The 113857-nt window shown below is 71.9% G+C and carries 102 protein-coding genes, 7 tRNA genes, 1 pseudogene and 1 riboswitch (2 of these 111 only partly in view); of the genes and pseudogenes, 87 read left to right on the top strand and 23 right to left on the bottom strand.

Annotated elements, in window-relative coordinates:
- The 3 genes from ACIBJC_RS21160 to ACIBJC_RS21150 all read left to right on the top strand — a co-directional run.
- Positions 1-391: the final stretch of a glycerophosphodiester phosphodiesterase gene (locus ACIBJC_RS21160; RefSeq protein WP_399294634.1), read on the top strand. 761 nt of this gene lie to the left of the window's left edge; 391 of the gene's 1152 nt are visible here — the last part of the coding sequence; the start codon falls outside the window, past its left edge; its stop codon occupies positions 389-391.
- 74 nt (positions 392-465) lie between these two features.
- Complete coding sequence (locus ACIBJC_RS21155) at positions 466-1044, top strand: sigma-70 family RNA polymerase sigma factor (protein ID WP_329821460.1); 579 nt, start codon at positions 466-468, stop codon at positions 1042-1044.
- Between the two features lie 36 nt (positions 1045-1080).
- On the top strand, positions 1081-1584 hold the full coding sequence (locus ACIBJC_RS21150; protein WP_399294630.1) for a GNAT family N-acetyltransferase: 504 nt from the start codon (positions 1081-1083) through the stop codon (positions 1582-1584).
- 111 nt (positions 1585-1695) lie between these two features.
- Here the strand turns inward: ACIBJC_RS21150 and ACIBJC_RS21145 are convergent, their stop codons facing one another.
- Together ACIBJC_RS21145 and ACIBJC_RS21140 are read right to left on the bottom strand one after the other, a co-directional pair.
- On the bottom strand, positions 1696-2127 hold the full coding sequence (locus ACIBJC_RS21145) for a hypothetical protein (RefSeq protein WP_399294628.1): 432 nt from the start codon (positions 2125-2127) through the stop codon (positions 1696-1698).
- Positions 2128-2131: 4 nt separating this feature from the next.
- Positions 2132-2491 (bottom strand): hypothetical protein, encoded by a 360-nt coding sequence (locus tag ACIBJC_RS21140; RefSeq protein ID WP_399294626.1) that lies wholly within the window; start codon positions 2489-2491, stop codon positions 2132-2134.
- A 604-nt stretch (positions 2492-3095) separates the two neighbouring features.
- Between ACIBJC_RS21140 and ACIBJC_RS21135 the strand changes: the two genes are divergently transcribed.
- From ACIBJC_RS21135 to ACIBJC_RS21100, 8 genes are all read left to right on the top strand, one after another.
- Positions 3096-4196 carry a methionine ABC transporter ATP-binding protein gene (locus ACIBJC_RS21135; RefSeq protein WP_399294623.1) on the top strand — a complete coding sequence of 367 codons (1101 nt, stop codon included), beginning with the start codon at positions 3096-3098 and terminating at the stop codon, positions 4194-4196.
- Positions 4193-4864 (top strand): methionine ABC transporter permease, encoded by a 672-nt coding sequence (locus ACIBJC_RS21130; RefSeq protein ID WP_399294620.1) that lies wholly within the window; start codon positions 4193-4195, stop codon positions 4862-4864. Before ACIBJC_RS21135 ends, ACIBJC_RS21130 begins: the two co-directional genes overlap by 4 nt.
- 77 nt (positions 4865-4941) lie before the next feature.
- Positions 4942-5805: a MetQ/NlpA family ABC transporter substrate-binding protein gene (locus ACIBJC_RS21125; protein ID WP_399294616.1), complete on the top strand. Its 864-nt coding sequence runs from the start codon at positions 4942-4944 to the stop codon at positions 5803-5805.
- A 106-nt stretch (positions 5806-5911) separates the two neighbouring features.
- Positions 5912-6589, top strand: a complete 678-nt coding sequence (locus ACIBJC_RS21120; RefSeq protein WP_399295159.1) for a GNAT family N-acetyltransferase — start codon at positions 5912-5914, stop codon at positions 6587-6589.
- A gap of 129 nt (positions 6590-6718) precedes the next feature.
- Positions 6719-7939, top strand: coding sequence for a precorrin-6y C5,15-methyltransferase (decarboxylating) subunit CbiE (gene cbiE / locus ACIBJC_RS21115; RefSeq protein WP_399294613.1), 1221 nt, complete (start codon positions 6719-6721; stop codon positions 7937-7939).
- Positions 7940-8287: 348 nt separating this feature from the next.
- Complete coding sequence (gene cobT, locus ACIBJC_RS21110; protein ID WP_399294610.1) at positions 8288-11656, top strand: nicotinate-nucleotide--dimethylbenzimidazole phosphoribosyltransferase; 3369 nt, start codon at positions 8288-8290, stop codon at positions 11654-11656.
- Positions 11657-12058: 402 nt separating this feature from the next.
- Positions 12059-13282, top strand: a complete 1224-nt coding sequence (cobA, locus tag ACIBJC_RS21105; RefSeq protein WP_399294607.1) for a uroporphyrinogen-III C-methyltransferase — start codon at positions 12059-12061, stop codon at positions 13280-13282.
- Positions 13283-13345: 63 nt separating this feature from the next.
- Positions 13346-14164, top strand: a complete 819-nt coding sequence (locus ACIBJC_RS21100) for a TrmH family RNA methyltransferase (RefSeq protein ID WP_399294604.1) — start codon at positions 13346-13348, stop codon at positions 14162-14164.
- A 31-nt stretch (positions 14165-14195) separates the two neighbouring features.
- On the opposite strand, the gene ACIBJC_RS21095 is transcribed toward ACIBJC_RS21100, so the two are convergent.
- Positions 14196-15464: a serine/threonine-protein kinase gene (locus tag ACIBJC_RS21095; RefSeq protein ID WP_399295157.1), complete on the bottom strand. Its 1269-nt coding sequence runs from the start codon at positions 15462-15464 to the stop codon at positions 14196-14198.
- Positions 15465-16045: 581 nt separating this feature from the next.
- Between ACIBJC_RS21095 and ACIBJC_RS21090 the strand changes: the two genes are divergently transcribed.
- The 3 genes from ACIBJC_RS21090 to ACIBJC_RS21080 all read left to right on the top strand — a co-directional run bounded on the left by ACIBJC_RS21090 (position 16046) and on the right by ACIBJC_RS21080 (position 17897).
- Positions 16046-16252 carry a hypothetical protein gene (locus ACIBJC_RS21090; protein WP_399294601.1) on the top strand — a complete coding sequence of 69 codons (207 nt, stop codon included), beginning with the start codon at positions 16046-16048 and terminating at the stop codon, positions 16250-16252.
- Between the two features lie 218 nt (positions 16253-16470).
- Positions 16471-17520 carry a phosphotransferase family protein gene (locus ACIBJC_RS21085; protein WP_399294598.1) on the top strand — a complete coding sequence of 350 codons (1050 nt, stop codon included), beginning with the start codon at positions 16471-16473 and terminating at the stop codon, positions 17518-17520.
- A 77-nt stretch (positions 17521-17597) separates the two neighbouring features.
- The gene (locus ACIBJC_RS21080; protein WP_399294596.1) at positions 17598-17897 is read left to right on the top strand and encodes a zf-TFIIB domain-containing protein; all 300 of its coding nucleotides are present in this window, start codon (positions 17598-17600) and stop codon (positions 17895-17897) included.
- Positions 17898-17974: 77 nt separating this feature from the next.
- On the opposite strand, the gene ACIBJC_RS21075 is transcribed toward ACIBJC_RS21080, so the two are convergent.
- The 5 genes from ACIBJC_RS21075 to ACIBJC_RS21055 form a co-directional block, all read right to left on the bottom strand.
- A tRNA-Val gene (locus ACIBJC_RS21075) sits at positions 17975-18046 on the bottom strand.
- Positions 18047-18108: 62 nt separating this feature from the next.
- Positions 18109-18180 (bottom strand) — tRNA-Val (locus ACIBJC_RS21070).
- Positions 18181-18201: 21 nt separating this feature from the next.
- Positions 18202-18273 (bottom strand) — tRNA-Val (locus ACIBJC_RS21065).
- 1 nt (position 18274) lies between these two features.
- Positions 18275-18348: transfer RNA gene (locus ACIBJC_RS21060), tRNA-Cys, on the bottom strand.
- Positions 18349-18384: 36 nt separating this feature from the next.
- Positions 18385-18457 (bottom strand) — tRNA-Gly (locus ACIBJC_RS21055).
- Between the two features lie 158 nt (positions 18458-18615).
- Between ACIBJC_RS21055 and ACIBJC_RS21050 the strand changes: the two genes are divergently transcribed.
- From ACIBJC_RS21050 to ACIBJC_RS21040, 3 genes are read left to right on the top strand one after another with little or no spacing between them, the layout of a single operon-like run.
- Positions 18616-19749: a chorismate-binding protein gene (locus ACIBJC_RS21050; protein WP_399294594.1), complete on the top strand. Its 1134-nt coding sequence runs from the start codon at positions 18616-18618 to the stop codon at positions 19747-19749.
- Positions 19749-20570, top strand: coding sequence for an aminotransferase class IV (locus tag ACIBJC_RS21045; RefSeq protein WP_399294592.1), 822 nt, complete (start codon positions 19749-19751; stop codon positions 20568-20570). Before ACIBJC_RS21050 ends, ACIBJC_RS21045 begins: the two co-directional genes overlap by 1 nt.
- 50 nt (positions 20571-20620) lie before the next feature.
- Positions 20621-21460 (top strand): GNAT family N-acetyltransferase, encoded by an 840-nt coding sequence (locus ACIBJC_RS21040; RefSeq protein ID WP_399294589.1) that lies wholly within the window; start codon positions 20621-20623, stop codon positions 21458-21460.
- Positions 21461-21505: 45 nt separating this feature from the next.
- Here the strand turns inward: ACIBJC_RS21040 and ACIBJC_RS21035 are convergent, their stop codons facing one another.
- Complete coding sequence (locus tag ACIBJC_RS21035; RefSeq protein ID WP_399294587.1) at positions 21506-22024, bottom strand: DsbA family protein; 519 nt, start codon at positions 22022-22024, stop codon at positions 21506-21508.
- Positions 22025-22237: 213 nt separating this feature from the next.
- Here ACIBJC_RS21035 and ACIBJC_RS21030 point away from each other — a divergent pair, with 213 nt between their 5' ends.
- Both ACIBJC_RS21030 and ACIBJC_RS21025 read left to right on the top strand, forming a co-directional pair.
- Positions 22238-22687, top strand: a complete 450-nt coding sequence (locus ACIBJC_RS21030; protein WP_399294585.1) for a hypothetical protein — start codon at positions 22238-22240, stop codon at positions 22685-22687.
- Between the two features lie 167 nt (positions 22688-22854).
- Positions 22855-23007, top strand: a complete 153-nt coding sequence (locus ACIBJC_RS21025) for a hypothetical protein (protein WP_329821645.1) — start codon at positions 22855-22857, stop codon at positions 23005-23007.
- A 3-nt stretch (positions 23008-23010) separates the two neighbouring features.
- Here the strand turns inward: ACIBJC_RS21025 and ACIBJC_RS21020 are convergent, their stop codons facing one another.
- Together ACIBJC_RS21020 and ACIBJC_RS21015 are read right to left on the bottom strand one after the other, a co-directional pair.
- Positions 23011-23580: a CGNR zinc finger domain-containing protein gene (locus ACIBJC_RS21020; protein WP_399294582.1), complete on the bottom strand. Its 570-nt coding sequence runs from the start codon at positions 23578-23580 to the stop codon at positions 23011-23013.
- Positions 23581-23786: 206 nt separating this feature from the next.
- Entirely contained in the window at positions 23787-24200 is a 414-nt protein-coding gene (locus ACIBJC_RS21015; protein ID WP_003959770.1) for an SsgA family sporulation/cell division regulator, read from the bottom strand.
- A gap of 190 nt (positions 24201-24390) precedes the next feature.
- Here ACIBJC_RS21015 and ACIBJC_RS21010 point away from each other — a divergent pair, with 190 nt between their 5' ends.
- Together ACIBJC_RS21010 and ACIBJC_RS21005 are read left to right on the top strand one after the other, a co-directional pair.
- Complete coding sequence (locus ACIBJC_RS21010) at positions 24391-24861, top strand: TIGR02611 family protein (RefSeq protein WP_399294579.1); 471 nt, start codon at positions 24391-24393, stop codon at positions 24859-24861.
- 54 nt (positions 24862-24915) lie between these two features.
- Positions 24916-24987, top strand: a tRNA-Val gene (locus tag ACIBJC_RS21005).
- 84 nt (positions 24988-25071) lie between these two features.
- Here the strand turns inward: ACIBJC_RS21005 and ACIBJC_RS21000 are convergent.
- Positions 25072-27564 (bottom strand): SCO7613 C-terminal domain-containing membrane protein, encoded by a 2493-nt coding sequence (locus ACIBJC_RS21000; RefSeq protein WP_399294576.1) that lies wholly within the window; start codon positions 27562-27564, stop codon positions 25072-25074.
- 123 nt (positions 27565-27687) lie between these two features.
- Here ACIBJC_RS21000 and ACIBJC_RS20995 point away from each other — a divergent pair.
- Positions 27688-27759: transfer RNA gene (locus ACIBJC_RS20995), tRNA-Val, on the top strand.
- A 58-nt stretch (positions 27760-27817) separates the two neighbouring features.
- Here ACIBJC_RS20995 and ACIBJC_RS20990 read toward each other — a convergent pair.
- Entirely contained in the window at positions 27818-28654 is an 837-nt protein-coding gene (locus ACIBJC_RS20990; protein WP_399294573.1) for a 3'-5' exonuclease, read from the bottom strand.
- Positions 28655-28910: 256 nt separating this feature from the next.
- Here ACIBJC_RS20990 and thrS point away from each other — a divergent pair, with 256 nt between their 5' ends.
- Positions 28911-30887 (top strand): threonine--tRNA ligase, encoded by a 1977-nt coding sequence (gene thrS, locus ACIBJC_RS20985; protein WP_399294570.1) that lies wholly within the window; start codon positions 28911-28913, stop codon positions 30885-30887.
- A gap of 31 nt (positions 30888-30918) precedes the next feature.
- Here thrS and ACIBJC_RS20980 read toward each other — a convergent pair whose 3' ends face one another.
- Positions 30919-31584: a potassium channel family protein gene (locus ACIBJC_RS20980; protein WP_399294567.1), complete on the bottom strand. Its 666-nt coding sequence runs from the start codon at positions 31582-31584 to the stop codon at positions 30919-30921.
- Between the two features lie 66 nt (positions 31585-31650).
- On the opposite strand from ACIBJC_RS20980, the gene ACIBJC_RS20975 reads away from it, so the two are divergent.
- Positions 31651-32214 carry an HIT family protein gene (locus ACIBJC_RS20975; protein WP_399294564.1) on the top strand — a complete coding sequence of 188 codons (564 nt, stop codon included), beginning with the start codon at positions 31651-31653 and terminating at the stop codon, positions 32212-32214.
- 67 nt (positions 32215-32281) lie between these two features.
- Here ACIBJC_RS20975 and ACIBJC_RS20970 read toward each other — a convergent pair whose 3' ends face one another.
- Together ACIBJC_RS20970 and ACIBJC_RS20965 are read right to left on the bottom strand one after the other, a co-directional pair.
- Positions 32282-33937 (bottom strand): hypothetical protein, encoded by a 1656-nt coding sequence (locus ACIBJC_RS20970; RefSeq protein ID WP_399294561.1) that lies wholly within the window; start codon positions 33935-33937, stop codon positions 32282-32284.
- A 229-nt stretch (positions 33938-34166) separates the two neighbouring features.
- Positions 34167-36383, bottom strand: a complete 2217-nt coding sequence (locus tag ACIBJC_RS20965; RefSeq protein ID WP_399294558.1) for an elongation factor G-like protein EF-G2 — start codon at positions 36381-36383, stop codon at positions 34167-34169.
- Between the two features lie 267 nt (positions 36384-36650).
- On the opposite strand from ACIBJC_RS20965, the gene pgsA reads away from it, so the two are divergent.
- The 18 genes from pgsA (at position 36651) to ACIBJC_RS20875 (ending at position 55825) form a co-directional block, all read left to right on the top strand.
- Positions 36651-37337, top strand: coding sequence for a phosphatidylinositol phosphate synthase (gene pgsA / locus ACIBJC_RS20960; protein ID WP_399295155.1), 687 nt, complete (start codon positions 36651-36653; stop codon positions 37335-37337).
- Entirely contained in the window at positions 37334-38239 is a 906-nt protein-coding gene (locus tag ACIBJC_RS20955; RefSeq protein ID WP_399294555.1) for a phosphatidylinositol mannoside acyltransferase, read from the top strand. The genes pgsA and ACIBJC_RS20955 overlap by 4 nt, the downstream gene beginning before the upstream one ends.
- On the top strand, positions 38236-39396 hold the full coding sequence (locus ACIBJC_RS20950; protein WP_399294552.1) for a glycosyltransferase family 4 protein: 1161 nt from the start codon (positions 38236-38238) through the stop codon (positions 39394-39396). The genes ACIBJC_RS20955 and ACIBJC_RS20950 overlap by 4 nt, the downstream gene beginning before the upstream one ends.
- Positions 39397-39740: 344 nt before the next feature.
- Positions 39741-40292 carry a hypothetical protein gene (locus ACIBJC_RS20945; RefSeq protein WP_399295153.1) on the top strand — a complete coding sequence of 184 codons (552 nt, stop codon included), beginning with the start codon at positions 39741-39743 and terminating at the stop codon, positions 40290-40292.
- Between the two features lie 92 nt (positions 40293-40384).
- Positions 40385-41287: a pyridoxal 5'-phosphate synthase lyase subunit PdxS gene (pdxS, locus tag ACIBJC_RS20940; RefSeq protein ID WP_329821660.1), complete on the top strand. Its 903-nt coding sequence runs from the start codon at positions 40385-40387 to the stop codon at positions 41285-41287.
- Positions 41287-41877 carry a pyridoxal 5'-phosphate synthase glutaminase subunit PdxT gene (pdxT, locus tag ACIBJC_RS20935; protein ID WP_399294549.1) on the top strand — a complete coding sequence of 197 codons (591 nt, stop codon included), beginning with the start codon at positions 41287-41289 and terminating at the stop codon, positions 41875-41877. Before pdxS ends, pdxT begins: the two co-directional genes overlap by 1 nt.
- 63 nt (positions 41878-41940) lie before the next feature.
- A complete protein-coding gene (locus tag ACIBJC_RS20930; protein WP_249951051.1) occupies positions 41941-42693 on the top strand; it encodes a YebC/PmpR family DNA-binding transcriptional regulator in 753 nt (250 codons plus the stop codon).
- Positions 42694-42813: 120 nt separating this feature from the next.
- Complete coding sequence (gene ruvC, locus ACIBJC_RS20925) at positions 42814-43359, top strand: crossover junction endodeoxyribonuclease RuvC (protein ID WP_399294545.1); 546 nt, start codon at positions 42814-42816, stop codon at positions 43357-43359.
- The gene (ruvA, locus tag ACIBJC_RS20920) at positions 43356-43979 is read left to right on the top strand and encodes a Holliday junction branch migration protein RuvA (protein ID WP_329821664.1); all 624 of its coding nucleotides are present in this window, start codon (positions 43356-43358) and stop codon (positions 43977-43979) included. Before ruvC ends, ruvA begins: the two co-directional genes overlap by 4 nt.
- 65 nt (positions 43980-44044) lie before the next feature.
- Positions 44045-45112 (top strand): Holliday junction branch migration DNA helicase RuvB, encoded by a 1068-nt coding sequence (gene ruvB / locus ACIBJC_RS20915; protein ID WP_329821665.1) that lies wholly within the window; start codon positions 44045-44047, stop codon positions 45110-45112.
- Between the two features lie 164 nt (positions 45113-45276).
- On the top strand, positions 45277-45780 hold the full coding sequence (gene yajC, locus ACIBJC_RS20910; protein WP_399294540.1) for a preprotein translocase subunit YajC: 504 nt from the start codon (positions 45277-45279) through the stop codon (positions 45778-45780).
- Between the two features lie 145 nt (positions 45781-45925).
- Entirely contained in the window at positions 45926-47710 is a 1785-nt protein-coding gene (secD, locus tag ACIBJC_RS20905; protein WP_399294537.1) for a protein translocase subunit SecD, read from the top strand.
- A gap of 1 nt (position 47711) precedes the next feature.
- On the top strand, positions 47712-48839 hold the full coding sequence (gene secF / locus ACIBJC_RS20900) for a protein translocase subunit SecF (RefSeq protein ID WP_399294534.1): 1128 nt from the start codon (positions 47712-47714) through the stop codon (positions 48837-48839).
- Positions 48836-49381: an adenine phosphoribosyltransferase gene (locus ACIBJC_RS20895; protein ID WP_399294531.1), complete on the top strand. Its 546-nt coding sequence runs from the start codon at positions 48836-48838 to the stop codon at positions 49379-49381. The genes secF and ACIBJC_RS20895 overlap by 4 nt, the downstream gene beginning before the upstream one ends.
- 1049 nt (positions 49382-50430) lie before the next feature.
- A complete protein-coding gene (locus ACIBJC_RS20890) occupies positions 50431-52926 on the top strand; it encodes a RelA/SpoT family protein (RefSeq protein ID WP_399294528.1) in 2496 nt (831 codons plus the stop codon).
- A 34-nt stretch (positions 52927-52960) separates the two neighbouring features.
- Positions 52961-54286 carry a protein kinase gene (locus ACIBJC_RS20885; RefSeq protein ID WP_399294525.1) on the top strand — a complete coding sequence of 442 codons (1326 nt, stop codon included), beginning with the start codon at positions 52961-52963 and terminating at the stop codon, positions 54284-54286.
- 11 nt (positions 54287-54297) lie between these two features.
- Complete coding sequence (locus ACIBJC_RS20880) at positions 54298-54699, top strand: hypothetical protein (protein ID WP_399294522.1); 402 nt, start codon at positions 54298-54300, stop codon at positions 54697-54699.
- On the top strand, positions 54683-55825 hold the full coding sequence (locus ACIBJC_RS20875) for a caspase family protein (RefSeq protein WP_399294519.1): 1143 nt from the start codon (positions 54683-54685) through the stop codon (positions 55823-55825). The genes ACIBJC_RS20880 and ACIBJC_RS20875 overlap by 17 nt, the downstream gene beginning before the upstream one ends.
- 118 nt (positions 55826-55943) lie before the next feature.
- Here the strand turns inward: ACIBJC_RS20875 and ACIBJC_RS20870 are convergent, their stop codons facing one another.
- Both ACIBJC_RS20870 and ACIBJC_RS20865 read right to left on the bottom strand, forming a co-directional pair.
- Positions 55944-57173: a DUF349 domain-containing protein gene (locus tag ACIBJC_RS20870; RefSeq protein ID WP_399294516.1), complete on the bottom strand. Its 1230-nt coding sequence runs from the start codon at positions 57171-57173 to the stop codon at positions 55944-55946.
- 149 nt (positions 57174-57322) lie between these two features.
- Positions 57323-58114: a peptidylprolyl isomerase gene (locus ACIBJC_RS20865; RefSeq protein WP_399294513.1), complete on the bottom strand. Its 792-nt coding sequence runs from the start codon at positions 58112-58114 to the stop codon at positions 57323-57325.
- Between the two features lie 203 nt (positions 58115-58317).
- Here ACIBJC_RS20865 and ACIBJC_RS20860 point away from each other — a divergent pair, with 203 nt between their 5' ends.
- The 4 genes from ACIBJC_RS20860 (at position 58318) to ACIBJC_RS20845 (ending at position 62504) form a co-directional block, all read left to right on the top strand.
- Positions 58318-59031, top strand: a complete 714-nt coding sequence (locus tag ACIBJC_RS20860; RefSeq protein WP_399295151.1) for an MBL fold metallo-hydrolase — start codon at positions 58318-58320, stop codon at positions 59029-59031.
- A gap of 13 nt (positions 59032-59044) precedes the next feature.
- On the top strand, positions 59045-60307 hold the full coding sequence (hisS, locus tag ACIBJC_RS20855; protein ID WP_399294509.1) for a histidine--tRNA ligase: 1263 nt from the start codon (positions 59045-59047) through the stop codon (positions 60305-60307).
- A gap of 109 nt (positions 60308-60416) precedes the next feature.
- Entirely contained in the window at positions 60417-61052 is a 636-nt protein-coding gene (locus tag ACIBJC_RS20850; protein WP_399294506.1) for a vitamin K epoxide reductase family protein, read from the top strand.
- A 96-nt stretch (positions 61053-61148) separates the two neighbouring features.
- Positions 61149-62504, top strand: coding sequence for a replication-associated recombination protein A (locus ACIBJC_RS20845; RefSeq protein WP_399294503.1), 1356 nt, complete (start codon positions 61149-61151; stop codon positions 62502-62504).
- A gap of 77 nt (positions 62505-62581) precedes the next feature.
- Here the strand turns inward: ACIBJC_RS20845 and ACIBJC_RS20840 are convergent, their stop codons facing one another.
- The gene (locus ACIBJC_RS20840; protein ID WP_399294500.1) at positions 62582-63268 is read right to left on the bottom strand and encodes a DUF2470 domain-containing protein; all 687 of its coding nucleotides are present in this window, start codon (positions 63266-63268) and stop codon (positions 62582-62584) included.
- A 185-nt stretch (positions 63269-63453) separates the two neighbouring features.
- Between ACIBJC_RS20840 and rpsD the strand changes: the two genes are divergently transcribed.
- The 15 genes from rpsD (at position 63454) to nusB (ending at position 77898) form a co-directional block, all read left to right on the top strand.
- Complete coding sequence (rpsD, locus tag ACIBJC_RS20835) at positions 63454-64068, top strand: 30S ribosomal protein S4 (RefSeq protein ID WP_329828447.1); 615 nt, start codon at positions 63454-63456, stop codon at positions 64066-64068.
- Between the two features lie 252 nt (positions 64069-64320).
- Positions 64321-64767, top strand: a complete 447-nt coding sequence (locus ACIBJC_RS20830; RefSeq protein WP_329828446.1) for a DUF948 domain-containing protein — start codon at positions 64321-64323, stop codon at positions 64765-64767.
- 8 nt (positions 64768-64775) lie between these two features.
- Positions 64776-65102 (top strand): DUF6167 family protein, encoded by a 327-nt coding sequence (locus tag ACIBJC_RS20825; RefSeq protein WP_399294495.1) that lies wholly within the window; start codon positions 64776-64778, stop codon positions 65100-65102.
- Positions 65102-67771 carry an alanine--tRNA ligase gene (gene alaS / locus ACIBJC_RS20820; RefSeq protein ID WP_399294492.1) on the top strand — a complete coding sequence of 890 codons (2670 nt, stop codon included), beginning with the start codon at positions 65102-65104 and terminating at the stop codon, positions 67769-67771. Before ACIBJC_RS20825 ends, alaS begins: the two co-directional genes overlap by 1 nt.
- Before the next feature lie 12 nt (positions 67772-67783).
- Positions 67784-68257, top strand: a complete 474-nt coding sequence (gene ruvX / locus ACIBJC_RS20815; RefSeq protein ID WP_329828443.1) for a Holliday junction resolvase RuvX — start codon at positions 67784-67786, stop codon at positions 68255-68257.
- Positions 68258-68379: 122 nt separating this feature from the next.
- On the top strand, positions 68380-70179 hold the full coding sequence (gene mltG / locus ACIBJC_RS20810) for an endolytic transglycosylase MltG (RefSeq protein WP_399294489.1): 1800 nt from the start codon (positions 68380-68382) through the stop codon (positions 70177-70179).
- Positions 70179-71003: a shikimate dehydrogenase gene (locus ACIBJC_RS20805; RefSeq protein ID WP_399294486.1), complete on the top strand. Its 825-nt coding sequence runs from the start codon at positions 70179-70181 to the stop codon at positions 71001-71003. The genes mltG and ACIBJC_RS20805 overlap by 1 nt, the downstream gene beginning before the upstream one ends.
- Before the next feature lie 155 nt (positions 71004-71158).
- Positions 71159-72343 carry a chorismate synthase gene (gene aroC, locus ACIBJC_RS20800; protein ID WP_399294483.1) on the top strand — a complete coding sequence of 395 codons (1185 nt, stop codon included), beginning with the start codon at positions 71159-71161 and terminating at the stop codon, positions 72341-72343.
- Positions 72340-72942 (top strand): shikimate kinase, encoded by a 603-nt coding sequence (locus tag ACIBJC_RS20795; protein ID WP_399294480.1) that lies wholly within the window; start codon positions 72340-72342, stop codon positions 72940-72942. Before aroC ends, ACIBJC_RS20795 begins: the two co-directional genes overlap by 4 nt.
- Positions 72939-74033: a 3-dehydroquinate synthase gene (gene aroB / locus ACIBJC_RS20790; protein ID WP_399294477.1), complete on the top strand. Its 1095-nt coding sequence runs from the start codon at positions 72939-72941 to the stop codon at positions 74031-74033. The genes ACIBJC_RS20795 and aroB overlap by 4 nt, the downstream gene beginning before the upstream one ends.
- A complete protein-coding gene (gene aroQ, locus ACIBJC_RS20785) occupies positions 74030-74470 on the top strand; it encodes a type II 3-dehydroquinate dehydratase (RefSeq protein WP_399294474.1) in 441 nt (146 codons plus the stop codon). Before aroB ends, aroQ begins: the two co-directional genes overlap by 4 nt.
- Positions 74471-74597: 127 nt before the next feature.
- Positions 74598-75569: an AAA family ATPase gene (locus tag ACIBJC_RS20780; protein WP_399294472.1), complete on the top strand. Its 972-nt coding sequence runs from the start codon at positions 74598-74600 to the stop codon at positions 75567-75569.
- A 108-nt stretch (positions 75570-75677) separates the two neighbouring features.
- Positions 75678-76781, top strand: coding sequence for an aminopeptidase P family protein (locus ACIBJC_RS20775; RefSeq protein WP_399294469.1), 1104 nt, complete (start codon positions 75678-75680; stop codon positions 76779-76781).
- A 119-nt stretch (positions 76782-76900) separates the two neighbouring features.
- Positions 76901-77467: an elongation factor P gene (efp, locus tag ACIBJC_RS20770; RefSeq protein ID WP_384921713.1), complete on the top strand. Its 567-nt coding sequence runs from the start codon at positions 76901-76903 to the stop codon at positions 77465-77467.
- 2 nt (positions 77468-77469) lie between these two features.
- Positions 77470-77898 (top strand): transcription antitermination factor NusB, encoded by a 429-nt coding sequence (gene nusB, locus ACIBJC_RS20765; protein ID WP_329828430.1) that lies wholly within the window; start codon positions 77470-77472, stop codon positions 77896-77898.
- Between the two features lie 240 nt (positions 77899-78138).
- Here the strand turns inward: nusB and bldD are convergent, their stop codons facing one another.
- Positions 78139-78639, bottom strand: coding sequence for a transcriptional regulator BldD (gene bldD / locus ACIBJC_RS20760; protein ID WP_329828429.1), 501 nt, complete (start codon positions 78637-78639; stop codon positions 78139-78141).
- Between the two features lie 278 nt (positions 78640-78917).
- Between bldD and pyrR the strand changes: the two genes are divergently transcribed.
- The 14 genes from pyrR to ACIBJC_RS20690 all read left to right on the top strand — a co-directional run bounded on the left by pyrR (position 78918) and on the right by ACIBJC_RS20690 (position 95858).
- Positions 78918-79535: a bifunctional pyr operon transcriptional regulator/uracil phosphoribosyltransferase PyrR gene (pyrR, locus tag ACIBJC_RS20755; RefSeq protein ID WP_399294464.1), complete on the top strand. Its 618-nt coding sequence runs from the start codon at positions 78918-78920 to the stop codon at positions 79533-79535.
- 100 nt (positions 79536-79635) lie between these two features.
- Complete coding sequence (locus tag ACIBJC_RS20750) at positions 79636-80673, top strand: aspartate carbamoyltransferase catalytic subunit (protein ID WP_329828427.1); 1038 nt, start codon at positions 79636-79638, stop codon at positions 80671-80673.
- Positions 80674-80675: 2 nt separating this feature from the next.
- On the top strand, positions 80676-81962 hold the full coding sequence (locus ACIBJC_RS20745; RefSeq protein WP_399294460.1) for a dihydroorotase: 1287 nt from the start codon (positions 80676-80678) through the stop codon (positions 81960-81962).
- Positions 81959-82609, top strand: coding sequence for a hypothetical protein (locus ACIBJC_RS20740; protein ID WP_399294457.1), 651 nt, complete (start codon positions 81959-81961; stop codon positions 82607-82609). Before ACIBJC_RS20745 ends, ACIBJC_RS20740 begins: the two co-directional genes overlap by 4 nt.
- On the top strand, positions 82606-83790 hold the full coding sequence (carA, locus tag ACIBJC_RS20735; RefSeq protein WP_399294454.1) for a glutamine-hydrolyzing carbamoyl-phosphate synthase small subunit: 1185 nt from the start codon (positions 82606-82608) through the stop codon (positions 83788-83790). Before ACIBJC_RS20740 ends, carA begins: the two co-directional genes overlap by 4 nt.
- Positions 83783-87094, top strand: a complete 3312-nt coding sequence (carB, locus tag ACIBJC_RS20730) for a carbamoyl-phosphate synthase large subunit (RefSeq protein ID WP_399294451.1) — start codon at positions 83783-83785, stop codon at positions 87092-87094. The genes carA and carB overlap by 8 nt, the downstream gene beginning before the upstream one ends.
- A 32-nt stretch (positions 87095-87126) precedes the next feature.
- Positions 87127-88263 (top strand): quinone-dependent dihydroorotate dehydrogenase, encoded by a 1137-nt coding sequence (locus ACIBJC_RS20725; RefSeq protein WP_399295149.1) that lies wholly within the window; start codon positions 87127-87129, stop codon positions 88261-88263.
- Positions 88260-89150, top strand: coding sequence for an orotidine-5'-phosphate decarboxylase (gene pyrF / locus ACIBJC_RS20720; RefSeq protein WP_399294448.1), 891 nt, complete (start codon positions 88260-88262; stop codon positions 89148-89150). Before ACIBJC_RS20725 ends, pyrF begins: the two co-directional genes overlap by 4 nt.
- A gap of 232 nt (positions 89151-89382) precedes the next feature.
- Positions 89383-89706, top strand: a complete 324-nt coding sequence (locus ACIBJC_RS20715) for an integration host factor (protein WP_329828420.1) — start codon at positions 89383-89385, stop codon at positions 89704-89706.
- A 38-nt stretch (positions 89707-89744) separates the two neighbouring features.
- Entirely contained in the window at positions 89745-90308 is a 564-nt protein-coding gene (gene gmk, locus ACIBJC_RS20710) for a guanylate kinase (RefSeq protein WP_329828419.1), read from the top strand.
- 123 nt (positions 90309-90431) lie between these two features.
- Entirely contained in the window at positions 90432-90704 is a 273-nt protein-coding gene (gene rpoZ / locus ACIBJC_RS20705) for a DNA-directed RNA polymerase subunit omega (RefSeq protein WP_003970369.1), read from the top strand.
- A gap of 146 nt (positions 90705-90850) precedes the next feature.
- Complete coding sequence (coaBC, locus tag ACIBJC_RS20700) at positions 90851-92059, top strand: bifunctional phosphopantothenoylcysteine decarboxylase/phosphopantothenate--cysteine ligase CoaBC (RefSeq protein WP_399294443.1); 1209 nt, start codon at positions 90851-90853, stop codon at positions 92057-92059.
- 299 nt (positions 92060-92358) lie between these two features.
- Positions 92359-93582 carry a methionine adenosyltransferase gene (gene metK / locus ACIBJC_RS20695; RefSeq protein ID WP_399294440.1) on the top strand — a complete coding sequence of 408 codons (1224 nt, stop codon included), beginning with the start codon at positions 92359-92361 and terminating at the stop codon, positions 93580-93582.
- A 131-nt stretch (positions 93583-93713) separates the two neighbouring features.
- A complete protein-coding gene (locus ACIBJC_RS20690) occupies positions 93714-95858 on the top strand; it encodes a primosomal protein N' (RefSeq protein WP_399294437.1) in 2145 nt (714 codons plus the stop codon).
- Between the two features lie 175 nt (positions 95859-96033).
- On the opposite strand, the gene ACIBJC_RS20685 is transcribed toward ACIBJC_RS20690, so the two are convergent.
- Positions 96034-96576 (bottom strand): hypothetical protein, encoded by a 543-nt coding sequence (locus ACIBJC_RS20685; RefSeq protein ID WP_399294434.1) that lies wholly within the window; start codon positions 96574-96576, stop codon positions 96034-96036.
- A gap of 367 nt (positions 96577-96943) precedes the next feature.
- Here ACIBJC_RS20685 and fmt point away from each other — a divergent pair, with 367 nt between their 5' ends.
- From fmt to ACIBJC_RS20640, 9 genes are all read left to right on the top strand, one after another.
- The gene (gene fmt, locus ACIBJC_RS20680) at positions 96944-97888 is read left to right on the top strand and encodes a methionyl-tRNA formyltransferase (RefSeq protein ID WP_399294431.1); all 945 of its coding nucleotides are present in this window, start codon (positions 96944-96946) and stop codon (positions 97886-97888) included.
- Positions 97889-97920: 32 nt separating this feature from the next.
- Positions 97921-99354 (top strand): RsmB/NOP family class I SAM-dependent RNA methyltransferase, encoded by a 1434-nt coding sequence (locus tag ACIBJC_RS20675; RefSeq protein WP_399294428.1) that lies wholly within the window; start codon positions 97921-97923, stop codon positions 99352-99354.
- Between the two features lie 147 nt (positions 99355-99501).
- A complete protein-coding gene (gene rpe, locus ACIBJC_RS20670; RefSeq protein ID WP_329828408.1) occupies positions 99502-100185 on the top strand; it encodes a ribulose-phosphate 3-epimerase in 684 nt (227 codons plus the stop codon).
- Between the two features lie 89 nt (positions 100186-100274).
- Complete coding sequence (locus tag ACIBJC_RS20665; protein ID WP_329828407.1) at positions 100275-101324, top strand: sugar-binding domain-containing protein; 1050 nt, start codon at positions 100275-100277, stop codon at positions 101322-101324.
- A gap of 214 nt (positions 101325-101538) precedes the next feature.
- Positions 101539-102981, top strand: coding sequence for a GuaB1 family IMP dehydrogenase-related protein (locus ACIBJC_RS20660; RefSeq protein ID WP_399294424.1), 1443 nt, complete (start codon positions 101539-101541; stop codon positions 102979-102981).
- Between the two features lie 95 nt (positions 102982-103076).
- Entirely contained in the window at positions 103077-103514 is a 438-nt protein-coding gene (locus ACIBJC_RS20655) for an Lrp/AsnC family transcriptional regulator (protein ID WP_399294421.1), read from the top strand.
- 184 nt (positions 103515-103698) lie between these two features.
- Positions 103699-104532 (top strand): carbon-nitrogen hydrolase family protein, encoded by an 834-nt coding sequence (locus ACIBJC_RS20650; RefSeq protein ID WP_399294418.1) that lies wholly within the window; start codon positions 103699-103701, stop codon positions 104530-104532.
- A gap of 68 nt (positions 104533-104600) precedes the next feature.
- The gene (locus ACIBJC_RS20645; protein ID WP_399294415.1) at positions 104601-106307 is read left to right on the top strand and encodes a flavin monoamine oxidase family protein; all 1707 of its coding nucleotides are present in this window, start codon (positions 104601-104603) and stop codon (positions 106305-106307) included.
- Between the two features lie 252 nt (positions 106308-106559).
- Positions 106560-107783 (top strand): glycoside hydrolase family 6 protein, encoded by a 1224-nt coding sequence (locus ACIBJC_RS20640; protein WP_399294413.1) that lies wholly within the window; start codon positions 106560-106562, stop codon positions 107781-107783.
- On the opposite strand, the gene ACIBJC_RS20635 is transcribed toward ACIBJC_RS20640, so the two are convergent.
- Together ACIBJC_RS20635 and ACIBJC_RS20630 are read right to left on the bottom strand one after the other, a co-directional pair.
- Positions 107762-109213, bottom strand: a complete 1452-nt coding sequence (locus ACIBJC_RS20635) for a solute carrier family 23 protein (RefSeq protein ID WP_399294410.1) — start codon at positions 109211-109213, stop codon at positions 107762-107764. The genes ACIBJC_RS20640 and ACIBJC_RS20635 overlap by 22 nt on opposite strands.
- Before the next feature lie 161 nt (positions 109214-109374).
- On the bottom strand, positions 109375-110646 hold the full coding sequence (locus tag ACIBJC_RS20630; RefSeq protein ID WP_399294407.1) for an MFS transporter: 1272 nt from the start codon (positions 110644-110646) through the stop codon (positions 109375-109377).
- Positions 110647-110787: 141 nt separating this feature from the next.
- Between ACIBJC_RS20630 and ACIBJC_RS20625 the strand changes: the two genes are divergently transcribed.
- The 3 genes and pseudogenes from ACIBJC_RS20625 to ACIBJC_RS20615 form a co-directional block, all read left to right on the top strand.
- Positions 110788-111969, top strand: coding sequence for an ROK family transcriptional regulator (locus ACIBJC_RS20625; protein WP_399294404.1), 1182 nt, complete (start codon positions 110788-110790; stop codon positions 111967-111969).
- Between the two features lie 240 nt (positions 111970-112209).
- A riboswitch (FMN riboswitch) is annotated at positions 112210-112340 on the top strand.
- 181 nt (positions 112341-112521) lie between these two features.
- A pseudogene (ribD, locus tag ACIBJC_RS20620) lies at positions 112522-113565 on the top strand (bifunctional diaminohydroxyphosphoribosylaminopyrimidine deaminase/5-amino-6-(5-phosphoribosylamino)uracil reductase RibD); the annotation flags it as partial.
- Between the two features lie 156 nt (positions 113566-113721).
- Positions 113722-113857 carry the start of a riboflavin synthase gene (locus ACIBJC_RS20615; RefSeq protein ID WP_384921636.1) on the top strand. 485 nt of this gene lie beyond the right edge of the window, so the window shows 136 of its 621 coding nt (coding positions 1-136); the start codon lies at positions 113722-113724; the stop codon falls past the right edge of the window.

Here is a 113857-nt window from a genome sequence, read left to right as displayed (position 1 = left end):
GGCCACCCGCCCCTGGGACTTCACCGTCGCGGGCGACCCGCGCACGGTCGCCGATCTGGTCACGCCCGAGGGGCTGAAGTGGATGGCGTCCTTCGCGCAGGGCATCGGCCCGACGCTCGACCTGGTCATCCCGAAGGACGCCGCGGGCAAGCTGGGGAAGCCCACCACGCTCGTACGGGACGCCCACGCCCAGGGGCTGATCCTGCACCCGTACACGCTCCGCAACGAGAACGCCTTCCTGCCCGCCGACTTCCGGCGCGGCACGGACCCGAACGCGTACGGCGACGCCTTCGGCGCCCTCAAGGCCTACTTCGAGCAGGGCATCGACGGGATCTTCACCGACAACCCGGACACCGGTCTGCTCGCGCGGGCGGACTTCGTCAGCCGCTGAGCCGGCGTCCCCCGGTCGGGTGATCGCCCGGCCGGGGAGCAACCATCGCCCACCGCCCGGACGTCCCGCCGGACATGACGCCAGTCCGTGCCACCCGGCCCCTCCGCGTACCCCGTCCTCCGCAGCCCGAGGCGCAGCACCCGCCGGATCTCGTCCGGGCGCTGCTGCCCCTCGTCCGCGCCGAGGCGGCGGCGGAGGCGCCGGCGGCCGGGGTCGAGGCGGGCGATCTCGAACAGGGCGCCTGGGTAAGGCTGCTGGAGCGGCCGGCCAGGGCGGGGACGCCCGGCGATCCCGCGCGCTGGGTGCGCGACGTCGTACGGGCCGAGGCGCGCCGCGCCCGGCGCACCGCCGCCAGGGAACGGGTGTACCGCCACGAACCCGCCGCCGACGCCGAGACGGACCCCGAGCGGATCGCGCTGCGCACCGACTGGAACAGGGCGGTGCACGCGGCGGTCGGACGCACACCGGGCCGCTGCCCCGGCGTGCTGACGGCGATGCTGTCGGCGAAGGACCTCACCTACCGGGAGATGGCCGGTGAGTTGGGTATGTCACAGGGCAGTTTGGGCCCCTTGAGGTCGAGATGCCTGGGATGCCTGCGCAGAATGCTGGCGGCGGAGGTTGCCGCTCCTGAACGTGGGGGAAAGGAGCGGTAGACACCGGCGGACCAAGTGAGCGGGAGGCATGCACACATGGGCATGAGCGTGACCATCTCAGCGGCGAGTGCGCAGGACGCGGAGCAGATCCTGAAGCTCCAGTACCTCTGCTACCAGAACGAGGCCGAGCTGTACGGCGACTACACCATCGAGCCGCTCACCCAGACGCTCGACGACCTGAGGGCCGAACTCGACGGTGGGCACGGCCTGGTGGCCCGCCTCGGCGACGAGGTGGTGGCCTCGGTACGGGGCAGCGTGGACGCGGACGGCACGGCCAGGATCGCCAAACTCATCGTCCATCCACGGCTGCGCAGGCACGGCCTCGGCGGACGGCTGCTCGACGCCATAGAGGTCCACTTCGCGGCGGAGCCGGCCGCGCAGCGCTTCCAGCTCTCCACCGGCCACCGCAATGAGGGCAATCTGCGGCTCTACCGCAGCCGCGGGTACGCGCCGGTGGCGACGGAGCAGGTCGGCCCCAAGCTGCGGCTCGTCAGGCTGGAGAAGGTGGCGGCCGACCGGGTGTACGTGGCCAGCGCCTGACGTGAGGGCGGAATCCTCCCCGCCCGCCGCACACCGGCGGGGGGCCGGCAGGGGGGTTCCGCTTCTCGAAGCCCGTTTCTCGAAACCCGCTTCTCAGGAACGCTCCGGGGGTCAGCCCCGCGCGTCCGCCCGCTTCCGCAGCCACGCGATGCCCGTGACCGGCAGCAGCACCGGGATGAAGAGATAGCCCATCCCGTAGTCCGACCAGACGGTGGTGTCCGGGAAGGCCGAGGGATCGGCCAGCGTCCACGTCCCCACCGTCAGGACGCCGACGAGTTCGGCGGCGCAGCACACCAGGGCCGCTCTGCGCGCCGACTCACCGCCGCGCACGAGGGTGTACGTGATGAACGCGTAGACGAAGGCGGCCACGGCGGAGAGCGAGTACGCCAGCGGCGCGTGGTCGAACTCGGTGGCGATCTGGTAGACCGAGCGCGAGACGGCGCCCACGGACATCACCCCGTACAGCCAGACCAGCAGCAGGCCGGGGCCCTTGACGAGCCGGCTTCCCCGCGCCCCGGACGTCCGTGGCACCTCGGTGGTCATCGGGTCAGCCTCCCCAGATGTCGTGGAGCCGTACTTCCAGCACGGCCAGGACGACCGCACCGGCGGCGACCGTCACCGAACCCCAGCGGGTCCGCTCACCCAACGACAGGAAACCCGCCGCGGGCACTGCCAGCAGGGCGCCCAGCAGATACGAGACGAAGATGACCGAGCCCTCGTCGGCCTTCTCCCCGCGCGCGAGCTGCACGATCCCCACCACGCACTGGACCAGCGCCAGCACGGACACCACGGCCATGCCGATGAAGTGCCAGTCCTTGGTGGGCTGGTCGCGGTAGGCGGCGTGACCGCACCAGGCGGCGAGGACGAGCGCGGTCACGGAGACCGCGACCGTCAGGGCGACAAGCATGGGCCCGAGGGTATTACGGCGCAAAAGACCCCCTGCGGGCACCCCCGGGCCCGTGTCCGGCCGCCCGTGCGCGGACGCCGTCAGGACCGTGGCCTTGACCACAGCGGACAGCGGTCGTACCTCGCTCACGCACCGCGCGCGGATCCGGTCCCGCCCACCCCTGTCGCCGTATCCGCGCAGGTCAGAGCCGATGGAGCGGTGACGCCCAAGGTCAGGTGAGCAGTCGGGACCACAGTCGCCGCAGCCACCGAACTGTCCGTATGGTGCGACAAATCGTCCCGCTATGCGGACACCCGCCCGATGGGCGTCCTGATGTCTGTTTTACTTGCCGCATGACCACGACGAGCTACCGCGACCCCGCGACCGAGGCGATCACGACGCCCGGTGCTCGTTGTCTGTGTCGAATGTGCTCCTTCTGAGGGCCCCCGCCTGAGCCTCGCGCCCCGAAGCGAGACCCGGCCTCCTCGCGCGCCCGCGCCCGGTAGGGCCTGCCCCCGCACGCGCCGCGCCCCGGTCACCCACCGCGCCGGCGTGCGCGCGGCACCGACGAATGCCTCGTGCCCGGCGTACCCCGCCGCGCACTCGACAGTGACGGAAACCCCCTGTGATCACTACTTCGGGCCTGACGAAGGTCTACCGGTCCGCGCAGTCGCGCGGCCGTGAGGTCACCGCGCTCGACGGCGTCGACCTGCACGTCCGCGAGGGCGAGGTCTTCGGTGTCGTGGGCCGCAGCGGCGCCGGCAAATCCTCGCTGATCCGCTGCGTCAACCTCCTCGAACGCCCCACCGCCGGCACGGTCACCGTCGACGGCCAGGACCTCACCGCGCTCGCCGGGCGGGGCCGCAGGGCCGGCAAGGAGCTGCGCCGCGCGCGCAGCTCGATCGGCATGGTCTTCCAGCACTTCAACCTGCTGTCCTCCCGCACCGTCCAGGACAACATCGAACTCCCGCTGGAGATCCTCGGCGTCTCCGGCCAGGAGCGCGGTCGCCGCGCCCTGGAACTGCTCGACCTCGTCGGGCTCGCCGACAAGGCCAGGACGTACCCCACCCAGCTCTCCGGCGGTCAGAAGCAGCGCGTCGGCATCGCCCGCGCGCTGGCCGGCAACCCGAAGGTGCTCCTCTCCGACGAGGCGACCAGCGCCCTCGACCCGGAGACCACCCGCTCCATCCTCCAGCTCCTGCGCGACCTCAACCAGCAGCTCGGTCTGACCGTCCTGCTCATCACCCACGAGATGGAGGTCGTGAAGACGATCTGCGACTCCGCGGCGCTGATGAGCGAGGGCCGGATCGTCGAGTCCGGCACGGTCGGCGAACTGCTCGCCACCCCCGGCTCCCAGCTCGCCCAGGAGCTGTTCCCGGTGGGCGGCGCGCCCGCGGGCCCCGGCCGTACGGTCATCGACGTCACCTTCCAGGGCGAGGCCGCCTCCCAGCCGGTGATCTCGCAGCTCTCCCGTACGTACAACATCGACATATCGATCCTCGGCGCCGCGATGGACACCGTCGGCGGACGCCAGATCGGCCGGATGCGGATCGAACTGCCCGGCACGTACGAGGAGAACGTCGTCCCGGTCGGCTTCCTGCGCGAGCAGGGCCTCCACGCGGAGGTCGTCGACCCCGACGCGCCCGTACGCGGTTCCGCAGCCGCTCCGGCCAAGACCCCCGCTCCGGCCAAGACCCCCGCACCGGTGAAGGAAGATGCCAAGTGACCTGGTCGGAAATGCAGCCCCTGCTCTCCCAGGGGACCATCGACACCCTCTACATGGTGCTGTGGTCCGCGCTCGTCACCATCGCCGGCGGACTGCCCCTCGGCATCCTGCTGGTCCTCACCGACCAGGGCGGACTGCTCCAGAACACGGCGGTCAACAAGGTCGTCGGCGTGATCGTGAACATCGGCCGCTCGCTGCCGTTCATGATCCTGCTGATCGCGCTGATCCCGTTCACCACCCTGGTCGTGGGCACCTTCATCGGCCCCACCGCGATGATCGTGCCCCTGGCGATCGGCGCCATCCCCTTCTTCGCGCGCCTCGTCGAGACGGCGATCCGCGAGGTCGACCACGGGCTGGTCGAGGCCGTCCAGGCGATGGGCGGCTCGATCCCCACGATCGTCCGCAAGGTCCTGCTCCCGCAGGCCCTGCCCTCCCTCGTCTCCGCCGTCACCACCACCCTCATCGTCCTCATCGGCTACTCGGCGATGGCGGGCGCGGTCGGTGGTGAGGGGCTCGGCTCCAAGGCCGTCACCTACGGCTTCCAGCGCTTCGAGAACGGCTTCATGATCGCCACGGTCGTGGTGCTGATCGCGATCGTCACCGTGATCCAGCTCCTGGGCGACGGCGCCGTACGGCTGCTGGCCCGCCGAGGCCGTACCGCCTCCTGAACCCACCGACCCCCCTCAACGGCCCGCACTCCTTGTCCGGGCCACGTCACCCGCATCACCGGAAAGAGGCACTCTTCGTGCGTACCACCCTCAAGATCACCGCGACCGCGGCCGTCACCACGGCCCTCGCCCTCGGCCTCAGCGCCTGCGGCACCTCCTCGGACCCGGGCGGCGGCGCCTCCGCGGCCGGCGCCTCCGCCGACCCCGCGAAGCCGCTGGTCGTCGCCGCGTCCCCGACGCCGCACGCCGACATCCTGAACTTCGTGCAGAAGAACCTGGCGGCCAAGGCGGGCCTCAAGCTGGAGGTCAAGGAGTTCACGGACTACGTCCTGCCGAACACCGCCACCCAGAGCGGCGAGGTCGACGCCAACTTCTTCCAGCACAAGCCGTACCTCGACGACTTCAACAAGAAGAAGGGCACCGACATCGTGCCCGTCGTCAACGTCGAGCTGGAGCCCCTCGGCCTCTACTCCAAGAAGGTCAAGGACCTCAAGAGCCTCAAGGCCGGCCAGACCGTCGCCATCCCCAACGACACCACCAACGAGGGCCGCGCACTCAAGCTGCTCGCCGACAACGGTGTGATCACCCTGAAGGACGGCGTCGGCACCGACGCCAACCTCTCCTCCGTCAAGGACGCGAAGGGCCTGAAGTTCAAGGAGCTGGAGGCCGCCACCCTGCCCCGCGCCCTGAACGACGTCGACGCCGCCGTCATCAACGGCAACTACGCCATCGAGGCCAAGCTCAAGCCCGCCGAGGACTCCCTCGCCCTGGAGAAGGCCGACGGCAACCCGTACGCCAACTTCCTCGCCGTCAAGCGCGGCAACGAGAAGGACCCGCGCGTCGAGAAGCTCGCCAAGCTCCTCAACTCGGACGAGGTCAAGAAGTACATCGACGACACCTACGACGGCTCGGTCATCGCCTCCTTCGGCGCGGCCAAGTAGCCACGGCGGTAACGTCCTTGTCCGCGCCCGCCCCGCACACACGCGTCGTGTGCGGGGCGCACGCATCCGTGAGGACCCGGCCATGCGCATCCCGTCCGGATGCTGCATGCTGTGCATTTACGGCGGACAGAGGCATGGAGCTCGCATGACTACCACCTTTCCGGACGTTTCCATCAGCACGGAGCGGTTGGTGCTGCGCCCCTACGAACTCGCGGACATCCCGGCGCACATCGAGATGATGAACGACGAGATGGTCACGGCCTGGACCTCCGTGCCCCATCCGTACACCGACAAGGACGCCGAGGTGTGGGTCCGCAGAATCGCCCCCAACGAACGCCGCACCGGACGCGGGATCGCCTTCGCCGTCCACGAGTTCCTCACCCAGCGGCTCGTCGGCGTCGTCCGGCTGCGCCGCACCAACTGGCGCGCGCTCGCCACCGAGGCGGCCTATGTCACCGCCCCCTGGGCACGCGGCGAGGGATACGCCACCGAAGCGATGCTCGCGGTCGCCCAGTGGCTCTTCGGCGACCTGCGGTTCGAACGCATCGAGGTGCGCACCCCCGCCGACAACACCGCCTCCCAGCAGGTCGCGCAGAAGATCGGCTGCATCAGCGAAGGCGTCCTGCGCAACGCCTGGATAGCCCGCTCGCAGACCGAGGACGGCGGCTGGACCGACATCCGCACCGACCTCATCGTCTGGAGCCTGCTCCCCGAGGACCTCGAAGGCATCGGCGAGCAGATGGCCGACGCGGGCGGCTACGCCTCCTTCCCCGACTGGCGCTGACCTCCAGAACTTCACACCTCCGCCCGGCCGTCGTTCCCCCACGCCAGGTACTCTCACCGTGCCTCGTCGTGCCCCCGGGCGTACGAAGCGGCACCCCCGCCCGCGACAACCTTCGGGAGACTGACGACGATGGCCGACCGCGTCACGGTGATCGGCTGGGACGGCTCGCCCCTCACCGCCGCAGCCAGGTCCGCGCTCTCGGCCGCCACCCTCGTGGCCGGTGCCGCCCACCATCTCGCCCTCCCCGAAGTACCCGCCGGCGCCGAGCGCATCAGACTCGGCTCCATCGACCTGGCCGCCCGCCGGATCGCGGGACACCGCGGCACCGCCGTCGTCCTCGCCGACGGTGACCCCGGCTTCTTCGGCGTCGTACGCACCCTGCGCGCCCCCGAACACGGCCTGGAGGTCGAAGTCGTCCCCGCGGTCTCCGCCGTGGCCGCCGCCTTCTCCCGGGCCGGCATGGCCTGGGACGACGCCCAGGTTGTCGTCGCCCACCGCCGTACGCTGCGCCGCGCCGTCAACGTCGTCCGCGCGCACACCAAGGTCGCCGTCCTCACCTCCCCGGGCGCGGGCCCCGCCGAACTCGCCCTGCTCCTCGACGGCGTCCACCGCACCTTCGTCATCTGCGAGGAACTGGGCACCGACCGAGAACAGGTCACCGTCCTCACCTCCGACAAGGCCGCCGACCACGTCTGGCGCGACCCCAACGTCGTCATCGTCATCGGCGGGATCGGCACCGCGCTCGCCCCCTCCGGCGGCTGGATCGCCGGCCGCGACCCCGGCTACCCGCCGGAGCGCCGCGGCTGGGCGCTGCCCGGCGAGGAGTACGGCATCAACCTCGACGAGGGCGAGTCCACCTGGCTGCGCGCCGCCCAGCTCGCCCGGATCGGCGCCCGCACCGGCGACCTGATCTGGGACATCGGCTCCGGCAGCGGGGCGCTCGCCGCAGAGGCGGCCCGCTTCGGCGCGGCCGTGATCGCCGTCGACGACGAACCCGGGGCCTGCGCCAGCACCGCCGCCGCCGCCCGCCGCGCGGGCGTCCAGCTCCAGGTCGTCCAGGGCCGGGCGCCCCACGTACTGGAACGGCTCCCCGAACCCGACGTCGTACGGATCGGGGGCGGCGGCGTCGATGTCGTCATCGCCTGCGCCGACCGCCGGCCCGAGCGGATCGTCACCCACGCCGCCACCAGGGACGAGGCCGAGGCCGTCGGAACGGCCTTGGCCGGCGGGGGATATGAGGTGGAGTGCGCCCTCCTCCAGTCCGTCGCGCTCGACACCGGAGGCTGGACGGAACGCGAGCGCTCCGTCGTCTTCCTGGTCTCGGGACGGCGCCAGGACCTCTCCCCATGACCCTGCCGCGCCCCTCCGCGAGGTAGGCTGGCCGATCGTTGTACCGCTGCCGGTCGTTCGTCGCTTCGTTCGTCAATGTCCGGAAAAGGGGCCCGTTTTAGGCCCTGATGTGGTACAGCGGAGACCGGGGGGACGCGCGACGTGGCGCAGTCCACAGCGGGCCGTGGCGGATCCCCGCCAGGGCTGGGCAAGCCCGCGGGAAGCCGTGACACCACGGGGAGACCGCGGGTCGATTCGTGCCGCGCGGCGCCCACGCTCGTTGTTCCTGACGGGCGCCGGACACAGGCCGCGGATCGGGCGCCCCGGTGGAAGGGCCGAAGGAGCGGAAACAATGGGCGAGGGGTACGCATGACTGACACCGGCCAGGTCCCGGGCGAGGGACTGCCGGAGAACGCAGGCATGGTGGAGCAGCCGGGCGTACCCGCTCCCGGCACGTACACCTACCTGACCCCCTCCGAGCCCGCCACCGAGGACGAAGACCTGCTGCTGATGCCGAGTTCGCAGGGCGGCTGGAGCGACCCCCAGGTCGTCCCGGCGGACCCGCACGCCGCCTACGCCACCCCGGAGGGGTACGCGGGTCCTGAGGGCTACGCCGCGGCGCCCCAGCAGGCGTACGGGGTCCCCGAGGGCTACGCCGCCCCGGAGACCTACGCCGCCGCCCCCGAGACGTACGCGCCCGCCGACCCGTACGCCACCGCGCCCGAGGGCTATGCCGTCCCGGAGGAGTACGCCGCCGCCGCGCAGGTGCCCGTCCAGCAGCAAGTGCCTCCCATAGAACAGCCGGCGCCGATGACGGAGCCGGTGTCACAGACCCAGGCCCAGGTCCCGCCGGGGACACCTGAGGCGTACGAGGTCCCCGCGGAGCCCGAACCGCAGGAGCAGCAGCCCGCGGTCGCGGTCGCTCCGCCCGCGCCGGAGGCGGCCCCGGAGGAGCCCGTCGCGGCCCAGGCTGAGGAGCCCGCGGCCGAGGTGCCGCAGGCGCCGCACCAGCCGGGCGCGCACGAGGCCGGCGGCCGGGACTCCGGCTCGGTCGACCTGAACGGCGTACGCGTCCCGCCGCCCGCTGCGGCGGCCCCCGCGCCCGCTGCGGCCCCGCCGCGCCGCCCGCTCCACATGGGCCCGCCGGTGCCCGACCCGACGGGCGGCGTGGTCCGCTCGCTCGCGGACCGCGGCCCGGCCGGCGCACCGGCCCAGGCCGTCCGCGTACGCACCCGCGCCCAGGCACCGCCCGCGGCCCCCGAGCCGGAGGCGCCCGCCGTGGCCGAGGCGGCACCGGAGGCGCCCGCGGAAACGGTCGTCCCTGAACCGGAACCCCAGCAGGAACCCGAGCCGCAGCCCGAGCCGGTCGTGGTGGCGCAGGCCCCGGAGATCCAGGAGACCCCCGAGCCCGAACCCGAACCGGAGCCCGAACCGGTAGTGGCGGCCGAGGAGCCCGTGACCCCGGAACCGGAGCCCCAGCCCCAGCCCGTGGCGGAGCCGGTGGCCGTCGTCCCCGAACCGGAGCCCGTGGCCGAGCCCGCCGCCGTCGCCCCCGAGCCGGAACCGCAACCGGAACCCGAGCCGGAGGCCGAACCGATCGCCCCTGAGCCCGTGGCCGAAGTACCGCAGCCCCAGCCCGAGCCGGAGCCGGTGGCCGAGGAAGCACCCGCACCCGTCGCGGAGCCGGACCCGGAGCCCGTACCGGAACCCGAGCCGGTCGCAACGGTGGCCCCCGAACCGCCCCAGGAGCCGGAGCCGCAGCCCGAGCCGGTGGCCGAGGAAACACCTGCACCCGCACCCGTCGCGGAGCCGGACCCGGAGCCCACCCCCACCCCCGTGGCGGAGCCCACCCCCGACCCCGAGCCCACCCCCGACCCCGTAGCGGTAACGGCGTCCCCCGAACCCGCACCCGCACCTGCCCCGGAGCCCATCCCGGAACCGGAGCCGGCCCCGCAGGAGAGCCACGAGGAGAACGGGGAGCAGGAAGGGGAGGGACAGGAGGGCACAGCGGCCCCGTCCGGCTACGACGACGCCGAGCGCGACGCCGTCCTCCGTGTGATGCGCGAACGCCGCGACATCCGCAACGGCTTCCGCTCCGACCCCATCCCGCACGAGGTACTGCTCCGCGTCCTGGAAGCCGCGCACACCGCGCCCAGCGTGGGCCACTCGCAGCCCTGGGACTTCGTCGTCATCCGCTCCGCCGAGACCCGGCGGTCCATGCACGAACTGGCACAGCGTCAGCGCGACGCCTACGCCAAGTCGCTGCCCAAGGGCCGGGCCAAGCAGTTCAAGGAACTGAAGATCGAGGCGATCCTCGACACCCCGGTGAACATCGTCGTCACCGCGGATCCGACCCGCGGCGGGCGGCACACCCTGGGCCGCCACACCCAGCCGCAGATGGCCCCGTACTCCTCCGCGCTCGCCGTGGAGAACTTCTGGCTCGCCTCCCGCGCCGAGGGCCTGGGCGTCGGCTGGGTCAGCTTCTTCGACGAGCGCGAGATGGTCCGCGTCCTGGGCCTGCCGGAACACCTCGAAGTCGTGGCGTACCTGTGCGTCGGATACGTCGACGAGTTCCCCGAGGAGCCCGAACTGATGCAGGCGGGCTGGTCGAAGCGCCGCCCCCTGTCCTGGGTCGTCCACGAGGAGACGTACGGCCGCCGCGCCCTGCCGGGCGAGGAGCCGCACGACCTGCTCCAGGAGACCGTCGCCGGGATCCGCCCGCTGGACGCCAAGGCGCTGGGGGAGGCGTGGGAGCGCCAGAAACGGATGACGAAGCCGGCCGGCGCGCTCGGCATGCTGGAGATCATCTCGGCGCAGCTCAGCGGTCTCTCCCGGCTCTGCCCGCCCCCCATCCCCGAACCGGCCGCCGTCGCGATCTTCGCGGGCGACCACGGGGTGCACGCGCAGGGGGTGACCCCGTGGCCGCAGGAGGTGACCGGCCAGATGGTCGCCAACTTCCTGGCCGGCGGCGCGGTGTGCAACGCGTTCGCGACCCAGGTCGGCGCGGAGGTCTGCGTCGTGGACGTGGGCGTCGCGGGCGACCTCCCGGCGGCCCCGGGCCTGCTGCCCCGCAAGGTCCGCGCGGGCACGGGCGACTTCACGACCGGCCCCGCGATGAGCCGCGATGAGGTCCTCGCCGCGATCGAGGTGGGCATCGAAACGGCCCGCGACCTGGTGGCGGCGGGCAACAAGGCGCTGCTCACCGGGGAGATGGGCATCGCCAACACCACGGTCTCGGCCGCGCTGATCTGCGTCTACACCGGACAGGACCCGGCGGAGGTCACCGGCAGGGGCACCGGCATCAACGACGAGATGCACGCCCGCAAGATCGACGTGGTCCGCCGCGCCCTCGACCTCCACCAGCCCGACCCGGCCGACCCGATCGGCGTCCTCGCGGCCGTCGGCGGCCTGGAACACGCGGCGCTGGTCGGCTTCCTGCTGGGCGGCGCGTCGATGCGTACGCCGGTGATCCTGGACGGCGTCAGCGCGGGCGCGGCGGCACTGGTCGCCCGCGCGATCGCCCCGGAGGCCCTGGCGGCCTGCATCGCGGGCCACCGCAGCGCGGAGCCGGGCCACGTGGCGGCCCTGAACAAGCTCGGCCTGCGCCCCCTGGTCGACCTGGACCTCCGCCTCGGCGAGGGCACGGGCGCGCTGCTGGCCCTGCCGGTGATCCAGAGCGCGGCACGGGCGATGCACGAGGTGGCGACGTTCGACTCGGCAGGAGTGACGGAGAAGTAACACCGTCCGGCACCCACCCTCCGCGCCCCAGCCCGGGGCGGGGAGGGTGGCCCACCGGCGGGAGGGGGTCGGGGTCGTAGGAGGTGCGTGTCCGGACACTAAAGCGTGATGTGTGCCGCACAAGGCCCGCACTCCTTCAATCGACCCGCACGCGGCGTACGGGGGTCCGGGGGTGTCCCCCGGAAAGGGCACAGCATGCCGTCCGGACATGTACCTCCGGAGGCCCCGGCACCCGCACCTCTCCCGCGCACGGCGAGCCCCGCCCAGCGGGCCGGCCCCCGACCGCCCACGACCCCGCCGCGTAAGCTGGACCCACCCAAAACGCCACCTCAGCCCACCCCACCCGCCCCCCTCACCCCCACCTTCGTCACGTCCCCCCCCGCCCGAGGAGCCCGCGCCCACATGGCCCAGCACGCCGACCACCCCGCCTACCCCGTAGGACTCCGCCTCTCCGGGCGGCGCGTCGTTGTCGTCGGCGGAGGCCAGGTCGCGCAGCGCAGGCTGCCGTCGCTCATCGCCGCGGGTGCCGACATCGTGCTGGTCTCGCCCTCGGCGAAGCCGTCCGTCGAGGCCATGGCGGCGGCCGGCGAGATCCGCTGGGAACGGCGGCGGTACGAGGAGGGCGACCTCGCCGGCGCCTGGTACGCGCTCGTCGCCTCCAGCGACCCCGAGGCCAACCGCACCGCCTCCGCCGAGGCCGAGCGCGACCGGGTCTGGTGCGTACGCAGCGACGACGCCGAGGCGGCCACCGCCTGGACCCCCGCGACCGGCCGCAGCGAGGGCGTCACCGTCGCCGTGCTCACCGGGCGCGATCCGCGCCGCTCCGCCGCCGTGCGCGACGCCATCGTCGAGGGCCTGCGCGACGGCACGCTCGCCGCGCCGCACCACCGCACCCGTACGCCCGGTGTCGCCCTCGTCGGCGGCGGCCCCGGTGACCCCGACCTGATCACCGTGCGGGGCCGCCGGCTGCTCGCCGAGGCGGACGTGGTCATCGCCGACCGGCTCGGCCCGCGCGACCTGCTGGACGAACTGCCGCCGCACGTCGAGGTGATCGACGCCGCGAAGATCCCGTACGGCCGTTTCATGGCCCAGGAGGCCATCAACGCCGCCCTGATCGAGCACGCCAGGGCGGGCAAGGCCGTCGTCCGGCTCAAGGGCGGCGACCCGTTCGTCTTCGGCCGGGGCATGGAGGAGGCGCACGCGCTCGCCGCCGCCGGTATCGCGTGCACGGTCGTCCCCGGCATCTCCAGTTCCATCAGCGTCCCCGGCGCCGCCGGGATCCCCGTCACGCACCGCGGTGTCGCCCATGAGTTCACCGTCGTCAGCGGCCATGTCGCCCCGGACGACGACCGGTCGCTGGTCGACTGGGCCGCACTCGCCCGGCTGCGCGGCACGCTGGTCCTGCTGATGGCCGTCGACAAGATCGGTTCCATCGCCCGGGCCCTGATCGAGCACGGCAAGGCCCCCGAGACCCCCGTCGCGCTGGTCCAGGAGGGCACGACGGCCGCCCAGCGGCGCGTGGACGCCACGCTCGCGACGGTGGGGGAGGTCGTACGGGCCGAAGAGGTACGGCCCCCGGCCGTGATCGTCATCGGCGACGTGGTCGCACTGGGCAACGGCCACTGACCCGGCCCACCCACCCCCACTCCACCCGCACCCACCCCGTACAGGACAGGGCACGAGCACCCCGTGGCTGAACTCATCACCGTCGAGGACCCCGACGACCCCCGCCTGCACGACTACACCGGCCTGACCGACGTCGAACTGCGGCGCCGGCGCGAGCCCGCCGAGGGGCTTTTCATCGCGGAGGGCGAGAAGGTCATCCGCCGGGCCGGTCAGGCCGGCTACGCCATGCGGTCGATGCTGCTCTCCGCCAAGTGGGTCGACACCATGCGCGATGTCATCGACGCGGCACCGGCACCGGTCTACGCGGTCAGCCCCGAACTCGCCGAGCGGGTCACCGGCTACCACGTGCACCGCGGCGCTCTCGCCTCCATGGCCCGCAAGCCGCTGCCCGCGGTGGCCGACGTGCTCCGTACGGCCCGCCGCGTCGCCGTCATGGAGGCGGTGAACGACCACACCAACATCGGCGCGATCTTCCGCAGCGCCGCCGCGCTCGGCATGGACGCCGTACTGCTCTCCCCGGACTGCGCGGACCCGCTCTACCGGCGCTCGGTGAAGGTGTCGATGGGCGCGGTGTTCTCCGTGCCGTACGCCCGTCTGGAGGGCTGGCCCAGGGCGCTGGACACCGTACGGGGAGCGGGGTTCCGGCTGCTGGCGCTCACCCCCGACGAGCGGGCGGTCCCGATGGACGCCGCGGCGCCGCACCGGATGGAGCGGGTCGCGCTGATGCTCGGCGCGGAGGGCGACGGTCTGTCGCGGCGGGCGCTGGACTCCGCCGACGCCTGGGTCCGTATCCCGATGGCGCACGGCGTGGACTCGCTGAACGTGGGGGCCGCCGCGGCGGTCGCCTTCTACGCGGTCACGACGGGCCGCCCGGAGAGCTGACCGGCCCGCGCACCCCAACGACCCGCGTCCCTCAGAGCTGCTGCGCCGCCGCGATCCCCAGCGCGACGATGAGCGTCACGACGACGAAGACGATCAGCCGCTGCCGCAGCAGCCGCGGGTTCGCGGGCCGCAGCTTGGAGGACCGCGTCCGAGGTCCCGCGGCGGGCCGGCCGTTCGTCCTGGCCGCTCCCCGGGCCGGGTCCCGGGGCCGCGGGGGCCGGGTGGAGCCCGGTCGTCCGCCGGAGGAGCCCGTCCGGCCGGGCGTCCCGCCGGTACGGGAGGGGGCAGCGCCGCCGTTGCGGGAGGCGCCGCCGGGACGCGGCCCGGAGCCGTCCGGCACGCCGGGAGCGCCCGCCCGGCCCTGCGAGCCGCGCGCGACCTCCCGCTCCGTGTACCGCTCCGTCAGTCCGCCCCCCGCCGGCTCCTGACCGCCGCGCGTCCGCTGCACGGGCGGCCGGCTGTCGATGAGCCCCTGCGCCTCCCGCGCGGCGATCTCCTTGAGCCGCATGGAGAGCTGGAGCGTGCTGGGGCGGTCCTCCGGATCCTTCGCCAGGCAGGCCCGTACGAGCGGCGCGAGGGAGTCGGGCACGCCGTGGAGGTGCGCCTCCTCGTGGACCACCCGGTAGAGCATCACCTCGGAGCTGCCGTGCCCGAACGGGGAGTCGGCGGTCGCCGCGTACGCCAGTGTGGCGCCCAGCGAGAAGACGTCCGTGGCGGGGGTGACGGCGGCTCCGCGTACCTGCTCGGGCGCGAGGAAGCCGGGCGACCCGACCGCCGTCCCGACATGCGTCAGGGTGGACGCGCCGGTGGCCCAGGCGATGCCGAAGTCGATGATGCGCGGGCCCTTGGGGGAGAGCAGGATGTTCGACGGCTTCAGGTCACGGTGCACGACCCCGGCCTCGTGGACGGCGACCAGACCTTCGGAGAGCGCGGCGCCCACCGAGGCGACGTCCGCCGCGAGCAGCGGGCCCTCCTCGTTGACCTTGTCGTGGAGGGAGGGGCCGGGTACGTACTGGGTGGCGAACCAGGGGCGGTCGGCGTCCAGGTCGGCGGCGACCAGCCGGGCCGTACAGCCGCCGCGGATGCGCCGCGCCGCGGAGACCTCGCGGGCGAACCGCGACCGGAACTCCTGGTCCTCCGCCAGGTCGGGCCGGATCACCTTCAGCGCGACCCGCTGGCCGCGCCGGTCGGATCCGAGGTAGACGACGCCCATGCCGCCCGCCCCGAGCCGTCGGTGGAGTCTGAACGAGCCGACGACACGCGGGTCCTCGCGCCGGAGCCGCATCATCGCCATGTCCATCCCCGCTGCCCGGTCGTCCGTGTGACGTGGCACAGCTTACGTACCTGTGCCCGGGTGCGCTCATAGGCCGCGCCCTCGCGCACCGACCGATTGTCAGTGCGGCGCGGCAGAATTGAAGAAAAGTCAGTGACCGGACCCGCCGCGCGGACCGGCCGGCGCCCCTCCCAAGGGTCGTACGCACAAAGGGAATTGGGGGGAACGGGTGTACGGAGTGGGCGGCGCTCCGCCGGGGAGCTGTGGACGTGAGAGAAGTCACCAGAAGTGGATCAGTGCGGCACCGGGGACGGCCAGGGGACGGCCCGGGACGGGTGCGCGCCTCATCCTTCCGGGCGAGAGGCCGGTCCTCCGTAAGGCATCGCGGATCATCCCCTCCGGGAAGACCCCAACTCCCGGCACCCGCTCTCCACCCTGGGGAGTACGCCGCCGGTGCACGGCTCATCCTCCGGGAGGCCCGGCAATAGGTACGCGGGCATGACGCCCCGACATCCAGGTGTCCCTAATCTTGAGATCAAGCGGCGGGTGAGGAACTCGTCCCCCGAGGTCGGACACTCGCCGCTGTCGAATCGAACAGGAGAAGGACCATGGCGGACACGGCAGCGCGGGCAATGATCCGCACGCAGGGACGTAAGGCGTACGCCGCGTTCGGCGCACGCCCGTCCGGTACGCGCCACCCCCTGGTGGCGACGGCCATGGTCCTTCCCCTGGCGGCCCTGCTCGTCGTCGTCTTCGGCGGCTGGGAAGCAGTGGTCACACAAGCGTCGTCCGTGGGCGTGATGCTGGGGCGCTGAGCGGCGCCCCGGACCCGGGAGAGCGGCCCGGGTCGGGGACATCCGGCCAACAACCCCGTGGGGACGGGGGTGCGGCGGACGGCAGCGGTGGGCCGGTTAGCTGGGGAGCTGACCGGCCATCGCGCTTTTCCCGGACGGGAACGCCTCGCCGCCCGACGGCGGGACGACGTACGCTCCACGTCCGACACACATTCGCCTGCACATCGCCGGGGACCACCGTGACCGCATCCGTCGTCCGCGCGCTCGGCCGCGTGGCCCACGACGCGGCCCACCCCGCCGGGAACCCCACGCCCGACGCGGCCCACCCCGCCGGGGCCCCCACGCCGGACCCGGCGTCCGCGCCCTGCCGCGCCTGCCGGCAGAGCGTCACCGTGCTCGCGGACCGGCCCGACGGAACCGTCGTACGGCACGGCGAGGCCGTCGCCAAGGCGCACGCCGACGGTACGGACCCCGCCGAACACCGCGTCAGGCTCGCCGTCGCCGCGCACCCCCGGCTCGCCGGGATCCTGCTGCCACCGCTCCCGGCGGACGCCGAGGACGTGGACGGCCGGCCGGTCACCGCCTGGCCCTACGGGACGCCCGTCGACCCCGCGGACCCCGATGCCGCCCCCTGGGAGCAGGCCGGGACGCTCCTCGCCCGGCTGCACTCCGTGCCGCCCGCCGACCTGGCCGGTTCCACGGACCGGACCGGGGAGGACCCCGGGGGCCTGCCCGTCATGCGCGGCCCCGCCAAGGCCGCCCGCGCCCTGGCCCGGCTGCGCGCCGCCGGCCCGCACCCCGCCGCCGTACCCGTGCGGCACGCCTGGGAACAACTCCCCGCCTGGGCCCGTGGCGAGGCGCCGGCGCCGGGGCCGTACGCCCTGTGCCACGGCGATCTCCACCTCGGCCAGCTCGTACGCCACCCCGCCGCCGAAGGGCCCTGGCTCCTCATCGACGTGGACGACCTCGGACTCGGCGCCCCCGCCTGGGACTTGGCCCGCCCCGCCGCCTGGTACGCCACCGGGCTGCTGCCCCCGGAGCCCTGGCAGCGGTTCCTCGGCGCCTACCGCGCCGCGCGGGGTCCCGCCGTGCCCGCGGACCCCGCCGCCGATCCCTGGCCGGCCCTGGACGTCGCCGCCCGCGCCCTCACCGTGCAGACCGCGGCGCTCGCCGTCGTCAAGTCCGTCGCGGAGGACCGGGAACCGGACGAGGTGGAGCTCCTGATGATCGACGCCTGTGCCCGGATCGCGGGCCTCGCAACCGGTTGGGGACCAGGGGCGTCGTCATAGGGTGAACGGACGGTCGCCGGGAGCGTGTTCCCACGATTTCCCGCGATGCCGGACGAACGACGAGGAGCGATTCGACCATGCAGTGTCCCAAGTGCCGTGCGGCGATGCACACGTACAACCGCAATGGCGTCCAGATAGAACAGTGCAGCGGTTGCCGGGGGATCTTCCTCGACTACGGCGAGCTGGAGTCCCTGACCCGCCTGGAGTCGCAGTGGGCGCAGCAGGCGCCGCCCGTACAGCAGGCCCCGCCGCCGCAGGCGTACCCGGCCGCTCCCGCGCCCGCCTGGGGCGCCCCGCAGCACGGCGGCCACCACGGGGGTCACCACGGCGGGCACCACCGGAACAAGAGCTTCGGACGGATGCTCTTCTCGTCCTGACGACGGACTGACGACAGACCGACCACGGACTGACGACAGAGCCCCCGGTCGCCGTAACGGCCGGGGGCTCTGGACGGTGCGCGATACTGGGATTGAACCAGTGACCTCTTCCGTGTCAGGGAAGCGCTCTCCCGCTGAGCTAATCGCGCGGGTGATCCGTGCTGGTACTGCGTGTGCCCGTACTGCGGTGTGTCTGCACTGCGTGACGGCGTGCGCGATACTGGGATTGAACCAGTGACCTCTTCCGTGTCAGGGAAGCGCTCTCCCGCTGAGCTAATCGCGCGGGTGATCCCGAAGGATCCAGTGGACGATACTGGGATTGAACCAGTGACCTCTTCCGTGTCAGGGAAGCGCTCTCCCGCTGAGCTAATCGTCCTTGGAGGTGGAGACGGGATTTGAACCCGTGTAGACGGCTTTGCAGGCCGTTGCCTCGCCTCTCGGCCACTCCACCAGGATTGTGGGGGTTCCGGAGAACGCCCCACCATCGAGCGGACGACCAGGTTCGAACTGGCGACCTCAACCTTGGCAAGGTTGCGCTCTACCAACTGAGCTACGTCCGCGTGCCGTTTCCCGGGCCCGTCTGCGCGGCCCGGCGACGTGTTGAACTCTAGCGGATTCCGGGGCCAGCACAAAAACGCGTTTCCGCAGCGTGACGCGGTACGTTCGCCGCGCGTTCGGCCCGGAGCCGCCCGGCGGTGCCTGTTCTAGACTCGCAAACGTGCACGACCTAGCCCCTCTGGCCCGCTTCGGCGGCCTCGTCGCCTCCGGTCTGCGGGACGTCACCCACGATCCGGAGGCACTGGACTCCGCCGGATTCTGGGCCGTCGCCGCGGACTTCGAGGGCCGTGTCACCTGCGCCCGTTTCGACGACGTACGGCACGAGCCCGTGCCCGCACCGGTCCCCGGACAGTGGCGGGGCCCCGGCGCCGGTGACTGGACGTCGTCCCTCGACCGCGCCGCGTACACGAAGGGCGTGCGCCGGATCCGCGAGTACATCGCGGCGGGCGACGTCTACCAGGCCAACCTCTGCCGCGTCCTGACCGCCCCGCTGCCCGGGTCCGCCGCGGCCGACCCCGCCTCCGCCGACGTCGACGCGCTCACCGCCCTGCTCGCCCGCGACAACCCGGCCCCGTACGCCGGGACGATCCGGCTGCCCGCGCACGGCGTGGAGATCGCCACCGCCTCGCCCGAGCTGTATCTGCGCCGCGACGGCCGCACCGTCGAGTCGGGGCCGATCAAGGGCACCGGGCGGACCGCCGCGGACCTGCTGGAGAAGGACTACGCCGAGAACGTGATGATCGTGGACCTCGTCCGCAACGACCTGGGGCGCGTCTGCGCCGGCGGATCCGTCACCGTCCCCGCCCTCTGCGCCCTCGAACCCCACCCGGGTCTGGTCCATCTCGTCTCGACCGTACGGGGCGAACTCGCCGAGCGGGCCGGGTGGCCCGAGCTGCTCGCCGCCACGTTCCCGCCCGGCTCGGTCACCGGCGCCCCCAAGTCCAGCGCGCTGACGATCATCGAGGAGCTGGAGACCGCCCCGCGCGGCCCCTACTGCGGCGGCATCGGCTGGGTCGACGCCGACCGGGGCACGGCCGCGCTGGCCGTCGGGATCCGTACGTTCTGGATCGACCGCGCCACGCACCCCCGCCCCGTCCTGTGCTTCGGCGCGGGCGCCGGGATCACCTGGGGCTCCGACCCGGAGGGGGAGTGGGCCGAGACCGAGCTGAAGGCGTCCCGGCTGCTCGCGATAGCGTCGGGGACGTACCGGCCCGGAGCCGACGACTCCGGAACGGCCGAGGTCGGTGCCGATGCCGGCGCCGGTGCGACAGCGACCAGCGGAAGGACCGTGTGATGAGGATCTGGGTCAATGGCGCCCTGCACCCGGCCGACGCCGCCCGGGTGTCCGTGCTCGACCATGGACTGACCGTCGGCGACGGCGTCTTCGAGACGGTCAAGGCCGCCCGGGGCCGCCCCTTCGCCCTCACCCGCCATCTGCGCCGGCTGGCCCGCTCCGCGCACGGGCTCGGCCTGCCGGAACCCGACCTGGACGAGGTGCGCCGCGCCTGTACGGCCGTCCTCGACGCCAACCCGATGGAACTGGGCCGGCTGCGCGTCACGTACACCGGGGGAGTCTCCCCGCTCGGCTCCGACCGCGGCGACGCGGGCGCCACCCTGGTCGTCGCCCTCGGCGAGTCGGCGCGCCGCCCCGACACCACCGCCGCCGTCACCGTCCCCTGGACCCGTAACGAACGCGGCGCGCTGACCGGGCTCAAGACCACGTCGTACGGGGAGAACGTCGTCGCGCTCGCCCGCGCCCGCGAGCAGGGCGCCAGCGAGGCGCTCTTCGCCAACACCACCGGCGCGCTCTGCGAGGGCACCGGCTCCAACGTGTTCGTCGTCCTCGACGGCGTGCTCCACACCCCGCCCCTCGCGTCCGGCTGTCTGGCCGGCATCACCCGCGAACTGACCGTCGAGTGGTGCGGCGCCCGTGAGACGGATCTGCCCTTCGACGCCCTGGAGCACGCCGAGGAGATCTTCCTGACCTCGACACTCCGCGACGTCCAGGCCGTCCACCGCGTCGACGACCGCGCCCTCGGCTCCGCCCCGGGGCCCGTGACCGCCAAGGCGATGCGCGTCTTCGAGGAGCGGTCCGGCGCCGATCTCGACCCGTGAGTCCTCAAATCGGGTGACGAGTACGTGTCCCCGAGGGTAGAACTCCCCTGATGACCACCACCCTGCGGCCCACCGGACCGCTTCAACAGGCCGACGACGGCACGAAGTCACGCTCCTACGAGGTCTGCGTGAACGGCCGCCCCGCGGGCGCCGTCGAGATCGCCACGGACCCCGGCTTCGCCCACCGGGCCGGCATCGTCCGCTCCCTCCGGATCGACGGGCCCGACCGCCGCCGCGGCCGGGCCACCGTCGCCGTGCTCGCCGCCGAGGAGGTGCTGCGCGGCTGGGGCTGCGACCAGTCGCAGGCACTCGTACCGGCCGACGCCGAGGCCGCGCTGCACCTGGCGGAGACCCTCGGATACACCGAACGCAGCCGCAACATGGACAAGGAACTCCTCCCCGGACCGCCCCCGCTCCCCGAGGGCGTCGAGGGCCGCCCCATGACCGAGGCGGAGTACGAGGCGTGGCGTGCCCACTCCGTCGGTGACTTCGCCAGGGACTGGACCGACCGCGGCGTACCGCCGGAACAGGCCCTCGCCAAGTCGGAGGCGAGCCACCGCGACAACCTCCCCCAGGGGCTCGCCACCCCGGGCGTCTCGTTCACCGTCCTCGTCCACGAGGGAGCCGCCGTGGGCCATGTCTGGGTCGCGCCCCGCGAGGTGCGCCCCGGCCGGCCCGGCTCGTACGTGTACGACGTGGAGGTGGCCGAGGAGCAGCGCGGCAAGGGGTACGGCCGCGCCCTGATGCTGCTCGCCGAGCGGGTCGCCCTGGAGGCGGGGCCGCCCCTGCTGGGGCTGCACGTCTTCACGACCAACACGCCCGCGCTACGGCTCTACACCTCGCTCGGGTACCGGACGACGCAGCGCAACCTCGTCCGGCCGCTCCTCTGACCGTCCGACGGCCGTTTACGGTGTCGCCCCTTACGGTGTCGCCCCTTACGGTGTCCTGTCGGCCAGCAGCCGTTCGGCGATCGCCTCGATGCGCTCCCGCAGCCCCTCCTGGCTCTTGCCGCCGTCGAGCCGCTCCCCGTCGATGACGTACGTGGGCGTACCGGTCACCCCGATCGCCTTGCCCTCGGCCTGGTCGGCGTCGACGGCCAGCAGATGGCGGCCGTCGATCAGGGCGGTGTCGAACTCCTCGGCGTCCAGCCCCAGTTCGCGCGCCACCGCCAGCAGGAACGGCTCACCCCGGGCGGCCAGCTCCCCGGTGCCCGCCAGGACGGCCTCCACGTACGGCCAGCCGCTGCCCTGCTCCGCGGCCTCCTCGGCGGCCTGGGCGGCGGCGTACGCGTGCCGGTGCTTCTCCAGCGGGAAGTGCCGCAGCCGTACGTCCAGCCGGTCGCCGTAGCGGGCGCGCAGCGCGCGTACGTCCTCCAGGGCGCGGTCGCAGTCGGGGCACTGGAGTTCGCACCAGAGGTCGAGGACGACGGGGCGCGGGGTGGTGGAGTCGTTCATGGCCCCAGTCTTCCAGCAGGCGGGACCGCCCGTGCCCGAGGGCGCTTCTCGTCCCCGGGGCACGGCGGACCGGGACCTGGGGAGGACATCGTCCCCGAGATCTCCCCCAGATCCGCCGGTCGGGGCTCCGCACCGTGGCCCCGACCCCGGTGCCAGGTGCAGGATGGAGGGGAGACGAGTTCGGCCGTTGACGTGCGATGCCTGGAGGACCCGATGATTGCCGAGACCATTTGCTCCGCGGTGTCAGCAGCGGGCCTGGGCATCGCCGTGATCACGGCGTACCGCAAGCGGTTCCTTGCCGCGACCCGTATCGCCGCGTACGCGCTGGTCCCGGTCGCTCTGGTGATGACGGGCGTCGTGCAGTGGGCGGCCGGTACGGCCTTCAGCCCGGTCGCCTGGGCGGGCTTCGGCGTGCTCGCGGTGGCGTGGGTGCTCCTCATGACGACCCGCGCGGTGGAGCGGCGCGGCGGCGGTACGCGCAAGGAGCGCAGAGCGGCGGCGAAGGCGGCCAGGGGCGCCGCGGTCGAGCCCGGCGCCTCCGCGCCCTCCCTGGGCGCCGGCGCCCGGCCCGTGGAGCGCCCCAAGGCGAAGCCGGGGACCACCTCGGGGTCCGGTGACGACTTCAGCGACATCGAGGCGATCCTGAAGAAACACGGCATCTGACCCTCCCGGTACGCCCGGGTGCCCCGGAGGGTGCCCGGCAGCATGACAGGTACGCGCGGATCCTGTGGCAGTTCCGGGCCTTTTTCCACGGAATATGATGAACTCCCGGGCCGATCACGGGTGGTTGGTCATCGGTCGGGTTCGCGGTGAGCCATGATCGCCCCGAGATGCTCGATAGCTCACGGGGTGAGAACCCCGCCCCCACCGAGGAGCCGCGCGGCTGTCTGTTCGCGCTCTCCCAACCGCCGTTGATGATCTTTCTGACGGTGATCGGCGCGCTGCTGCTGATGGCCGCGGTACACGATCTGTTCCTGCTGTGACGTTCAGCCCGCCGCTTCCTTGCGGCGTGCCCGGTACGCCGCCACGTGCAGTCGGTTGCCGCAGGTGCGGCTGTCGCAGTAACGGCGGGAGCGGTTGCGCGACAGGTCGACGAACGCGTGCCCGCAGTCCGGGGCCTCGCAGCGGCGCAGTCTGTCCTGCTCGCCCGCCACGACCATGAAGGCCAGCGCCATGCCGCAGTCGGCCGCGAGATGGTCGGCGACCGAGGCGCCCGGCGCGAAGTAGTGCACGTGCCAGTCGTAGCCGTCGTGATCCGTGAGCTGTGGAGTCGTTCCCGCGGCGGCCACCAGTTGATTGATCAGATCGGCCGCGGCCCGCGCGTCGGGCATCGCGAACACCTCCGTGAAGCGGGCCCGTACCTCCCGTACGGCCCGCAGATCCCGCTCGCCGAGGTCATACACGCCGCTGATGTCGTGGTTCCGTACGAAGGCGTACAGCGCCTCGACGTCCGCGAGCCGGTCCGCCGCGTCCTCGCCCGAGCCGGCCTCCGGCGCGGTGTTCACCAGTTCGACGACCGTGTCGAGGGCGATCCGGGTGTCGTGTGGAATCAGCACGGTCCGCTCCCTGGCCTGCCGCGGGCCGGTGCCCGCCGAACCCGGACGACTTTAGACCGTCCGGGACCGGTGTGACGCCAGACATACGCGCCGACGCCCGTGCCGCGGTGGGTTCCGCGGCGCGGGCGCCGGTGTCCTCCGTATGCGGTTGTCCGCGCGGCGCCGTCTCCCCGAGTCGGACGGCGCCGTGCAGCCCTCTGCCTGGCTCAGCTTTCGGCCAGGATGTGGGAGAGCTCCGTGTCGAGATCGAAGTGACGATGCTCGGTGCCTGGTGGCACCGCGGCGTCGGTCCTCTTGAGGAACGACTCCAGGGCCCGCGCCGGGGCCTCCAGCAGGGCTTCGCCCTCCGGGGAGCTCAGAGCGATGCAGACGACGCCCTGACCGTGGCTGCGGGACGGCCAGACGCGGACGTCGCCGGTGCCGGTGGGCCGGTGCAGCCCCTCGGCGAGAAGGTCGCGGGCGAAGACCCACTCGACCGTCTCTTCGGCTCCGGTGTGGAAGGTGGCGTGCACGGCATAGGGATCGGCCGTGTCATACCGCAGGCCCGCGGGTACAGGCAGTGAGGACTCGCTCGATACAACGAGGCGCAGGTGCAGCTCGCAGCTGACCGTGGTGTTCATAAGCGCCAGGGCCTTTCGCTCAGTGTGCGCTCGGGGATTCGCACGTCGGCGAAATCGACATGCCACCTACGGTGCCGTTGTAAACCCCTCTGTCTGTTTTGTGATCCTTCAGGTAGCTCGTACGGCGGTGTGCTACTTCGAGTCATACCGCCATTCCAGTGATGCGTTCGATTCCGGTATCTTGGGAGCCATGCACGCGCAGAGTCACGAGCGGGACCAGGCTGTCGCCCCGGTGGCGACACAGCCCGCCACGGGGGATACGACGGCGGACGGGACGGTGGCGCCCGAGCGGGCGCTGGGCTCCCGTGCGCCGCGCTTCGTCAAGGCGTCCAGGCCACTCCATCTGAGCTGGCAGGTCGGCGTCTTCCTGGCCGGTCTCGCGGTGGTCGCCGCGGGCGTGGCCATGCTGGTGCTGCCCGGCCCCGGCTGGGTGGTGATCTTCGCCGGCCTGGCGATCTGGGCGACCGAGTTCGTCTGGGCCCAGCTCGTCCTGCGCTGGACCCGGCGCAAGGTCAGGGAAGCGGCCCAGAAGGCCCTCGACCCCAAGGTCAGGCGCCGCAACATCATCCTCACGAGCGTAGGCCTGGTGATCTTCGGCGTGCTGGCGGGGATCTACCTCTGGAAGTTCGGCATCGCCCTGCCGTGGAAGATCGACCAGTGACCGGTGACGCGTCCAGGGACGCCCCTGACATGGGGTAACGTATGCCCTGCGCCCGGGCGATTAGCTCAGTGGGAGAGCGCTTCGTTCACACCGAAGAGGTCACTGGTTCGAACCCAGTATCGCCCACCCGGAACCGAGGTCCCGACGACGGAAACGTCGCCGGGGCCTCGGTCGTTTCCGGCCGCGGGATGCGCCCCACGGCCGGTGGCCTCAGCGCATCCGGCCCAGGCTCCGGCGCACCCGGCGCGCGTCCCGCAGCCGCTGCTCGTACGTGGCGCCCACTCCCAGGAGCAGCAGCCCCGCCAGGGCCGGCGGCAGCCAGCGCGGCAGCGCGCCCACCACCTGGACCACGTACGGGGCCAGCTCGTGCAGCGCGACCAGCGCCAGCACCGTCCCGCCCAGCACCAGCGGCGCCCGCAGCCTCAGCCGGGCCCCGGCCAGCGTCAGCGCCAGCGCGGCGAGCCCCAGCAGCAGCGGGCGCGCCCAGTGCGGGTCGCCCCACGCGGCCAGCAGACTCGGCGCGAGCGTCGCCGCCAGCCCCGGCCCGTACGCCGTCCACGACGACGCCGCCGGGTCCCGGCGCCGCCGCACCACCCCCACGGCCAGCGCGGCCACCGTCACCGGCAGCGTGTACGCCTCGGGGACCGACACCCCGGACGCGCCCAGCCGTACCCATGTCGCCGCGACGAAGAGCGCCGTCGCCGCGTACCCGGCCACCCGGCGCCGCTCGACGCGTACCGCCGTACCCGCCGCGATCACGCCGCCCAGCGCGAGCACCAGCGCCAGCACCGGGAGACTCCCCAGGGCGAGCCCGACCGCGAGCAGTCCGGCCGCGCCGCCCGTGATCTCGACCGGCATCGCCACCGGGTGCTCGCGCAGTCGCGCGCCGAGCATGGCCACCGTCGCCGGTACGGCCAGGACCGTCACCGCGACGGTCGCGGCGGGGAGCCCGGCCGCCGCCGACGCCGCGACCACCAGGGCTGTCGTGAGGCCGACGCAGACGCAGGCGAGGAGCGCGCGCACCGGCTCCCCGAGCGCCGGGCCCTCGCTCCCGTCCCGGCCCTGTACCGGCGCGGTCCGCAGTGCCACGGCCGCCGCGGCGAACAGCGCCGACAGCGTCACGAGCACGGTCAGTGTCGCCGGCCGGGTCGCGAGGGAGAGCAGCGCCACCGAGGCCGCGCCCGCCAGCGCGACGATCAGCGCGGTGAGCGCCCCGGCCCTGCCCATCGGACCATGTGGCCGGACGGCCAGTGTCAGCGCCACCGCCGTCAGGCCCAGCGGGACGGCCAGCGCCACCGCGTAGGGCAGGTCCCACACGATCGGCACCACCAGCACCGTGGCCCAGCCGAGCACCCCCGCGCCGCACAGCGCCGCCGTACGCGACCGCCGCACATCGGTGACCGGCACGACGTCCGGCGCGAGACGCGGCAGCCGTCGGTACGCGAAGAACAGCGTCCCGGCGGCCGTCGCCAGCACCAGCGGCGCCGTGAGCTGCCAGGACGACGCGAGGCGCACCCCGAGCGCCGCCCGCGTCCCGTCGGGCACGCCCGACCAGATCTCCGTGACCCGGGTCGCCCCGCCCAGCAGCGCGGCCACGACCGAGGGCCCCGCCCAGGGCAGCGAGACGGCCGTCACCGCACCGCCCGCCGCACCGAGCCCCTGGCGCACGCGACGCGGCAGCCGGGTCCGTACCAGCGCCAACAGCCCGACGGCGCAGAGCAGATACCCGAGGACGGCCCAGCCCGCCGGCACGACCGTACGCACCAGACCGCCCACCGCGACGGCCGGGGCGAGCCCCGCCCCGGCCGCGCACACGAAGGCCGCCTCCGGCGCCCGCCAGGCCACGAACAGCCCGAGCGCCGCGCCGGTGAGCAGTAGTACGGCGGGCCCGGCCATCGCGGCAGGGGTCCCCGCGTCCACCGAGGACCAGGCGGCCAGGAGCAGTGCCACGCCCGCGGTCGTGAACGCGGCGGCGACCACCAGGCCCCGCGCGGCCCTCCGCGAGGGGTGCCGCGGCGGGTTCGCCGTGCGGCGCGGGAGCGACCACAGCGCGACCGCCGTGTCCAGGACGGCCGTCGCCAGCAGCGCCCACGCCACGGTCGATGTCGTCCAGCCGTCCGCCACCGACCAGAGGAGGAGCGGGAGTTGGGCTGTCACCACCGCGGCCGGCCGCGGGCCGCGCAATCCGCCGAGCAGCGCCCCGTACCCACCCCAGAGCGCGGCGAGCGCGGCACAGGCGACGGCCGTGTAGCGGAGCCCGTCCACCCCGGGCAGCGCCACGGCGTGGAGCGCGTACGCGTCGAGCACCGTCAGCACCAGCCCGAACGCCGCCACGGCCTCGGCCGTCGAGGAGAGCCCCCGGCGCAGCAGCACGGCAGGAACGGCGAGCGCGGCGAGGGTGATCACCGTCAGCACCGCCGAGCGCCCGCCGATGCCGAGATGGCCCCAGCTCACCAGGGTGAAGGCGATCGCGGCGACGGTCAGCAGCACTCCGCCGAGGGTGAGCAGCACGTTCTGCGCGCTCGGCGGAGCGGCGGCGGGGGAGCCGGTGGCGCGGGTGGCCGGGGGCGGGGCGGCGGGCCGGGCCATTACGGTCACCAGATACGAGCGGCGCGTCAGCAACTGGCCTCTGCGCGTCTCCATCCGGTGCAATTCGTGGTCGATGAGCGCCAGTTCCCGGGCGGGATGCGGAACGTTCTCCATACGACGGAGTGTGGCCCGGGACACAGTCCCTGCCATGGGCGCGGCTACTCAGATCGTGGCCTGAGTACGTCGGGTCCGGTTTGAACGAAGGCCGCCGGGGCCTGTATGGTTCAGGTCGTTCCCGGGCGATTAGCTCAGTGGGAGAGCGCTTCGTTCACACCGAAGAGGTCACTGGTTCGAACCCAGTATCGCCCACCGGGAAAGGCCGGTCCGTCACTGACGGACCGGCCTTCGCGTTGTCCGGCGGACCGGATCAGACGGCGGCGGCGGGCAGTTCGGGACGGAGCGGCCACGCGGGATCCGACGCGCCCTCGCCGGCGCCGCGCGAGAACCACGCCTGGGGTCCCCGTGTCTGCGTCGCGTGCCAGACGGCCTGGAGCGTGTGCAGCTCCTGGGGCGAGAGGCGCTCCATCCGGGCCGCGAACCGGCGCCCGATCGCCCGCACCAACTCCAGCGCCGACAGGGCCGACGCCGCGGCCAGCACGGCCGGTGCGACCGGCGCGGACGGTCCGGCCGGGGCGGGCGGCAAGGCCGACCAGGTGGACCAGGCGGGCTCGGTCAGCTCGTCGTCCGTCACGTCGGGTGCCCCGTCCACCCCGTCCGTCCCCACCGCGTACTGGGCGCAGAGCTCGGTGAGATCGCGGCCACCCTTGCGGTAGCGGTCGAGATGCCGGTCGAGGACCAGCGGATCCAGCACGCACAGCGACACGTTCTCCAGCCGGCGGCAGAGGGACGAGGCGCGATGGCGCCGCAACTCCCGGTCGAGGAGGGTCAGACCGAACGGCGCGTTCATCACCACCAGCGGCCGGCCGGCCTTGCACTGTTCGGCCAGCGCCCTGGACACCTCCTCCACCACGGGCGCCGGCCAGCGGCCGTTGCGGTGCAGGAAGTCCTCGGTCAGACCGTGCGCCTCGGTGGCCCCGGGCGGCACGGGCACCCCGGGGTCGACCAGCCAGCGCCGCACTCTCGGCCGTATCCCCGTCGTGTCCTGGACGATCAGCGCGGCCGAGACGATCCGGTCCTTCTCCGCGTCCACCCCCGTCGTCCCGGTGCCGAACGCGGCCAGCGGACCTTCGTACCAACATGTCATTCCCGAACTCCCCGAGCCTCTCGAACTGCTCACGCGGTGGCGAATCGTGCGCCACCGCCCCCGAATCGGTAATACCCGGACAGGTCGCGCGATACGCGCCGTGTCCGGCCATCGCCACACGGTGACGGGTGGGGTGCCCGGGGCCCCCGGGAGTCGTCCCGGTAAACCGTTTCGCGGGCGGCCCGCCCGGCTCGGTACGATGCGCAGTGCGTACGCCATGCGCAGGGTGCGCACCCCACGAGTCAGGAGAAGACCGGTGTCAGACGTCCGTGTGATCATCCAACGCGATTCCGAGCGGGAAGAGCGCGTGGTGACGACGGGCACTACGGCGGCCGAACTCTTCCCCGGTGAGCGCACCGTCGTGGCCGCCCGGGTGGACGGTGAGCTGAAGGACCTCGCGTACGCGATCGGCGAGGGCGAGGTCGTCGAGCCCGTCGAGATCTCCTCCGAGGACGGCCTGAACATCCTGCGCCACTCCACCGCGCATGTGATGGCGCAGGCCGTGCAGGAACTGCACCCCGACGCCAAGCTGGGCATCGGCCCGCCGGTCAAGGACGGCTTCTACTACGACTTCGATGTCGAGACCCCCTTCACCCCCGATGACCTCAAGGCCATCGAGAAGAAGATGCAGGAGATCCAGAAGCGCGGACAGCGCTTCTCGCGCCGGGTCGTCACGGACGAGGCGGCGCGCGAGGAGCTGGCCGGCGAGCCGTACAAGCTGGAACTCATCGGCATCAAGGGCGCGGCCTCGACCGACGACGGCGCGGACGTCGAGGTGGGCGGCGGCGAGCTGACCATCTACGACAACCTGGACGCCAAGACCGGCGAGCTGTGCTGGAAGGACCTCTGCCGCGGCCCGCACCTGCCGACCACCCGGAACATCCCGGCGTTCAAGCTGATGCGCAACGCCGCCGCCTACTGGCGCGGCAGCGAGAAGAACCCGATGCTCCAGCGCATCTACGGCACCGCGTGGCCGTCGAAGGAGGAGCTGAAGGCGCATCTGGAGTTCCTCGCCGAGGCCGAGAAGCGCGACCACCGCAAGCTCGGCAACGAGCTGGACCTCTTCTCCTTCCCCGACGAGGTCGGCTCCGGCCTCGCCGTCTTCCACCCCAAGGGCGGCATCATCCGCCGGGCCATGGAGGACTACTCGCGCCGCCGGCACGAGGAGGAGGGGTACGAGTTCGTCTACACGCCCCACGCCACCAAGGGGAAGCTCTTCGAGAAGTCCGGGCACCTGGACTGGTACGCCGACGGCATGTACCCGCCCATGCAGCTCGACGAGGGCGTGGACTACTACCTCAAGCCCATGAACTGCCCCATGCACAACCTGATCTTCGACGCCCGGGGCCGCTCCTACCGTGAGCTGCCGCTGCGGCTCTTCGAGTTCGGGACGGTCTACCGGTACGAGAAGTCCGGCGTCGTGCACGGCCTGACCCGGGCCCGCGGCTTCACCCAGGACGACGCGCACATCTACTGCACCCGCGAGCAGATGGCGGACGAGCTGGACTCGACGCTGACCTTCGTGCTCAACCTGCTGCGCGACTACGGGCTGACCGACTTCTACCTGGAGCTGTCCACCAAGGACCCCGAGAAGTTCGTCGGCACGGACGAGGCGTGGGAGGAGGCAACCGAGACGCTGCGCGAGGTGGCCGAGAAGCAGGGGCTGCCGCTGGTCCCCGACCCGGGCGGCGCGGCGTTCTACGGCCCGAAGATCTCGGTGCAGGCGCGCGACGCGATCGGCCGTACCTGGCAGATGTCGACCGTGCAGCTCGACTTCAACCTGCCGGAGCGCTTCGACCTGGAGTACACCTCGCCGGACGGCTCCAAGCAGCGCCCGGTCATGATCCACCGTGCGCTCTTCGGGTCGATCGAGCGGTTCTTCGCGGTGCTGCTGGAGCACTACGCGGGCGCGTTCCCGGTCTGGCTGGCGCCGGTGCAGGCGGTCGGCATCCCGATCGGTGAGGCGCATGTCGAGTACCTCCAGGACTTCGCGAAGGCGGCGAAGGCCAAGGGGCTGCGGGTCGAGGTGGACGCGTCCTCCGACCGGATGCAGAAGAAGATCAGGAACCACCAGAAGCTGAAGGTCCCGTTCATGATCCTCGTGGGGGACGAGGACATGAACGCGGGCACGGTCTCGTTCCGCTACCGCGACGGCTCGCAGGAGAACGGCGTACCGCGCGACGAGGCGCTGGCGAAGCTCCTCGACGTGGTGGAGCGCCGCGTACAGGTGTGACCGACCCGTGGTGGAGGCCCCCGGAGGCGCGTCAGCCCTCCGGGGGCCTTCCCTTGTCCTCCCGGCCGAAGACCTGGATCAGCCAGGACGAGAACGACCCGGTGACCGCCCCCAGCAGCGCCAGCCCGCACACCATCAGACAGACCGCGTACAGCCGGCCGAGCGGCGTCACCGGCGCCACATCGCCGTAGCCGACCGTGGTGATCGCCGAACAGGCCCACCACACGGAGTCCCCGAAGGTACGGATCGTGGCACCGGGAGCGCCGCGCTCCTGCTGGTAGACGGCGAGCGCGGCGGCGAAGGAGAGCAGGGTCGCGGTGATGCCCGCGTACAGCATCACCCGCCCGTACAGGCTCAGCCGGGGGCGGTCGCGGCGCCGCTGGATCGCCATGTACGTGTTCACGATCCGCAGCGGTCGCAGCAGCGGCAGCACCACCACGACCGTGTCCAGCCAGTGCGTCCGTACGAAGCGCGCGCCCTGGCCGCTGAGGACCAGCCGCACGCCGTAGTCCACCACGAAGGCCGCCCAGATCAGCAGGGACAGCACCAGCGCGAGGTCCGGCCAGAACGGGGCGGCGCCCTGGTCGAGGACGCGTACCGCGTAGCAGGCGAGGAAGAGCGGCGAGGCCACGAGCAGCGGCAGCTCCGTGCGCCGCTCCCAGCCGCGCAGCCGGTCGGTGCGGTGGTGGACATGCATCGGCCCAGCATCCCCGGGCGGCGGCCGGTGCGGGCCCGGCGACACGCCTCGCACGGGCGAAGTCATATGCTGCACAGCATGACGAGTGAGCCGGAGCAGCAGATCGGAGTGGGGACCCAGGACGCGTTCCAGCGCCTGTGGACGCCCCATCGGATGGCCTACATCCAGGGTGAGAACAAGCCCACCGGGCCGGGCGCCGAGGACGGCTGTCCCTTCTGCTCCATCCCGTCCAAATCCGACGAGGACGGGCTGGTCATCGCGCGCGGCGAGCGGGTGTACGCCGTGCTCAACCTCTACCCGTACAACGGCGGCCACCTGATGGTCGTCCCCTTCCGCCACGTCGCCGACTACACGGAGCTGGACGAGGCGGAGACGGCCGAGCTGGGGCTGCTCACCCAGCGGGCGATGACCGCGCTCCGCGCCGCGTCCGGCGCCCACGGCTTCAACATCGGGATGAACCAGGGGGTTTCGGCGGGCGCCGGGATCGCCGCACATCTCCACCAGCACGTGGTGCCGCGCTGGGGCGGCGACACCAACTTCATGCCCGTCGTCGGCCACACGAGGGTGCTGCCGCAGCTCCTGGCGGACACCCGCGCGATGCTGGCCGAGGCCTGGCCGACCGGCTCGTAGCGCCCGCGCCGAGCGCCCACTCCCTGTGTGCCCGCCCCGGCTCTCCGGGGCGGGCACCACACCGGTGCTACGCGTCGTACGCGTCGATCTTCTTCGGCGACGGGTCCTGCACCGCCCCTATCAGCGACGACGACCGGTTGCTGAAGCGCTCGGTGTCCACCCCGTGCTCGTTCAGCACACGCATCGCCGCGTTGTGCGCCACCCGCAGGACCGGGGTGGCGGCGCGCATCGCGTCGTCGGCCATGAAGCGGTGGTGCCACGGCTGGTCGGCCCACGCGTGCCGCATGCCGAACGGCTCGGGCAGGCTGAGCTTGCCGCCGAGGAAGTCCAGGACCGGCGGATACCAGGTGAACGGGGCGCGCACCGCGAGCCTGACCGCCTCACGCGGCTCGACCAGCGGCAGATTCCTCGACGTGGTCTCCCAGAACCGTACGGTCTTGGGGCGCGTGACGCTCTTCGGCGACGGCTTGGCGAAGAACAGCGAGTGCACGGGGCCCAGCGCGTACCCCGAGACCTCGATGCGCAGCGTCTCGTGGAGTACCGTGACCGAGATCATCATCGTGATGACCAACTGGCTCTCCCAGAGGGTGAACTGCACCCCCAGGTAGTGCCGGTTCCCGCTGCCGAACTGCTGGTGGTTGCAGATCCGCTGTATCTCGTGGCTCTTGACCTGGAACGCCTCCACCTCCGGGCCTCCGGGCCAGGAGACCGATCCCGCGCCCTCGCCGATCGGCGACACGATCCAGTGCTTGACCGAAGGCGTCGGGAAACCGCCGGAGTTGAGGGGGCCGCGCTCCAGCAGCTTCATCTGGTCGTGGATCGCCCGTATCACGTCGTAGCTGCGGAACTGGTGGATCTCCTTGCCGGCCACCTTGGGGACCAGCTCCTCCGCGAGCTGCCAGCTTCCCCAGCGGGTGCCCATGCCGAGTATCCCCTTGGGACCGGCGTAGAAGACCACGTTCGAGCGCTGCTCGGCGCTCAGCTTCTCCAGGCCCTGGCGCAGCACCTCCCGCGAGGTGTCGCCGGGGTTCCCCGGGACGGCCTCGGGGATCTTGGCGCCGGTGCCGCCGCCCGAGAGCAGGCTCTCCCAGCGGGCCCGCAGGTCCTTGGCGGTCGCCTCGCAGATCTGCTTGGCGAGCAGCCAGCCGATGACCGGGGCGACCACCATGCCGCGCAGATACCAGTTCAGTACGCCGTCGAGGGGCAGCTTGATCAGGACGATCACCGCCAGTACGGCGACGGCCGTCAGCAGGGCGCCGCCGATCGCGCCGGCCCGCCGGTCCTTGGCCCCCGCCAGGGTGCGGCGCAACTGGAACACGCCCAGCCAGATCAGCAGTCCGGGCAGGAAGAGCAGCCCGAGGAGCGCGGTCACCGCCGTGAGCTTCTTGTCCCGCTCCTTGCGGATGTGGTTCGCCGCGAGGCAGTGCTCGACCACGGCCTGCGGGTCCATGCCGAAGGACTGGATGATCGGGCCCCGGCCGCCGCCCAGCGTTCTGAGCTGCACGGCCCGGGCGAACGCCTCGCCCAGATTCGGCTCGAAGAGCGAGAACTTGCCTTTGGTCACGCCCGACTTGTGCCAGTCGTTGTCGGCCTTGGAGATCTCTTCGAGCGGACTGTCCCGGTACGCGGCCGAGGCGAGGGCGAACGTCGCCGCCGTACCCCCGGCCGCTCCCTGGAGCGGAACCTGTGCCCCCGGGCTGAAGTCGAATAGATCGTCCGCCACTGCCGCCCCCTCGCCGCAAGGATTCGCTGCCGCGGCCTCTTCCCGGCCCGCGCGCCCCGCACACCTGCTGGAGCTGGGCACCCCAGCGTAACGGTGCGACGCCGCCCGCGTCATGGGACTGGCTGTCTTTCGCCAACCGGCATCAAACGCCCGCCCACCGGGTATGAGGTGCCGTCGAACGGGTGGGCGGACACCCTCTGTTGACTCGGCGTGGGATGGGTGGCGGGCCCTACACCGTGCTCTCCTCGCGGGCGAGCTGACGGTCCGCCACCGCGTGGGGCATCGGCTCGTGGCGGGCGTACGCGCGGCTGAAGCGGCCGGCGCCGTGCGCGAGCGAGCGCAGGTCCACCGCGTACCGTCCGATCTCCAGCTCGGGCACCTCGGCCCGGACCAAGGTCCTTCCGGGACCGGCCTGTTCGGTGCCCACGACCCGCCCGCGCCGGCCCGACAGATCGCTCATGACCGGCCCCACGTACTCGTCGGGGACCAGGACCGCCACCTCGGCGACCGGCTCCAGCAGATGGATCGCCGCCCCGTCCGCCGCCTCCCGCAGGGCCAGTGCGCCCGCCGTCTGGAACGCGGCGTCCGAGGAGTCCACCGAGTGGGCCTTCCCGTCGAGCAGCGTCACCCGGATGTCGACCAGCGGATGGCCGGCCGCGACCCCGCGCGCCGCCTGCGCCCGTACGCCCTTCTCGACGGAGGGGACGAACTGGCGGGGGACCGCCCCGCCCACCACCTTGTCGACGAACTCGACACCGGACCCGGCGGGCAGCGGCTCCACCTCGATCTCGCAGATCGCGAACTGGCCGTGGCCGCCGGACTGCTTCACATGCCGGCCGCGCCCCGTGGCGCTCGCGCCGAACGTCTCGCGCAGCGCGACCCTGAACGGCACGGCGTCGACCTGGACCCCGTACCGGCCGCGCAGCCGGTCCAGCGCCACGTCCCGGTGCGCCTCGCCCAGGCACCAGAGCACCACCTGATGGGTGTCCGGGTTCTGTTCGAGCCGCATCGTCGGGTCCTCCGCCACCAGCCGGGCGAGCCCCTGGGACAGCCGGTCCTCGTCCGCCTTGCTGTGCGCCCGCACGGCCAGCGGCAGCAGCGGGTCCGGCATGGTCCACGCCTCCATCAGCAGCGGATCGTCCTTCGCGGAGAGCGTGTCCCCGGTCTCGGCGCGCGACAGCTTCCCCACGCACGCGAGATCGCCCGCCACACAGTGCGCCAGCACCCGCTGCTGCTTGCCGAACGGCGAGGAGAGCGAGCCGACCCGCTCCTCCACGTCGTGGTCCTCGTGCCCCCGGTCGGTGAGCCCGTGCCCGGACACGTGCACCGTCTCGTCGGGACGCAGGGTCCCCGAGAAGACCCGTACGAGAGAGATCCGGCCTACATAGGGGTCGGAGGCGGTTTTGACGACCTCGGCGACCAGGGGCCCCCGGGGGTCGCAGAAGATCTCCGGGCGCGGGGCGCCGAGCGGCGTGGTGACGGCGGGCGCCGGGCGCTCCAGCGGGGTCGGGAAGCCGCCGGTGACCAGTTCGAGCAGCTCGACCGTGCCCAGCCCCTGCCGGGCGCCGGGCGGTGCGGGCGCCGCCGCGAGCACCGGATGGAACACCCCGCGCGTCACCGCCTTCTCCAGGTCCTCCATCAGCGTTCCGACGTCGACCTCGTCCCCGCCCAGATAGCGGTCCATGAGGGTCTCGTCCTCGCTCTCGGCGATGATCCCCTCGATCAGCCGGTCCCTGGCCTCCGCGATCTCCGGGAGCCGCGCGGGCTCCGGCGGGCCCACCCGCCGCTCCCCGGAGGAGTAGTCGAAGATCTTCTGCGAGAGCAGCCCCACGAGCCCGGTGGCCGGCGCGTGCCCGTCGGGGCCCTCCGCGCCGTGCACCGGCAGATAGAGCGGCAGAACGGCGTCGGGGTCGTCCCCGCCGAAGATCCGCGCGCACAGCCGCGTCATCTCGTCGAAGCCGGTGCGCGCCGTGTCGAGATGCGTGACCACGATGGCGCGCGGCATCCCGACCGCCGCGCACTCCTCCCACAGGGCCCGGGTCGCCCCCGCCACCGCGTCCGCCTCCTGCGCCGCCGACATCACGAAAAGGGCCGCGTCCGCGGCGCGCAGACCGGCCCTGAGCTCCCCGACGAAATCGGCGTAGCCGGGGGTGTCCAGCAGATTTATCTTGTACCCGCCCCACTCCACGGGGACGAGCGAGAGCTGTACGGAGCGCTGCTGGCGGTGCTCGATCTCGTCGTAGTCGGAGACCGTCGCGCCGTCCTCGACCCGACCCGCCCGGTTCACGGCCCCCGCGGTGAGCGCCAGGGCCTCGACGAGGGTGGTCTTCCCCGAGCCGCTGTGGCCCACCAGCACCACGTTCCGTACGGACGCGGGCCGGTCGGCCGCCGTCGCCCTGCCGGCGGCTCCGGGGTGTGTCGGTTCCTTGTCGACTTTGTCGCCCATGACTGCTGCCTCCCGATCGGTTCCACCGGGCGCGCCGGTGAAGGCGCGTCGGTGAGGGGACGGAGAGAAGCGGGCCGGGGGAGCCGCGGGGCAGCTCCGGCGATGCCCGCGGTAGTCCTTCGAGCTTCGCACTCCCGCCATGGCGCGTCCATACGTCGTACGGCGCGGCACGGCCCGGGTGCCCGGCGGTGCGGGTCGGCGGTCGTGGCTACGATGGGCCAGCCGACGGCCGCAGGGGTCCTCGGCCCACCGAACCTCGGGAAGGCCATGCTGAACAAGTACGCGCGTGCATTCTTCACGCGTGTCCTCACACCGTTCGCGGCGTTTCTGCTCCGTCGCGGAGTCACTCCGGACGCGGTCACGCTCATCGGCACGGCCGGAGTGATGGCGGGTGCGCTGGTCTTCTTCCCCCGCGGGGAGTTCTTCTGGGGCACGATCGTCATCACCCTCTTCGTCTTCTCCGACCTCGTCGACGGCAACATGGCGCGCCAGGCGGGCATCTCCAGCCGCTGGGGGGCCTTCCTCGACTCGACCCTCGACCGGGTCGCGGACGGCGCGATCTTCGCCGGCTTCGCGCTCTGGTACGCGGGCGACGGTGACAACACCACGCTGTGCGCGGTCGCCATCTTCTGCCTCGCCAGCGGCCAGGTCGTGTCGTACACGAAGGCCAGGGGCGAGTCCATCGGGCTGCCGGTGGCGGTCAACGGGCTGATCGAGCGCGCCGAACGGCTGGTCATCTCCCTCGTCGCGGCCGGCCTCGCCGGACTGCACGCCTTCGGCGTCCCCGGTATCGACATCCTGCTGCCGATCGCGCTGTGGATCGTCGCCGTGGGCAGCCTCGTCACCCTCGGTCAGCGCGTGGTGACCGTACGGCGCGAGTCTGCCGAGGCCGACGCCGCCGCGGCCGACCCCGCCCAGACCGACCCCGCCCGGGGGAGTGGAGCCTCGTCATGAGCACGGCGAGCGACAAGCTGACCGACGGGCTGTACGGACTCGGCTGGAGCACGGTCAAGAAGCTGCCCGAACCCGTGGCCAAAGCCCTCGGCAGGACCCTCGCCGACACCGTGTGGAAACGGCGCGGCAAGAGCGTGCTGCGGCTGGAGTCCAATCTGGCGCGGGTCGTGCCCGACGCCGGGCCCGAACGGCTCGCCGCGCTCTCCAAGGCCGGCATGCGCTCGTACATGCGGTACTGGATGGAGTCGTTCCGGCTGCCGGCCTGGAGCACGGAACGCGTCCGCGACGCCGTCGAGATCAAGGACATCGACCGGCTCTTCGACGGACTCACCACCGGGCGCGGCGTCATCCTGGCGCTGCCCCACATGGCCAACTGGGACCTCGCGGGGGCCTGGCTCACCCGGGCCCGCGACGTACCGTTCACCACCGTCGCGGAGCGGCTCAAGCCCGAGACGCTGTACGACCGGTTCGTCGCCTACCGCGAGAGCCTGGGCATGGAAGTCCTTCCGCACACCGGCGGCGCCGCTTTCGGCACCCTCGCCCGGCGGCTGCGGAACGGCGGCCTCGTCGCCCTGGTCGCCGACCGCGACCTGTCGTCGTCCGGCGTCGAGGTCGACTTCTTCGGGGACACCGCCCGGATGCCCGCGGGCCCCGCACTGCTGGCGCAGCAGACCGGAGCGCTGCTGCTGCCCGTCTCGCTGTGGTTCGACGACACCCAGGTGATGCGGGGGCAGGTCTTCCCGCCCGTCGCCGTACCGGAGACAGGCACACGCGCCGAAAAGACGTCTGTGATGACACAGGCGGTGGCCGACGCCTTCGCCACGGGAATCGCCGAACACCCGGAGGACTGGCACATGCTGCAACGGCTGTGGGTCGCCGACCTGGACCGGGGGACCGAGTGAAGATCGGCATCGTCTGCCCGTACTCCTGGGACGTACCGGGCGGCGTCCAGTTCCACATCAGGGACCTCGCGGAACATCTCATCCGGCTCGGGCACGACGTGTCCGTACTGGCTCCCGCCGACGACGAGACACCCCTCCCGCCGTACGTCGTCTCGGCGGGCCGCGCCGTGCCCGTCCCGTACAACGGCTCGGTCGCCCGCCTCAACTTCGGCTTCCTGTCGGCGGCGCGGGTGCGGCGCTGGCTGCACGACGGCACGTTCGACGTCATCCACATCCACGAGCCCGCCTCGCCGTCGCTGGGCCTGCTGAGCTGCTGGGCGGCGCAGGGGCCGATCGTCGCGACGTTCCACACCTCCAACCCGCGCTCCCGCGCCATGATCGCGGCGTACCCGATCCTCCAGCCCGCGCTGGAGAAGATCAGCGCCCGGATCGCGGTGAGCGAGTACGCGCGGCGCACGCTGGTGGAACACCTCGGCGGCGACGCCGTGGTCATCCCGAACGGTGTCGACGTCGACTTCTTCGCCGAGGCGGAGGCGGAACCGGCCTGGCAGGGCGGCACGATCGGCTTCATAGGACGCATCGACGAGCCGCGCAAGGGGCTGCCGGTACTGATGCGGGCCCTCCCGAAGATCCTCGACGTCCACCCGGAGACCCGGCTGCTGGTCGCGGGGCGCGGGGACGAGAAGGAGGCGGTGGAATCCCTGCCGAAGGAGATGCGCCGCCGCGTCGAGTTCCTCGGGATGGTCAGCGACGAGGACAAGGCGCGGCTGCTGCGCAGCGTCGACCTGTACGTCGCGCCCAACACCGGCGGCGAGAGCTTCGGCATCATCCTCGTGGAGGCGCTGTCGGCGGGCGCGGCCGTCCTGGCGAGCGACCTGGACGCGTTCGCCCAGGTCCTGGACCACGGGGCGGCGGGCGAACTCTTCACCAACGAGGACGCGGACGCGCTCGCGGGCGCGGCGGTACGTCTGCTGGGCGACCCGGACCGCCGCGCGGAGCTGCGCGCCCGGGGCAGCGCGCACGTACGGCGCTTCGACTGGTCGACGGTCGGCGCGGACATCCTCGCGGTGTACGAGACGGTGACGGACGGGGCGGCGTCGGTGGCGGCGGACGAACGGACGGGGCTTCGGGCGCGGTTCGGGCTGGCTCGGGACTAGTCGCCGTCCGGCGGGGGGTGGGGGGCCGGGTGGGTGCGGTCTGCCGTCCGGCGGGGGGTGCGGGTCGCCTCCCGGCGGGATGCCGGTGCCCTGTGCCGGTGTGCGGGTGCCCGCGCCGGTGTGCGGTGCGGGTGCCGGGGCCCGGGGCCTCCGGAGGTACATGTCCGGACGGCATGATTTACGCCGCGTGCGGGTGAGTGGGACAACTGCGGGAGCGTGAGCGGCACAAATCACGCTTCAGTGTCCGGACACGCACCTCCTCCGACCCCGACCCCTCCCGCCGGTGGGTCTCCCACTCTCCGTCCCTGGCTGGGGAGAAGGGGTGCGTGCCGGTACCGCGTAATCTGCCGTGCGTGACCACCTTCGTCTGGATCGCCGTCGCCGTTGTCGCGATCGCGCTCTATCTCAGTTGGACCGCCGGCCGCCTCGACCGTCTGCACACCCGGATCGACGCCGCCCGGGCCGCCCTCGACGCCCAACTGCTGCGGCGTGCCTCGGTCACCCAGGAGTTGGCCACCTCCGGTGTGCTCGATCCGGCTGCCTCGATCGTGCTGTACCAGGCGGCGCACGCCGCGCGGCAGGCCGAGGAGGAACAGCGCGAGGTGGCCGAGAGCGAGTTGAGCCAGGCGTTGCGGGCCGTGTTCGGGGAGGCCGCCCAGGTGGAGGCCGTACAGGAGGCGCCCGGTGGTGAGGACGCCGCCGGGGAACTCGCCGCGGCGGTGCGGCGGGTGCCGATGGCGCGGCGGTTCCACAACGACGCCGTACGGGCCGCGCGGGCGCTGCGCCGCCACCGTACGGTGCGCTGGTTCCGGCTCGCGGGGCACGCGCCGTTCCCGCTGGCCTTCGAGATGGACGACGAGCCGCCCGTCGCGCTGGCCGACCGGCCGGGGTCCTGAACGATCCACCGGCTTCCCATTGGCCCTTGCTGTGGACTGGTCCCGGGGCGTTCTCTGGAGATCCCCCGTCGTACGAGTCAGTGAGGTCGCCCGTGTCCACCACCGCCCAGAACCCCGAGACCGGCACCGCGCGCGTCAAGCGCGGCATGGCCGAACAGCTCAAGGGCGGTGTGATCATGGATGTGGTCACGCCGGAGCAGGCGAAGATCGCCGAGGACGCCGGCGCGGTCGCCGTGATGGCGCTGGAGCGGGTGCCCGCCGACATCCGCAAGGACGGCGGCGTCGCGCGGATGTCCGACCCCGACATGATCGAGGGGATCATCGGCGCGGTCTCGATCCCGGTCATGGCGAAGTCGCGTATCGGCCACTTCGTCGAGGCCCAGGTGCTCCAGTCGCTGGGCGTGGACTACATCGACGAGTCGGAGGTGCTGACCCCCGCCGACGAGGTCAACCACTCGGACAAGTGGGCGTTCACGACCCCCTTCGTCTGTGGTGCCACCAACCTCGGTGAGGCGCTGCGCCGGATCGCTGAGGGCGCGGCCATGATCCGTTCGAAGGGCGAGGCCGGGACGGGCAATGTCGTCGAGGCGGTCAGGCACCTGCGGCAGATCAAGAACGAGATCGCCAGGCTGCGCGGCTACGACAACAACGAGCTGTACGCCGCCGCCAAGGAGCTGCGCGCCCCGTACGAGATCGTCAAGGAGGTCGCGGAGCTGGGCAAGCTGCCGGTGGTCCTCTTCTCCGCAGGCGGTGTCGCCACCCCCGCCGACGCGGCGCTGATGCGCCAGCTCGGCGCCGAGGGCGTCTTCGTGGGCTCCGGCATCTTCAAGTCGGGCGACCCGGCCAAGCGTGCAGCGGCGATCGTCAAGGCCACCACGTTCTACGACGACCCGAAGATCATCGCGGAGGCGTCGCGCGACCTGGGTGAGGCCATGGTCGGCATCAACTGCGACACGCTGCCCGAGGCCGAGCGCTACGCGAACCGCGGCTGGTGATGAGCGCCCCCGCGATCGGCGTCCTGGCGCTCCAGGGGGATGTCCGGGAGCATCTGGCCGCCCTGGCCGCGGCGGGAGCCGTGGCCGGGACGGTCCGGCGGCCCGAGGAGCTGGCCGAGGTCGAGGGCCTGGTGATCCCGGGCGGTGAGTCCACCACGATGTCCAAACTGGCGGCGCTCTTCGGCATGCTGGAGCCGCTGCGTACCCGGGTGGCGGCCGGGATGCCGGTGTACGGCACCTGCGCCGGGATGATCATGCTCGCCGAGAAGATCCTCGACCCGCGGTCGGGTCAGGAGACGGTGGGCGGCATCGACATGATCGTGCGGCGCAACGCCTTCGGCCGGCAGAACGAGTCCTTCGAGGCGGCCGTGGAGGTCGCCGGGGTCGAAGGCGGTCCGGTGGAGGGCGTCTTCATCCGCGCCCCGTGGGTCGAGTCGGTGGGGGCCGAGGTCCAGGTGCTCGCCGAGTACGGGGGCCATGTGGTCGCCGTACGGCAGGGCGTCGCGCTGGCGACGTCCTTCCACCCCGAACTGACGGGCGACCACCGGCTGCACCGTTTCTTCACCGACATGGTGCGCTCCGTACAGTGACCTCCGCCCGGTAGGATCGCTGCCGAACGGGAGCAGTACCGGTTACGCGAAGGAGACAGGCAGATGTCCGGCCACTCTAAATGGGCTACGACGAAGCACAAGAAGGCCGTGATCGATGCCAAGCGCGGCAAGCTCTTCGCGAAGCTGATCAAGAACATCGAGGTCGCGGCGCGGACCGGCGGCGCTGACGTCGACGGCAACCCGACTCTTTTCGACGCCATCCAGAAGGCGAAGAAGAGTTCGGTGCCGAACAAGAACATCGACTCGGCCGTCAAGCGCGGCGCCGGCCTGGAGGCCGGTGGTGCCGACTACGAGACGATCATGTACGAGGGATACGGCCCGAACGGTGTCGCGGTGCTCATCGAGTGCCTCACCGACAACCGCAACCGCGCCGCCTCCGACGTACGCGTCGCGATGACCCGCAACGGCGGCTCGATGGCCGACCCCGGCTCCGTCTCGTACCTCTTCAACCGCAAGGGCGTCGTGATCGTCCCCAAGGGTGAGCTGGGCGAGGACGACGTGCTGGGCGCGGTGCTGGACGCGGGCGCCGAAGAGGTCAACGACCTCGGCGAGTCCTTCGAGGTGCTCAGCGAGGCCACCGACCTGGTCGCGGTCCGTACCGCGCTCCAGGAGGCGGGCATCGACTACGACTCGGCGGACGCCAACTTCGTCCCGACCATGCAGGTCGAGCTGGACGAAGAGGGGGCGCGCAAGATCTTCAAGCTGATCGACGCCCTTGAGGACAGCGACGACGTCCAGAACGTCTTCGCCAACTTCGACGTCTCGGACGACGTGATGGAGAAGGTCGACGCCTGACCCCGCCCTTCGCACCCCCCTCCTCGATGTCGGTCCGGTCCGTTGTCAGTGCCGACCGATACTGTCTGATCAGGGCTTCTCCCCTCGGGGAGAACGCATGACCGAGAGAGTGGGGGCGCGATGAGGGTGCTGGGTGTGGACCCCGGGCTGACGCGGTGCGGGATCGGCGTCGTCGAGGGCGTCGCGGGACGGCCGCTGACGATGCTGGGCGTCGGCGTGGTGCGTACGCCCTCCGACGAGGAGATCGGCCCGCGTCTCGTCGCCATCGAGCAGGGCATCGACGCCTGGCTCGACGAGTACCGGCCCGAACACGTCGCCGTGGAGCGGGTGTTCGCCCAGCACAACGTGCGTACGGTCATGGGCACCGCCCAGGCCAGCGCGGTCGCCATGCTCTGCGCCTCGCGCCGCGGCATCCCCGTCGCCCTGCACACCCCCAGCGAGGTCAAGGCCGCCGTCACCGGCAGCGGCCGGGCCGACAAGGCGCAGGTCGGCGCGATGGTCACCCGGCTGCTGCGGCTTGCCGCGCCGCCCAAGCCGGCCGACGCGGCGGACGCCCTCGCCCTCGCCATCTGCCACATCTGGCGTGCCCCCGCCATGAACCGCCTCCAGCAGGCCCAGGCGGCGGCCCGTCCCTCCCGTATCCCCGTCCGGAAGGTCACGCGATGATCGCCTTCGTCAGCGGCCCCGTCGCCGCCCTCGCCCCGACGACCGCGGTCATCGAGGTCGGCGGCATCGGCATGGCCGTCCAGTGCGCCCCCGGCACCCTCGCGGCGCTGCGCGTCGGCCAGGACGCCAGACTCGCCACCTCGCTGGTCGTCCGGGAGGACTCCCTCACGCTGTACGGCTTCGCGGACGACGACGAACGCCAGGTGTTCGAGCTGCTCCAGACCGCCAGCGGCGTCGGGCCCCGGCTCGCCCAGGCGATGCTCGCGGTGCACAGCCCCGACGCGCTGCGCCTCGCCGTCTCCACCGGCGACGAGAAGGCGCTCACGGCGGTCCCCGGCATCGGCAAGAAGGGCGCCCAGAAGCTGCTGCTGGAGCTGAAGGACCGGCTCGGCGCGCCGCGCGGCGTCACTGTGGGGCGGCAGGCGGGGGCGGCGGCAGCGGCCTCCTGGAGCGACCAGCTCCACGCCGCGCTCATCGGCCTGGGATACGCCGGACGCGAGGCCGAGGAAGCGGTCGCCCAGGTCACCCCGGAGGCCGAGGCGGCCCTCGCGGAGGGCTCCCAGCCCCCCGTGCCCCGGCTGCTGCGCTCCGCGCTCCAGAGCCTCAACCGCACCCGCTGAGCCTGCCCCCGCTGTACTCCATTCGGGCCGTTCTCGCACGCGCCCTCCCCCTGAGGTGAGACTGAGTGAACTGGGACGACACCGCCGACGACGCGGCCGAGCGGCTGGTCGGCGCCTCCGCGGACGGTGAGGACCAGGCCGTCGAAGCGGCGCTGCGGCCCAAGTCGCTGGACGAGTTCGTCGGACAGGAGCGGGTACGGGTCCAGCTCGACCTGGTGCTCAAAGCGGCGCTCGCGCGCGGCGCCACCGCCGACCACGTGCTGCTCTCCGGGGCGCCGGGGCTCGGCAAGACGACCCTCTCGATGATCATCGCGGCCGAGATGAACGCCCCGATCCGGATCACCTCGGGCCCGGCGATCCAGCACGCGGGCGACCTCGCCGCGATCCTCTCCTCCCTCCAGGAGGGAGAGGTGCTGTTCCTCGACGAGATCCACCGCATGTCCCGGCCCGCCGAGGAGATGCTCTACATGGCGATGGAGGACTTCCGGGTCGACGTGATCGTCGGCAAGGGCCCGGGCGCCACCGCCATCCCGCTGGAGCTGCCGCCCTTCACCCTGGTCGGCGCCACCACCCGGGCCGGACTGCTGCCGCCCCCGCTGCGCGACCGCTTCGGCTTCACCGGCCACATGGAGTTCTACGAGAGCGTGGAGCTGGAGCGCGTCATCCACCGCTCCGCCCAGCTCCTGGACCTGGAGATAGACGCCGAAGGGGCCGCGGAGATCGCCGGACGCTCCCGGGGCACGCCCCGTATCGCCAACCGGCTGCTGCGCCGCGTACGGGACTACACCCAGGTCAAGGCGGACGGGCGGATCACCCGTGAGGTGGCGGAGGTGGCCCTCGCGGTGTACGAGGTCGACGCGCGCGGTCTCGACCGGCTCGACCGCGCCGTGCTCCAGGCGCTGCTCAAGCTCTTCGGCGGCGGGCCCGTGGGGCTGTCGACCCTGGCGGTCGCCGTGGGGGAGGAGCGCGAGACGGTCGAGGAGGTCGCCGAGCCCTTTCTCGTACGGGAAGGACTGCTCGCCCGTACGCCACGGGGCCGGGTCGCGACCCCCGCGGCATGGGCGCACCTCGGGCTCGTCCCGCCCCAGCAGGCGCCCGGCGCGACCGGACAACCCGGCCTGTTCGGGGCGTGACGGCATGAACACGCGCACGGCAGGAACCTCGGTGCGACGCTGGGCGTTGTTCCAACGAAGCGGACTCGCTTAGACTCCGCCGATGCCGCCCTTCCGGAGCGGCATGCCCACCCCCGTATATCAGGCCGCTCGACAGCGCGGTCGTGCGAAGGAAGTTCCCTCCCGTGAGTCTCGTGACCCTTCTCCCCTTCATCGTGCTCATCGGGGCCATGTTCCTGATGACCCGGTCCGCCAAGAAGAAGCAGCAGGCCGCCGCGCAGATGCGCGACGAGATGCAGCCCGGCACCGGCATCCGCACCATCGGGGGCATGTACGCCACCGTCAAGGAGGTGCACGCTGACATGGTCCTCCTGGAGGTGGCTCCCGGCGTTCACGCCGTCTACGCGAAGAACGCCATCGGCGCGGTGCTGGACGACGACGAGTACAACCGCATCGTGCACGGCGACGACGCGAGCGACTCCGACACGCCCGTCGTGCCCGACGACGCCTCCTCGCTGACCGGTCCCGCCGACACCGACTCCTCGGACGAGGCCAGGATCGACCTCGGCAAGAAGCCCGAGGAGACCAAGGACGCCGAGCCCGCCGACGCCACGACCGAGGCGAAGGCCGACGAGAAGGCCGAGAACAAGGCCGAGGGCACGACCGACGGCGAGTCGGGCGCGAAGTAGCCGGGTCCGCGCCGACCGGCCGCACAACGGCCGCCGGCGACTCACGGTCGCGCTGATCACTGCGGGGGCAGGTCCCCACAACACTTCGTGGCCGCTCCGGCGCACACCCGGCGTGGGGGGCGGTTGGACAGGGAGAAACGAGAAGGTGGCAGCACCTAATAAGGGCCGAAGGCAAGCGGGGTCCCCAGGCAGGCCAGGGCGCACCCTGGCGCTGTTCCTGATTGCCATGGTGGCCCTCACGGGCGGGATGTTCTGGTCCGGCCATGTCACGCCACGTCTGGGGATCGACCTCGCGGGCGGCACCAGCATCACGCTCCAGGCGAAGAACACGCCGGGCAAGCCGAACGCGATCAACAAGACCAACATGGACACCGCCGTCAGCATCATCGAGCGGCGTGTCAACGGTCTTGGCGTCTCGGAGGCCGAGGTTCAGACCCAGGGCGACGAGAACATCATCGTCAACATCCCCCGGGGCACGAACGAGAAGCAGGCCCGTGAGCAGGTCGGCACCACCGCCCAGCTCTACTTCCGGCCGGTGCTGACCGTCGCCGCCGGGAGCCCGACGACGCCGCAGCCCTCGGGCAGCGGCTCGCCGAGCGCCTCTCCCTCCTCCTCGACCAGCGCCTCGACCGGCGACAAGGAGGGCGACAAGGCCGACGGCGCCGACTCGACGGCGTCGCCCAAGGCGTCCGCCACCTCCCAGGGCCGGGCCGTGACGGACGCGCTGAAGGCGGATGCCTCGCCTTCGCCCGACGCCTCGGACAAGTCGTCGGACAAGAAGAACGAGTCCCCCGCCCCCTCCGCGAGCGCCTCCAGCGACCCGGCCACCGCCGCCCTGGAGAAGAAGTTCACGGAGCTGGACTGCACCAAGAAGACCGCGCGCACCGAGGTCAACCAGAGCTCGGCGCCCAAGGACACGATCGTCGCCTGCGGCCAGAACTCCGGCGGCGAGTGGGAGAAGTACGTCCTCGGCCCGGCCGAGCTGGAGGGCACGGACGTCGACGACGCCAAGGGCGTGCTCGACCAGCAGCGTGGCATGTGGATCGTCACGATGGACTTCACCGGCGCCGGCACGAAGAAGTTCCAGTCGATCACCGGCAAGCTCTCGCAGCAGCAGGCGCCGATGAACCAGTTCGCCATCGTCCTCGACGGCAACGTGGTCTCCGCGCCCTCGGTGAGCCAGACGCTCGGCAGCAGCGCCGAGATCTCCGGCAGCTTCACCCAGCAGTCCGCCCAGGACCTGGGCAACATCCTGTCGTACGGCGCGCTGCCCCTGACCTTCCAGGAGCAGTCCGTCACGACGGTCACCGCCGCGCTCGGCGGTGAGCAGCTCGAAGCCGGTCTGATCGCCGGCGCGATCGGCCTCGTCCTGGTCATCATCTACCTGGTGGCGTACTACCGGGGCCTCTCCGCGATCGCCATCCTCAGCCTCGGCGCCTCCGGCATCATGACGTACACGATCATGTCGCTCCTCGGCCCGGGCATCGGCTTCGCGCTGAACCTGCCCGCGGTCTGCGGCGCCATCGTCGCCATCGGTATCACCGCGGACTCGTTCATCGTGTACTTCGAACGCATCCGGGACGAGATCCGCGAGGGCCGTACGCTCCGCCCGGCCGTCGAGAGGGCCTGGCCGCGCGCCCGGCGCACGATCCTCGTCTCCGACTTCGTGTCGTTCCTCGCCGCCGCGGTGCTGTTCCTCGTCACCGTCGGCAAGGTCCAGGGCTTCGCGTTCACCCTCGGTCTGACCACGCTCCTCGACGTGGTCGTGGTGTTCTTCTTCACCAAGCCCGTGATGACGCTCCTGGCCCGTACGAAGTTCTTCTCCAGCGGCCACCCGTGGTCCGGTCTGGACCCGACGCGCCTCGGCGCCAAGCCGCCGCTGCGCCGTACCCGCCGTGTCAGCGCCCCCACCGACCCGAAGGAGGCGTGAGATGTCCCGACTCGGCGATCTCGGCGCCCGGCTCTACCGAGGCGAAGTCGGGTACGACTTCATCGGGAAGCGCAAGATCTGGTACGGAATCTCGATCCTGATCACCATCACGGCCATCGCGGCCCTGGCGGTGCGCGGGCTCAACATGGGCATCGAGTTCCAGGGTGGTGCTGTCTTCACCACACCCAAGACGGCTGTTTCCGCTACCCATGCCCAGGAGAAGGCGGAGACCGCTTCGGGCCATGACGCGATTGTCCAGAGCCTCGGCAACGGCGGTCTGCGCATCCAGATCAGCGGTATCACCCCCGATCAGGCCGACAAGATCACGGAGAAGCTTGCCGGGGACCTGAACGTCCCCGCCGGCGAAATCAACGGGGAGAAGGTCGGTCCGAGCTGGGGCGCGACCATCGCCAACAAGGCGTGGATGGGTCTCGGGATCTTCATGGTCCTGGTGGTGATCTATCTGGCGATCGCCTTCGAATGGCGGATGGCGGTCGCCGCGCTCATCGCCCTGATCCACGACCTCACGATCACCGTCGGCGTCTACACACTGGTCGGCTTCGAGGTCACCCCGGGTACGGTGATCGGTCTGCTGACCATTCTCGGTTACTCCCTCTACGACACGGTCGTCGTCTTCGACAGCCTCAAGGAGGGGGCGACCGGGATCACCAAGCAGAGCCGCTGGACCTACAGCGAGATCGCCAACCGGTCGATCAACAGCACGCTGGTGCGTTCCATCAACACCACCGTCGTGGCGCTGCTGCCCGTCGGCGCGCTGCTCTTCATCGGCGGCGGCTTCCTCGGCGCCGGCATGCTGAACGACATCTCGCTCTCGCTCTTCGTCGGCCTCGCCGCCGGCGCGTACTCCTCGATCTTCATCGCCACGCCGCTCGTCGCCGACCTGAAGGAACGCGACCCGCAGATCAAGGCGCTGAAGAAGCGGGTGCTCGCCAAGCGCGCGGCCGCCGCAGCCAAGGGTGAGCAGGCCGACGGTTCCGCCGACAGCGACGACAACGCGGAGGACGGCCCGCAGGGTGGTGCCCCCGGCGCCGCCGCCACGGCCGCCGTGGCGGGTCCGCGCGGTCGCGGTGGCCGGGGCCGTCCCTCGGGATCGGGAGGGCGTCGATGACCGACACCAGTACGCGGGAGCTGCTGCTCAGCCGCATCCGTGACGTGGTGGACTATCCGAAGCCGGGCGTGGTGTTCAAGGACATCACCCCGCTGCTGGCAGACCCCAAGGCGTTCACGGCGCTGACCGACGCGCTCGCCGAACTGTGCGTACGGTTCGGCGCGACGAAGATCGTCGGCCTGGAGGCGCGCGGCTTCATCCTGGCCGCCCCCGTGGCGGTCCGGGCGGGCGTCGGGTTCATCCCCGTACGCAAGGCCGGCAAGCTTCCCGGCGCGACGCTCTCGCAGTCGTACGACCTGGAGTACGGCTCCGCGGAGATCGAGGTCCACGCCGAGGACCTGGACCACGGAGACCGTGTCCTCGTCATCGACGACGTCCTCGCCACCGGCGGTACGGCCGAGGCGTCCCTGGAGCTGGTCCGGCGGGCCGGCGCCGAGGTCGTGGGTGTCGCGGTCCTCATGGAGCTGGGCTTCCTGGGCGGCCGGGAGCGGCTGGTACCCGCGCTCGGCGGCGCGCCGCTGGAGGCCCTGATCACGCTCTGAATCGCTTGACAGCACGAAAGGCGGACCCCGGACACTGTCCGGGGTCCGCCTTTCGTTTGACGTCGATCACTGAACACGTACGACATCCTGGCTCGGCCGCGGGCATCCCGGCATCGCCTCCGGATCGCGTGCGCCGCATCGGACCCTTTGAATGACCGGACAGGGCTGCCGGAAGACGAAGTGGCTCATCTCCCGGCACCCTGCCTTCGGTGATGAATGCAAAGAATCCCGTTATCCGGCCTCACCGGCTCGCTGGCCTCCACAAGAAACTCGCCAAAATTCGCGACGAGGAAACATCGTTCAAGCCGTTGTCCCAGGAATTTCCTGGGTGCTTCATTCCGGTTTGCCTTGTTAAAGGTCAGATGATTACGGTTTACATTCCCGTGGGCGTGTGATTTTCTCGATTTGCCGCTGCGGGAGGGAAACCTCGGCGGGAATGAACGGCTAAAGGGGGGATCGAGATGAAGGTTTTTGCTCGACGGGCCGGATCTGTTTTTGTGTTGGGGGCGGCGAGTCTTGCCCTTTCCGTTGGTCCGGCCTTCGCCGGTGCCGACGCCTGGGCCAAGACCACGGACGACAACCCCGGTGGCGTTGCTTACTGGACCGCTGACGGTGATGCTTTCACCGTGTGCGATCAGGGTGAGGACGGATTGAGGGCCTCCGGAACCGCCTCCTGGAGCGGTGGTAGCCGACGCGTGGACGACGCAAATGGTGGGAGCGACAGCAGCCCGTGCGTAAAGCAGGCCATTGACCTTCCCGAGGGCACCAGGGTGACGATCACGATCTGTCTCCGGGACGGTGCCAACGGGGCCGCCAGGTTCTGCGCCAGTTCGACCGGTACTGCTTGAGTTTTGTCGTCATGGTGAAAGGGTCGCGCTAGTATCGGCTCGGTTCGCGGATTCGCCTAACAGAGGCGGGTATTCGACATTCTTGCCGAATACCCGCCTCTGTTAGGCCCTCGGTGCTTCGCCGGAGTGGTCGTATGCGAGGGGCCGTATCATGGCCTTCAGGGCCTGACCGGAGGTCCTGGATCCGCACGAGGAGCGCTCTTGCCAGACGAGGTCCAGCCACTGGCCGCCGCGACGCCCGATCACCCCGCCGACCGGGCCGCCGCAAGCTCCGGCACGCCGCAGAACAAGGCCCCGGCCGCCGCTCAGCCCCCCGTGGAGCCCGCGCCGCCCGAGCGCCCCGCCGTGCCCGTGAGCGCGCCCAAGCCGGGTGCCACGGCCGCGCCGCGCTCCGGAGGGTCCTCGAACCGGGTGAGGGCCCGTCTCGCGCGGCTGGGGGTCCAGCGTTCCTCGCCGTACAACCCCGTCCTGGAGCCGCTGCTGCGGACCGTACGCATCAACGATCCGAAGATCGAGACCGCGACGCTGCGCCAGATCGAGAGCGCCTACCAGGTCGCCGAGCGCTGGCACCGCGGACAGAAGCGCAAGAGCGGCGATCCGTACATCACGCATCCCCTCGCGGTCACCACGATCCTCGCCGAGCTGGGCATGGACCCCGCCACCCTGATGGCCGGCCTGCTGCACGACACGGTGGAGGACACCGAGTACGGCCTCGACACCCTGCGCCGCGACTTCGGCGACCAGGTCGCGCTCCTCGTCGACGGGGTCACCAAGCTCGACAAGGTCAAGTTCGGTGAGGCCGCGCAGGCCGAGACCGTACGCAAGATGGTCGTCGCCATGGCCAAGGACCCGCGCGTCCTGGTCATCAAGCTCGCCGACCGGCTGCACAACATGCGCACCATGCGCTACCTCAAGCGGGAGAAGCAGGAGAAGAAGGCCCGCGAGACGCTGGAGATCTACGCGCCCCTGGCCCACAGGCTGGGCATGAACACCATCAAGTGGGAGCTGGAGGACCTCGCCTTCGCGATCCTCTACCCGAAGATGTACGACGAGATCGTCCGGCTGGTCGCCGAGCGCGCCCCCAAGCGCGACGAATATCTGGCCATAGTGACCGACGAGGTCCAGTCGGACCTGCGCGCGGCCCGGATCAAGGCCACCGTCACCGGACGGCCGAAGCACTACTACAGCGTCTACCAGAAGATGATCGTCCGCGGCCGGGACTTCGCGGAGATCTACGACCTGGTGGGCATCCGGGTCCTGGTCGACACGGTCCGTGACTGCTACGCGGCGCTCGGCACCGTCCATGCGCGGTGGAATCCGGTCCCCGGCCGGTTCAAGGACTACATCGCGATGCCCAAGTTCAACATGTACCAGTCGCTGCACACGACGGTCATCGGGCCCAACGGCAAGCCGGTCGAACTCCAGATCCGTACGTTCGACATGCACCGCCGCGCCGAGTACGGCATCGCCGCGCACTGGAAGTACAAGCAGGAGGCCGTCGCGGGCGCCTCCAAGGTCCGCACCGACGTCCCGAGGAGCGCGGGCCGGGGCGCCAACCAGGACACCGTCAACGACATGGCGTGGCTGCGCCAGCTCCTGGACTGGCAGAAGGAGACGGAGGACCCCAGCGAGTTCCTGGAGTCGCTCCGCTTCGACCTCTCGCGCAACGAGGTCTTCGTCTTCACGCCCAAGGGCGACGTCATAGCGCTGCCGGCCGGCGCCACCCCGGTCGACTTCGCGTACGCCGTCCATACGGAGGTCGGCCACCGCACCATAGGGGCGCGGGTCAACGGACGGCTCGTCCCGCTCGAATCGACCCTCGACAACGGTGACCTGGTCGAGGTCTTCACCTCCAAGGCGTCCGGGGCGGGCCCCTCGCGCGACTGGCTCGGCTTCGTCAAGTCGCCGCGGGCCAGGAACAAGATCCGCGCCTGGTTCTCCAAGGAGCGCCGCGACGAGGCGATCGAGCAGGGCAAGGACGCCATCGCGCGGGCCATGCGCAAACAGAACCTGCCGATCCAGCGCATCCTCACCGGGGACTCCCTGGTCACGCTCGCGCACGAGATGCGCTACCCCGACATCTCGTCCCTGTACGCGGCGATCGGCGAGGGCCATGTGGCCGCGCAGGGCGTCGTACAGAAGCTGGTCCAGGCCCTCGGCGGCGAGGAGGCAGCCAACGAGGACATCGCGGAGAACTCCCCGCCCTCCCACAGCCGCGGCAAACGCCGCTCCAACGCCGACCCCGGTGTGGTCGTCAAGGGCGTCGACGACGTCTGGGTGAAGCTCGCCCGCTGCTGTACGCCCGTACCCGGCGACCCGATCATCGGCTTCGTCACCCGGGGCAGCGGTATCTCCGTGCACCGAGCCGACTGCGTCAACGTGGACGCGCTCTCCCAGCAGCCCGAGCGGATCAAGGAGGTCGAGTGGGCGCCCACCCAGTCCTCGGTCTTCCTGGTCGCCATCCAGGTCGAGGCGCTGGACCGCTCCCGGCTCCTGTCGGACGTCACCCGGGTCCTCTCCGACCAGCACGTCAACATCCTCTCCGCCGCCGTCCAGACCTCCCGCGACCGGGTCGCCACCTCGCGCTTCACCTTCGAGATGGGTGACCCGAAGCATCTGGGCCACGTACTGAAGGCCGTACGCGGTGTGGAGGGTGTCTACGACGTCTACCGCGTCACCTCGGCCCGCAGGCCCTGAGCGGGACGGACCAGGGGCCGGAGGGGGACCGGAGATGGGTGACGGAGTACTGATCGCGGGCCGTTACCGGCGCGTGGGGCTGCTCGGCCGGGGCGGCATGGGCGCGGTGTACGAGGCGGAGGACACCAAGCTCGGCCGGCGCGTGGCCGTCAAGGTGCTCTCCGCGATCGGGGGCCTCTCGCGGGACGAGACGGTGCTCAGACGCTTCGTGCAGGAGGCCCGCGCCCTCGCCAGGATCGACCACCCGGGCGTGGTGACGCTGTACGACGAAGGGCTCCACGAAGGCACCCCGTTCCTCGTCATGCAACTGCTCGACGGGGTGGACCTCGCGCGGCTCGTCCAGGAGGCCGGGCCCTTACCGCCGGACGTGGTGTGCTGCGTGGCCGCCGGTATGGCCCGGGCCCTCGGCGCGGCGCACGAGGCCGGCGTGCTGCACCGCGACGTGAAACCCACGAACGTCGGCATCACCAGCGGGGGCCGGGTCGTCCTCCAGGACTTCGGACTGGCCCGGCTGGCGGGGGAGTCCGCCATCACCCGGCTCACGAGTTTCGTGGGCACCCCGCAGTTCATGGCGCCGGAGATCATCCGGGGCGCGCCGCCGGGCCGGACCGCCGATCTGTACGGTCTGGGCGCCTGCGCCTATCTGACGATGACGGGACAGGTGCCGTTCGGCGGTTACCTGGAGGTCGGCGCCGTCGTGGAGCACGCCATAGGCGCGGGAATTCCCCGGCTGGAACATCGCAGGGACCTCCCGTACCCGCGCGAGCTCAGAGCCCTGGTGGACCGCCTGTGCGCCCAGGAGGCCGCGCTGCGGCCCCAGTCGGCCGAGGAGGTCGCCCTGCTGCTCGCCCCGCTGGTGGGCGAAGGACAGGCGGTACTGGGCGAACTGGTCGCCGCCCGGCTCAGAGACACCGCCGTCGAGCAGGTGTTCGAGCGGCGGCCGGCGGGCGCCGTCCCGGGAACGCCCGACCCGGAGGGTTCGCCCGCCCCGACCGGGGCCCCCGAGTACGGCTGGGACGACGCCGCCGTACCCACCCAGCGCGCCGGGGCCGAGGACCCCTTCCGGCCGCTGACGCTCAGCGACACCACCCGCCGCATGGTGCTCGGCAGCATGACCCCGCAGGACGCGGCCTCCCGGCTGCGCGAAGCGGTCACCCTCGTCCTGCGCGGCCGGCTCCAGGAGGCCGTGCAGATGCTCACGGCCATCACCCAGGTCTGTCTGTCGTCGCTCGGCCCCGGGCATCCGACGACCCTGGCCTGCCAGTACTGGCAGGCGGTCTGCCTGGCGAGGCTCGGGGCGGGCGGGCCCGCGCTGGAACTCTTCCAGCGGGTGAACACCCACATCGACCAGGAGAAGTGAGGACGGGGAACATGCCTGCATACGAGGTCCGGGTCACCGGAGCTGCGGACGGCGAGGGCCCGGAGGCCGAGCTGCGCTCGCTGCTGCGCTGGCTGACGGAGGACGAAACCCTCGACCGGGACGTACGGGGCACGGTCCGCGGCCGGGAACCGCTCGCCCCCGGTCACATGGGCACCGGGTTCGACCTGCTGCAACTCGCCGTCGGCACCGCCGTCTCCACCGCCTCGCTCGTCGTCTCCGTACTCCAGTGGCGGACCTCCCGCCGGCACGCGGCGCCCGCCGTCGTGCTGCGCCGCGGCGGTGCCGAGGTCGAACTGTCGGGGGAGGCCGCGGCCGACCCCGAAACCCTGCGACGCGTCGTCGAACTGCTCGACCGGGCGGAGGAGACCGGCGGCGATGGTGGGACTGCCTGACCCGGCGGCGTCCAGAGCCGTCCTCATCGGTACGGCCGCCTACCGGCATCTGCCGGCGCTGAGCGCGGTCGAGGCGAACATCACCGACCTGGCCGCCGTCCTCTGCGACGCCACGGTGTGGGGGCTGCCCGAACAGCACTGTGTGACGGTCACCGACCCGCAGAGCGCCTCGGCGATGCTCGACCCCGTGCACCAGGCGGCGGAGCAGGCCCTGGACACCCTCGTCGTGTACTTCGCGGGACACGGCATGCGGGACTCGGAATCCGCCGACCTCTATCTGGGGCTCGTCGGATCCCGGGAGAACACCGGCTACACGGCCGTCGCGTACCAGCATGTGCGGACCGCGCTGCGCTCCGCCCGCGCCCGGCGCAAGATCGTCGTCCTCGACTGCTGCTTCAGCGGGCGGGCGGCCCGTACGCTCGCCGCCGGGGACGAGGTCCTCGCGGCCCAGGCCGCCGTGGACGGCGCCTTCGTCCTCACCGCGTCACCACGCGACCGGGTGGCTCTCGCCCCCGACGGGGAGCGCCACACCGCCTTCACCGGCGAGATGCTGACGCTGCTGCGTGACGGCATCGAGGACGGCCCCGAACTGATCGACCTGGACACGCTCCACCGCGTACTCGAAGAGCGCCTCCGGGCGAAGAACCGGCCGCTGCCGCAGCGCTCCCAGGAGAACGGCGTCGGCCGGCTGCCGCTGGCCCGCAACCGCGCCCGCGCCGCCCGCCATGTCCCGGCGGGCCCCGTACTCGCCACCGACGTACGGGCCGCCATGGTGGCGGCGGGGCTGGGCGTCGCCCGGATGCTGCGCGCCGCCGGACGGAGCAGGGACGCGCTGCCCGTGCTGCGGCTGGCACTGCAGGAACAAGTGCCGGACGGGGAACGGAACCTGCTGGCCGTCCAGCTCGAACTCTCCGACATGCTCGCCGAGAACGGCCAGACCCGCGAGGCCATCGAGGTGCTGGAGCAGGCGTTCCAGCAGGTGCACAAGATCTACGGCCCCGACGCCCTGCTGGTCTGCCGCCGCCTCGCCGACCTGCTCCAGGAGTCGGGCAACCACATCCAGGCATGCGAGGTGCTCAAGCACGCGCTCGAACTCGCCGAGGACCAACTGCGCGTCCCGGACTGACGGTCGGCCCGCCGTGCACCGGCACAGAGGGCGGCCCGGCGGTGGAATCCACCGCCGGGCCGCCCTCTGTGTGCCGCTGTGCTGTGTGCCGCTGCGGCTCAGCCGCTCGCTCCGGCTCTCAGCCGCCGAACTCCTGGAGACCCTTGAGCGCCTGGTCCAGCAGCGCCTGCCGGCCCTCCAGCTCACGGGCCAGCTTGTCGGCCTTCGCGTTGTTGCCCGCCGCGCGCGCCGTGTCGATCTGCTTGCGCAGCTTGTCGACGGCCGCCTGGAGCTGCCCCGTCAGACCCGCGGCCCGCGCACGGGCCTCCGGGTTCGTCCGGCGCCACTCGTTCTCCTCGGACTCCTGGAGCGCCCGCTCCACCGTGTGCATCCGGGCCTCGACCTTGGGCCGGGCGTCGCGCGGTACGTGACCGATGGCCTCCCAGCGCTCGTTCAGCGCGCGGAAGGCCGCCCGGGCCGTCTTGAGGTCCGTGACCGGCAGCAGCCGCTCGGCCTCGACCGCCAGCTCCTCCTTGAGCTTCAGGTTCTCCGTCTGCTCGGCGTCGCGCTCGGCGAAGACCTCGCCGCGCGCCGCGAAGAAGACGTCCTGGGCGCCGCGGAAGCGGTTCCACAGCTCGTCCTCGGCCTCGCGCTGTGCGCGGCCCGCCGCCTTCCAGTCCGTCATCAGCTCGCGGTAGCGCGCGGCCGTACCGCCCCAGTCGGTGGAGCCGGAGAGCGACTCCGCCTCGGCGACCAGCTTCTCCTTGGCCTTACGGGCCTCCTCGCGCTGCGCGTCGAGCGCCGCGAAATGGGCCTTGCGCCGCTTGGAGAACGCCGAGCGCGCGTGCGAGAAGCGGTGCCACAGCTCGTCGTCGGACTTCCGGTCCAGCCGGGGCAGGCCCTTCCAGATGTCCACCAGCGCCCGCAGCCGCTCACCGGCCGACCGCCACTGGTCGCTCTGCGCCAGCTCCTCCGCCTCGGTGACCAGCGCCTCCTTGGCGTGGCGCGCCTCGTCGGTCTGCTTGGCCCGCTGCACCTTGCGCTCCTCGCGGCGCGCCTCGACCGTGGCGACCAGCGCGTCGAGCCGCGTCCGGAGCGCGTCGAGATCGCCGACGGCGTGGTGCTCCTCCACCTGCCCGCGCAGATGGTCGATGGCCGTCGTCGCGTCCTTCGCGGACAGGTCGGTGGTCTTCACGCGCTTTTCCAGGAGGCCGATCTCGACCACCAGGCCCTCGTACTTGCGCTCGAAATAGGCCAGAGCCTCTTCCGGAGATCCTGCCTGCCACGATCCGACGACCTGCTCGCCCTCGGCCGTCCGCACGTACACGGTGCCCGTCTCGTCGACGCGGCCCCACGGGTCGCTGCTCACAGCGCCTCCTCCACCTGATGCCCGTGAGGGGAATGGCCCCCGGGCATCATCCACAGTTCCTGGGACGGGCTGCGCCCGCCCTGCACAACGCCAATCTAGGCGACCGGCCGCCCGGCTGTCCGCACTCAGCGCGGCCGAAATTCACAGGGTCACGCCTTGTCGACCGTGCCCTTCTCCACGGTGACGGCCTTCTTGGGCGCGCCGTCGCCCGCCCCACCGTCCACGCCGGCCTTCCCCACGGCTTCCACGGCCTTCAGACCGGCCTCGTCCATGGTCCCGAACGGGGTGTAGCTGGGCGGCAGTTTGGTGTCCTTGTAGACCAGGAAGAACTGGCTGCCGCCGGTGTGCGGCTGGCCGGTATTGGCCATGGCCACCGTGCCCGCCGGATACGTCACGCTGCCGTCCGCGCCGGCCTTGCCGAGGGACGTCAGGTTCTCGTCCTCGATCGTGTAGCCGGGGCCGCCGGTCCCGTCACCCTTCGGGTCGCCGCACTGGAGGACGAAGATCCCCTCGGTGGTCAGCCGGTGGCACTTCGTGCTGTCGAAGTACCCCTTGTCGGCGAGCGCCTTGAACGAGTTCACCGTGTGCGGTGTCTTCTTCGCGTCCATGGCGATCGCGATGTCACCCTGGCTCGTCTTGAGGCCCAGTGTGTACTTCGCGTTCTTGTCGATGGTCATCTTCGGCTCGGGCGCGGCGCTCTCGCTCTCCGAGGGCGACGCCGACGGGCTCGCCTCCGAAGCGGCGTCGTCCTTCGAGCCGTCGCCGTCGCTCAGACCGATGGAGAAGTACGCCGCGCCTCCCGCGAGCACCACCACGGCCAGTGCGGAAGCGATGACCGCGTTGCGCCGCTTCGCCTTCTGCCGGGCCTCAACCCGCCGCTGCTGCTGCCGCTCGAACTTCTCCCTGGCGAGCTGCCGCCGCCGCTGATCGCTCTTGACCACCGGGTCCACTCCTCGTGTCTGTGTGTGATCCTGTTCGGTCCCATCCGGCCTGACCAGTGCCACGACCGGGCAAACCTTTCCGGGAGGGGCACCAGATGCGTACGGTATATGGGTTGGCTGTGGAATGAGGAGCGCCGGTATCCTCTCCGAACAGCCGCATTCTCCGCCGGACCATGCGCGCCGGACGACATATAAGGACGATCGTGCTCATTGCCGGGTTCCCCGCCGGAGCCTGGGGGACCAATTGCTATCTGGTCGCCCCCGCCGCGGGTGAGGAGTGCGTGATCATCGACCCGGGCCACCAGGCCGCCCCAGGGGTCGAGGAAGCGGTCAGGAAGCACCGTCTCAAGCCCGTCGCGGTCATCCTCACCCACGGGCACATCGACCATGTCGCCTCCGTCGTCCCGGTGTGCGGCGCGCATGACGTACCGGCGTGGATCCACCCCGCCGACCGCTACATGATGAGCGACCCGGAGAAGGCCCTCGGCCGCTCGATCGGGATGCCGCTCATGGGCGAGCTTACGGTCGGCGAGCCGGACGACCTGCGGGAGCTGACCGACGGCGCCGGGCTGGCGCTGGCGGGCCTGGAGTTCACCGTCGCGCACGCGCCCGGCCATACGAAGGGGTCGGTGACCTTCGCGATGCCCGAGACCGCGGACATTCCGCAGGTCCTCTTCTCGGGCGATCTGCTCTTCGCCGGCTCCATCGGACGCACCGACCTGCCCGGCGGTGACCACGGAGAGATCCTGGCGTCGCTGGGCCGCGTGTGCCTGCCGCTCGACGACTCGACCGTGGTGCTCTCCGGCCACGGCCCCCAGACGACCATCGGCCGGGAGCGCGCCACCAACCCGTATCTCCGGGACGTGGCCACCGGCCAGGGAGACGGCACGCACGCCGCTCCGCGACGAGGAATGTGAAACACCGATCTCCATGAGCACTTTCCAGGCACCCAAGGGCACCTACGACCTGATCCCGCCCGTCTCGGCGACCTTCCTCGCCGTACGCGAGGCGATCGCCGCGCCGCTGAAGAACTCCGGCTACGGCTATGTCGAGACGCCCGGATTCGAGAACGTGGAGCTGTTCGCCCGCGGCGTCGGCGAGTCCACGGACATCGTCTCCAAGGAGATGTACGCCTTCGAGACCAAGGGCGGCGACAAGCTGGCCCTGCGCCCCGAAGGCACCGCCTCCGTCCTGCGCGCCGCGCTGGAGGCCAACCTCCACAAGGCCGGCAACCTGCCCGTCAAGCTCTGGTACTCCGGCTCGTACTACCGCTACGAGCGCCCCCAGAAGGGCCGCTACCGCCACTTCTCCCAGGTCGGCGCCGAGGCGATCGGTGTCGAGGACCCCGCGCTCGACGCCGAGCTGATCATCCTCGCCGACCAGGCGTACCGCTCGCTGGGCCTGCGGAACTTCCGCATCCTCCTCAACTCGCTGGGCGACAAGGAGTGCCGCCCCGTCTACCGCGAGGCCCTTCAGGGATTCCTGCGCGGACTCGACCTGGACGAGGAGACGCGCCGCCGGATCGAGATCAACCCCCTGCGGGTCCTCGACGACAAGCGCGCCGACGTGCAGAAGCAGCTCGTCGGGGCGCCGATGCTGCGCGACTACCTGTGCGACGCGTGCAAGGCGTACCACGAAGAGGTGCGCGAGCTGCTGACCGTCCAGGGCGTCGCCTTCGAGGACGACGAGAAGCTCGTCCGCGGCCTCGACTACTACACCCGCACCACCTTCGAGTTCGTCCACGACGGCCTCGGGGCGCAGTCCGCGGTGGGCGGCGGCGGCCGGTACGACGGGCTCTCGGAGATGCTGGGCGGCCCCGCGCTCCCGTCGGTCGGCTGGGCGCTCGGCGTGGACCGTACGGTACTGGCCCTGGCGGCCGAGGGCGTCGAGCTGGACATCCCGCCGGCCACCAGCGTGTACGCGATCCCGCTCGGCGAGGAGGCGCGCCGGAAGCTGTTCGGCGTCGTCACGGAGCTGCGCGCGGCGGGCGTCGCGACGGACTTCGCGTTCGGCGGCCGGGGCCTCAAGGGCGCGATGAAGTCCGCCAACCGCTCGGGCGCGCGTTACACGCTCGTCGCCGGGGAGCGGGATCTTGAGGAGGGCGTCGCCCAGCTCAAGGACATGGAGAGCGGCGAGCAGACGGCGATCGCGCTCGACACCCTGGTGGCCGAGGTGACCCGGCGCCTCGGCTGAGCCCCGTGCTCCTGCCGGAGCGCCTTTATCCCCGGCGAACGCCGGTCGCGGGAGCCTGTACGGCAGAATGAGCCTGCCCGTACAGGCCCCTCAGCGATGGAACGGCGATATGACGAGTGCAGCGGTTGACGACGTCTCCTCCGACCGGGAGGGCGGGAAGGCCCCCGGCACGGTCGGCGGCGGACGGGTGTTCGCCCTGCTGCTGGTGGTCACGGGGGCGGCGGGGCTGCTGGCCGCGTGGGTGATCACGATCGACAAGTTCAAGCTGCTGGAGGACCCGAACTTCACGCCGGGGTGCAGCCTGAACCCGGTCGTCTCCTGCGGCAACATCATGAAGAGCGCCCAGGCGTCGGTGTTCGGCTTCCCCAACCCGATGCTCGGCCTGGCCGCCTACTCCGTGGTCGTCGCCATCGGGATGGGGCTGCTGGCCGGAGCGCGTTACCGGGGCTGGTTCTGGCTGGGGCTGAACGCGGGGACGCTCTTCGGCGTCGGGTTCTGCACCTGGCTCCAGTACCAGTCGCTGTACAGCATCAACTCGCTCTGCCTCTGGTGCTGTCTGGCGTGGGTCGCGACGATCCTGATGTTCTGGTACGTCACCGCCCATAACATCCGTCACCGGATACTGCCGGCCCCCGCCTGGCTGCGCGGCTTCTTCGCCGAGTTCACCTGGGTCCTGCCGGCGCTGCACATCGGGATCATCGGGATGCTGATCCTGACCCGCTGGTGGGACTTCTGGACGAGCTGAGCCCCGGCCCGCCCCAGGGCGGGCCGGGCGTTGACGGCGTTGTCAGTGCTGTCAGTGCTGTCAGTGCTGTCAGGGGGTTGGCATAGGCTTTCACGCGTGGAGCCCGACCTCTTTACCGCAGCCGCGGAAGACCGCCAGGAGAAGGACCCGTCCGCCAGCCCGCTGGCCGTCCGGATGCGTCCCCGTGTCGTCGACGAGGTCGTCGGCCAGAAACATCTGCTGAAGCCGGGATCCCCGCTGCGCCGGCTGGTGGGCGAGGGCAGCGGCGGTCCCGCCGGTCCCTCGTCCGTGATCCTCTGGGGCCCGCCGGGCACCGGGAAGACGACCCTCGCCTATGTCGTCTCCAAGGCCACCAACAAACGCTTCGTCGAGCTGTCGGCGATCACCGCGGGCGTCAAGGAGGTCAGGACCGTCATCGACGGGGCCCGGCGCGCCGCCGGCGGCTTCGGCAAGGAGACGGTCCTCTTCCTCGACGAGATCCACCGCTTCAGCAAGGCCCAGCAGGACTCCCTGCTGCCCGCGGTGGAGAACCGCTGGGTGACGCTGATCGCCGCCACCACGGAGAACCCGTACTTCTCGGTGATCTCCCCGCTGCTCTCCCGCTCCCTGCTGCTCACGCTGGAGCCGCTCACGGACGAGGACCTGCGCGCCCTGCTGCGGCGTGCGCTCACCGAGGAGCGCGGACTCGGGGGCGCCGTCACCCTGCCCGAGGACGCCGAGGCGCATCTGCTGCGCATCGCGGGAGGCGACGCCCGGCGGGCGCTGACCGCGCTGGAGGCGGCGGCCGGCGCCGCGCTCGCCAAGAGCGAGCGGGAGATCACCCTCCTGACCGTGGAGGAGACCGTCGACCGCGCGGCGGTGATGTACGACCGGGACGGCGACCAGCACTACGACGTGGCGAGCGCCCTCATCAAGTCGATCCGCGGCTCCGACGTGGACGCGGCGCTGCACTATCTGGCCCGGATGATCGACGCGGGGGAGGACCCCCGCTTCATCGCGAGACGGTTGATGATCTCGGCGAGCGAGGACATCGGGCTCGCCGATCCGACCGCGCTGCCGATCGCGGTCGCCGCCGCCCAGGCCGTGGCCATGATCGGCTTCCCGGAGGCCGCCATCACGCTCAGCCACGCCACCATCGCGCTGGCCCTCGCCCCCAAGTCCAACGCCGCCACGATGGCGGTCTACGCGGCCTTGGAGGATGTGAAGAAGGGGCTGACGGGGCAGGTCCCGGCGCATCTGCGGGACGGCCACTACAAGGGCGCGGCCAAGCTCGGCCATGCCCAGGGCTACGTCTATCCGCACGACGTCCCGGGCGGGATCGCGGCCCAGCAGTACGCACCGGAAGCGGTGCGCGACAGGCGTTACTACGAGCCCACGCGGTACGGCGCGGAAGCGCGCTACGCGGACGTGGTCGACAAGGTGCGCGAGCGGCTGCGCGGCGACACCGGCTGAGACCTCCGCGTACGGGATCTCCAGACCTCCGCGTACCGGACTTCCGGGTGTGCGCCTCCCCGGGACACCCCGCCGCGCTATTGGGCGGCCGCGTCGAAGAGGGTGTGCATCGCGTAGCGCAGCTCGTTGACGTTCCGGACCGGCTCGGGGAAGTCGAAGCGGGCGTCGAAGCACTGGACCCCGGTGAAGCGCACCCGCAGTCCGAAGCGGTCGATCCCGACCGGTACGGCCGCGGTGGTGGACGCGGCCTCGGTCCGCTCGCCGAGCAGCCCGCGCAGGGACTGGACCTCGGCGCTGTGCGCGGAGTGGAGGTGCTGCAGCAGCTCCGCCTCGTGCTCGACCAGCGGGTCGGGGGTCGCCCGTACGAAGTCCTCGGGCTCCACGGACTCGGCGCCCCACAGGTCGTCCACGCACGCCTCGCCGACCTCCAGGCGCAGCGTCATCCGGCCGGCGTCCGCCAGGTCGGGTTCGCGGGTGAGCCAGCCGGAGAGCCAGGCCCGGCCGCGGATACGGTGGGGTACGGAGACGGGCGCCACGTCCGTGAGCTCCAGGACCGCGGTGAGTTCGTCGTCCTGTGCGTGGGTGGCGGCCCGTACCGCGGGGGAGTCCGAGGGGAAGACGAGGAACACCTCGCCGTCCGGGCCCACGGACCGTACGTCGGGCATGAGCTGGTAGGGCCTGGCCCCGTCCAGGCCCGGGATGAGCAGCACCGCCGAGCATGTACCCTGTACGAGAGTTCGTGTGCGTTCGGCTGCTGACGGCATCCGATCGATTTCAAGCCCGCTGGGACGCGGCTGACCATGAGCTGATCGGACCTCCGTCGATTCGTCGCTCTCCGCGCCGAGCTTGTCTGTGATGTCTGTGATGCGCGTGGTGTTCCCAGGGCGAGACATGCGATCTCCTTGAGTAAGGTGAGCCTAACCTAACCTACAACGGAGGTCTGGAGAACGTGCCTAACCAGTCGCGTCCCAAGGTCAAGAAGTCACGTGCGCTCGGTATCGCGCTGACGCCCAAGGCGGTCAAGTACTTCGAGGCCCGTCCTTACCCGCCGGGTGAGCACGGTCGTGGACGCAAGCAGAACAGTGACTACAAGGTCCGTCTGCTGGAGAAGCAGCGCCTGCGCGCCCAGTACGACATCAGCGAGCGCCAGATGGCCCGCGCCTACGACCGCGCCAAGAAGGCCGGCGGCAAGACGGGCGAGGCCCTGGTCGTCGAGCTGGAGCGCCGTCTCGACGCGCTCGTCCTGCGGTCGGGCATCGCCCGCACCATCTACCAGGCCCGTCAGATGGTCGTGCACGGTCACATCGAGGTCAACGGTGGCAAGGTCGACAAGCCGTCGTTCCGTGTCCGTCCCGACGACGTCGTGATGGTCCGCGAGCGCAGCCGTGAGAAGGTCCCCTTCCAGGTCGCCCGCGAGGGTGGCTACGACACGGACGGCGAGACCCCGCGCTACCTCCAGGTCAACCTGAAGGCGCTGGCGTTCCGTCTGGACCGCGACCCGAACCGCAAGGAAATCCCGGTCATCTGCGACGAGCAGCTCGTCGTCGAGTACTACGCCCGCTGACCCGGACGCGGTAGCTCCACCACGCTTCAGCCCGCCGTCTCCCCGCCCCTCGTGGCCGGAGAGCCGGCGGGCTTTCGCGTGGGCCTCCCGCCGCCCCGCACGCCGCTAATCCGGTACGGGGCCGGGCCGTCGGCGCGATAGGGTCGGAGGACGACTTTCCAGTCGCCTGTCAGTTGTCAGTTCCGTCGCCGGCTCAGGCGTCAGCGGCCTTTCAGTTGTCAGCGACCTTCGACGATCAGGGAGCGGTGCGGCGTGACCGGTGGAGAGGTTGCCGGAATCCTGGTGGCCGTGTTCTGGGCCATTCTGGTCTCCTTCCTGGCCGTGGTGCTGGTGAGGCTGGCGCAGACGCTCAAGGCGACCACCCGGCTGGTGGCGGACGTCACCGAACAGGCCGTCCCCCTCCTCGCGGACGCGTCCGCGACGGTCCGCTCCGCGCAGACCCAGCTCGACCGGGTCGACGCCATCGCGTCGGACGTCCAGGAAGTCACCTCCAACGCCTCGGCGCTCTCCACCACGGTCGCCTCGACGTTCGGCGGCCCCCTCGTCAAGGTCGCGGCGTTCGGCTACGGCGTACGCCAGGCCATGGGGCGCCGGGGCGCCCCCGACGCCGGGAGCGAGCCCGCGGAGCGGGCCACCCGCCGTACGGTCGTCGTCGGCCGTACGCTCCCCGCCGCCCGGTTCCGGAAGAAGAAGGGCTGACCGCAGCGATGTTCCGCCGTACGTTCTGGTTCACCGCGGGCGCCGCCGCCGGCGTCTGGGCCACCGCCAAGGTCAACCGCAAGCTCAAGCAGCTCACCCCGGAGAGCCTCGCCGCCCAGGCGGCGAACAAGGCAATCGATGCCGGGCACAAGGTCAGGGAGTTCGCCGTCGACGTCCGCTCCTCCATGGTGCGGCGCGAGACCGAACTCGGCGAGGCGCTGGGCCTGGACGCACCCGCGGACCACGCGCTGCCCGCCCCGCGACGGCTCGCCGCGATCGACCGCCCCCGGACCACGCACTCCTACAACCCGCACAACCGGAATGAGGACCACTGATGGAGTCGGCTGAAATTCGTCGCCGCTGGCTGAGCTTCTTCGAGGAGCGCGGTCACACCGTCGTCCCTTCGGCGTCGCTCATCGCGGACGACCCGACTCTGCTTCTGGTCCCGGCGGGCATGGTGCCCTTCAAGCCGTACTTCCTCGGCGAGGTCAAGCCTCCGTACGACCGCGCCACCAGCGTGCAGAAGTGCGTCCGTACCCCGGACATCGAAGAGGTCGGCAAGACCACCCGGCACGGCACGTTCTTCCAGATGTGCGGCAACTTCTCCTTCGGCGACTACTTCAAGGAAGGCGCCATCACCCTCGCCTGGGAGCTGCTGACCGGCTCCGTGGCGGACGGCGGCTACGGACTCGACCCGGAGCGCCTGTGGGTCACCGTCTACCTGGACGACGACGAGGCCGAGCAGATCTGGCGCGAGAAGATCGGCGTCCCCGCCGAGCGCATCCAGCGCCTCGGCAAGAAGGACAACTACTGGTCCATGGGCGTGCCGGGCCCCTGCGGCCCCTGCTCGGAGATCAACTACGACCGCGGCCCCGAGTTCGGCGTCGAGGGCGGCCCCGCCGTCAACGACGAGCGCTACGTGGAGATCTGGAACCTGGTCTTCATGCAGTTCGAGCGAGGCCCCGGCGAGGGCAAGGACGACTTCCCGATCCTCGGCGAGCTGCCCTCCAAGAACATCGACACCGGTCTCGGCCTCGAACGTCTCGCCATGATCCTCCAGGGCGTACAGAACATGTACGAGACCGACACCCTGCGGGTCGTCATGGACAAGGCCACCGAGCTGACGGGCGTACGGTACGGCGCCGACCACGGCTCGGACGTCTCGCTGCGCGTGGTCGCCGACCACATCCGTACGTCCACGATGCTCATCGGTGACGGCGTCACCCCCGGCAACGAGGGGCGCGGCTACGTACTGCGCCGCATCATGCGCCGCGCCATCCGCAACATGCGCCTCCTCGGCGCCACCCAGCCGGTGGTCGCCGACCTGATCGACGTGGTCATCAGGACCATGGGCGAGCAGTACCCGGAGCTGGAGACAGACCGCAAGCGTATCGAGACCGTCGCCCTCGCCGAGGAGGCCGCCTTCCTCAAGGCCCTCAAGGGCGGTACGAACATCCTTGACACCGCCGTCACCGAGACCAAGGCCGCCGGCGGCCGGGTGCTCCCCGGCGACAAGGCGTTCCTGCTCCACGACACCTGGGGCTTCCCTATCGACCTCACCCTGGAGATGGCCTCGGAACAGGGCCTCTCCGTGGACGAGGACGGCTTCCGGCGGCTCATGAAGGAGCAGCGGGAGCGGGCCAAGGCCGACGCCAAGGCCAAGAAGTCCGGCCACGCCGACCTCTCCGCCTACCGCTCGGTCGCGGACACCAGCGGCTCCACCGAGTTCACCGGCTACACCGCCACCGAGGGCGAGTCGACCGTCGTCGGCCTGCTCGTCGACGGGGTGCCCTCGCCGGCCGCCACCGAGGGCGACGACGTCGAGATCGTCCTCGACCGCACGCCGTTCTACGCCGAGGGCGGCGGCCAGCTCGCCGACCAGGGCCGGATCCGGCTCGACAGCGGCGCCGTCGTCCAGATCCGCGATGTCCAGCAGCCGGTCCCCGGTGTCTCCGTGCACAAGGGAACGGTGCAGGTCGGCGAGGTGACGGTGGGCGCCTCCGCGTACGCCGCCATCGACCTGACCCGCCGCCGGGCCATCGCCCGTGCCCACAGCGCCACCCATCTCACGCACCAGGCCCTGCGCGACGCCCTCGGCCCGACGGCCGCCCAGGCCGGTTCCGAGAACTCCCCGGGCCGCTTCCGCTTCGACTTCGGCTCGCCCGCCGCCGTACCCGGCACGGTGCTCCTCGATGTCGAGCAGAAGATCAACGAGGTGCTCGCCCGGGAGCTGGACGTCCAGGCCGAGGTCATGTCGATCGACGAGGCCAAGAAGCAGGGCGCCATCGCCGAGTTCGGCGAGAAGTACGGCGAGCGGGTCCGCGTCGTCACCATCGGCGACTTCTCCAAGGAGCTGTGCGGCGGCACGCACGTCCACAACACCGCCCAGCTCGGGCTGGTGAAGCTGCTCGGCGAGTCGTCGATCGGCTCCGGGGTACGGCGTATCGAAGCCCTGGTGGGTGTGGACGCGTACAGCTTCCTGGCCAAGGAGCACACCGTCGTCGCCCAGCTCCAGGAGCTGGTCAAGGGCCGCTCCGAGGAGCTGCCCGAGAAGATCGCGGGCATGCTCGGCAAGCTGAAGGACGCCGAGAAGGAGATCGAGAAGTTCCGCGCGGAGAAGGTGCTCGCCGCCGCCGCCGGACTGGCCGGCTCCGCCAAGGACGTACGGGGCACCGCTCTGGTCACCGGGCAGGTCCCGGACGGCACCTCGGCCGACGACCTGCGGAAGCTGGTCCTCGACGTGCGTGGCCGGATCAGCGGCGACCGGCCGGTGGTCGTCGCCCTGTTCACCACGGCGGGCGGGCGCCCGCTGACGGTCATCGCCACCAACGAGGCCGCCCGCGGTCGCGGACTCAAGGCCGGTGACCTGGTGCGTACCGCCGCCAAGACCCTCGGTGGCGGTGGCGGCGGCAAGCCGGACCTCGCCCAGGGCGGCGGCCAGAACCCGGAGGCCATCGGGGACGCCGTCGCCGCCGTCGAGCGCCTCGTCGCCGAGACGGCCTGAGGCCGGCGCCGGATGAGCGCGATGCGCAGAGGACGCCGGCTCGCGGTCGACGTCGGGGACGCCCGGATCGGGGTCGCCTCGTGCGACCCCGACGGGATCCTTGCCACGCCGGTGGAGACCGTGCCGGGACGCGACGTCCCGGCCGCCCACCGGCGGCTGCGGCAGATCGTCGAGGAGTACGAACCCGTCGAAGTGCTGGTCGGGCTGCCGCGCTCCCTCAACGGGGGCGAGGGGCCCGCCGCCGCGAAGGTACGTGTGTTCGCCCAGGAGCTCGCACGGGGGGTCGCACCGTTGCCGGTACGACTGGTCGATGAGCGAATGAGCACAGTGACGGCCAGTCAGGGACTGCGCGCTTCGGGCGTTAAGTCCAAGAAAGGGCGGTCCGTTATCGACCAAGTGGCGGCAGTTGTCATCCTCCAGAGCGCGCTGGAGGCCGAACGGGTATCAGGTAATCCTCCCGGCGAGAGCGTCGAAGTGGTCATCTGATCGCGGTACGGTAACGTTCCGCGCGATGCGACGGTGTTCGAACAGCCGCCGCACAGCAAAGAGGCGAAACGGACGCCGTGCCACTGAGCTCAGCGGTCACGCCTCGCGGCTCAAGGGGATCGATGACTGACTATGGCCGGGGCCCGGGCCCCGAACCGTGGCACCCTGGGGACCCTCTCTACGGGGACGCGGGGTGGACGGCACAGCAGGCCACCGACGGCAGCGGCTCCTCCTACGGAGGGCAGCAGCAGTACCCGCAGCAGCCGCAGGCCCAGGCGCAGTACGGGGCGGCGCAGGACCCGTACCAGCAGCAGTACCAGCCACAGCAGCAGCCGCAGCATCCTCAGTACCAGGGCGGCCAGCCCGAGTACGGTGCGCAGCAGTACAGCGACCAGCAGTACGGGACGCAGCAGCAGCCTCAGCACCCCCAGCACCCGCAGTACGGGGAGCAGCAGTACGCGCCGCAGCAGGCCCCGCAGCAGTACGGTGATCCGCAGTACAACGACCCGCAGTACAACGGCGGTTGGGACAACGGCCAGCAGGCCGAGATGCCGTACGGGGCGAACTCCTCGGCCCCCTACGCGGGCGAGTACGGCACCTACGCGGAGAACCACGACCAGTACGGCACCCCGGACGCCTACCCGCCTCCGCAGCCCCCCGGCCTGCGCCAGGCCGAGCCTGAACCTCAGGCGGAACCCGACCAGGCCGAGGCCGCCGAGGACGCGCCGGAGAAGGAGACGCACCCCTTCTTCACCGGTGAGGGCGGCGACGACAAGGACGACGACGCGGGCACGGGCCGCAGTGGCGGGGGCCGCGAGCGCCGGGGCAAGACGAAGAAAAAGAAGAGCCGCAACGGCACCGCCTGCCTCGTCGTCGCCGTGGTCTTCCTGGGCGGCGCCGGCGGTATCGGCTATGTCGGCTACCAGTTCTGGCAGAGCAAATTCGGCCCCCCGCCGGACTTCGCGGGCGCGGGCTCCGGCGATATCGAGGTGGAAATCCCCTCGGGCGCCGGCGGATACGAGATCGGCGCCATTCTGGTGAAGAGCGGCGTGGTGAAGAGCCAGCGCGCCTTCGTCGCCGCACAGAACCAGAATCCCAAGGGAAATACCATCCAGGCGGGCGTCTACATTCTCGGCAAGGAGATGTCGGCGCGGAACGCGGTCACGAAGATGCTCAGCCCGAGCAGCAGAAACGCGCTGATCTTCCCCGAGGGCAAGCGCAACGAATTCGTCTACGAGCAGATCGACAAACGGCTCGGGCTCAAGAAGGGCGAGACCGCGGCCGTCGCCAAGGCGCAGGCGAAGAACCTGGGTCTGCCGAAATGGGCCAACGACAACAAGGGCATAAAGGATCCACTGGAGGGCTTCCTCTTCCCGGCGAGCTACCCGGTCGCGAAGGGAACGAAACCGGAGAACGTCCTCAAGAAGATGGTCGCCCGCGCCAGTGCCGAATACGAGAAGCAGGACATCGAGGCCGAGGCGAAGAAGCTGAAGCTGAGTTCGCCGCTCCAACTGCTCACCATCGCGAGCCTCGTGCAGGCGGAGGGCAAGTACAAGCACGACTTCGACAAGGTCGCCCGCGTCGTCTACAACCGCCTGCAGCCGGAGAACACCGAGACCGTCGGGCGCCTTGAGTTCGACTCCACCGTCAACTACATCAAGGCCCAGAGCAGGCTGGATCTCGGTGCGGTCGACGACCTGCGCAGGATCAAGGACCCGTACAACACCTACGACATCAAGGGCCTTCCGCCCGGACCCATCGGAAACCCGGGTGCCGACGCCCTGCACTCGTCGATCAACCCGGCGGAAGGTCCCTGGTACTACTTCGTCTCGGTGACCTCGGACAAGACGCTCTTCGCCGTCACCAATGAAGAGCACGAGGAGAACCGCCAGGAGTACGAGAGGGAAGCCAAGAAACAGTGATGTCACATCGGCGGGCGGCGGTCCTCGGATCGCCCATCGCTCACTCCCTCTCCCCGGCGCTGCACCGCGCCGCCTACGGGGAGCTCGGCCTGAGCCAGTGGACGTACGACCGTTTCGAGGTGGACGAGGCCGGGCTGCCCGGCTTCCTCGAAGGGCTGCGCGACGATCCCTCGTGGGCCGGTCTCTCGCTGACCATGCCGCTCAAACGGGCCGTCATCCCGCTGCTGGACGAGGTCACCGACACCGCGGCCTCCGTGGAGGCGGTGAACACCGTCGTCCTCGGCGACGACGGGCGGCGCACCGGCGACAACACCGACATCCCGGGCATGATCGCCGCCCTGCGCGAGCGGGGCGTGGAGAAGGTGGAGTCCGCGGCGATCCTGGGGGCCGGCGCGACCGCGTCGTCCGCCGTCGCCGCGCTCTCCCGTATCTGCGCGGGTCCGGTCACCGCGTACGTACGGACCAAGGCGCGCGCCGCCGAGATGCGCGGCTGGGGCGAACGCCTCGGGGTCGACATCCGGATCGCCGACTGGGCCGAGGCCGACCGGGCGCTGCACGCGCCGCTGGTGATCGCCACCACCCCGGCGGGCGCCACCGACGCCCTCGCCGACGCGGTCCCCGAGGCGGCCGGCACGCTCTTCGACGTGCTGTACGAGCCGTGGCCGACGGCGCTCGCGTCGGCCTGGGCACAGCGCGAGGGGGCTCTTGTGAGCGGGCTCGACCTGCTGGTCCACCAGGCGGTGCTCCAGGTGGAGCTGATGACGGGGCGCTCGCCCGCGCCGCTCGCCGTGATGCGGGAGGCGGGCGCCGCGGCGCTCGGCTGAGCCGTACCGCGCCGGGGCGCCCCGGCGCGGTGTGGTCCGCTCCGCGGACCGCTGCCCGCCGCTGATCCCCGCCGTGGGAGAATCGGACATGGCGGGCCAGGGCCGCGCACCCGGTCGCGCCGCTGTCGTCCCAGGCGCGAGTATGAGGAGCACCGTTGAGCAGGTTGCGCTGGCTGACCGCGGGGGAGTCCCACGGACCCGCACTCGTGGCGACGCTGGAGGGTCTTCCCGCCGGTGTGCCCATCACCACGGAGATGGTGGCGGACCACCTGGCCCGGCGCCGCCTCGGCTACGGCCGCGGTGCTCGGATGAAGTTCGAGCAGGACGAGATCACCTTCCTCGGCGGTGTACGGCACGGCCTGACCATGGGCTCGCCTGTCGCGATCATGGTGGGCAACACCGAGTGGCCCAAGTGGGAGCAGGTCATGTCGGCCGATCCGGTCGACCCCGCCGAGCTGGCCAAGCTCGCCCGTAACGCCCCGCTGACCCGCCCCCGGCCCGGTCACGCGGACCTCGCGGGCATGCAGAAGTACGGCTTCGACGAGGCCCGTCCCGTCCTGGAGCGCGCCAGCGCCAGGGAGACCGCCGCGCGGGTCGCGCTCGGCGCGGTGGCGCGCTCGTACCTGAAGGAGACGGCCGGGATCGAGATCGTCTCCCACGTCGTCGAGCTGGCCGCGGCGAAGGCCCCGTACGGCGTCTACCCGGAGCCGTCCGACGTGGCGAAGCTGGACGCGGACCCGGTGCGCTGCCTGGACGCCGACGCGAGCAAGGCGATGGTCGCGGAGATCGACCAGGCCCACAAGGACGGCGACACCCTCGGCGGCGTCGTCGAGGTGCTGGCGTACGGCGTGCCGGTCGGGCTCGGTTCGCACGTCCACTGGGACCGCAGGCTCGACGCCCGGCTCGCCGCCGCGCTCATGGGCATCCAGGCGATCAAGGGCGTCGAGGTCGGCGACGGCTTCGGGCTCGCCCGGGTGCCGGGCTCGCAGGCGCACGACGAGATCGTCCCGACCCCCGACGGCATCCGGCGCGCCTCCGGCCGCTCGGGCGGCACCGAGGGCGGGCTGACCACCGGTGAGCTGCTGCGCGTACGGGCCGCGATGAAGCCCATCGCGACCGTGCCGCGCGCGCTGGCCACCGTCGACGTGGTCACCGGCGAGGTGACCAGCGCCCACCACCAGCGCTCCGACGTGTGCGCCGTGCCGGCCGCCGGCATCGTCGCCGAGGCCATGGTCGCGCTGACCCTCGCGGACGCGGTCGCGGAGAAGTTCGGCGGCGACAGCGTCAAGGAGACCCGTCGCAATGTCACCTCGTACCTCGACAACCTCCAGATCCGATGAGCACCCCGGACCCGGCGAGCGGGCCGGGGAACGGGCCGGCCGTCGTGCTCGTCGGCCCCATGGGTGTCGGCAAGTCCACCGTCGGTGAACTGCTCGCCGCGCGGCTCGGCACGGCCTTCCGCGACAGCGACGCCGACATCGTCGCCGCCCAGGGACGGTCCATCGCCGAGATCTTCGTGGACGACGGCGAGACGCACTTCCGCGGGCTGGAGCGCGAGGCGGTACGGCACGCGCTCGCCGAGCACACCGGGGGCGTTCTCGCGCTCGGCGGCGGCGCGATCCTCGACGAGGCCACCCGCGCCGAGCTGACCGGGCTGCCGGTCGTCTACCTCTCGATGGAGGTCGGCGAGGCGGCCCGGCGGACCGGACTGAACACGGCGCGCCCGCTGCTGGCCGTCAACCCCCGCCAGCAGTGGAAGCTGCTGATGGAGGGGCGCCGCCATCTGTACACGGAGGTGGCCCGGGTCTCCGTCGCCACCGACGACCGCACGCCCGAAGAGGTCGTGGACGCCGTCCTCGACGCGCTGGAGCTCACCTCCCCTCCGGCGGAGGAGCTCAGGATCCCCGGCACGATCCCCGGCAAGGAGAACCCCGTATGACGGAGCAGGCAGTCACCCGTATCCAGGTCGGCGGCACCGCGGGTCACGACCCGTACGAGGTGCTGGTCGGCCGGCAGCTCCTGGGCGAGCTGCCCGCCCTGATCGGGCCGCGGGTCCGGCGGATCGCCGTCATCCACCCCGAGGCGCTGGAGGGGACCGGCGAGGCGCTGCGCGCGGACCTCGCCGAGCAGGGGTACGAGGCCGTCGCGATCCAGGTGCCGAACGCCGAGGAGGCGAAGACTGCCGAGGTCGCCGCGTACTGCTGGAAGGCGCTCGGGCAGACCGGCTTCACCCGCAGCGATGTGATCATCGGCGTGGGTGGCGGAGCCACCACCGACCTGGCCGGATTCGTCGCCGCGACCTGGCTGCGCGGGGTGCGCTGGATCGCCGTACCGACGACCGTGCTCGCCATGGTCGACGCGGCCGTGGGCGGCAAGACGGGCATCAACACCGCCGAGGGCAAGAACCTTGTCGGCGCCTTCCACCCGCCCGCCGGGGTGCTCTGCGACCTCGCCGCGCTGGACTCCCTGGGCGTCAACGACTACGTCAGCGGCATGGCGGAGATCATCAAAGCGGGGTTCATCGCGGACCCGGCCATCCTGGAGCTGGTCGAGTCCGACCCGCAGGGCGCGCGTACGCCCGCGGGGCCGCACACCGCCGAGCTGATCGAGCGTTCGATCCGGGTCAAGGCCGAGGTCGTCTCCAACGACCTCAAGGAGGCCGGTCTCCGGGAGATCCTGAACTACGGCCACACCCTGGCGCACGCCATCGAGAAGAACGAGCGCTACAAGTGGCGGCACGGCGCGGCCGTCTCCGTCGGCATGGTCTTCGCCGCCGAACTGGGGCGGCTGGCCGGCCGGCTCGACGACGCGACCGCCGACCGGCACCGCGCCGTACTGGAGTCCGTCGGCCTTCCGCTGACCTACCGCGGCGACCAGTGGCCCAAGCTGCTGGAGACCATGAAGGTCGACAAGAAGTCCCGCGGCGACCTGCTGCGCTTCATCGTCCTCGACGGCCTCGGCAAGCCGACCGTGCTGGAGGGCCCGGACCCGGCGGTGCTGCTCGCCGCGTACGGGGAGGTGTCGGCGTGACCCGTCGGGTCCTCGTCCTCAACGGGCCCAACCTGGGCCGTCTCGGCTCGCGCGAACCCGATGTGTACGGGGCGACGTCGTACGCCGGGCTGGTGGACGCCTGCCGGACGCTCGGCAAGGAGCTGGGGCTCGACGTCGACGTACGGGAGACGAACGACGAGGGCGAGCTGATCCGCTGGCTCCACGAGGCCGCGGACGGTGCTGTGCCGGTCGTTCTCAACCCGGGCGCGTTCACCCACTACTCGTACGCGATGCGGGACGCGGCGGCCCAGCGCACGGCGCCGCTGATCGAGGTGCACATCTCGAACCCGTACGCGCGCGAGGAGTTCCGGCACACCTCCGTGGTCGCGGCCGTCGCCAGCGGTACGGTCGCGGGCTTCGGCATCGGCTCGTACCGGCTCGCGCTGCGTGCCCTCGCGGAGGAGCTCACCGCCTGACGGGGCGCCCCGGCGCTCCTCACGCGTCCCGGCCGTTCCCACGGGGACGGCCGGGAGCGGTACCGTTCGGTAGCGCGGCCCGCGGGGCCGCCGACAGCGTCAGTCGCACGAGACGGAGTGGCACCGGATGCAGCACTCAGTGGGGGCTCCGTTGCCGCCTCCCCAGGGACCGGGGCACGGAACCGGATGGGCTCCCGGGACACCGGGCGTACACCAGGTGCACGGAGCGCATCAGGTGCACGGAGCGCACCAGGCGCACCAGGCACAGGGACCTCAGCCGGTGCAGGGGTCCCACCAGCCCCCTGGCGCCCCGCAGCCCTCAGGGCCCCCTGGGCTGCCCCAGCCTCCGGGACAGCGCCCGATTCCCGGGCAGCACCCCGGACCGGCGCACGGGCCCGCACAGGGGCTCGGACACGGCCCCGTACCGCCGCCCGGCGCGCCGGGCGGGCAGCCCCCCGCCGATGTCACCGGACACGTCCGGCTCCCGCCCGGCGGCCCCGTGCCGGTCCCCGCCGCGCCGCCCGCCGACAGCGGTACGGGCACGGCGACCCTCGCCGTCCTGCTCATCGGGCCCGCGGGCGCGGGCAAGACGACCGTGGCCCGGCACTGGGCGAGCAGCCGCCGGGTGCCCACCGCGCACATCAGCCTGGACGACGTACGCGAATGGGTCTGCGCCGGGTTCGCCGACCCGCAGTCCGGCTGGAACGACCACTCCGAGGCGCAGTACCGGCTGGCCCGCCGCACCTGTGGCTTCGCCGCCCGCAACTTCCTCGCCAACGGCATCTCCTGCATCCTCGACGACGCGGTCTTCCCGGACCGCCCGGTCGTCGGACTCGGCGGCTGGAAGCGCCATGTCGGCCCCGGACTGCTCCCGGTTGTCCTGCTCCCCGGGCTGGAGATCGTGCTGGAGCGCAACGCCGAGCGCAGCGGCAACCGCCGGCTGGCGGACGAGGAGGTCGCCGGCATCCACGGCCGGATGGCCGGCTGGTACGGCTCGGGGCTGCCCATCATCGACAACTCCAAGTACGACGTGGAGACCACCGCCCGGGTCCTGGACGACGTCCTGGCCCGCGCCGTGGCCTCCCCGCCGAGCTGGTGAACCGGCCGGTGCCGTCCCCGAAGGGCCGCGCCCTGCGGCCCCACGGCGCGGCCCCCGGTCGGACGCGCTGAACCGGCCGGGTGAGCCACCCGCTCGTACGCTCGGGTCATGTCAGACGTGTATGCGGTCCGCCGCGCGCGGCTGCGTGACCGGTGCGCCGCCGCGGGCAACCCGGCGGCCCTGGTCTCCCGGCCCGCCAACGTCCGCTACCTCGCGGGCGGGGCGCCGCCCGGCGCCGTACTGCTGCTCGGCCCGGACGACAACGACACGCTGCTCTGCCCCCGCATGCCCGGCCACGAAGGACCGGAAGGGATCGACGAACGGCTGCGTCTGACCGCCGTACCCACCAGCGGGGACCCCGCCGTGGCCGCCGCGGGGATCCTCACCCCCTCGTCCGCCGGATCGCTCGCCGTCGAGGAGCACCACCTGACCGTCGCCCGCCACCGGGCCATCGGCGCCGTCGTGCCCGGGCTGCGCCTCACCGACCTCGGCCGCGCCGTCGAGCAGCAGCGGATCGTCAAGGACGAGGCGGAGATCGCCTGTCTGCGGATCGCCGCCGAGATCGCCGACCACGCGCTGGGGGAGCTGCTGGAGTCGATCCTGGTGGGCCGCACGGAGCGGCATCTCGCGCTGGAGCTGGAGCGGCGGCTCGTCGACCACGGCGCCGACGGCCCGGCCTTCCCGACCGTCGTGGCCACCGGGCCGCACTCGGGCCGCCCCGGGCACCGTCCCTCGGACCGCCGGGTCGAGGAGGGTGATTTCCTCTCCGTCGGGCTCGGCGCGGACTACCGCGGATACCGGTGTCTCATCGGCCGAACGTTCGTCATCGGAACCTCCCCCGCCGACTGGCAGATCGAGCTGTACGAGCTGGTCTTCGCGGCACAACGGGCAGGTCGGGAGGGCCTCGTGCCGGGCGCGGGCTACCGCGACGTGGACCGCGCGACGCGGCATCCGCTGGAGGCCGCCGGGCACGGCGAGGGGCTCGCACCCCGTACGGGACACGGTGTCGGACTCGAAATCGACGAGGACCCGCAGCTCGCCCCCGCGGCCATGGGTAAACTGGACGCTTGTGTGCCGGTCACCGTCGGACCGGGGGTCCACCTCCCGGGCCGGGGCGGTGTCCGCATCGATGACACGCTCGTCGTCCGCCCCGAGGCGGACGGCGGACCCGAGCTACTCACCATCACGACCAAGGAGCTGCTCGCGCTCTAGTCCGGCGCCTGTGCCCAGGCACTGCCCGGGCCATGGCGCGGGGGTCGCCCAGGTATCCGCCGGGGCGGCGCGCGGCCCTCGGTCGTCCACCTGCTTTCAGTCCAGGAGATTCCGCAACCGTGGCTTCCACGAACGACCTCAAGAACGGCCTGGTGCTCAAGCTCGACGGAGGCCAGCTCTGGTCCGTCGTCGAGTTCCAGCACGTCAAGCCCGGCAAGGGCCCGGCCTTTGTGCGCACCAAGCTGAAGAACGTGCTCTCCGGCAAGGTCGTCGACAAGACCTTCAACGCCGGCGTGAAGGTCGAGGTGGCCACCGTTGACCGCCGCGACATGCAGTTCTCGTACATGGACGGCGAGTACTTCGTCTTCATGGACATGAGCACCTACGACCAGCTCATGATCGACCGCAAGTCGGTCGGTAACGCGGCGAACTTCCTGATCGAGGGCTTCACCGCCACGGTCGCCACGCACGAGGGCGAGGTGCTCTACGTCGAGCTGCCCGCCGCGGTCGAGCTGGTCATCAAGCACACCGACCCGGGCGTCCAGGGCGACCGCTCCACCGGCGGCACCAAGCCGGCGACGCTGGAGACCGATTACGAGATCGGTGTCCCGCTCTTCATCACCACCGGCGAGAAGATCAAGGTCGACACCCGTACGGGCGACTACCTCGGCCGGGTGAACAGCTAACCGTGGCTGCCAGGAGCAATGCCCGTAAGCGCGCGTTCCAGATCCTCTTCGAGGCCGATCAGCGCGGTACGTCCGTACAGAACGTTCTCGCGGACTGGATCAGGCACTCTCGCTCCGACGACCGTCAGCCGCCGGTCAATGAGTTCACCATGGAACTGGTCGAGGGGTACGGGGAGCACGTGGCCCGTATCGACGAACTCATCGCCACCTACGCGGTGGACTGGGACCTCGACCGGATGCCGGTCGCCGACCGCAACATCGTCCGGCTCGGCACGTACGAACTGATCTGGCTGGACGGGACCCCGGACGCCGTGGCGATCGACGAGGCGGTCCAGCTCGCCAAGGAGTTCTCCACCGACGACTCCCCGTCGTTCGTGAACGGCCTTCTCAGCCGTTTCAAGGACCTCAAGCCGAGTCTGCGCCGCGCCTGAGCGGCGGTCTGCCCTCACGCGCCGGACGGGATCAAGCCGGCCCGCCCGGTACGTGAGGGCATCCGTGTCTCCGGACACGGGTGCGAGGACGTCGGACGGGCCACGACGTGGGGCCGCCCCGGACGCGCCACGGCGCGGAACCGCCCTGGACGCGCCGGAGGGCGGTCCCGTACGCGTGTACGGGACCGCCCTCCGGGAGGTGACGTTTCTGCCGATCCGCGAGCCGGGCCCGCGGGGCGGTCAGCTCTCGTCGTGCGCGACCGCGCGCCGCGCGTCCGCGTCCAGCACACCCCAACTGATGAGCTGCTCGGTCAGGACCGACGGCGACTGGTCGTAGATGACGGCCAGGGTGCGCAGGTCGTCCTGGCGGATCGACAGCACCTTGCCGTTGTAGTCGCCCCGCTGGCTCTGGATCGTCGCCGCGTACCGCTGGAGCGGGCCGGCCTTCTCCTGCGGCACGTGGGCCAGGCGCTCCAGGTCGAGAACGAGCTTCGGCGGCGGCTCGGCGGCACCGCCGGGCGTCGTGCCGGGAAGAAGCTCCTGCACCGGGACACCGTAGAAGTCCGCCAGCTCGGCGAGGCGCTGCACCGTGACGGCACGGTCTCCACGCTCGTACGAACCCACCACGACGGCCTTCCAGCGGCCCTGGGACTTCTCCTCCACGCCATGGAGCGAGAGGCCCTGCTGGGTGCGGATGGCGCGGAGTTTGGCCCCGAGCTGCTTTGCGTATTCGCTGGACATATAGCTCCCCGGACGAAGTCTGGTAACTCACTGTGAGGTTACGCAGCGTTACTTGGATGCGTCAAGCCGGGGGCGTCCTACCGGGGTCCGTACCGGCCTCCGTACCGCTGTCCGTACCGCGTTCCGTACCGCGCTCCGTACCGCCTCCCGGCACCTTCCGGCAGGGGGTGGCACCGAATCGGCCGCGGACCCCCTGCTAGCCTGGGTGGCGTAGTTTCTGGCATTTCCGACGTCCTTTAAGGTCCGTCCCGTGAGGCGGAGAAGGAGGTCCGTTTCTTATGGACACCAGCAAGAACGTGAGCGGCAACGCGAGCGACACCGACACGACGGCCGGATCCGGTGCGGCACGCCCCGTTCTGGAGGCTCCCGACATCGCCCGGGTCCTGACCCGTATCGCCCACGAGATCGTCGAACGCGCCAAGGGCGCCGACGACGTGGTGCTGCTCGGCATTCCGACCCGCGGGGTCTTCCTGGCCCGCAGGCTCGCCGGAAAACTCGCCGAGATCACCGGCCGCACCATCCCGGTCGGCTCCCTCGACATCACCATGTACCGCGACGACCTGCGGCTGCGGCCCGCCCGCGCGCTGGCCCGCACCGACATCCCCGCGGACGGGGTCGACGGACGGCTGGTCGTCCTCGTCGACGACGTGCTCTTCTCCGGCCGGACGATCCGCGCTGCCCTCGACGCCCTCGGCGACATCGGCCGGCCGCGCGCCGTCCAGCTCGCGGTCCTCGTCGACCGCGGCCACCGCGAGCTGCCGATCCGCGCCGACTACGTCGGCAAGAACCTCCCCACCTCGCTGCGGGAGACGGTCAAGGTCCAGCTCGCCGAGGAGGACGGCCGCGACACCGTGCTGCTCGGCCTCCAGCGGCCCACCGCGTCCGGCGAGCGGTAGCGGGGGCCCAAGCGCCGCCCGTACGTCCTTCCCACCCTGTACGGATGCCTCCGCGCGCCCGCACGCCCGCACACCCCACCACACCGGAGCGCTCTTTCCGATGCTGCGTCTTCCCGGGGCGAACCCCCGCACACCCGGCCACCTGATCTCCGCCGCCGATCTCAGCCGCGACGACGCCGTGCTGATCCTCGACACCGCGGAGGAGATGGCCCGGGTCGCCGACCGGCCCATCAAGAAACTGCCCACCCTGCGCGGCCGTACCGTCGTCAACCTCTTCTTCGAGGACTCGACCCGCACCCGGATCTCCTTCGAGGCCGCCGCCAAGCGCCTCTCCGCCGATGTGATCAACTTCTCGGCCAAGGGCTCGTCCGTCTCCAAGGGCGAATCGCTCAAGGACACCGCGCTCACCCTGGAGGCGATGGGCGCCGACGCCGTCGTCATCCGGCACGGCGCCTCCGGCGCCCCGTACCGCCTCGCCACCTCCGGCTGGATCGACGGCGCGGTCGTCAACGCGGGCGACGGCACCCACGAACACCCGACCCAGGCCCTCCTCGACGCCTTCACGCTGCGCCGCAGGCTGGTCGGCGCGGACGCGGGGATCGGCCGCGACCTGGCCGGGCAGCGGGTCACGATCGTCGGCGACGTGCTGCACAGCCGCGTCGCCCGCTCCAACGTCCTGCTGCTGCACACGCTCGGCGCCCACGTCACGGTGGTCGCGCCGCCCACGCTCGTGCCGATCGGCGTCGAGCACTGGCCCTGCGAGGTCAGCTACGACCTGGACCGGGTGCTGCCCGCGTCCGACGCCGTGATGATGCTGCGAGTGCAGCGCGAACGGATGAACGCCGCCTTCTTCCCGACCGAGCGCGAGTACTCCCGGCGCTACGGCCTGGACGGCGAGCGGATGCGCCGGATGCCCGGCAACTCCGTCGTCATGCACCCCGGGCCGATGAACCGAGGCATGGAGATCACCGCGGAGGTCGCCGACTCCGATCGCTGCACGGCCGTCGAGCAGGTCGCCAACGGCGTCTCCACCCGGATGGCCGTGCTCTACCTGCTGCTCGGCGGCAACGAGCCCGCCGTCACCACGTCCCGCACCTCACCCGAGACGTCCCGCCCGTCACCCGAGGAGAACAAGTAACCATGAGCAAGATCCTGATCCGGGGCGCCCAGGTGCTCGGCGGCGACATCCAGGACGTACTGATCGACGGCGAGGTCATCGAGGCGGTGGGCACGGGCCTGGACGCCGGTGACGCCACCGTCGTCGAGGCCGCGGGACAGATCCTGCTGCCCGGCCTGGTCGACCTCCACACCCATCTGCGGGAGCCCGGCCGCGAGGACTCCGAGACCGTCCTGACCGGCACCAAGGCCGCCGCCATCGGCGGCTTCACCGCCGTCCACGCCATGGCCAACACCTTCCCCGTCGCCGACACCGCCGGCGTCGTCGAGCAGGTCTGGCGGCTCGGCAAGGAGTCCGGCTACTGCGATGTGCAGCCCGTCGGCGCCGTCACCGTCGGCCTGGAGGGCAAGCACCTCGCCGAGCTGGGCGCCATGAACGACTCCGCCGCGAACGTCCGGGTCTTCTCCGACGACGGCAAGTGCGTCGACGACGCGGTGATCATGCGCAGGGCGCTGGAGTACGTGAAGGCGTTCGACGGCGTCGTCGCCCAGCACGCCCAGGAGCCGCGGCTCACCGAGGGCGCCCAGATGAACGAGGGCGTCGTCTCCGCGGAGCTGGGGCTCGGCGGCTGGCCCGCCGTCGCCGAGGAGTCGATCATCGCGCGCGACGTGCTGCTCGCCGCGCACGTCGACTCCCGCGTCCACATCTGCCACCTCTCCACCGCGGGCTCGGTCGAGCTGGTCCGCTGGGCGAAGTCCAAGGGGTGGAACGTCACCGCCGAGGTCACCCCGCACCACCTCCTCCTCACCGACGAGCTCGTACGGTCGTACAACCCCGTCTACAAGGTGAACCCGCCGCTGCGCACCGAGGCCGACGTCCTCGCCCTGCGCGAAGCCCTCGCGGACGGCACGATCGACTGCGTCGCCACCGACCACGCGCCCCACCCGCACGAGGACAAGGACTGCGAGTGGGCGGCGGCGGCCATGGGCATGGTCGGCCTGGAGACCGCCCTGTCGGTGGTCCAGGACACGATGGTCGACACCGGACTGCTGGACTGGGCGGGCGTCGCCGACCGGATGTCGTTCCGCCCGGCGCGCATCGGCCGCCTCGAAGGCCACGGCCGGCCCGTCTCGGCAGGCGAGCCCGCCAACCTCACCCTGGTCGATCCGGCATACCGTGGAGCCGTGGACCCCGCGGGCTTCGCCTCCCGCAGCCGTAACACCCCGTACGAGGGGCGTGAGCTGCCGGGACGTGTGACCCACACCTTCCTGCGGGGCCGTGCCACGGTCGTCGACGGGAATCTGGCGTGACAACTGCGAACCTTCTCCTTCCACTGGCCGCCGAGCAGAAATCGGCGGACGTGACCGACTGGGCCGCCCGGATCGGCTGGGTGGCCGGTCTGCTGCTCTTCGTCGCCTTCGTGTACTGGTTGATGCGCCAGGGCTGGAAGTGGCGCGGCAGCCTCCAGTCGGACCTGCCCGAGCTCCCGGCCCGCCCGTCGCCCACCACCACCCTCAACGGAGGCGGCAGGCCGCCGCTGCCTGAAATGCCGGCCGAGCCCGGCGAGGCGAGACTGACGATGGAGGGCCGCTACCACGGCTCCACGACCGCCGGGCAGTGGCTCGACCGGATCGTGGCCCACGGTCTCGGCACCCGCAGCCGCGTGGAGCTGACGCTCACCGACGCCGGGCTCGACGTCGTACGCCCCGGCGCGAGCGACTTCTTCGTCCCGGCGGAGCGGCTGCGCGAGGCCCGGCTCGACAAGGGCATCGCGGGCAAGGTCCTCGCCGAGGGCGGGCTGCTGATCGTCACCTGGGAGCACGGGGAGCGGCTGATCGACTCCGGCTTCCGCTCCGACCGCTCCGCCGAACACGCCGCCTGGGTCGACGCCGTCAACTCCATGAACCAGCCCCTCACCACGCACCACACCAGCACTACGGAAGGCCCCGCACGATGACCACCTCGCCCCCAGTCGTCGGCCGAGGCACCGGCCGCGGAACCGCCCGCGTAAAGGCGTCCCCCGCCGTACTCGTCCTGGAGGACGGCCGCAGCTTCCGCGGCCGCGCCTACGGGGCCGTGGGGGAGACCTTCGGCGAGGCCGTCTTCTCCACCGGCATGACCGGCTACCAGGAGACCCTCACCGACCCGTCGTACCACCGCCAGGTCGTCGTGATGACGGCCCCGCACATCGGCAACACCGGCGTGAACGACGAGGACCCCGAGTCCCGGCGGATCTGGGTCTCCGGCTACGTCGTACGGGACCCCGCGCGCACCCCGTCCAACTGGCGCTCGCGCCGTTCCCTCGACGACGAGCTGGTCGCCCAGGGCGTCGTCGGCATCAGCGGCGTCGACACCCGCGCCCTCACCCGCCACCTCCGCGAGCGCGGCGCCATGCGCGTCGGCATCTTCTCCGGGGAGTCCCTGGCGGACGAGGCGGCACTGCTCGCCCGGGTCCGGCAGGCCCCGGAGATGACCGGCGCGAACCTCTCCGCCGAGGTCGCCACCGAGCAGCCGTACGTCGTCCCCGCGATCGGTGAGAAGCGCTTCACCGTCGCCGCGCTCGACCTCGGCATCAAGGGCATGACCCCGCACCGGATGGCCCAGCGCGGCATCGAGGTGCACGTCCTGCCCGGCACCGCCACGCTGGACGAGGTGTACGCGACCGCGCCCGACGGGGTCTTCCTCTCCAACGGGCCAGGCGACCCCGCCACCGCCGACCTCACCGTCGTCCGGGGCGTGCTGGAGCGCGGCACGCCGCTCTTCGGCATCTGCTTCGGCAACCAGCTCCTCGGCCGCGCGCTGGGCTTCGGCACGTACAAGCTGAAGTACGGGCACCGGGGCATCAACCAGCCCGTGCAGGACCGCACGACCGGCAAGGTCGAGATCACCGCGCACAACCACGGCTTCGCCGTCGACGCTCCGCTCGACCGGGTCACCGACACCCCCTACGGCCGCGTCGAGGTCTCCCACGTCTGCCTCAACGACAACGTGGTCGAGGGGCTCAGGCTGCTCGACCGGCCGGTCTTCAGCGTCCAGTACCACCCCGAGGCGGCCGCCGGCCCGCACGACGCCGCGTACCTCTTCGACCGCTTCACGTCTTTGATGGACACAGCTCTGATGGAGGACCAGCGTGCCTAAGCGCACCGATATCCAGTCCGTCCTGGTCATCGGTTCAGGACCGATCGTCATCGGCCAGGCCGCTGAATTCGACTACTCCGGTACCCAGGCGTGCCGCGTGCTCAGGTCCGAGGGCCTGCGCGTCATCCTGGTCAACTCCAACCCCGCCACGATCATGACGGACCCGGAGATCGCCGACGCCACGTACGTCGAGCCGATCACCCCCGAGTACGTCGAGAAGATCATCGCGAAGGAGCGCCCCGACGCGCTGCTGCCCACCCTGGGCGGCCAGACCGCGCTGAACACCGCGATCTCCCTGCACGACTCCGGCACGCTCGACAAGTACGGCGTCGAACTGATCGGCGCCAATGTAGAGGCGATCAACAAGGGCGAGGACCGCGACCTCTTCAAGGGCGTCGTCAAGGCCGTGTACGAGAAGATCGGCCACGGCGAATCCGCCCGCTCGGTCATCTGCCACTCCATGGACGACGTCCTCGCCGGCGTCGACACGCTCGGCGGCTACCCCGTCGTCGTCCGCCCCTCCTTCACCATGGGGGGCGCCGGCTCCGGCTTCGCCCACACCGAGGAGGACCTGCGCCGGATCGCCGGACAGGGCCTGATGCTCTCGCCGACCACCGAGGTGCTCCTGGAGGAGTCCATCCTCGGCTGGAAGGAGTACGAACTGGAGCTGATGCGCGACAAGCACGACAACGTCGTGGTCGTCTGCTCCATCGAGAACTTCGACCCGATGGGCGTGCACACCGGCGACTCGATCACCGTCGCGCCCGCGATGACGCTCACCGACCGCGAGTACCAGATCCTGCGGGACGTCGGCATCGCCGTGATCCGCGAGGTCGGCGTCGACACCGGCGGCTGCAACATCCAGTTCGCGATCAACCCGGACGACGGCCGCGTCATCGTCATCGAGATGAACCCGCGCGTCTCCCGCTCCTCCGCGCTCGCCTCCAAGGCCACCGGCTTCCCGATCGCCAAGATCGCCGCCCGGCTCGCCGTCGGCTACACGCTGGACGAGATCCCCAACGACATCACCGAGAAGACCCCGGCGTCCTTCGAGCCCACACTCGACTACGTCGTCGTCAAGGTGCCCCGGTTCGCCTTCGAGAAATTCCCGGCCGCCGACGCCTCCCTCACCACCACCATGAAGTCCGTCGGCGAGGCCATGGCCATCGGCCGCAACTTCACCGAGGCCCTCCAGAAGGCGCTGCGCTCTCTTGAGAAGGCCGGCAGCCAGTTCTCCTTCACCGGGGAACCGGGCGACCGCGCCGAGCTGCTGGAGACCGCGAAGATCCCCACCGACGGCCGGATCAACACCGTCATGCGGGCGATCAGGGCCGGGGCCACCCCCGAGGAGGTCTTCGACGCCACGAAGATCGACCCGTGGTTCGTCGACCAGCTCTTCCTGATCAAGGAGTACGCGGACGAGCTGGCCGCCGCCGAACGGCTCGACCCCGACCTGCTCGCCGAGGCCAAGCGGCACGGCTTCTCCGACGCCCAGATCGCCGCGATCCGCGGGCTGCGCGAGGACGTCGTACGCGAGGTCAGGCACGCGCTGGGCGTCCGCCCCGTCTACAAGACGGTCGACACCTGCGCCGCCGAGTTCGCCGCGAAGACCCCGTACTTCTACTCCTCGTACGACGAGGAGAGCGAGGTCGCGCCGCGCGAGAAGCCCGCCGTGATCATCCTCGGCTCCGGTCCCAACCGGATCGGCCAGGGCATCGAGTTCGACTACTCCTGCGTCCACGCCTCCTTCGCGCTGAGCGAGGCCGGGTACGAGACCGTGATGGTCAACTGCAACCCGGAGACCGTCTCCACCGACTACGACACCTCCGACCGGCTCTACTTCGAGCCGCTCACCCTGGAGGACGTCCTGGAGATCGTGCACGCGGAGACCCTGGCGGGACCGATCGCGGGCGTCATCGTCCAGCTCGGCGGCCAGACCCCGCTGGGCCTCGCCCAGGCCCTCAAGGACAACGGTGTGCCCGTCGTCGGCACACCCCCCGAGGCGATCCACGCCGCCGAGGACCGGGGCGCCTTCGGCCGGGTCCTCGCCGAGGCCGGCCTGCCCGCGCCCAAGCACGGCACCGCCACCACCTTCGCCGGGGCCAAGGCGATCGCGGACGAGATCGGCTACCCGGTCCTCGTCCGGCCGTCGTACGTCCTCGGCGGACGCGGCATGGAGATCGTCTACGACGAGACCAGGCTCTCCTCGTACATCGCCGAGTCCACCGAGATCAGCCCCACCCGCCCGGTGCTGGTGGACCGGTTCCTCGACGACGCCATCGAGATCGACGTGGACGCCCTCTACGACGGTACGGAGCTGTACCTCGGCGGCGTCATGGAGCACATCGAGGAGGCCGGCATCCACTCCGGCGACTCGGCGTGCGCCCTGCCGCCCATCACGCTCGGCGGCTTCGACATCAAGCGGCTGCGCGCCTCCACGGAGGCCATCGCGCGCGGGGTGGGCGTGCGCGGACTGATCAACATCCAGTTCGCGATGGCCGGTGACATCCTCTACGTCCTGGAGGCCAACCCGCGCGCCTCCCGTACCGTCCCCTTCACCTCGAAGGCGACCGCCGTACCGCTCGCGAAGGCCGCGGCCCGTATCTCGCTCGGCGCCACCGTCGCCGAGCTGCGCGCGGAAGGGCTGCTGCCCGCACAGGGCGACGGCGGCACGCTGCCGCTCGACGCGCCGATCTCCGTCAAGGAGGCCGTGATGCCGTGGTCGCGTTTCCGCGACATCCACGGACGCGGCGTCGACACCGTCCTCGGCCCGGAGATGCGCTCCACCGGCGAGGTCATGGGCATCGACTCCGCCTTCGGCACGGCGTACGCCAAGTCGCAGGCCGGGGCGTACGGCCCGCTGCCCGTCAAGGGCCGCGCCTTCATCTCCGTCGCCAACCGCGACAAGCGCTCGATGATCTTCCCGGCGCGCGAACTGGTCGCCCACGGTTTCGAGCTGCTGGCCACCTCCGGCACCGCCGAGGTCCTCAAGCGCAACGGCATCAAGGCGACCGTCGTACGCAAGCAGTTCGAGGGCGAGGGCCCGGACGGCGAGAAGACCATCGTCCAGCTCATCCACGAGGGGGGAGTCGACCTCATCGTCAACACCCCGTACGGCACCGGCGGCCGGCTCGACGGTTACGACATCCGTACGGCGGCCGTGGCGCGCGGCGTCCCCTGCCTCACGACGGTCCAGGCGCTGGCCGCCGCCGTCCAGGGCATCGACGCCCTGAAGCACGGCGACGTCGGCGTCCGCTCCCTCCAGGAGCACGCGCGCCACCTCACCGCGGCCCGCGAGGACTGAACTCCATGCACATCACGAACATCATGGACACGATGTACCGGATTCTCTTCCGGCTGGTCTTCCGGCGGATGGACCCCGAGCAGGCGCACCACCTGGCCTTCCGGTGGATCCGGCTCGCCGCCCGCGTCCCCGTGCTGCGCACCTTCGCCGCCGCCGCGCTCGCCCCCCGCTTCGCGGAGCTGCGCACCGAGGCGTTCGGGCTGCGCATGCACGGCCCCTTCGGGCTCGCGGCCGGGTTCGACAAGAACGCCGTGGGCATCGACGGACTGGCCATGGCCGGCTTCGACCATGTCGAGATCGGCACCGTCACCGGCGAGCCGCAGTCCGGCAACCCGAAGCGGCGGCTCTTCCGGCTCGTCCCCGACCGGGCGCTGATCAACCGTATGGGCTTCAACAACGAGGGCTCCGCCGCCGTGGCGGAGCGCCTCGCGGCCCGTACGGCCCGTGGGCCCGTCTTCAGGACGACCGTCGGCGTCAACATCGGCAAGACCAAGGTCGTCCCCGAGAGTGAGGCCGTCGCCGACTACGTGCTCTCCACGGAGCGCCTGGCCCGCCACGCCGACTACCTCGTGGTCAACGTCAGCTCGCCCAACACCCCCGGGCTGCGCAGCCTCCAGGCCGTCGACCAGCTCAGGCCGCTGCTCACCGCCGTACGCGAGGCCGCCGACCGCACCGTCACCCGGCGCCGCGTCCCGCTCCTGGTCAAGATCGCGCCCGACCTCGCGGACGAGGACGTCGACGCCGTCGCCGACCTCGCCGTGGAGCTGGGCCTCGACGGCATCATCGCCACCAACACCACCATCGCCCGCGAGAGCCTCGGCCTCGCGTCCGACCCGGCTCTGACCGCCGAGACCGGCGGACTGTCCGGCGCGCCGCTCAAGGAGCGCTCGCTGGAGGTGCTGAGCCGCCTGTACGCGCGTGTGGGCGACCGGATCACCCTGGTGGGCGTCGGGGGCGTGGAGGACGCCGAGGACGCCTGGCAGCGCATCCTGGCCGGTGCCACGCTCGTCCAGGGGTACAGCGCGTTCATCTACCGGGGCCCGTTCTGGAGCCGAGAGATCCACCAGGGGCTCGCGGCCCGGCTCGCGCTCTCCCCGTACGCCACCCTCGCCGAGGCCGTGGGCGCGTCCACCCGCGCCGCGCAGAGCCGGAAGAAGGCCGACGCATGACCACTCCGCCCCCTTCGGACCCCACGCCCCTCGCGGCCCCCTTCGGCGCGCGGCTCCGGCAGGCGATGGACCACCGCGGCCCACTCTGCGTGGGCATCGACCCGCACGCCTCGCTCCTCACCGACTGGGGCCTGAACGACGACGTCGCGGGCCTGGAGCGGTTCACCCGTACGACGGTGGAGGCGCTGGCCGACCGGGTCGCCGTGCTCAAGCCGCAGTCGGCGTTCTTCGAACGGTTCGGGTCGCGCGGCATCGCCGTCCTGGAGAAGGCCGTCGCGGAGGCCCGGGCGGCCGGGGCGCTGGTCCTGATGGACGCCAAGCGCGGCGACATCGGCTCCACGATGGGCGCGTACGCGGCGACCTATCTGGATCCGGCCTCGCCGCTCTTCTCGGACGCCGTGACGCTCTCGCCGTACCTCGGCTTCGGCTCGCTGCGCCCGGCGCTGGACGCGGCCTCGGCGGCCGGCTGCGGGGTCTTCGTCCTGGCGCTGACCTCCAACCCGGAGGGCGCCGAGGTACAGCGCGCCACCGCTGCCGACGGGCGCCCGCTCGCACAGCTCATGCTCGACCACATGGCCGCCGAGAACGCGGGCGCGACGCCGCTCGGTTCGGTCGGCGCGGTCGTCGGGGCCACCCTCGGGGACCTGGGGGAGGCGGGCGTGGATCTCGCGATCAACGGGCCGCTGCTGGCGCCCGGGATCGGCGCGCAGGGCGCGACGCCCGCCGATCTGCCCGGCGTCTTCGGCGCGGCGGTCGGCAACGTCGTTCCGAGCGTCAGCCGGGGTGTTCTCCGTCACGGTCCCGACGCCGGGGCCCTGCGGAATGCCGCGGACCGCTTCGCGGACGAGGTGAGAACGGCTGTCGGCGGCGGCACGGCGGGCAGGTGACGGAGGCAATGAGCGGCTTCCTGTCCAAAAAGTTGGGCAAAATGACCAAAATGTCACCCCTGATCGATGCTGACCAGGACTTTTCGTCTGTTCTCGCTGACTCGGACGGACTTGGCCGCTAGTCTCCGTCGAGAGTCAACGCGCAGTTCGTTGCCCGTTGCTCGCCTGGTGCGGGGCGATAGGTTCCGCACCGGTCCGTATCCGACAGTTCGACATCCGAGGTGACGTAGGCGTGGCTCTTCCGCCCCTTACCCCTGAACAGCGCGCAGCCGCGCTCGAAAAGGCCGCCGCGGCTCGCCGGGAGCGGGCCGAGGTCAAGAATCGACTCAAGCATTCCGGCGCTTCGCTCCATGACGTGATCAAGCAGGGTCAGGAGAACGACGTCATCGGGAAGATGAAGGTCTCCGCCCTCCTTGAGTCGCTGCCCGGCGTGGGCAAGGTCCGCGCCAAGCAGATCATGGAGCGGCTCGGGATCTCCGAGAGCCGCCGCGTGCGGGGTCTTGGCTCCAACCAGATCGCGTCCCTGGAGCGCGAGTTCGGCGGTGGTGGCGCCTGACGTTTCCGGGCACCCCCGGGAACCTGGATAATCGCCGCATGGCAGCAGACGTACGACCGCGGCTGACCGTGCTCTCCGGCCCCTCCGGGGTCGGCAAGAGCACGGTCGTCGCCCATATGCGCAAGGTCCACCCCGAGGTATGGCTCTCGGTGTCGGCCACCACGAGAAAGCCGCGCCCCGGTGAGCGTCACGGGGTCCAGTACTTCTTCGTCACCGACGACGAGTTCGACAAGTCGGTGGCCAACGGAGAACTGCTGGAATGGGCGGAGTTCGCGGGCAACCGGTACGGGACCCCCCGACAGGCGGTCCTGGACCGGCTGGCCGCGGGTGAGCCCGTACTCCTGGAGATCGACCTCCAGGGCGCCCGGCAGGTCAAGGAGTCGATGCCGGACTCCCGGCTGGTCTTCCTGGCCCCGCCGAGCTGGGACGAGCTGGTGCGCCGGCTCACCGGCCGGGGTACGGAATCGGCCGAGGTGATCGAGCGCAGGCTCGCCGCCGCGAAGGTGGAACTGGCCGCCGAGGCGGAGTTCGACACGACCCTGGTCAACACCTCGGTCGAGGACGTCGCACGCGAGCTGCTAGCCTTGATGGCAGTTGCATGATCTTTAGTGTGCTGTTCTCGCGGACCGCCCGGCACACCGGGACGGCGAGAAACCGCCGGTTCGCGGGGCGCGACAGCACACGACCCCCTGTTTTTCCCTGAATTTTCTTCGGAAGGCAAGAGAGTGTCCTCTTCCATCACCACGCCCGAGGGCATCATCAACCCGCCGATCGATGAGCTGCTCGAGGCCACGGACTCGAAGTACAGCCTCGTGATCTACGCGGCCAAGCGCGCGCGCCAGATCAACGCGTACTACTCGCAGCTCGGTGAGGGCCTGCTCGAGTACGTCGGTCCGCTGGTGGACACCCACGTCCACGAGAAGCCGCTCTCGATCGCCCTGCGCGAGATCAACGCGGGTCTGCTGACCTCCGAGGCCATCGAGGGCCCGGCCCAGTAGGCGCCCCACGTCACACGCTTTCTCACCACAGGCCCGGCAGAGCGACTGCCGGGCCTGTGGTGTGTCATGGGAGCTGTCACGATCGTGCGGGGCAGTCGGCCCGGCCGGTTCCGGCCGGGCTCTGGACAGCGGAGGGGAGAGACACGGTGGACAAGCCGAAGGTCGTTCTGGGGGTCGCCGGGGGGATCGCCGCGTACAAGGCGTGCGAGCTGCTGCGTCGGCTGACCGAATCGGGCCATGACGTACGGGTCGTACCGACCGGATCCGCGCTCCACTTCGTCGGGGCGGCGACCTGGTCGGCGCTCTCGGGCCATCCGGTCTCCACCGAGGTCTGGTCCGACGTCCACGAGGTGCCGCACGTACGGATCGGCCAGAGCGCCGACCTCGTCGTCGTCGCCCCGGCCACCGCCGACCTGCTCGCGAAGGCGGCGCACGGCCTCGCGGACGACCTGCTGACCAACACGCTCCTCACGGCCCGCTGTCCGGTCGTCTTCGCGCCCGCCATGCACACCGAGATGTGGGAGCACCCCGCCACCCAGGAGAACGTCGCGACGCTGCGCGCGAGGGGCGCCGTCGTGATCGAACCCGCCGTGGGCCGCCTCACCGGCGTCGACACCGGCAAGGGGCGGCTGCCGGACCCTGGCGAGATCTTCGAACTCTGCCGCCGGATCCTGGCCCGCGGCGTCCCCGTACCCGACCTGGCGGGACGCCATGTGGTGATCAGCGCCGGGGGGACGCGGGAGCCACTCGACCCGGTCCGCTACCTGGGCAACCGCTCCTCGGGCAAGCAGGGGTACGCCCTGGCCCGTACGGCCGTGGCCCGGGGCGCCAGGGTCACGCTCATCGAGGCGAACACCGGGCTGCCGGACCCGGCGGGCGTCGACATGGTCCACGTCGGTACGGCGCTCCAGCTCCGCGAGGCCGTGCTGAAGGCGGTCGCCGAGGCCGACGCGGTGGTCATGGCGGCGGCCGTGGCCGATTTCCGTCCCGCCGTCCGGGCCGAGGGCAAGATCAAGAAGAAGGACGGCGAGGAGCCCGCGCCGGTCGCCCTCGTCCGCAACCCGGACATCCTCGCCGAGCTGGCCGCCGAGCGGGCCCGCCCAGGACAGGTGGTCGTCGGCTTCGCGGCGGAGACGGACGACGTCCTCGCCAACGGCCGGCGCAAGCTGCGGCGCAAGGGGTGCGACCTCCTCGTCGTCAACGAGGTGGGCGAACGCAAGGTGTTCGGCACGGAGGAGAACGAGGCGGTCGTCCTCGCGGCGGACGGCACCGAGACACCCGTACCGTACGGACCGAAGGAGGCCCTGGCGGACGTGGTCTGGGACCTGGTGGCCCCCAGGGTCGTGTCCGGATGACGACGGTGCGGGCGAGGGCGGCCGGTGGACCTCCGGCCGTATGAATTCTTCATTACGTCCCCTTTCCTCCCCTTCGCCGCTTCTGCGCCCTTCGTCACATCTCACTCGGGGCCCTGGCCAGGGGCGATCACCGTGGCGCATAATGCGAGACCGTGAGCCCGGGGCTCCCACAGATCGAGACACTTGCCCCCGTGGCCCGATTCGACCGATAAAGTGGTCGAGGAACGTCGCGGGGCGTGCAGCGCCCCGTACGATCCGCCAATGATCAGCCAGCAGCCGCTGCAACCTCAGGGAGCGATGTGTCCCGCCGTCTCTTCACCTCGGAGTCCGTGACCGAAGGTCACCCCGACAAGATCGCTGACCAGATCAGCGACACCATTCTTGACGCGCTCCTCCAGGAGGACCCGTCCTCCCGGGTCGCCGTGGAGACCTTGATCACCACCGGTCTGGTGCATGTCGCCGGCGAGGTCACCACCAAGGCCTACGCGCCGATCGCCCAGCTCGTGCGGAACAAGATCCTGGAGATCGGCTACGACTCGTCGAAGAAGGGCTTCGACGGCGCCTCCTGCGGCGTCTCGGTGTCCATCGGCGCGCAGTCTCCCGACATCGCACAGGGCGTCGACACGGCGTACGAGAAGCGGGTCGAGGGTGCCGCCGCGGGCGGAGACGACGACGAGCTCGACAAGCAGGGCGCCGGCGACCAGGGCCTGATGTTCGGCTACGCCTGCGACGAGACCCCCGAGCTGATGCCGCTCCCGATCCACCTCGCGCACCGCCTCTCGCGCCGCCTCTCCGAGGTCCGCAAGAACGGGACCATCCCGTACCTGCGCCCCGACGGCAAGACCCAGGTCACCATCGAGTACGACGGCGACAAGGCCGTACGCCTCGACACGGTCGTCGTCTCCTCGCAGCACGCGTCCGACATCGACCTGGACTCGCTGCTCGCGCCCGACGTCCGCGAGTTCGTCGTCGAGCACGTGCTCAAGGAACTGGTCGACGACGGCATCAAGCTCGACACCGACGGCTACCGCCTCCTGGTCAACCCGACCGGACGCTTCGAGATCGGCGGCCCGATGGGCGACGCCGGCCTCACCGGCCGCAAGATCATCATCGACACCTACGGCGGCATGGCCCGCCACGGCGGCGGCGCCTTCTCCGGCAAGGACCCGTCCAAGGTCGACCGCTCCGCCGCGTACGCGATGCGCTGGGTCGCCAAGAACGTCGTGGCCGCGGGCCTCGCCGCGCGCTGCGAGGTCCAGGTCGCGTACGCCATCGGCAAGGCCGAGCCGGTCGGCCTCTTCGTCGAGACCTTCGGCACGGCCACGGTCGAGCCCGAGAAGATCGAGCAGGCCATCGGCCAGGTCTTCGACCTCCGCCCGGCCGCGATCATCCGCGACCTCGACCTGCTGCGCCCGATCTACGCCCAGACGGCGGCGTACGGCCACTTCGGCCGCGAGCTGCCGGAATTCACCTGGGAGCGCACGGACCGCGTGGACGCGCTGCGCGAGGCCGCGGGCGTCTGAGCCACCGGCTGCTTTTCTGAGTGAGGCCCCGGACACCGCATCGGTGTCCGGGGCCTCACTGTCGTGTCCGCACGGCGGGCGGGATCTCCGTGGATGCCGGGGTGTCGGTGGCGTCTGGTAGGTATGAAGCTGTGAGCAGCGACAACGAGCGGCCCGATGATCCCGCCGGTGGTGGGCCCGAGCAGCTTGCGTTCATTCGGGAGAGTGTGCGGAAGGCGAAGGTGCCGCGGGCGAAGCCGCGGACGTGGCGGGGGGCCGCGCTGGCCGGGGGGTTGCCGGTGGCGCGGGTGGTGGTGAACAAGGGGGTGTTGCATCTTGACCAGTTCTTCGACTACGCCGTGCCCGAGGAGCTGGACGAGGCGGCGCAGCCCGGGGTGCGGGTGCGGGTGCGGTTCGGGGCCGGGGCGCGTCAGGTGCGGGGCGGGCGGCGTGAGGGCGGGCGGCTGATCGACGGGTTCGTGGTCGAGCGGCGCGCCGACTCGGACTACGCGGGGCCGCTCGCCGCGCTGGCGGGTGTCGTGTCCACCGAGCCCGTGCTCGGCGCCGAGCTGCTGGGGCTGGCGCGGGCCGTCGCCGACCGGTACGCGGGGAGCCTCGCGGATGTGCTCCAGCTCGCCGTCCCGCCGCGGAACGCGCGGGCGGAGGCGAAGCCGTCGCCCGAGCCTGCCCCGGCGCCCGCCGCGCCGGAGCCGGGGAGCTGGGAGCGGTACGTGAACGGGCCGGCGTTCCTCGGCTCGCTCGCCGGGGGCGGTGCGCCGCGGGCCGTGTGGACCGCGCTGCCCGGGCCGCTCTGGGCGGAGGAGCTGGCGCGCGCCGTCGCCGCGACGCTCGCCTCCGGGCGGGGCGCGCTCGTCGTCGTACCGGACGGGCGGGTCGCCGGGCGGGTCGACGCGGCGCTCACCGCGCTGCTGGGCGAGGGGCGGCACGCGCTCCTCACGGCGGAGGCGGGGCCCGAGAAGCGCTACCGGGAGTGGCTGGCGGTACGGCGCGGCGCGGTGCGGGCGGTCGTCGGGACGCGCGCGGCCATGTTCGCGCCGGTCCGTGACCTGGGCCTGGTCGCCCTCTGGGACGACGGCGACTCCAGCCACAGCGAGCCGCACGCCCCCCAGCCGCACGCCCGCGAGGTGCTGCTGCTGCGCGCCGCGCACGACAAGTGCGGCTTCCTGCTGGGCGGTACGGCGTGCACGGTCGAGGCGGCCCAGCTCGTCGCCACGGGGTGGGCGCTGCCGCTGGCGGCCGACCGGGAGCAGGTGCGTCACGCCGCCCCGCTGGTGCGCACGATCGGCGACGGCGAGCTGGCCCGGGACGAGGCGGCGCGGGCGGCCCGGCTGCCCAGCCTCGCCTGGCAGGCCGTCAGGGACGGGCTGAAGAGCGGCCCGGTGCTGGTGCAGGTGCCCCGGCGCGGCTATGTGCCCCGGCTGGCCTGCGAGCTCTGCCGTACGCCGGCCCGGTGCCGGCACTGCGCGGGGCCGCTGGAGGCCCCGCGCGAGCGGGAGTTGCTCTGCGGCTGGTGCGGGCGCGAGGAGCCCGGCTGGCACTGCGCGGCCTGCGGGAGCCCCCGGCTGCGCGCGCGGATCGTGGGGGCGCGGCGTACGGCGGAGGAGCTGGGCCGGGCGTTCCCGGCCGTCCCGGTCCGTACGTCGGGACGCGACCATGTGCTCGACTCCGTGCCGGGGCGCCCCGCGCTCGTGGTCAGCACGCCGGGCGCCGAGCCGGTCGCGGAGGGAGGCTATGCGGCGGCGCTGCTGCTCGACGGCTGGGCGATGCTCGGCCGTCCCGATCTGCGGGCGGGCGAGGAGGCGCTGCGCCGCTGGACGCAGGCGGCGTCCCTGGTCCGCGGGCAGGGCGAGGGCGGCACGGTGGTCGTGGTCGCGGAGCCGACGCTCCGTCCGGTGCAGGCGCTGGTCCGCTGGGACCCGGTGGGGCACGCGCGGCGCGAGCTGGCGGAGCGGGCCGAGCTGGGCTTCCCCCCAGTGTCGCGGATGGCCTCGGTGGTCGGGCCCACGGAGGCGGTGGGGACGTTCCTGGCCTCGGCCGAACTGCCGGGCGACGCCGAGGTGCTGGGCCCCGTACCGCTGCCGCTGACCGACCCGGGCCGGCCGCGCAGACCGGGCGATCCGCCGCCGGGGGAGCGCTGGGAGCGCGCCCTGCTGCGGGTGCCGCCGGGCAGCGGCGCCGCGCTGGCCGGGGCGCTGAAGGCGGCGCAGGCGGCGCGGATGTCCCGGGGCGGCGGTGACCCCGTACGGATCAGGATCGATCCGCCCGACATCGGCTGAGGCCACATTGCTGAAGAGGAGGGCGGTGCGGCCGGGCGGCTGCCGGCCGCACCGCGCTCTGCTGCCCGTGCCCGCCGCGCCGCGCGGGGCGGCGCGTGGGGGTGCGGTACGGGCCGACTCGTCGCGCCGGCGCCGGGTGACCGGTTCCGGCGCGCTGACAGGGGGACGGGAGCGGTCAGCCGCCACGCGGTCCTGGGAAGGCCCTCGGGAGGCTCTCCTCGCGGAGCGACGGGACGTTCGCCGAGGGCTGCGGCGGCATCGAGCGGGCCGCCGGTACCACGGGCACGGCGCTCGGTACCGGCGGCAGCGGGGAGCGGGGGACACCGGGGTCCTGCGCGCGGTCCACCTCGGCCGCGCCCGGCTGCTGCGTGGCCCGCCGGGTACCGTAACGCCGGTGCACCGCCTGCTTGGTGACGCCCAGTGCCGAACCCACCGCGTCCCACGAGAACCCGAGTGAGCGGTCGAAGTCCACCGCCGCGGTCACCAGCGTCTCGACGCTGTCCCTCAGCTCCTGCGCGAGACGGACGGTCGGGGCGGGCGCCCTGCCGTAGACGACGAAGCCCGTGGAGGGTCCCGAGCGCCGTGGGCGGTAGACATTGCCCAACTGGGCGGTGAGCGTGCGCAGCGCGTCCACCTGTCGCCTGACCCGCTCGATGTCCCGCACCAACAGGTGCAGACTTGCCCGGGCTTGTGCGTCGTGGGTTGCGTGGTCGGCCATGAACAAGCCTCTCGAACCGGCGTGGAAAAGGATCCGGGCCGCACCGGTGCGGCCCGCGTTGGTCAATCTCCCTTGACAACGCTTCATCGGGCGATGTGGTCACGCTACGGAGGCGTATACGAATATGCGCGGGGCGCGCAGGCCGTCGTACGCCCCCCACGACCCGGTCCTGGACGGGCGGATCCCATGTCCCACACCCCATGTCCCACATCCCAGGTCCCACGTCCCACGTCCGAGGTCCCACGTCCCACGTCCCGCGGAGCGGGACGCCGGACGTACCCCTCTAGACTGTTCCGGCCGTCAGACCGGTCCCGTTCCGCCGTTCGACCATCAGTCCGACATCAGTCCGAGAGGTAGTCAGCCACCGATGAAGCTCGTCTTCGCCGGCACCCCCGAGGTCGCCGTACCCGCCCTGGACGCACTCATCGCCTCGGAGCGGCACGACGTCGTCGCTGTCGTGACCAGGCCCGACGCGCCCGCCGGGCGGGGCCGCAGGCTGGTCGCCAGCCCTGTCGCCCAGCGCGCGGAGGAAGCGGGCATCGAGGTACTCAAGCCCGCGAAACCGCGGGACGAGGACTTCCTCGCCCGGCTGCGCGAGATCGGCCCCGACTGCTGCCCGGTCGTCGCGTACGGCGCCCTCCTGCCGAAGAGCGCCCTCGGCGTGCCCGTCCACGGCTGGGTGAACCTGCACTTCTCGCTGCTGCCCGCCTGGCGCGGCGCGGCCCCCGTGCAGCACGCCGTCCTGGCGGGCGACGAGATGACCGGCGCGGCCACCTTCCAGATCGAGGAGGGGCTCGACTCCGGGCCCGTCTACGGCGTGATCACGGAGCACGTCCGGCCCACCGACACCAGCGGCGACCTGCTGACCCGGCTCGCGTTCGCCGGCTCCGGGCTGCTCTCCGCGACCATGGACGGCATCGAGGACGGCACCCTGGTCCCCGTACCGCAGCCCGCCGACGGCATCTCGCTCGCCCCGAAGATCACCGTCGAGGACGCGCAGGTGGAGTGGGCGGCCCCCGCGCTCCGCGTCGACCGGGTCGTCCGCGCCTGCACCCCCGCGCCCGGCGCCTGGACCGTCTTCCGCGGCGAGCGGCTCAAGCTGGTCCAGGCCGCGCCGGCGCCCGACGTCACCGGCCTGGCGCCCGGGGAACCGGCCGTCGGCAAGAACACCGTGCACATCGGCACCGGCTCGCACGCCGTCGAACTGCTCTGGGTCCAGCCGCAGGGCAAGAAGCCGATGCGCGCCCCTGACTGGGCGCGCGGGGTCCGGATCGCCCCGGGCGAGCGCCTGGGAACCGCCGACGTAGGCTGAGAGGGATCGACTCTTCTCACCGCGGAGCACCTTTGAACGAGCAGGCCACCCGCCGCCCCTCCCAGCCCTACCGCCGCCCCAAGAAGGACCCCGTACGGCTGCTCGCCTTCGAGGTGCTCAGGGCCGTCGACGAGCGGGACGCCTACGCCAACCTCGTGCTGCCGCCGCTGCTCAAGAAGGCCCGCGAGAACAGCGACTTCGAGGCCCGGGACGCGGCGCTCGCCACCGAGCTGGTGTACGGGACGCTGCGCCGCCAGGGCACGTACGACGCGATCATCTCGGCGTGCGTCGACCGGCCGCTGCGGGAGGTCGACCCGCCGGTGCTCGATGTGCTCGCGCTCGGCGCGCACCAGCTCCTCGGCACCCGGATCCCCACCCACGCCGCGGTCTCCGCCAGCGTGGACCTGGCCCGGGTGGTGCTCGGCGACGGGCGCGCCAAGTTCGTCAACGCCGTCCTGCGCAAGATCTCCAAGGACGACCTGGACGCCTGGCTGGAGCGGGTCGCCCCGCCCTACGACGAGGACGCCGAGGACCATCTCGCGGTCGTCCACTCCCACCCCCGCTGGATCGTCTCGGCGCTCTGGGACGCGCTCGGCGGCGGGCGCGCCGGGATCGAGGACCTGCTGGAGGCCGACAACGAACGGCCCGAGGTGACCCTCGTCGCCCGGCCGGGCCGCTCGACCACCGCGGAGCTGACCGACCTGCTCGGCGCGGACACCGTGCTGCCCGGACGCTGGTCCCCGTATGCCGTACGGCTCGCCGAGGGCGGCGAACCCGGCGCCGTCGAGGCCGTAAGGGACGGCAGCGCCGGGGTCCAGGACGAGGGCAGCCAGCTCGTCGCCCTGGCCGTGGCCAACGCCCCGCTGGAAGGGCCCGACGCGCGCTGGCTCGACGGCTGCGCGGGCCCCGGCGGCAAGGCCGCGCTGATGGCCGCGCTCGCCGCCGGGCGCGGCGCCTTCCTGCTCGCCGCCGAGAAGCAGCCCCACCGCGCCCGGCTCGTCGAACGCGCCCTCGCCGGGAACCCGGGCCCCTACCAGGTCATCGCCGCCGACGGCACCCGCCCGCCCTGGCGCCCCGGCTCCTTCGACCGCGTCCTGGTCGACGTCCCCTGCTCGGGCCTGGGCGCGCTGCGCCGCAGGCCGGAGGCGCGCTGGCGGCGCCGCCCCGCCGACCTGGACGGCTTCGCGCCGCTCCAGCGCGGACTGCTGCGCGAGGCGTTCCAGGCCGTACGGGTCGGCGGGATCGTCGGATACGCGACCTGCTCCCCGCATCTCGCCGAGACCCGGGTTGTCGTCGAGGACGTCCTGAAGGGCCGCGGCGGCGCGCCCGTCGAGGCCGAGTGGGTCGACGCCAGGCCCCTGATGCCGGGCGTCCCCGCGCTGGGTGACGGACCGGACGTCCAGCTCTGGCCGCATCTGCACGGCACGGACGCCATGTATCTGGCACTGCTGCGCCGTACCGCCTGACCCGTCAAGCTGATCTTTCCGTACACCCGGATCTGTCCACGGAAACGCGAGGATTGCGCGGACTGTGCCCATTCCCGTACGGGATTGGTCCGTACCCGGGTTCGCAGGGCGGTCAGGAAGTGTCCCGGAGCATGGCAGGCTTGGCACATGGCCCAGATCAACCCCAGCATCCTGTCCGCGGACTTCGCACGCCTCGCCGAGGAGGCGAAAGCGGTCGACGGAGCCGACTGGCTCCATGTCGATGTCATGGACAACCACTTCGTGCCCAACCTGACCCTGGGCGTGCCCGTGGTCGAAGCGCTCGCGCGGGCCACGGACACACCGCTGGACTGCCATCTCATGATCGAGGAGCCCGACCGCTGGGCCCCGCAGTACGTCGAGGCCGGCGCCGGTTCCGTGACCTTCCACGCGGAGGCCGCCGCGGCCCCCGTACGGCTGGCGCGGGAGATCAGGGCCAAGGGCGCCAAGGCGTCGATGGCGCTGAAGCCCGCCACGCCGATCGAGCCGTACGAGGACCTGCTCCCCGAACTCGACATGCTGCTGATCATGACGGTGGAGCCGGGCTTCGGCGGACAGGCGTTCCTGGACATCATGCTGCCGAAGATCCGCCGTACCCGGGAGCTGATCTCCAAGCACGGGCTCGAACTGTGGCTCCAGGTCGACGGCGGGGTCTCCGCGACCACCATCGAGCGCTGCGCGGAGGCCGGTGCGGACGTCTTCGTCGCCGGATCCGCGGTGTACGGCACGGACGATCCGGCGGCAGCGGTACGGATGCTGCGCAACCAGGCGACCGAGGCGACCGCCGCGGCCTCCTGGGCCTGCGGCCACTGAGCCACAGGTACGTGAACGGGGCCTTACGGGGCCTTACGGGGCCGATCGAGGACCGCTGGATCTGACAGGATGAACAGCGAGTCCAGAGTGTGAACAAAGATGAGGAGATCGCGGTGTCTGGTATGTCGGCGGGTCGGCCAGCCCTGCGGATGGGACCCGCGGAACTGGTACAGGCGGCGGCCATGGCCCGCCGCTTCTACCTGGAGGGCAAGTCCAAGATCCAGATCGCCGAGGAGTTCGGCGTCAGCCGCTTCAAGGTGGCCCGGGTCCTGGAGACCGCGCTGGAGCGCGACCTCGTACGGATCGAGATCCGCGTCCCCGCCGAACTCGACGCCGAGCGCTCCGACGCGCTGCGCGCCCGCTATGGCCTGCGCCACGCGGTCGTCGTCGAGTCCCCCGCGGAGGGCGAGGACGAGTCGCCCGACCCGGAGAACCTCGGTGAGGTCGCCGCCGATCTGCTCGGCGAACTGGTGGTCGAGGGCGATGTCCTGGGCCTCGCCTGGGGCCGCTCCACCATCCACATGGCCGCCGCGCTCGACCGGCTGCCGCCCTGTACGGTCGTCCAGCTCACCGGCGTGTACGACGCGGGCACCGCGGAGCGTGGCTCCGTCGAGGCGGTACGGCGCGCCGCCCAGGTCTCCGGCGGCGAGGCGCACCCCATCTACGCCCCGATGCTGCTGCCCGACCCGGCGACCGCCGCCGCGCTGCGCAGCCAGACCGGGATCGCCCGCGCCTTCGAGTACTTCGACAAGGTCACCGTCGCGGCCGTCTCCATCGGCTCCTGGGAGCCCGGCATCTCCACGGTCCACGACATGATCACCGAGGAGGAGCGCACCCACTACGCCTCCCTCGGCGTCGCCGCCGAGATGTCCGCCCACCTCTTCGACGCGGAGGGCCGCAGGGTCGGCCGCGACCTCGGCGAGCGCTGCATCACCGTCGAGGCGGACCGGCTGCGCCGTATCCCGGAGGTCGTGGCGATCGCGGGCGGGCTGCGCAAGGCCGAGGCGATCGGCGCCGTACTCCGCTCCGGGCTGGTCACCAGCCTGGTCACGGACACCGCCGCGGCGGACTTCCTGCTGACGGAGTTCACGCCGGCGCCGCATCCCGCGCTGGAGCGCGCGGACCCGGACGACGACTGAGACATCGGCCCCCCGCCCGGTGGGCGGGGGGTTTCGGACGATGCTTCGAAGATCACCACCGGTCCCCTGGCGGAACGTACAGAGCCGCTCGTCAGGTTCGCCATTCCGCCGCCGTATCGGTGATGATGGCGTAGGAGCCGCAGCCGGGGCCGACCGGGCCCGTCGCTGACTCCCCACCCGCCCCTCAAGCGAAACAGCAGGTGAGAGAGTCAGTATGCGTTTCCTCAACGACGTCACGCCCACGTACGACCTGACGTACGACGATGTCTTCATGGTGCCGAGCCGCTCGGCCGTGGGCTCCCGCCAGGCCGTGGACCTCTCCTCGCCGGACGGTACGGGCACCACCGTCCCGCTCGTCGTCGCGAACATGACGGCGATCGCGGGCCGCCGGATGGCCGAGACCGTCGCCCGGCGCGGCGGACTCGTCGTGATCCCGCAGGACATCCCGATCGAGGTCGTCACCGACGTCATCTCCTGGGTCAAGACGCGCCACCTCGTGCTCGACACCCCGATCGTGCTCACCCCGTTCCAGACCGTCGGCGACGCGCTCTCCCTGCTGCCCAAGCGGGCCCACGGCGCGGGCGTCGTGGTCGACGGCGACCGCAAGCCCGTCGGCATCGTCACGGACCACGACCTGACCGGCGTCGACCGCTTCACCCAGCTCTCCGAGGTCATGTCGAAGGACCTGGTGCTGATCTCCGCCGACCTGGACCCGGGCGAGGCGTTCCACACCCTCGACAACGCCAACCGCAAGCTCGTCCCCGCCGTCGACGCCGAGGGCCGCCTCGCCGGCGTCCTCACCCGGAAGGGCGCACTGCGCGCGACCCTCTACACGCCCGCCACCGACGCCGAGGGCCGGCTGCGGATCGCCGCCGCCGTCGGCGTCAACGGCGATGTCGCGGGCAAGGCCGCGCAGCTTCTCGACGCGGGCGTGGACACCCTGGTCGTCGACACCGCCCACGGCCACCAGGAATCGATGATCAGCGCCGTCAAGGCGGTCCGCGCGCTCGACCCGAAGGTCCCGGTCGTCGCGGGCAACGTGGTCGCCGCGGAAGGCGTACGGGATCTGATCGAGGCCGGCGCGGACATCGTCAAGGTCGGGGTCGGCCCCGGCGCCATGTGCACCACCCGCATGATGACCGGCGTGGGACGGCCGCAGTTCTCGGCCGTGCTGGAGTGCGCCGCCGAGGCGCGGAAGGCCGGGAAGCACGTCTGGGCCGACGGCGGGGTCAGGCACCCGCGCGATGTCGCCATGGCGCTGGCCGCGGGCGCGTCGAACGTCATGATCGGCTCCTGGTTCGCCGGTACGTACGAGTCGCCCGGCGACCTCCAGCAGTCCCCCGACGGACGGCTCTACAAGGAGTCCTTCGGCATGGCCTCCGCCCGCGCCGTACGCAACCGTACGAGCGAGGAGTCGGCGTACGACCGGGCGCGCAAGGCGCTCTTCGAGGAGGGCATCTCCACCTCACGGATGTTCCTGGACCCGCAGCGCCCCGGCGTCGAGGACCTGATCGACTCGATCATCGCGGGCGTCCGCTCGTCGTGCACCTACGCGGGCGCCCACTCCCTGGAGGAGTTCGCGGAGAAGGCGATCGTCGGCGTCCAGAGCGCCGCCGGATACGCCGAGGGCAAGCCGCTGCACGACAGTTGGAGCTAGGACTCTCCCGCACCAGATCCTCTTCCGGGCCGTCGTCGGCGTGCCGACGGCCCGGAACCGAACCGGCCCCGCGCCAGAGAAATGAACCACCAGCAGTGCGACTGAACGAGCTCGACGAACGCATCGTCCACGCCCTCGCCGAGGACGCCCGCCGCTCCTACGCCGACATCGGCTCCCTCGTCGGGCTCTCCGCGCCCGCCGTGAAGCGGCGCGTCGACCGGCTGCGCGCCACGGGCGCGATCACCGGTTTCACCGTACGGGTCGACCCCGCCGCGCTCGGCTGGGAGACCGAGGGGTTCATCGAGATCTACTGCCGCCGCAACACCTCGCCCGACGCCATCCAGCGGGGCCTGGAGCGGCTGCCCGAGGTGGTGGCGGCCTCCACCGTGACCGGGGACGCGGACGCCGTCGTCCAGGTCTTCGCCGCCGACATGCGCCACTTCGAACAGGTCCTGGAGCGGATCGCGGGCGAACCGTACGTGGAGCGTACGAAGTCGGTGCTCGTCCTGTCCCCGCTGCTGCGCCGCTACTGAGCCCCGGGAACCGGCTCCTCACCCCGCGCGCAACGAATCGCCGGCACGGCGGCCGATCACACAACAGATCGATGGTTCGCGCGCAACGGACGTGTCTTGTCCCGCCCGGCCGCCGGACCGTAGCGTCAAGGCTGTCCCGGCGGACTCCCGCCGGACCCCCTTCGCACCCCGCCCGAGGTCAGCCATGCCCCCGCTCCGCACCGCCCTGCTCCAGAGCTCGGGAAGGCCCGGTTCCGTCGACGGCGGTCTGCGCGTGCTCGACGAGGCCGCGGGCCGGGCCGCGGCGGCCGGGGCCGGGCTGCTCGTCTGCCCCGAGATGTTCCTGACCGGCTACGCGATCGGCGACGCCGTGGACCGGCTGGCCGAGACCGCGGACGGACCCGGCTCCGCCGCGGTCGCGGAGATCGCCGTACGCCACGGGCTCGCGGTGCTCTACGGCTACCCCGAGCGGGACCCCGCGCCGGCGAGCGGCGCGCTCTACAACTCCGCGCAGTTGATCGGCCCCGACGGCGCCCGCCTCGCCAACTACCGCAAGACGCACCTCTTCGGCTGCTTCGAGCGCACCTGGTTCACCCCGGGCGAACACCCCGTCGTCCAGGCGGAACTGGCCGGGCTGCGGATCGGGATCATGATCTGTTACGACGTGGAGTTCCCGGAGAACGTCCGCGCCCACGCCCTCGCCGGCACCGATCTGCTGCTGGTCCCCACGGCCCAGATGCACCCCTTCCAGTTCGTCGCAGAATCGATGGTGCCGGTCCGGGCCTTCGAGAACCAGATGTACGTGGCGTACGTGAACCGGACCGGCGAGGAAGGCGCGGCCGGTGCCGGTGCGGAGGGCGCGTTCGAGTTCGTCGGGCTGAGCTGCCTCGCCGGTCCCGACGGGGCCGTACGGGTACGCGCGGGGCGCGGCGAGGAACTGCTCCTCGGGGAGGTCGACGGCGAGCTCCTGGCCGCCTCCCGCGCGGCCAATCCGTATCTGGCCGACCGCCGCCCCGGTCTCTACACGGCGCTGGGCTGACCTCCCGGTATCCGAGGAATCGTTCCACCGCCCCAGTCCCGTACCTGCCCGCGAGGAGTCCGTACCCCATGACGTCCACGGTGCCCACCGCCGTCCAGCACACCGACGTGCAGCCGCCGATCACCATGGCCGGTCCCGACTTCCCCTACGCGTACGACGACTTCCTCGCCCACCCCGCCGGGCTCGGCCAGATCCCCGCGACCGAGCACGGCGCGGAGGTCGCCGTCATCGGCGGCGGGCTCTCCGGCATCGTCACCGCGTACGAGCTGATGAAGATGGGGCTCAAGCCCGTCGTGTACGAGGCCGACCGGATCGGCGGACGGCTGCGCACCGTCGGCTTCGACGGCTGCGACCCCGCACTGACCGCCGAGATGGGCGCGATGCGCTTCCCGCCGTCCTCCACCGCGCTGCGCCACTACATCGACCTGGTGGGCCTGGAGACCCGGCCCTTCCCCAACCCGCTGGCCCCCGGCACCCCGTCCACCATGGTCGACCTCAAGGGCACGTCCCACTACGCGCGGACCGTCGAGGACCTGCCGCCGGTCTTCCACGAGGTGATGGACGCCTGGAACACCTGTCTGGAGGAGGGCGCCGACTTCTCCGCCATGAACCGGGCGCTGCGCGAACGCGATGTGCCGCGGATCCGGGAGATCTGGGCGAAGCTGGTCGAGAAGCTCGACAACCAGACCTTCTACGGCTTCCTCTGCGACTCCCCGGCCTTCGCGTCCTTCCGGCACCGGGAGATCTTCGGCCAGGTCGGCTTCGGCACCGGCGGCTGGGACACCGACTTCCCCCACTCCATCCTGGAGATCCTGAGGGTCGTCTACACCGAGGCCGACGACCACCACCGCTCCATCGTCGGCGGCAGCCAGCAGCTTCCGCTGCGGCTCTGGGAGCGCGCGCCCGGCAAGCTCACGCACTGGCCCGCCGGGACCTCGCTCGCCTCGCTGCACGACGGCGCGCCGCGCCCCGCGGTGACCCGGCTGCACCGTACGGCGGGCAACCGGATCACGGTGACGGACGCCTCGGGCCGGATCCGTACCTACCGCGCCGCGGTCTTCACCGCCCAGTCCTGGCTGCTGCTCTCCAAGATCGCCTGCGACGACTCGCTCTTCCCGATCGACCACTGGACGGCGATGGAGCGCACCCACTACATGGAGTCGTCCAAGCTGTTCGTGCCGGTGGACCGGCCGTTCTGGCTGGACGAGGCGGTCGACGACCGGGGCGAGCCGACCGGGCGCGACACGATGTCGATGACGCTCACCGACCGGATGACCCGGGGCACGTATCTGCTGGACGACGGGCCCGACCGGCCCGCGGTCATCTGTCTCTCGTACACCTGGTGCGACGACAGCCTCAAGTGGCTGCCGCTGTCCCCGGAGGAGCGGATGGAGGTCATGCTGACCTCGCTCGGCGAGATCTATCCGAAGGCCGACATCCGCAAGCACCTCATCGGCGGCCCGGTGACCGTGTCCTGGGAGAACGAACCCTGGTTCATGGGCGCGTTCAAGGCCAACCTGCCCGGCCACTACCGCTATCAGCGGCGCCTGTTCACCCACTTCATGCAGGACCGGCTCCCCGCCGACCAGCGGGGCATCTTCCTGGCCGGGGACGACATCTCGTGGACGGCGGGCTGGGCGGAGGGCGCGGTGCAGACCGCGCTCAACGCGGTGTGGGGCGTGATGCGCCACTTCGGTGGCGCCACGGACCCGACGAACCCCGGGCCGGGCGACCTGTTCGACGCACTCGCGCCCGTGGAACTCCCGGAGGACTGAGCTCAGCCCGCAGGCTCCGGGATCCTCGTCGTACGACAGGTGTCCACCGGCGGCCCGCGCCGGGACGGAGGCCCGGGTGCGCAGTGGGGCCGAGGGCCGCGGGCCCCGGGCGACCGAAGCGGGCGTACATCGGTACGGCGCCCCCGCACACCCCGCGGATCCGGGCCGGAACGCCCCGCCCACCGGCATAGGCTCGCGCACGCCCGGCCCGGCACACGCCCGGCCGGGCACCGTGCGAAGGGGGACTCTCGGATGGCGGGAACAGGGGTACGGCGCTCCACGGCGCAGCGCGAACGGGTCGAACGGCGCCGGGCCGTCCGGCATCACGCCATGACCGTCGCGGCCTCGGCGCTCGTCGCCGTCTCCACCGTCACCGGGGTGCTGACCGCCACCGCGGGAGGGGACGAGCGGGACACGGCCAGGCCGGAGACCACCCGGTCGCCGCCGGTCGCGCCGCTGCCCGCGGTGCCCACCCCGGCCGCCGCGACCTCACCCGTACCGTCGCCGTCGCTCTCGCCGTCCGCCGTCACGCTGTCGGCGCCGCCGGGTCCCTCCCGTACGGCTGTGCCATCCGTTCCGCCGACCACTGTGGAGAGCCGGTCCGGCAGGCCCGCGGACGCCACGCTCTACCGGCATCCCGCCTCCCAGGTCCTCGACTGGGTCACCACGCACCGCGACGACCCCCGGCGTCCGCTGATCGAGTCGCGGATCGCGGCGCGGCCCGCGGCGGTCTGGTTCGCCGCGTACAACCCCGGCGCCGTCACGGGCGAGGTGCGCGCCGTGACGGCCGGGGCCGCCGAGGCCGGCCGGGTGCCCGTCCTCGTGCCGTACGCGATCCCCGACCGGGACTGCGGCGGCGCCTCGCAGGGCGGCGCGCCCGATCTCGACGCGTACGACGACTGGATCCGGGAGTTCGCGGCCGGGCTCGGCGGGGGAGCGTCGATCGTCGTCCTCGAACCCGACTCGGTCGCGCTCTCCGACTGCCTCGACGAGGCGGCGCGCGCCGCCCGGTACGCCTCGCTGGCCCGCGCCGCCCGTACGATCCACGCCGCCGCCCCGGAGGCGAGGGTCTACTTCGACGCGGGCCACTCCGGCTGGCACCCGGCCCAGCGGCAGGCGGAGCTGCTGCGCGCCGCCGGGGCCGCGAGCAGCGGTGACGGCATCTTCACCAACGTCTCCAACTTCCACCCCACCGCCGACGAGGCGGCGTACGCCCGGCAGGTGCTGGCCGCGCTGGGCGGCCCGGCGCGGCTCGGCGCGGTGATCGACACCAGCCGCAACGGCAACGGGGCGCCGGCCGCCGGTCAGTGGTGCGATCCGGCGGGGCGGGCGCTGGGCCGGGCGCCGACGACCGACACGGGCGAGGCGCGGATCGACGCGTATCTTTGGGTGAAGCTGCCGGGGGAGTCCGACGGCTGCAAGGGGGCGGCGGGCTCGTTCACCCCCGACTACGCCTACGAGCTGGCGACGGGCTGAACGGGCTCGTCGGGGCCCTGGGGCTTCCCGGATCTCTTCGGGCCCTCGGATCCCTCCGGCCCCTTCGGTCCCTCGGGTCCTGCGGGTCCCGCAGGCCCCTCGGGTTCCTTGAGGTGGGCCGGGGCGAAGGCGCGAAGCACGTGGTAGCCGGTGATCACGACGATCGTGCCGAGCGCGATCCCGCCGATCTCGAAGGTGTCGGAGAAGTTCAGGCTCACCCCGCCGACCCCGATGATGATGCCCGCGGCCGTCGGCACCAGATTGAGCGGATTGCGCAGATCCACCCCGGCGTTGGTCCAGATCTGCGCGCCGAGCAGGCCGATCATGCCGTACAGGATGACGGTGATCCCGCCGAGCACCCCGCCCGGGATCGCGGCCACGACCGCGCCGAACTTGGGGCAGAGCCCGAAGAGCAGGGCGAAGCCCGCGGCGGCCCAGTACGCGGCGGTGGAGTAGACCCGGGTGGCGGCCATGACGCCGATGTTCTCGGAGTACGTGGTGTTGGGCGGGCCGCCGACGGCGGTGGAGAGCATCGAGGCGGCGCCGTCCGCCGCGATCGCCGTGCCCAGTTCGTCGTCGAGCGGGTCCCCGGTCATCTCGCCGACGGCCTTCACATGGCCCGCGTTCTCCGCGATCAGCGCGATCACGACCGGCAGGGCGAGCAGGATCGCCGACCACTCGAAGCTCGGCCCGTGGAAGTCCGGCAGCCCGACCCAGGGGGCCTTGCCGACACCCGACAGGTTCAGCCGCCAGTGGTCGACGGCCTCGGCGCCGCCCGCGGGGGAGTGGATCCGGCCGAAGACCTGGTCGAAGACCCAGGAGATCCCGTACCCGAAGACCAGCCCGAGGAAGATCGCGATCCGGGACCAGAAGCCGCGCAGACAGACCACGGCGAGCCCGGTGACCACCATGACCAGCAGCGCGGTCCACTGGTCCTGCGGCCAGTACGTGGCGGCCGTCACGGGCGCCAGGTTGAAGCCGATCAGCATCACGACCGCGCCGGTCACCACGGGCGGCATCGCGGCGTGGATGATCCGGGCGCCGAAGCGCCGTACCGCGAGCCCGGCCAGGAAGAGCACGGCGCCGACGACCAGGATCGCGCCGGTGACGGTGGCGCTGTCGCCGCCCGAGGCCCGGATGGCGGCGGCCACGCCGACGAACGAGAGCGAGCACCCCAGATAGCTCGGCACCCGGCCACGGGTCGCCAGCAGGAAGATCACCGTAGCGACGCCGGACATCATGATCGCGAGGTTGGGGTCCAGGCCCATCAGGACCGGGGCGACGAACGAGGCGCCGAACATCGCCACCACGTGCTGGGCGCCGAGTCCGGCCGTACGGGGCCACGACAGCCGCTCGTCGGGGCGGACGACGGCGCCCGGTGCGGGCGTGCGCCCGTCTCCGTGCAGGGTCCAGCGCACGCCGAGCTTCATGGGTGGGGCTCCACTTCTGGGGTCGCGTCCGGTGCGGTGACCGGCGCCGCCACGGCCGGGTCCGGTCCGGGCTACCTCGACCGGACGGCTGCGTGGCTGAAAAGATCAGCGCCCATCGTAGTGCCGCGACCGCGCCGCCCTCGCCGTGGGCGTCCCGCCGCTCAGGCCAGGGGGTCGGGCGCCGCCGTGCGGTCGCCGGCCCGTTCGCCGCCCGTGGCGCGCTCCCCGCCTCCGCCGCCGCCACCCCCGCCGTCCCCGCCCGCGACGGCGCGCCGGTCGCCCGTACGCAGCACCCCCGCGCCGATGATCAGCCCGCAGGCGAGCACCGTCACCAGCCCGAACGAGGTCACCAGCGACGTCGCGTCGGCGACCGCCCCGATCGCCGAGGGGGCGATCAGCCCCGAGGTGTATGTGATGGTGGCCACCCCCGCGATGGCCTGGCTCGGGTTCGGTCCCGAGCGCCCGGCCGCCGCGAAGGCCAGCGGCACGACGACCGCGACCCCGAGCCCCAGCAGTCCGAAACCGGCCATGGCGACCAGCGGGTCCGGCGCGACCACCACCAGCAGACCGCCCGCGGCGGCCAGCACCCCGCCGGTGCGCACCGTCCGTACCGCGCCGAACCGGTCGATCATCCGGTCCCCGCAGAGCCGGGTGATCGCCATGGTGAGCGCGAAGGCCGTCGTGGACGCGGCGGCCATCCCGGGCGAGGTGTCCAGGACGTCCCGCAGATAGACCGCCGACCAGTCCAGGCTCGCGCCCTCCGCGAAGACCGCGCAGAACCCGACGACCCCGATGAGCAGCGCGGACCGGGGCGGCAGCGCGAACCTCGGCGGCGCCTCGGCCTCGGGCGCGCTCCGTACGTCCAGCACGCTCTGACAGGCGATCAGGCCCAGCACCGTGAGCACCAGGGCGGCCAGGAGATGGTGCAGTCGCGCGTCGGCGCCGAGATGGGCCGCGAGGGCGCCGGCCGCGGACCCGATCAGGGCGCCCGCGCTCCACATGCCGTGCAGGCTGGAGATGATCGACCGGTCGAGCCGGGCCTCGGTCTCCAGGCCGACGGCGTTCATCACCACATCCGACATGCCGGACGCGGCGCCGTAGACGAACAGCGCCGCGCACAGCGTGACGAGGTTCGGCGCGAGGGACGGCAGGATCAGCGCGAGCGTCCACAGGGCGAGCAGCCCGCGCAGCGCGTTGCGCGCGCCGAAGCGGTGGCTGATGGCCCCCGCGACCGGCATCGCGCTCACGGAGCCGATCGCGGGAAAGGCGAGCGCGAGACCGAGCTGCCCCGCGCTGAGGCCGGTGTGCTCCTGGATCCAGGGGACCCGGGTGGCGAAGCTTCCGGTGACCGCGCCGTGCACACAGAAGACGACGGCGATGGCGATCCGGGCCCGCCGCAATCCCTGTTTGTCGTGGACCGAGTCTGCCCGCATACCGTTCCGTCCTCCTCCGAGGGGGTTCCTCTTCGAGGGCGTCCCGTTGGTTCAGGGACCCCGATGACACACACGACGCACCTTCTCCGGTGCGCGGAGTAAACTATCAGGAACCCTGCCTGATAAATAGAGGATCTCGCCATGGCCGCATCCCCGAGCACCGCCCGGGCCATCAACGACCGGCTGGCCCTGCGACTGCTCCAGCAGGAAGGCCCGTTGACGGCGGGACAGCTCAAGACGATGACCGGGCTCTCCCGCCCCACCGTCGCCGACCTCGTGGACCGGCTCCAGGAATCGGGCCTGGTCAGGGTCGTCGGGGAGGCCGGTGACCGCCGCCGGGGCCCCAACGCCCGGCTGTACGGGATCGTCGCGGACCGCGCGCATCTCGCCGCCCTGGACGTACGGACCGACAGCGTCGCCGTCGTCGTCGCCGATCTGCTCGGCGTCACCCTCGCCGAGGCCGTTCTGCCCATCGGCAGCGACACCGCCACGGAACCCGCCGTCGAACAGGCCGCCGCACTGCTGGAACGCACCGCCCGGCAGGCCGGCGCCGTACCCCTGCACAGCGTCGGCATCGGCGCCCCCGGACTGGTCGACGTCACCGGCGAACTCCGCGACAGCACCGGGCTGCCGGAGTGGCACCGGCGGCTCGTGTCCGTACTCCAGGAGCGGCTGCCCGCCACCGTCCTGGTCGAGAACGAGACCAACCTCGCCGCCCTCGCCGAGCAGCGCCTCGGCGCCGCCCGCGGCCAGGACACCTTCGTGCTGCTCTGGATCGGCCACGGCATCGGCGCGGCCGTCGTGCTCGAAGGACGGCTCCGCAGGGGCGCCTCGGGCGGCGCGGGCGAGATCGGCTTCCTGCCCGTGCCGGGCACCTCCGGGCTGCCCTCGGCGACGACCTGCGACGGCGGCTTCCACAGCCTGGCGGGGTCGGCCGCCGTCTGCGAACTCGCCGAGGGGTACGGGATCGTGCCCGCCCCGGGCGCGCCCCAGGAGCCGCCGTCCGCCGCGCTGGTACGCGCCGCCACCGGGGACGCGCGGCCCGGCGCGGCGGCGTTCCTCGACGCCCTCGCCGACCGGCTGGCCATCGGCGCCGCTGCGGTCGGCGCGGTCCTCGACCCCGGCCGGATCGTGCTGGCCGGGGAGGTCGGCCACGCGGGCGGTGAGGCGCTGGCGGCCCGCGTCGAGGACCGGCTCGCCGCGATGTCCCCGCTCCGTACGGAGGTCAGACCCGGGACGCTCGGCGGCGCCGCGGTGCTCAGGGGCGCGCTGCTCACGGCGCGCGACGCGGCGCAGGACGCGCTGTTCGCGCCCGGGACCTGAGGCCGCGAGCCGGTACGCGTTACCAGGTTTCCGCCCGGTATATGAGACACCGGACCACGGGCCGGCCCCGGGCCACCGCCGTCGTCCCGTACCCGAGCGGCCGGCTCCCCGGTGGAGGTGCAGGTGGGAGGGGTGGAGCGCAAGCCCCCGGCGGCATTCCCGGCCGTTCTGTGAGTCAGCCCACAGTGCTCGCCCGGAACGCCGACGATCAGCCGTGGCACACTGGTCGCGTACCAGCAGCAGCGCACTCCGGGGTCGGTGTAATTCCGAACCGGCGGTTATAGTCCGCGACCCGGCCGCATCCAGTGGCCGGTTGACCAGGTGAGATTCCTGGACCGACGGTGAAAGTCCGGATGGGAGGCAGTGCGCGGCGGGCCTTTGCGGGTACGCCGTAACGGGCGGTTCGTTCTCGGACGAGCCGGTTCCTCGGCCTCGGCGTTCCCCTGTGTTCCCGTTTCTCTGTCGTCATCGACAGGCCCCGGAGTCCGTGCCCTAAGAGGCAGGAGGACCCGGGTGGCCACCCAAGCCGAACGCGTCACCGACGCGGACGCCATGCGGCGGGCCGTCACGCTCGCCGCCCGCGGACTCGGCTCCACCAGCCCCAACCCGGTCGTCGGATGCGTGATCCTGGACGCCTCGGGACAGCTCGCGGGCGAGGGCTTCCACCAGCGCGCCGGCGGACCGCACGCCGAGGTCCACGCCCTGCGCGCGGCGGGGTCCCGGGCCCGGGGCGGCACCGCGTACGTCACCCTCGAACCCTGCGCCCACACCGGCCGCACCGGCCCCTGCGCCCAGGCGCTGATCGACGCCGGGATCGCCCGCGTCCACTACGCGGTCCCCGACCCGAATCCGCAGGCCGCCGGGGGCGCCGCCACCCTGCGCGCCGCCGGGGTCCCCGCCGGGCCGGGGCTGCTCGCCGCCGAGGCCGAGGCGGGCAACGCGGCCTGGCTCACCTCCGTACGCCGGGGCCGCCCGTACGTCCTGTGGAAGTACGGGGCCACCCTCGACGGCCGGATCGCCGCCGCCGACGCCACCAGCCGCTGGATCACCTCCGCCGAAGCCCGCGCCGACGTCCACCGGCTGCGCGCCGAGGCCGACGCGGTCGTGGTCGGCTCCGGCACCGCCCGCGCAGACGATCCCCACCTCGCGGTCCGCGGCGTCGAGGGCGCCGCCCAGCCGCTGCGGGTCGTCGTGGACACCGAGGCCACCGCCGTGCGGCCCGGTGCCCGGGTCCTGGACGGTGCCGCGCCCACCCTGATCGCCGTCGCCGAGGACGCCGACGCGCGCCATCTCCCCGACGCCGTACGGCTGCCCCGCGCGACAGGGAGCCGGGGGCTGTCCGTCCCCGCCCTGCTGGCCGCCCTGCACGAGCGCGGCGTCCGCTCCGTACTCCTCGAAGGAGGCCCGGCCCTGGCCGGCTCCTTCGTCGCCGCCGGAGCGGTCGACAAGGTCGTCGGCTATCTCGCCCCGGTCCTCCTCGGCGCCGGTCCCGCCGCGCTGGGCGACGCCGGAATCACCACGATCGCCGGGGCGTTGCGCCTGCGGATGACGGAGACCGTACGGATCGGCCCCGACCTGAGGATCACCGCGATCCCCGAAACGGGCGAGACCCCCGAGATCACCGGGACCCACGGGACCTCCGAGGCCCCTGAAACTCCCGAGAACCCCGAGATCAGCGAGATCAGCGAGATCCCCGAAACCTCCGTCGCCCGGGCCGCCGAGCCCGTCGCGACCGCCACGAAGGAGCGTTGAGTGTTCACCGGAATCGTCGAAGAACTGGGTGAGGTCACCGCCGTGGAGAACCTCGGTGACTCCTCCCGCTTCCGTCTGCGCGGACCCGTCGTCACCGAGAACGCCCGGCACGGCGACTCCATCGCCGTCAACGGTG

This window comes from Streptomyces sp. NPDC050509, from assembly GCF_044457965.1.
In the GTDB taxonomy this organism is placed as follows: domain Bacteria; phylum Actinomycetota; class Actinomycetes; order Streptomycetales; family Streptomycetaceae; genus Streptomyces.
The sequence above is the reverse complement of the archived record's forward strand: the minus strand, read 5'-3'. Positions and strand labels throughout refer to the sequence as shown.

Excerpts from the sequence above, each read along its gene's own strand:
- ACIBJC_RS21155 (WP_329821460.1), top strand. The coding sequence starts at position 466 with ATGACGCCAGTCCGTGCCACCCGGCCCCTCCGCGTACCCCGTCCTCCG.
- ACIBJC_RS21150 (WP_399294630.1), top strand. The coding sequence starts at position 1,081 with ATGGGCATGAGCGTGACCATCTCAGCGGCGAGTGCGCAGGACGCGGAG.
- ACIBJC_RS21145 (WP_399294628.1), bottom strand. The coding sequence starts at position 2,127 with ATGACCACCGAGGTGCCACGGACGTCCGGGGCGCGGGGAAGCCGGCTC.
- ACIBJC_RS21140 (WP_399294626.1), bottom strand. The coding sequence starts at position 2,491 with ATGCTTGTCGCCCTGACGGTCGCGGTCTCCGTGACCGCGCTCGTCCTC.
- ACIBJC_RS21120 (WP_399295159.1), top strand. The coding sequence starts at position 5,912 with ATGCTGTGCATTTACGGCGGACAGAGGCATGGAGCTCGCATGACTACC.
- cbiE (WP_399294613.1), top strand. The coding sequence starts at position 6,719 with ATGGCCGACCGCGTCACGGTGATCGGCTGGGACGGCTCGCCCCTCACC.
- cobT (WP_399294610.1), top strand. The coding sequence starts at position 8,288 with ATGACTGACACCGGCCAGGTCCCGGGCGAGGGACTGCCGGAGAACGCA.
- cobA (WP_399294607.1), top strand. The coding sequence starts at position 12,059 with ATGGCCCAGCACGCCGACCACCCCGCCTACCCCGTAGGACTCCGCCTC.
- ACIBJC_RS21095 (WP_399295157.1), bottom strand. The coding sequence starts at position 15,464 with ATGGACATGGCGATGATGCGGCTCCGGCGCGAGGACCCGCGTGTCGTC.
- ACIBJC_RS21090 (WP_399294601.1), top strand. The coding sequence starts at position 16,046 with ATGGCGGACACGGCAGCGCGGGCAATGATCCGCACGCAGGGACGTAAG.
- ACIBJC_RS21080 (WP_399294596.1), top strand. The coding sequence starts at position 17,598 with ATGCAGTGTCCCAAGTGCCGTGCGGCGATGCACACGTACAACCGCAAT.
- ACIBJC_RS21045 (WP_399294592.1), top strand. The coding sequence starts at position 19,749 with ATGAGGATCTGGGTCAATGGCGCCCTGCACCCGGCCGACGCCGCCCGG.
- ACIBJC_RS21040 (WP_399294589.1), top strand. The coding sequence starts at position 20,621 with ATGACCACCACCCTGCGGCCCACCGGACCGCTTCAACAGGCCGACGAC.
- ACIBJC_RS21035 (WP_399294587.1), bottom strand. The coding sequence starts at position 22,024 with ATGAACGACTCCACCACCCCGCGCCCCGTCGTCCTCGACCTCTGGTGC.
- ACIBJC_RS21030 (WP_399294585.1), top strand. The coding sequence starts at position 22,238 with ATGATTGCCGAGACCATTTGCTCCGCGGTGTCAGCAGCGGGCCTGGGC.
- ACIBJC_RS21025 (WP_329821645.1), top strand. The coding sequence starts at position 22,855 with ATGCTCGATAGCTCACGGGGTGAGAACCCCGCCCCCACCGAGGAGCCG.
- ACIBJC_RS21015 (WP_003959770.1), bottom strand. The coding sequence starts at position 24,200 with ATGAACACCACGGTCAGCTGCGAGCTGCACCTGCGCCTCGTTGTATCG.
- ACIBJC_RS21010 (WP_399294579.1), top strand. The coding sequence starts at position 24,391 with ATGCACGCGCAGAGTCACGAGCGGGACCAGGCTGTCGCCCCGGTGGCG.
- ACIBJC_RS21000 (WP_399294576.1), bottom strand. The coding sequence starts at position 27,564 with ATGGAGAACGTTCCGCATCCCGCCCGGGAACTGGCGCTCATCGACCAC.
- ACIBJC_RS20990 (WP_399294573.1), bottom strand. The coding sequence starts at position 28,654 with ATGACATGTTGGTACGAAGGTCCGCTGGCCGCGTTCGGCACCGGGACG.
- ACIBJC_RS20980 (WP_399294567.1), bottom strand. The coding sequence starts at position 31,584 with ATGCATGTCCACCACCGCACCGACCGGCTGCGCGGCTGGGAGCGGCGC.
- ACIBJC_RS20975 (WP_399294564.1), top strand. The coding sequence starts at position 31,651 with ATGCTGCACAGCATGACGAGTGAGCCGGAGCAGCAGATCGGAGTGGGG.
- ACIBJC_RS20965 (WP_399294558.1), bottom strand. The coding sequence starts at position 36,383 with ATGGGCGACAAAGTCGACAAGGAACCGACACACCCCGGAGCCGCCGGC.
- pgsA (WP_399295155.1), top strand. The coding sequence starts at position 36,651 with ATGCTGAACAAGTACGCGCGTGCATTCTTCACGCGTGTCCTCACACCG.
- ACIBJC_RS20955 (WP_399294555.1), top strand. The coding sequence starts at position 37,334 with ATGAGCACGGCGAGCGACAAGCTGACCGACGGGCTGTACGGACTCGGC.
- pdxT (WP_399294549.1), top strand. The coding sequence starts at position 41,287 with ATGAGCGCCCCCGCGATCGGCGTCCTGGCGCTCCAGGGGGATGTCCGG.
- ACIBJC_RS20930 (WP_249951051.1), top strand. The coding sequence starts at position 41,941 with ATGTCCGGCCACTCTAAATGGGCTACGACGAAGCACAAGAAGGCCGTG.
- ruvC (WP_399294545.1), top strand. The coding sequence starts at position 42,814 with ATGAGGGTGCTGGGTGTGGACCCCGGGCTGACGCGGTGCGGGATCGGC.
- ruvA (WP_329821664.1), top strand. The coding sequence starts at position 43,356 with ATGATCGCCTTCGTCAGCGGCCCCGTCGCCGCCCTCGCCCCGACGACC.
- secF (WP_399294534.1), top strand. The coding sequence starts at position 47,712 with ATGTCCCGACTCGGCGATCTCGGCGCCCGGCTCTACCGAGGCGAAGTC.
- ACIBJC_RS20895 (WP_399294531.1), top strand. The coding sequence starts at position 48,836 with ATGACCGACACCAGTACGCGGGAGCTGCTGCTCAGCCGCATCCGTGAC.
- ACIBJC_RS20885 (WP_399294525.1), top strand. The coding sequence starts at position 52,961 with ATGGGTGACGGAGTACTGATCGCGGGCCGTTACCGGCGCGTGGGGCTG.
- ACIBJC_RS20880 (WP_399294522.1), top strand. The coding sequence starts at position 54,298 with ATGCCTGCATACGAGGTCCGGGTCACCGGAGCTGCGGACGGCGAGGGC.
- ACIBJC_RS20875 (WP_399294519.1), top strand. The coding sequence starts at position 54,683 with ATGGTGGGACTGCCTGACCCGGCGGCGTCCAGAGCCGTCCTCATCGGT.
- hisS (WP_399294509.1), top strand. The coding sequence starts at position 59,045 with ATGAGCACTTTCCAGGCACCCAAGGGCACCTACGACCTGATCCCGCCC.
- ACIBJC_RS20850 (WP_399294506.1), top strand. The coding sequence starts at position 60,417 with ATGACGAGTGCAGCGGTTGACGACGTCTCCTCCGACCGGGAGGGCGGG.
- ACIBJC_RS20840 (WP_399294500.1), bottom strand. The coding sequence starts at position 63,268 with ATGCCGTCAGCAGCCGAACGCACACGAACTCTCGTACAGGGTACATGC.
- ACIBJC_RS20825 (WP_399294495.1), top strand. The coding sequence starts at position 64,776 with ATGTTCCGCCGTACGTTCTGGTTCACCGCGGGCGCCGCCGCCGGCGTC.
- alaS (WP_399294492.1), top strand. The coding sequence starts at position 65,102 with ATGGAGTCGGCTGAAATTCGTCGCCGCTGGCTGAGCTTCTTCGAGGAG.
- ruvX (WP_329828443.1), top strand. The coding sequence starts at position 67,784 with ATGAGCGCGATGCGCAGAGGACGCCGGCTCGCGGTCGACGTCGGGGAC.
- mltG (WP_399294489.1), top strand. The coding sequence starts at position 68,380 with ATGACTGACTATGGCCGGGGCCCGGGCCCCGAACCGTGGCACCCTGGG.
- ACIBJC_RS20805 (WP_399294486.1), top strand. The coding sequence starts at position 70,179 with ATGTCACATCGGCGGGCGGCGGTCCTCGGATCGCCCATCGCTCACTCC.
- ACIBJC_RS20795 (WP_399294480.1), top strand. The coding sequence starts at position 72,340 with ATGAGCACCCCGGACCCGGCGAGCGGGCCGGGGAACGGGCCGGCCGTC.
- aroB (WP_399294477.1), top strand. The coding sequence starts at position 72,939 with ATGACGGAGCAGGCAGTCACCCGTATCCAGGTCGGCGGCACCGCGGGT.
- ACIBJC_RS20780 (WP_399294472.1), top strand. The coding sequence starts at position 74,598 with ATGCAGCACTCAGTGGGGGCTCCGTTGCCGCCTCCCCAGGGACCGGGG.
- ACIBJC_RS20775 (WP_399294469.1), top strand. The coding sequence starts at position 75,678 with ATGTCAGACGTGTATGCGGTCCGCCGCGCGCGGCTGCGTGACCGGTGC.
- bldD (WP_329828429.1), bottom strand. The coding sequence starts at position 78,639 with ATGTCCAGCGAATACGCAAAGCAGCTCGGGGCCAAACTCCGCGCCATC.
- pyrR (WP_399294464.1), top strand. The coding sequence starts at position 78,918 with ATGGACACCAGCAAGAACGTGAGCGGCAACGCGAGCGACACCGACACG.
- ACIBJC_RS20750 (WP_329828427.1), top strand. The coding sequence starts at position 79,636 with ATGCTGCGTCTTCCCGGGGCGAACCCCCGCACACCCGGCCACCTGATC.
- ACIBJC_RS20745 (WP_399294460.1), top strand. The coding sequence starts at position 80,676 with ATGAGCAAGATCCTGATCCGGGGCGCCCAGGTGCTCGGCGGCGACATC.
- carA (WP_399294454.1), top strand. The coding sequence starts at position 82,606 with ATGACCACCTCGCCCCCAGTCGTCGGCCGAGGCACCGGCCGCGGAACC.
- ACIBJC_RS20725 (WP_399295149.1), top strand. The coding sequence starts at position 87,127 with ATGTACCGGATTCTCTTCCGGCTGGTCTTCCGGCGGATGGACCCCGAG.
- pyrF (WP_399294448.1), top strand. The coding sequence starts at position 88,260 with ATGACCACTCCGCCCCCTTCGGACCCCACGCCCCTCGCGGCCCCCTTC.
- gmk (WP_329828419.1), top strand. The coding sequence starts at position 89,745 with ATGGCAGCAGACGTACGACCGCGGCTGACCGTGCTCTCCGGCCCCTCC.
- ACIBJC_RS20685 (WP_399294434.1), bottom strand. The coding sequence starts at position 96,576 with ATGGCCGACCACGCAACCCACGACGCACAAGCCCGGGCAAGTCTGCAC.
- fmt (WP_399294431.1), top strand. The coding sequence starts at position 96,944 with ATGAAGCTCGTCTTCGCCGGCACCCCCGAGGTCGCCGTACCCGCCCTG.
- rpe (WP_329828408.1), top strand. The coding sequence starts at position 99,502 with ATGGCCCAGATCAACCCCAGCATCCTGTCCGCGGACTTCGCACGCCTC.
- ACIBJC_RS20660 (WP_399294424.1), top strand. The coding sequence starts at position 101,539 with ATGCGTTTCCTCAACGACGTCACGCCCACGTACGACCTGACGTACGAC.
- ACIBJC_RS20650 (WP_399294418.1), top strand. The coding sequence starts at position 103,699 with ATGCCCCCGCTCCGCACCGCCCTGCTCCAGAGCTCGGGAAGGCCCGGT.
- ACIBJC_RS20645 (WP_399294415.1), top strand. The coding sequence starts at position 104,601 with ATGACGTCCACGGTGCCCACCGCCGTCCAGCACACCGACGTGCAGCCG.
- ACIBJC_RS20640 (WP_399294413.1), top strand. The coding sequence starts at position 106,560 with ATGGCGGGAACAGGGGTACGGCGCTCCACGGCGCAGCGCGAACGGGTC.
- ACIBJC_RS20635 (WP_399294410.1), bottom strand. The coding sequence starts at position 109,213 with ATGAAGCTCGGCGTGCGCTGGACCCTGCACGGAGACGGGCGCACGCCC.
- ACIBJC_RS20630 (WP_399294407.1), bottom strand. The coding sequence starts at position 110,646 with ATGCGGGCAGACTCGGTCCACGACAAACAGGGATTGCGGCGGGCCCGG.
- ACIBJC_RS20625 (WP_399294404.1), top strand. The coding sequence starts at position 110,788 with ATGGCCGCATCCCCGAGCACCGCCCGGGCCATCAACGACCGGCTGGCC.